This window comes from Amycolatopsis sp. CA-126428 (assembly GCF_002904335.1).
Taxonomy (GTDB): domain Bacteria; phylum Actinomycetota; class Actinomycetes; order Mycobacteriales; family Pseudonocardiaceae; genus Amycolatopsis.
The window spans coordinates 1-115,343 of the sequence record NZ_PPHF01000181.1 but is presented as its reverse complement, the minus strand read 5'-3'; the positions used below and the strand labels follow the sequence as shown (position 1 = coordinate 115,343).

Annotated in this window: 103 protein-coding genes (1 of these 103 running past the window's edge); 48 read left to right on the top strand and 55 right to left on the bottom strand. The window is 71.6% G+C overall.

All coding sequences use genetic code 11. The features are described 5' to 3' along the window. The 15 genes from C2L58_RS46760 to C2L58_RS46695 all read left to right on the top strand — a co-directional run. Positions 1–105, top strand: partial view of a hypothetical protein gene (locus tag C2L58_RS46760; protein ID WP_103344064.1) — the final stretch only. Its footprint begins 171 nt before the window's first position; the window shows 105 of its 276 coding nt (coding positions 172–276); its start codon lies off the left edge, out of view; the stop codon is at positions 103–105. An 11-nt stretch (positions 106–116) separates the two neighbouring features. After that, complete coding sequence (locus tag C2L58_RS49625) at positions 117–293, top strand: hypothetical protein (protein WP_158264261.1); 177 nt, start codon at positions 117–119, stop codon at positions 291–293. Beyond that, the gene (locus C2L58_RS46755; RefSeq protein WP_103344063.1) at positions 290–685 is read left to right on the top strand and encodes a hypothetical protein; all 396 of its coding nucleotides are present in this window, start codon (positions 290–292) and stop codon (positions 683–685) included. Before C2L58_RS49625 ends, C2L58_RS46755 begins: the two co-directional genes overlap by 4 nt. Before the next feature lie 71 nt (positions 686–756). Further along, positions 757–1,347, top strand: coding sequence for a phage tail tube protein (locus C2L58_RS46750; RefSeq protein ID WP_103344062.1), 591 nt, complete (start codon positions 757–759; stop codon positions 1,345–1,347). 101 nt (positions 1,348–1,448) lie between these two features. Then, entirely contained in the window at positions 1,449–1,790 is a 342-nt protein-coding gene (locus tag C2L58_RS46745; RefSeq protein WP_103344061.1) for a hypothetical protein, read from the top strand. Between the two features lie 68 nt (positions 1,791–1,858). Next, complete coding sequence (locus C2L58_RS46740; RefSeq protein WP_103344060.1) at positions 1,859–2,155, top strand: hypothetical protein; 297 nt, start codon at positions 1,859–1,861, stop codon at positions 2,153–2,155. A gap of 48 nt (positions 2,156–2,203) precedes the next feature. Further along, the gene (locus C2L58_RS46735) at positions 2,204–6,916 is read left to right on the top strand and encodes a phage tail tape measure protein (RefSeq protein WP_103344059.1); all 4,713 of its coding nucleotides are present in this window, start codon (positions 2,204–2,206) and stop codon (positions 6,914–6,916) included. A 14-nt stretch (positions 6,917–6,930) separates the two neighbouring features. Further along, on the top strand, positions 6,931–8,352 hold the full coding sequence (locus C2L58_RS46730) for a hypothetical protein (RefSeq protein WP_103344058.1): 1,422 nt from the start codon (positions 6,931–6,933) through the stop codon (positions 8,350–8,352). 12 nt (positions 8,353–8,364) lie between these two features. Beyond that, positions 8,365–9,462 (top strand): DUF5047 domain-containing protein, encoded by a 1,098-nt coding sequence (locus C2L58_RS46725; protein ID WP_103344057.1) that lies wholly within the window; start codon positions 8,365–8,367, stop codon positions 9,460–9,462. An 18-nt stretch (positions 9,463–9,480) separates the two neighbouring features. Then, positions 9,481–9,705 carry a hypothetical protein gene (locus C2L58_RS46720; protein ID WP_103344056.1) on the top strand — a complete coding sequence of 75 codons (225 nt, stop codon included), beginning with the start codon at positions 9,481–9,483 and terminating at the stop codon, positions 9,703–9,705. A 14-nt stretch (positions 9,706–9,719) separates the two neighbouring features. Then, positions 9,720–10,034: a hypothetical protein gene (locus C2L58_RS46715; RefSeq protein ID WP_103344055.1), complete on the top strand. Its 315-nt coding sequence runs from the start codon at positions 9,720–9,722 to the stop codon at positions 10,032–10,034. Between the two features lie 40 nt (positions 10,035–10,074). Beyond that, entirely contained in the window at positions 10,075–10,404 is a 330-nt protein-coding gene (locus tag C2L58_RS46710; protein ID WP_103344054.1) for a hypothetical protein, read from the top strand. Then, the gene (locus tag C2L58_RS46705; protein ID WP_103344053.1) at positions 10,401–11,279 is read left to right on the top strand and encodes a hypothetical protein; all 879 of its coding nucleotides are present in this window, start codon (positions 10,401–10,403) and stop codon (positions 11,277–11,279) included. The genes C2L58_RS46710 and C2L58_RS46705 overlap by 4 nt, the downstream gene beginning before the upstream one ends. A gap of 23 nt (positions 11,280–11,302) precedes the next feature. Then, on the top strand, positions 11,303–12,277 hold the full coding sequence (locus C2L58_RS46700; RefSeq protein WP_103344052.1) for a GH25 family lysozyme: 975 nt from the start codon (positions 11,303–11,305) through the stop codon (positions 12,275–12,277). Beyond that, positions 12,277–12,591, top strand: a complete 315-nt coding sequence (locus C2L58_RS46695) for a hypothetical protein (RefSeq protein ID WP_103344051.1) — start codon at positions 12,277–12,279, stop codon at positions 12,589–12,591. The genes C2L58_RS46700 and C2L58_RS46695 overlap by 1 nt, the downstream gene beginning before the upstream one ends. Positions 12,592–12,687: 96 nt before the next feature. On the opposite strand, the gene C2L58_RS46690 is transcribed toward C2L58_RS46695, so the two are convergent. The 25 genes from C2L58_RS46690 to C2L58_RS46570 all read right to left on the bottom strand — a co-directional run bounded on the left by C2L58_RS46690 (position 12,688) and on the right by C2L58_RS46570 (position 31,167). Next, positions 12,688–12,948, bottom strand: coding sequence for a hypothetical protein (locus C2L58_RS46690; protein WP_103344050.1), 261 nt, complete (start codon positions 12,946–12,948; stop codon positions 12,688–12,690). Between the two features lie 289 nt (positions 12,949–13,237). Next, positions 13,238–14,224, bottom strand: a complete 987-nt coding sequence (locus tag C2L58_RS46685; RefSeq protein ID WP_146073839.1) for an endonuclease/exonuclease/phosphatase family protein — start codon at positions 14,222–14,224, stop codon at positions 13,238–13,240. A 363-nt stretch (positions 14,225–14,587) separates the two neighbouring features. Continuing rightward, on the bottom strand, positions 14,588–15,514 hold the full coding sequence (locus C2L58_RS49090) for an endonuclease/exonuclease/phosphatase family protein (RefSeq protein ID WP_146073838.1): 927 nt from the start codon (positions 15,512–15,514) through the stop codon (positions 14,588–14,590). 260 nt (positions 15,515–15,774) lie between these two features. Continuing rightward, positions 15,775–16,650 (bottom strand): phosphotransferase, encoded by an 876-nt coding sequence (locus C2L58_RS46670; protein WP_233226320.1) that lies wholly within the window; start codon positions 16,648–16,650, stop codon positions 15,775–15,777. Beyond that, positions 16,647–17,495, bottom strand: a complete 849-nt coding sequence (locus C2L58_RS51185) for a glycine-rich domain-containing protein (protein ID WP_233226319.1) — start codon at positions 17,493–17,495, stop codon at positions 16,647–16,649. Before C2L58_RS51185 ends, C2L58_RS46670 begins: the two co-directional genes overlap by 4 nt. Before the next feature lie 355 nt (positions 17,496–17,850). After that, positions 17,851–18,726 (bottom strand): hypothetical protein, encoded by an 876-nt coding sequence (locus C2L58_RS49085; protein ID WP_146073837.1) that lies wholly within the window; start codon positions 18,724–18,726, stop codon positions 17,851–17,853. Between the two features lie 168 nt (positions 18,727–18,894). Continuing rightward, on the bottom strand, positions 18,895–19,254 hold the full coding sequence (locus C2L58_RS46660) for a hypothetical protein (protein ID WP_103344045.1): 360 nt from the start codon (positions 19,252–19,254) through the stop codon (positions 18,895–18,897). 99 nt (positions 19,255–19,353) lie between these two features. Then, positions 19,354–20,550, bottom strand: coding sequence for a helix-turn-helix domain-containing protein (locus tag C2L58_RS46655; RefSeq protein WP_103344044.1), 1,197 nt, complete (start codon positions 20,548–20,550; stop codon positions 19,354–19,356). A gap of 144 nt (positions 20,551–20,694) precedes the next feature. Further along, entirely contained in the window at positions 20,695–21,081 is a 387-nt protein-coding gene (locus tag C2L58_RS46650) for a hypothetical protein (RefSeq protein WP_103344043.1), read from the bottom strand. A gap of 742 nt (positions 21,082–21,823) precedes the next feature. Beyond that, positions 21,824–22,123, bottom strand: coding sequence for a hypothetical protein (locus C2L58_RS46645; RefSeq protein WP_103344042.1), 300 nt, complete (start codon positions 22,121–22,123; stop codon positions 21,824–21,826). Then, a complete protein-coding gene (locus C2L58_RS50150) occupies positions 22,120–22,989 on the bottom strand; it encodes a hypothetical protein (RefSeq protein WP_103344041.1) in 870 nt (289 codons plus the stop codon). The genes C2L58_RS46645 and C2L58_RS50150 overlap by 4 nt, the downstream gene beginning before the upstream one ends. A 5-nt stretch (positions 22,990–22,994) precedes the next feature. Next, entirely contained in the window at positions 22,995–23,411 is a 417-nt protein-coding gene (locus tag C2L58_RS46635; RefSeq protein ID WP_103344040.1) for a hypothetical protein, read from the bottom strand. Continuing rightward, positions 23,408–23,746: a hypothetical protein gene (locus C2L58_RS46630; RefSeq protein WP_103344039.1), complete on the bottom strand. Its 339-nt coding sequence runs from the start codon at positions 23,744–23,746 to the stop codon at positions 23,408–23,410. Before C2L58_RS46630 ends, C2L58_RS46635 begins: the two co-directional genes overlap by 4 nt. Positions 23,747–23,845: 99 nt before the next feature. After that, the gene (locus C2L58_RS46625) at positions 23,846–24,316 is read right to left on the bottom strand and encodes a hypothetical protein (RefSeq protein WP_146073836.1); all 471 of its coding nucleotides are present in this window, start codon (positions 24,314–24,316) and stop codon (positions 23,846–23,848) included. Positions 24,317–24,463: 147 nt separating this feature from the next. Then, positions 24,464–24,931, bottom strand: coding sequence for a hypothetical protein (locus C2L58_RS46620; protein WP_103344037.1), 468 nt, complete (start codon positions 24,929–24,931; stop codon positions 24,464–24,466). Continuing rightward, on the bottom strand, positions 24,928–25,308 hold the full coding sequence (locus C2L58_RS46615) for a hypothetical protein (protein WP_146073835.1): 381 nt from the start codon (positions 25,306–25,308) through the stop codon (positions 24,928–24,930). Before C2L58_RS46615 ends, C2L58_RS46620 begins: the two co-directional genes overlap by 4 nt. After that, complete coding sequence (locus C2L58_RS46610) at positions 25,305–25,727, bottom strand: hypothetical protein (protein ID WP_103344035.1); 423 nt, start codon at positions 25,725–25,727, stop codon at positions 25,305–25,307. Before C2L58_RS46610 ends, C2L58_RS46615 begins: the two co-directional genes overlap by 4 nt. Then, a complete protein-coding gene (locus C2L58_RS49620; RefSeq protein WP_103344034.1) occupies positions 25,727–26,128 on the bottom strand; it encodes a DUF3846 domain-containing protein in 402 nt (133 codons plus the stop codon). The genes C2L58_RS46610 and C2L58_RS49620 overlap by 1 nt, the downstream gene beginning before the upstream one ends. Continuing rightward, a complete protein-coding gene (locus tag C2L58_RS49615; RefSeq protein ID WP_158264260.1) occupies positions 26,125–26,529 on the bottom strand; it encodes a hypothetical protein in 405 nt (134 codons plus the stop codon). Before C2L58_RS49615 ends, C2L58_RS49620 begins: the two co-directional genes overlap by 4 nt. 632 nt (positions 26,530–27,161) lie before the next feature. Then, a complete protein-coding gene (locus tag C2L58_RS46595) occupies positions 27,162–27,416 on the bottom strand; it encodes a hypothetical protein (protein WP_103344032.1) in 255 nt (84 codons plus the stop codon). Continuing rightward, positions 27,383–27,757, bottom strand: coding sequence for a hypothetical protein (locus C2L58_RS46590; RefSeq protein WP_103344031.1), 375 nt, complete (start codon positions 27,755–27,757; stop codon positions 27,383–27,385). The genes C2L58_RS46595 and C2L58_RS46590 overlap by 34 nt, the downstream gene beginning before the upstream one ends. After that, entirely contained in the window at positions 27,754–28,209 is a 456-nt protein-coding gene (locus C2L58_RS46585) for a hypothetical protein (protein WP_103344030.1), read from the bottom strand. Before C2L58_RS46585 ends, C2L58_RS46590 begins: the two co-directional genes overlap by 4 nt. A gap of 27 nt (positions 28,210–28,236) precedes the next feature. Continuing rightward, a complete protein-coding gene (locus C2L58_RS46580; protein ID WP_103344029.1) occupies positions 28,237–28,881 on the bottom strand; it encodes an Lsr2 dimerization domain-containing protein in 645 nt (214 codons plus the stop codon). A 15-nt stretch (positions 28,882–28,896) separates the two neighbouring features. Then, on the bottom strand, positions 28,897–29,364 hold the full coding sequence (locus C2L58_RS46575; RefSeq protein WP_233226318.1) for an Lsr2 family DNA-binding protein: 468 nt from the start codon (positions 29,362–29,364) through the stop codon (positions 28,897–28,899). Between the two features lie 252 nt (positions 29,365–29,616). After that, on the bottom strand, positions 29,617–31,167 hold the full coding sequence (locus tag C2L58_RS46570) for a recombinase family protein (protein WP_103344028.1): 1,551 nt from the start codon (positions 31,165–31,167) through the stop codon (positions 29,617–29,619). Positions 31,168–31,189: 22 nt separating this feature from the next. On the opposite strand from C2L58_RS46570, the gene C2L58_RS46565 reads away from it, so the two are divergent. Together C2L58_RS46565 and C2L58_RS46560 are read left to right on the top strand one after the other, a co-directional pair. Next, on the top strand, positions 31,190–33,199 hold the full coding sequence (locus C2L58_RS46565; RefSeq protein ID WP_103344027.1) for a tetratricopeptide repeat protein: 2,010 nt from the start codon (positions 31,190–31,192) through the stop codon (positions 33,197–33,199). 204 nt (positions 33,200–33,403) lie between these two features. Next, the gene (locus C2L58_RS46560; RefSeq protein WP_103344026.1) at positions 33,404–33,844 is read left to right on the top strand and encodes a hypothetical protein; all 441 of its coding nucleotides are present in this window, start codon (positions 33,404–33,406) and stop codon (positions 33,842–33,844) included. Between the two features lie 58 nt (positions 33,845–33,902). Here C2L58_RS46560 and C2L58_RS46555 read toward each other — a convergent pair whose 3' ends face one another. The 5 genes from C2L58_RS46555 to C2L58_RS46535 are packed head-to-tail and all read right to left on the bottom strand — an operon-like array spanning position 33,903 to position 38,510. Then, positions 33,903–34,808 (bottom strand): acetamidase/formamidase family protein, encoded by a 906-nt coding sequence (locus C2L58_RS46555; RefSeq protein WP_103344025.1) that lies wholly within the window; start codon positions 34,806–34,808, stop codon positions 33,903–33,905. A gap of 23 nt (positions 34,809–34,831) precedes the next feature. After that, complete coding sequence (locus tag C2L58_RS46550) at positions 34,832–35,140, bottom strand: NIPSNAP family protein (RefSeq protein WP_103344024.1); 309 nt, start codon at positions 35,138–35,140, stop codon at positions 34,832–34,834. 12 nt (positions 35,141–35,152) lie between these two features. After that, the gene (locus tag C2L58_RS46545) at positions 35,153–35,638 is read right to left on the bottom strand and encodes a nuclear transport factor 2 family protein (RefSeq protein ID WP_103344023.1); all 486 of its coding nucleotides are present in this window, start codon (positions 35,636–35,638) and stop codon (positions 35,153–35,155) included. Further along, positions 35,635–37,407, bottom strand: a complete 1,773-nt coding sequence (locus C2L58_RS46540) for a CocE/NonD family hydrolase (protein ID WP_103344022.1) — start codon at positions 37,405–37,407, stop codon at positions 35,635–35,637. Before C2L58_RS46540 ends, C2L58_RS46545 begins: the two co-directional genes overlap by 4 nt. Next, the gene (locus C2L58_RS46535) at positions 37,404–38,510 is read right to left on the bottom strand and encodes an FAD-dependent monooxygenase (protein WP_103344021.1); all 1,107 of its coding nucleotides are present in this window, start codon (positions 38,508–38,510) and stop codon (positions 37,404–37,406) included. Before C2L58_RS46535 ends, C2L58_RS46540 begins: the two co-directional genes overlap by 4 nt. 102 nt (positions 38,511–38,612) lie before the next feature. On the opposite strand from C2L58_RS46535, the gene C2L58_RS46530 reads away from it, so the two are divergent. The 4 genes from C2L58_RS46530 to C2L58_RS46515 all read left to right on the top strand — a co-directional run bounded on the left by C2L58_RS46530 (position 38,613) and on the right by C2L58_RS46515 (position 43,952). Then, positions 38,613–39,521 carry a LysR family transcriptional regulator gene (locus C2L58_RS46530; RefSeq protein WP_103344020.1) on the top strand — a complete coding sequence of 303 codons (909 nt, stop codon included), beginning with the start codon at positions 38,613–38,615 and terminating at the stop codon, positions 39,519–39,521. A gap of 206 nt (positions 39,522–39,727) precedes the next feature. Then, the gene (locus C2L58_RS46525; RefSeq protein WP_230468333.1) at positions 39,728–39,922 is read left to right on the top strand and encodes a DUF6229 family protein; all 195 of its coding nucleotides are present in this window, start codon (positions 39,728–39,730) and stop codon (positions 39,920–39,922) included. Between the two features lie 83 nt (positions 39,923–40,005). Continuing rightward, positions 40,006–42,825 carry a type 2 lanthipeptide synthetase LanM family protein gene (locus C2L58_RS46520; RefSeq protein ID WP_103344019.1) on the top strand — a complete coding sequence of 940 codons (2,820 nt, stop codon included), beginning with the start codon at positions 40,006–40,008 and terminating at the stop codon, positions 42,823–42,825. A gap of 410 nt (positions 42,826–43,235) precedes the next feature. Next, on the top strand, positions 43,236–43,952 hold the full coding sequence (locus C2L58_RS46515) for an MIP/aquaporin family protein (RefSeq protein ID WP_103344018.1): 717 nt from the start codon (positions 43,236–43,238) through the stop codon (positions 43,950–43,952). Between the two features lie 197 nt (positions 43,953–44,149). Here the strand turns inward: C2L58_RS46515 and C2L58_RS46510 are convergent, their stop codons facing one another. From C2L58_RS46510 to C2L58_RS46500, 3 genes are all read right to left on the bottom strand, one after another. Next, a complete protein-coding gene (locus C2L58_RS46510) occupies positions 44,150–45,337 on the bottom strand; it encodes a cytochrome P450 (protein WP_103344017.1) in 1,188 nt (395 codons plus the stop codon). Continuing rightward, the gene (locus C2L58_RS46505) at positions 45,334–45,771 is read right to left on the bottom strand and encodes a MarR family winged helix-turn-helix transcriptional regulator (RefSeq protein ID WP_103344016.1); all 438 of its coding nucleotides are present in this window, start codon (positions 45,769–45,771) and stop codon (positions 45,334–45,336) included. The genes C2L58_RS46510 and C2L58_RS46505 overlap by 4 nt, the downstream gene beginning before the upstream one ends. A 107-nt stretch (positions 45,772–45,878) precedes the next feature. After that, complete coding sequence (locus C2L58_RS46500) at positions 45,879–46,436, bottom strand: TetR/AcrR family transcriptional regulator (RefSeq protein WP_103344015.1); 558 nt, start codon at positions 46,434–46,436, stop codon at positions 45,879–45,881. Between the two features lie 107 nt (positions 46,437–46,543). Here C2L58_RS46500 and C2L58_RS46495 point away from each other — a divergent pair, with 107 nt between their 5' ends. From C2L58_RS46495 to C2L58_RS46485, 3 genes are read left to right on the top strand one after another with little or no spacing between them, the layout of a single operon-like run. Further along, complete coding sequence (locus C2L58_RS46495) at positions 46,544–48,106, top strand: GMC oxidoreductase (protein WP_103344014.1); 1,563 nt, start codon at positions 46,544–46,546, stop codon at positions 48,104–48,106. A 28-nt stretch (positions 48,107–48,134) separates the two neighbouring features. Further along, positions 48,135–49,313 (top strand): lipase family protein, encoded by a 1,179-nt coding sequence (locus C2L58_RS46490; RefSeq protein ID WP_199191758.1) that lies wholly within the window; start codon positions 48,135–48,137, stop codon positions 49,311–49,313. Between the two features lie 19 nt (positions 49,314–49,332). Then, on the top strand, positions 49,333–51,174 hold the full coding sequence (locus C2L58_RS46485) for a glycoside hydrolase family 5 protein (RefSeq protein WP_103344013.1): 1,842 nt from the start codon (positions 49,333–49,335) through the stop codon (positions 51,172–51,174). On the opposite strand, the gene C2L58_RS46480 is transcribed toward C2L58_RS46485, so the two are convergent. The 3 genes from C2L58_RS46480 to C2L58_RS46470 form a co-directional block, all read right to left on the bottom strand. Further along, complete coding sequence (locus C2L58_RS46480) at positions 51,171–52,832, bottom strand: M48 family metalloprotease (RefSeq protein WP_103344012.1); 1,662 nt, start codon at positions 52,830–52,832, stop codon at positions 51,171–51,173. The two genes, C2L58_RS46485 and C2L58_RS46480, sit on opposite strands and share 4 nt — an antisense overlap. Beyond that, complete coding sequence (locus C2L58_RS46475) at positions 52,825–53,340, bottom strand: hypothetical protein (protein ID WP_103344011.1); 516 nt, start codon at positions 53,338–53,340, stop codon at positions 52,825–52,827. Before C2L58_RS46475 ends, C2L58_RS46480 begins: the two co-directional genes overlap by 8 nt. Before the next feature lie 153 nt (positions 53,341–53,493). Then, positions 53,494–54,588, bottom strand: coding sequence for a helix-turn-helix domain-containing protein (locus C2L58_RS46470; RefSeq protein ID WP_103344010.1), 1,095 nt, complete (start codon positions 54,586–54,588; stop codon positions 53,494–53,496). 182 nt (positions 54,589–54,770) lie between these two features. On the opposite strand from C2L58_RS46470, the gene C2L58_RS46465 reads away from it, so the two are divergent. The 5 genes from C2L58_RS46465 to C2L58_RS46445 all read left to right on the top strand — a co-directional run bounded on the left by C2L58_RS46465 (position 54,771) and on the right by C2L58_RS46445 (position 59,515). After that, positions 54,771–57,068, top strand: coding sequence for an ATP-binding protein (locus tag C2L58_RS46465; RefSeq protein ID WP_233226317.1), 2,298 nt, complete (start codon positions 54,771–54,773; stop codon positions 57,066–57,068). Positions 57,069–57,176: 108 nt separating this feature from the next. Continuing rightward, on the top strand, positions 57,177–57,890 hold the full coding sequence (locus tag C2L58_RS46460) for a transglycosylase SLT domain-containing protein (RefSeq protein ID WP_103344009.1): 714 nt from the start codon (positions 57,177–57,179) through the stop codon (positions 57,888–57,890). Between the two features lies 1 nt (position 57,891). After that, entirely contained in the window at positions 57,892–58,899 is a 1,008-nt protein-coding gene (locus tag C2L58_RS46455) for a CHAP domain-containing protein (protein ID WP_103344008.1), read from the top strand. Beyond that, the gene (locus C2L58_RS46450) at positions 58,896–59,159 is read left to right on the top strand and encodes a hypothetical protein (protein WP_103344007.1); all 264 of its coding nucleotides are present in this window, start codon (positions 58,896–58,898) and stop codon (positions 59,157–59,159) included. Before C2L58_RS46455 ends, C2L58_RS46450 begins: the two co-directional genes overlap by 4 nt. Then, positions 59,156–59,515 carry a hypothetical protein gene (locus tag C2L58_RS46445; protein ID WP_103344006.1) on the top strand — a complete coding sequence of 120 codons (360 nt, stop codon included), beginning with the start codon at positions 59,156–59,158 and terminating at the stop codon, positions 59,513–59,515. Before C2L58_RS46450 ends, C2L58_RS46445 begins: the two co-directional genes overlap by 4 nt. A 69-nt stretch (positions 59,516–59,584) precedes the next feature. Here C2L58_RS46445 and C2L58_RS46440 read toward each other — a convergent pair whose 3' ends face one another. Then, entirely contained in the window at positions 59,585–60,358 is a 774-nt protein-coding gene (locus C2L58_RS46440) for an ESX secretion-associated protein EspG (RefSeq protein ID WP_103344005.1), read from the bottom strand. A 48-nt stretch (positions 60,359–60,406) separates the two neighbouring features. Here C2L58_RS46440 and C2L58_RS46435 point away from each other — a divergent pair, with 48 nt between their 5' ends. After that, positions 60,407–61,198: a helix-turn-helix transcriptional regulator gene (locus tag C2L58_RS46435; RefSeq protein WP_103344093.1), complete on the top strand. Its 792-nt coding sequence runs from the start codon at positions 60,407–60,409 to the stop codon at positions 61,196–61,198. Here the strand turns inward: C2L58_RS46435 and C2L58_RS46430 are convergent. The 6 genes from C2L58_RS46430 to C2L58_RS46405 form a co-directional block, all read right to left on the bottom strand. Beyond that, positions 61,110–61,703, bottom strand: a complete 594-nt coding sequence (locus C2L58_RS46430) for a hypothetical protein (RefSeq protein WP_103344004.1) — start codon at positions 61,701–61,703, stop codon at positions 61,110–61,112. The genes C2L58_RS46435 and C2L58_RS46430 overlap by 89 nt on opposite strands. Then, positions 61,700–62,392, bottom strand: coding sequence for a hypothetical protein (locus tag C2L58_RS46425; RefSeq protein WP_103344003.1), 693 nt, complete (start codon positions 62,390–62,392; stop codon positions 61,700–61,702). Before C2L58_RS46425 ends, C2L58_RS46430 begins: the two co-directional genes overlap by 4 nt. A gap of 71 nt (positions 62,393–62,463) precedes the next feature. Next, positions 62,464–62,751 (bottom strand): DUF6507 family protein, encoded by a 288-nt coding sequence (locus C2L58_RS46420; RefSeq protein ID WP_103344002.1) that lies wholly within the window; start codon positions 62,749–62,751, stop codon positions 62,464–62,466. Further along, positions 62,748–63,953 (bottom strand): PPE domain-containing protein, encoded by a 1,206-nt coding sequence (locus C2L58_RS46415; RefSeq protein ID WP_103344001.1) that lies wholly within the window; start codon positions 63,951–63,953, stop codon positions 62,748–62,750. Before C2L58_RS46415 ends, C2L58_RS46420 begins: the two co-directional genes overlap by 4 nt. Further along, a complete protein-coding gene (locus C2L58_RS46410) occupies positions 63,946–64,377 on the bottom strand; it encodes a hypothetical protein (protein ID WP_103344000.1) in 432 nt (143 codons plus the stop codon). Before C2L58_RS46410 ends, C2L58_RS46415 begins: the two co-directional genes overlap by 8 nt. Before the next feature lie 178 nt (positions 64,378–64,555). Then, positions 64,556–64,831, bottom strand: a complete 276-nt coding sequence (locus tag C2L58_RS46405; RefSeq protein WP_103343999.1) for a hypothetical protein — start codon at positions 64,829–64,831, stop codon at positions 64,556–64,558. 327 nt (positions 64,832–65,158) lie between these two features. Here C2L58_RS46405 and C2L58_RS46400 point away from each other — a divergent pair, with 327 nt between their 5' ends. From C2L58_RS46400 to C2L58_RS46370, 7 genes are all read left to right on the top strand, one after another. Continuing rightward, positions 65,159–65,818, top strand: a complete 660-nt coding sequence (locus C2L58_RS46400) for a DUF2589 domain-containing protein (protein ID WP_199191756.1) — start codon at positions 65,159–65,161, stop codon at positions 65,816–65,818. After that, positions 65,815–66,270, top strand: a complete 456-nt coding sequence (locus tag C2L58_RS46395; protein ID WP_103343997.1) for a DUF2589 domain-containing protein — start codon at positions 65,815–65,817, stop codon at positions 66,268–66,270. Before C2L58_RS46400 ends, C2L58_RS46395 begins: the two co-directional genes overlap by 4 nt. Positions 66,271–66,283: 13 nt before the next feature. After that, positions 66,284–66,817 carry a DUF2589 domain-containing protein gene (locus C2L58_RS46390; protein ID WP_103343996.1) on the top strand — a complete coding sequence of 178 codons (534 nt, stop codon included), beginning with the start codon at positions 66,284–66,286 and terminating at the stop codon, positions 66,815–66,817. 3 nt (positions 66,818–66,820) lie between these two features. After that, complete coding sequence (locus C2L58_RS46385) at positions 66,821–67,273, top strand: hypothetical protein (protein ID WP_103343995.1); 453 nt, start codon at positions 66,821–66,823, stop codon at positions 67,271–67,273. Positions 67,274–67,278: 5 nt separating this feature from the next. After that, positions 67,279–67,920, top strand: coding sequence for a YopT-type cysteine protease domain-containing protein (locus tag C2L58_RS46380; protein ID WP_103343994.1), 642 nt, complete (start codon positions 67,279–67,281; stop codon positions 67,918–67,920). 186 nt (positions 67,921–68,106) lie between these two features. After that, a complete protein-coding gene (locus tag C2L58_RS46375; RefSeq protein ID WP_255410634.1) occupies positions 68,107–69,375 on the top strand; it encodes an FAD-dependent oxidoreductase in 1,269 nt (422 codons plus the stop codon). Between the two features lie 116 nt (positions 69,376–69,491). Next, the gene (locus tag C2L58_RS46370) at positions 69,492–69,944 is read left to right on the top strand and encodes a hypothetical protein (RefSeq protein ID WP_103343993.1); all 453 of its coding nucleotides are present in this window, start codon (positions 69,492–69,494) and stop codon (positions 69,942–69,944) included. A 52-nt stretch (positions 69,945–69,996) separates the two neighbouring features. Here the strand turns inward: C2L58_RS46370 and C2L58_RS49610 are convergent, their stop codons facing one another. After that, positions 69,997–70,167 (bottom strand): hypothetical protein, encoded by a 171-nt coding sequence (locus C2L58_RS49610; RefSeq protein ID WP_158264259.1) that lies wholly within the window; start codon positions 70,165–70,167, stop codon positions 69,997–69,999. Positions 70,168–70,572: 405 nt separating this feature from the next. Beyond that, on the bottom strand, positions 70,573–71,382 hold the full coding sequence (locus tag C2L58_RS46365; RefSeq protein WP_103343992.1) for a hypothetical protein: 810 nt from the start codon (positions 71,380–71,382) through the stop codon (positions 70,573–70,575). A 338-nt stretch (positions 71,383–71,720) separates the two neighbouring features. Here C2L58_RS46365 and C2L58_RS46360 point away from each other — a divergent pair, with 338 nt between their 5' ends. Then, complete coding sequence (locus C2L58_RS46360) at positions 71,721–72,041, top strand: isocitrate/isopropylmalate family dehydrogenase (RefSeq protein WP_158264258.1); 321 nt, start codon at positions 71,721–71,723, stop codon at positions 72,039–72,041. Here the strand turns inward: C2L58_RS46360 and C2L58_RS46355 are convergent. After that, positions 71,998–72,393: a nuclear transport factor 2 family protein gene (locus C2L58_RS46355; protein WP_103343990.1), complete on the bottom strand. Its 396-nt coding sequence runs from the start codon at positions 72,391–72,393 to the stop codon at positions 71,998–72,000. The genes C2L58_RS46360 and C2L58_RS46355 overlap by 44 nt on opposite strands. A gap of 242 nt (positions 72,394–72,635) precedes the next feature. Here C2L58_RS46355 and C2L58_RS46350 point away from each other — a divergent pair, with 242 nt between their 5' ends. After that, positions 72,636–75,563: an AfsR/SARP family transcriptional regulator gene (locus C2L58_RS46350; RefSeq protein WP_103343989.1), complete on the top strand. Its 2,928-nt coding sequence runs from the start codon at positions 72,636–72,638 to the stop codon at positions 75,561–75,563. A 25-nt stretch (positions 75,564–75,588) separates the two neighbouring features. On the opposite strand, the gene C2L58_RS46345 is transcribed toward C2L58_RS46350, so the two are convergent. Further along, positions 75,589–75,768: a hypothetical protein gene (locus C2L58_RS46345; protein ID WP_103343988.1), complete on the bottom strand. Its 180-nt coding sequence runs from the start codon at positions 75,766–75,768 to the stop codon at positions 75,589–75,591. Positions 75,769–76,030: 262 nt separating this feature from the next. Here C2L58_RS46345 and C2L58_RS46340 point away from each other — a divergent pair, with 262 nt between their 5' ends. Further along, positions 76,031–77,155, top strand: a complete 1,125-nt coding sequence (locus C2L58_RS46340) for an AfsR/SARP family transcriptional regulator (protein ID WP_103343987.1) — start codon at positions 76,031–76,033, stop codon at positions 77,153–77,155. Continuing rightward, on the top strand, positions 77,152–84,594 hold the full coding sequence (locus C2L58_RS46335; protein ID WP_103343986.1) for a non-ribosomal peptide synthetase: 7,443 nt from the start codon (positions 77,152–77,154) through the stop codon (positions 84,592–84,594). Before C2L58_RS46340 ends, C2L58_RS46335 begins: the two co-directional genes overlap by 4 nt. A 56-nt stretch (positions 84,595–84,650) precedes the next feature. Here the strand turns inward: C2L58_RS46335 and C2L58_RS46330 are convergent, their stop codons facing one another. Genes C2L58_RS46330 through C2L58_RS46300 form a run of 7 tightly spaced genes read right to left on the bottom strand, consistent with a single transcriptional unit; the run spans position 84,651 to position 99,116 of the window. After that, the gene (locus C2L58_RS46330) at positions 84,651–85,859 is read right to left on the bottom strand and encodes an ATP-grasp domain-containing protein (RefSeq protein WP_103343985.1); all 1,209 of its coding nucleotides are present in this window, start codon (positions 85,857–85,859) and stop codon (positions 84,651–84,653) included. Beyond that, on the bottom strand, positions 85,856–87,118 hold the full coding sequence (locus tag C2L58_RS46325; protein ID WP_103343984.1) for an MFS transporter: 1,263 nt from the start codon (positions 87,116–87,118) through the stop codon (positions 85,856–85,858). Before C2L58_RS46325 ends, C2L58_RS46330 begins: the two co-directional genes overlap by 4 nt. Then, positions 87,115–89,376 (bottom strand): lantibiotic dehydratase, encoded by a 2,262-nt coding sequence (locus C2L58_RS46320; protein WP_233226316.1) that lies wholly within the window; start codon positions 89,374–89,376, stop codon positions 87,115–87,117. The genes C2L58_RS46325 and C2L58_RS46320 overlap by 4 nt, the downstream gene beginning before the upstream one ends. Further along, on the bottom strand, positions 89,373–96,560 hold the full coding sequence (locus C2L58_RS46315) for an amino acid adenylation domain-containing protein (RefSeq protein WP_103343982.1): 7,188 nt from the start codon (positions 96,558–96,560) through the stop codon (positions 89,373–89,375). Before C2L58_RS46315 ends, C2L58_RS46320 begins: the two co-directional genes overlap by 4 nt. Positions 96,561–96,598: 38 nt before the next feature. Beyond that, a complete protein-coding gene (locus C2L58_RS46310; protein WP_103343981.1) occupies positions 96,599–97,303 on the bottom strand; it encodes an aspartate/glutamate racemase family protein in 705 nt (234 codons plus the stop codon). Positions 97,304–97,305: 2 nt separating this feature from the next. Beyond that, positions 97,306–98,700 (bottom strand): methylaspartate mutase, encoded by a 1,395-nt coding sequence (locus C2L58_RS46305; RefSeq protein WP_103343980.1) that lies wholly within the window; start codon positions 98,698–98,700, stop codon positions 97,306–97,308. A 2-nt stretch (positions 98,701–98,702) separates the two neighbouring features. Next, entirely contained in the window at positions 98,703–99,116 is a 414-nt protein-coding gene (locus C2L58_RS46300) for a cobalamin-dependent protein (protein ID WP_233226315.1), read from the bottom strand. Positions 99,117–99,301: 185 nt separating this feature from the next. Between C2L58_RS46300 and sbnB the strand changes: the two genes are divergently transcribed. The 7 genes from sbnB to C2L58_RS46265 all read left to right on the top strand — a co-directional run bounded on the left by sbnB (position 99,302) and on the right by C2L58_RS46265 (position 110,951). After that, a complete protein-coding gene (gene sbnB / locus C2L58_RS46295; RefSeq protein ID WP_103343978.1) occupies positions 99,302–100,348 on the top strand; it encodes a 2,3-diaminopropionate biosynthesis protein SbnB in 1,047 nt (348 codons plus the stop codon). A 34-nt stretch (positions 100,349–100,382) separates the two neighbouring features. Beyond that, positions 100,383–101,378 (top strand): 2,3-diaminopropionate biosynthesis protein SbnA, encoded by a 996-nt coding sequence (sbnA, locus tag C2L58_RS46290; RefSeq protein WP_103343977.1) that lies wholly within the window; start codon positions 100,383–100,385, stop codon positions 101,376–101,378. Between the two features lie 44 nt (positions 101,379–101,422). After that, positions 101,423–103,201 carry a non-ribosomal peptide synthetase gene (locus C2L58_RS46285; RefSeq protein WP_103343976.1) on the top strand — a complete coding sequence of 593 codons (1,779 nt, stop codon included), beginning with the start codon at positions 101,423–101,425 and terminating at the stop codon, positions 103,199–103,201. Positions 103,202–103,229: 28 nt separating this feature from the next. Next, positions 103,230–103,433, top strand: a complete 204-nt coding sequence (locus C2L58_RS46280; RefSeq protein WP_013226625.1) for an MbtH family protein — start codon at positions 103,230–103,232, stop codon at positions 103,431–103,433. Positions 103,434–103,647: 214 nt separating this feature from the next. After that, positions 103,648–106,845 (top strand): AfsR/SARP family transcriptional regulator, encoded by a 3,198-nt coding sequence (locus C2L58_RS49070; protein WP_233226314.1) that lies wholly within the window; start codon positions 103,648–103,650, stop codon positions 106,843–106,845. 623 nt (positions 106,846–107,468) lie between these two features. Further along, positions 107,469–109,946: an ABC transporter permease subunit gene (locus C2L58_RS51670; protein ID WP_369904385.1), complete on the top strand. Its 2,478-nt coding sequence runs from the start codon at positions 107,469–107,471 to the stop codon at positions 109,944–109,946. Positions 109,947–109,976: 30 nt separating this feature from the next. Beyond that, a complete protein-coding gene (locus C2L58_RS46265; RefSeq protein WP_103343975.1) occupies positions 109,977–110,951 on the top strand; it encodes a glycine betaine ABC transporter substrate-binding protein in 975 nt (324 codons plus the stop codon). A gap of 266 nt (positions 110,952–111,217) precedes the next feature. Here C2L58_RS46265 and C2L58_RS46260 read toward each other — a convergent pair whose 3' ends face one another. Further along, a complete protein-coding gene (locus C2L58_RS46260) occupies positions 111,218–115,327 on the bottom strand; it encodes an RHS repeat-associated core domain-containing protein (RefSeq protein WP_146073831.1) in 4,110 nt (1,369 codons plus the stop codon). Between the last annotated feature and the right edge of the window lie 16 nt (positions 115,328–115,343).

Here is a 115,343-nt window from a genome sequence, read left to right as displayed (position 1 = left end):
GGCCGCGCCTACGCCCGTGTCGTGCACAACGACCCCTACGGCGAGTACGGCACCGAGAACGTTCCCCGGCACCGCGCCCTCGGCCGCGCCGCCGGCAGCAAGTAGAGGAGGCCACTGTGGCCAAGGTGATCGTCGCGTTCAGCCGCGACCACACGAAGATCGGCAAGACCGTCGACGTCGACGACGACGCGGCGGCCGTCATGGTCAACGAGGGTCGCGCCCGCTACGCCGAGGACGAGCCCGGCGAGAAGGCCACGGCCCGCAAGCCCGCCGCCAAGACCGCCGCGACGTGATCGACGCCGAGGCGCTGGTGGTGGCCTGGCTCACCGCGCGCCTCGGCGGAGTCCGCGTGGTGGCCGAGCTGCCCGCCCGGTTCGAGCAGGCCCTCCCGGTCGTGCAGGTCACCTGCCTGCCCGGCCCGAAGCTCGCCCGCCCCTGGTCTGGTACCGCGCCGCTGCTGTGGCGCCCGCGTGTCGACATCGACACCTACGCCGCCACCCGGGCCGCCGCGACCGACCTCGCATCCACTGTGTCCGGCCACCTGTACGCGCTGGCCGGGCAGGGCAACGAGTGGGGCCACGTCACGGACGTCGCCGAACCCGCCGGCCCGTCCTGGCGGCCGGACTACAACCCGTCGGTCCACCGCAGCGGCCTGACCGCCGAACTCACCATCCGGGCCGCATAGGCCCGGCCACGTCCTGATCCGCGCCCCCGATCGCTCACCCGGGGCCCCGCACCGCAAGGGAGATACACCCCGTGGCACAGAACTCTGCCCTGGCGCGCCTGGGCGTGACCGGGGCGCTCTACGTCGGCCCCCTCGGGACGACCGCGCCGAGCGCGACGGCGATGGAGGCGTGGAACGCCGCCATGCGCGATCTCGGCTACATCTCCGACGACGGGATCGTCGAAGGCCGCGACGAAGACAAGGAGGATTTCACGCCTTGGCAGTCCGCGACGCCGATCCGGTCGGAGATCACCAAGTCCACCCAGACCTATCAGGCCACGCTGTGGGAGTCGAAGTTCGACACCATCAGCCTGTACTACCGCGTCGGGCTGGAAGACATGACCCAGACCGGCACCGGCAAGGACGCCGTGGTGTCGTTCGTGGAGAAGGGAAAGCCGGAACGGGACCTGCGGTGCTTCGGCATCGACGTCATCGACGGCATCTACCACCGCCGGATCTTTCTGCCCATGGCGGAGGTGTCCGAACGCGGCGAGGTCACCTACAAGTCCGACACGCTGATCGGGTACGACGTGACGATCACCGCCTACCCGGGCTCGGACGGCTACTCCGCCCTGCGGGTCTACAAGGAAGGCTGGGAACTTCCCGCCGCCAGCGGCTCGTAAGCCGCCCCTGATCGGGGGCCGATGTGGACAAGTGGTGAGCGGTCCACATCGGCCCCCTCCTTCGTGCGCTCACCCACGCTCACCGAACGGAGAACACCGCCTTGTCCACCATCGACATGGACGCCATCCTCGCCCAGCGCGAGGAAGCCACCGGCAGCGCCGACCACTTCACCTTCACCTTCAAGGCCCAGGAGTGGTCCTGCACCGACCCGATCACCGCCGAAGACGACTGGAAGGACGGTCTGCTCGACATGCAGACCGATGTCGAGGTCGCCGAGTACTACCTCGGCGAAGACCAGTACGCCACATTCGTCGCAGCCGGTGGCCGCGCCGGGTACGTCATCCTCGCGATCAACCAGTACATGCAGAAGATGAAGCAGGACAACGAAGACGGCCGCCCTACACGGCGCTCGACCTCCTCGGCGAAGCGCCGGAAGCGATAGAAGCCGCCCTCTGCGCGACCTACGCGCCACGCAACCCCGTCGCCGAGTTCTGGCGCGGGCAGATCAGCTTGCGGCACCTGCGCGTGCTGATCGAGCATCTGCCGCCGACCTCGGCGTTTCACCGCACGGTGCACGGGCACGCCTGGACCGACGTCGAATACCTGCTGGCCATTGTGGCCGACCGGCTGGCGGAGAACACGATGGTCACCGGACGCGGCGCCGGGATGAAGGGCTTGCGCCGCCCGCGCCCGCTCTCGCGGCCCGGCGAGCCGGACAAGGACCGCATCGGTGACCGCGGCGACGTCGACGCCGCTGACGTGATCGCCTACCTCGACCAGTACAAACCCCGTCCCGCCGCCGCATAACCGGCCTGCCCGCGCGGCCTCGTTCCACGGGAGCCGGGGTGAGCGGTCGTGGTGAACTCCGGCGAGGTCGTCTGGATCGACACCCTGCCCTCGGCGCGCGGCTGGGGCGCCGAGCTGGCCAAGCAGGCCGCCGGAGCCGGAACCCGCGCCGGGGCGCAGATCAGCCGCGAGCTGGAGCGCTCGGCCGGGGACGCCGGCCGCCGCGCCGGGACCGCACTGGGTACCGGCATCGAGGCGGCCAAGGAGAACGTCAAGAAGGTCGCGGGCGAGCTGGAGACCGCCCGCAACCGCGAGGCCGACGCAGCGGGCAAAGTCCGCGTCGCCGAAGCCCGCCTCGAGGAAACCCGTACCTCGGGCAACGCCAAAGCCAGCGCGCTCGCCGCCGCCGAAGAACGGCTCGCGACCGCCCAGCGGACCCTGACCACCGCGCAGGAACGCACCGCCTCGACCTCCGACAAGTTCGAGCAGGCCCAGCGCAACGCCGCCGACGCCACCGACACCGTCACGGTCTCGGTGGACAAGGCCGAACGCCGCTCGGCCGGGTTCGGCTCGTCCCTGGCCGACACCGCCCGCCAGGCCGGAAGCTTCGCCTTCGGCCTGACCGCGATCGGCAACGCCGCGTCGATCGCCATGGACACGCTGGAGAACGCGCGCCTGGGCGACAAGCTCGCCGCGCAGCTCGGCGCGCCCGCCGACATGGCCGCCGACCTCGGCCGGGTCGCCGGCACCCTGTACGCGCAGGCGTACGGCGACTCCCTCGACCAGATCAACGAGGCCATTCGCGGAGTCATCCAGTCCGGGCTCGTCATGGAGGACGCCACCAACGACCAGCTCGCGGGTATCACCGCGAAGGTCCTGAACTTGGCCACCGCGTTCGATCAGGACCTCGGCGGCACCACCCAGGCCGTGGGCCAGCTGATGAAGACGGGGCTCGCGCGCGACGCCGACGAAGCCCTCGACGTGCTCACGCGCGGGTTCCAGCAGGGCGCCGACCGGTCGCAAGACCTGCTCGACACGATGACTGAGTATTCGGTGCAGTTCCAGAAGTTCGGTCTCGACGCCTCGATGGCGACCGGGCTGCTGGTGCAGGGAATGCAAGCAGGGGCGCGGAATTCCGATCTGGTCGCCGACGCGATCAAGGAATTCAGCATCCGGGCGGTCGACGGTAGCAAGCTGACCGCGCAGGGATTCCAGGCCATCGGACTCAACGCGGCCGACATGGCCGCCAAGATCGCGCGCGGCGGCCCGCAGGCCACGCAGGCGCTGGACCTGGTGCTCGACAAGCTGCGCGCGATGCCCGACCCGGTCGCCCGGTCACAGGCAGCGGTCGCGCTCTTCGGCACCCAAGCCGAAGACCTCGGGCAGGCGTTGTTCGCGCTGGACCCGAGCAAGGCCGTGGCCGCGCTCGGCGACGTCGCCGGAGCCGCCGACCGGATGGGCGCCACGCTCAACGACTCGGCCGGGCAGCGGCTCGTCGCGTTTCAGCGGACCCTCGAAACCGGCCTGGTCAGCTTCTTCGGCGGGGTTCTCCTGCCCGCGCTCGGCGATGCCGTGCAGTGGGTGCGCGAGAACGCCGACTGGCTCGCCCCGATGGCCGTCACCATCGGCGCGTTCGCCACCGGATACGCGGCTGTGTCGGGGGCGATCAAGCTCTACGAGCTGGCCACGAAGGGCGCGGCGGCGGCGCAGTGGCTGCTTAACGCGGCCATGAACGCCAACCCGGTCGGGCTGATCGTCGGCGCGATCGCGGCCGTGGTCGCGGCGTTCGTGTACTTCTGGAACACCAGCGCGGGCTTCCGTGACTTCTGGATCGGTCTGTGGGGTGCGATCCAGAACGCGGCGCAGTGGGCCTACGTCAACATCCTCAAGCCCGCGTTCGACGGAATCGTTGCGGCACTGAGGTTTGTCGGCCAGATCGCCTCATGGCTGTGGTCGAACATCCTCTCGCCGACCTTCTCGTTCATCGGCCAGGCAGCGGGAATCCTCGCCGCCGTCGTCGCCACTGTCCTCATTGGACCTTTGGTCGTCGGGTTCCGTCTGGTCGCGGCGATCGCGTCGTGGCTGTGGACCAACGCGCTCCAGCCGACGTTCAGCGCCATCGGCTCGTTCTTCTCGTGGCTGTGGACGACGCTGCTCAAGCCGTACTTCGACGCCTGGGTGCTGGTCTTCACGCTCATCGGCAACGGGGCGTCGTGGCTGTGGACGAACGCGATCCAGCCTGCCTTCTCGGCGATCGGATCGTTCCTCGGCTGGGTCTGGTCCACGCTGCTCAAGCCGTACTTCGACGGCTGGGCGCTGGCCCTGCGGATCGTCGGCGACGCGGCGATCTGGCTGTATGACCACGGGATCAAGCCGGTCTTCGACGCCATCGGCAGCGCCGTGTCTGCTGCCTACACCAACGTCGTGAAGCCGGTGCTCGGCTGGTTCGGTGATCGGCTCGCCGACGTGCGCGACGGGTTCGAAAAGCTGCGCGACGTCACGAAGAGCGTGTTCGACACGATCGTCGATTTCCTGAAGAAGCCGATCCAGCTCGTGATCGACATCATCTGGAACAACGGCCTGCGCAAGGTCTACAACACCGCCGCAAGCCTGATCCCCGGCGTCGACGAGCTGCCCGAACTCAAGCTCGCGCGCGGCGGGGTCCTGCCCGGCTACGCCCCGGGCCGCGACAGCGTCCGCGCGCTGCTCTCGCCCGGGGAAGCGGTGCTCGTGCCCGAGCTGGTGCGCGCCATCGGCCCGGCCGCGATCCTGGCGGCCAACTCCGCCGCCCGAGCCGGACGACCGGTCGCCGCCGCCAGCGGCGGCCTGGTGGCGCGGTTCGCGGCGGGCGGCATCGTCGGCGCGGCGCCGGCCTCGACCGTTGCCACCTCGGCGACGGCGGCGGACCCGGCGGCGTCCACTCAGGCCACCGACGCGCTGACCGCGGCGTCGGCGGCCCTTGCCGACACGGTCACCACCGTCCTGCTGCCCGCCCTGGAGCTGCTGGAGCTGCACACCGGCACCCTGCTGCCCGCTGCCGACCTGGCCCTGACCACGAGCCTGCTGGGCGTGCAGGGCACGGCCGTGGCCGTGTGGCTGGCGACCTCGGCCGCCGTGGCGTCCGGGGTCGCGGTCATCGTGGCCCGCCAGGCCCAGCTTCAATCCACGATGGCCGGTTCCTGGTCGGCCCTGGCGGCCGTGGTCCAGGCGTCTGTGACCGCCCAGAACAGCGCGCTGTCCGGTCTGGTGGCCGGGCTGGGCGCGCTGCGCGCAGCAGTGAGCCTGACCGCCGGGTGGGTGCAGGGCCGGTTCGCCGAGATGCCCGGCTATGCCGGGAATCCGGTGCGCTGGATCTTGCAGTGGCCGCTCAACGGCGGGCTCGTCGCAGCCTGGAACAAGCTCAACGCCGACTTCGGGCTGAACCATCCGATCGGGCCGGTCCCGATCGGGTTCGCCACCGGCGGCCCGGTCTCCGGGCCGGGCACCGCCACCTCGGACTCGATCCTCGCGAGGCTCTCGCGCGGGGAGTTCGTGGTGCGCGCGGCCATCGCCAAGCGGATCGTGCCGTTCCTGGACGCTCTCAACGGCGGCCAGGCCGAGGCGTTGCGCGCGGCCGGGTATGCCCGGGGCGGCCTGGTCGCCGACACGGGCAGCCAGGCTAATGCCGCGATCACGCGCGGCCTGTCGTTCGCCCGCGCCCAGGCCGGGAAGCCCTACGTCTGGGGTGCCTCCGGCCCGGCGGGGTACGACTGCTCGGGTCTGCTCTCGGCGGTGTCGAACGTACTGCGCGGCGACAGCCCGTACCGGCGGCTCGGGGTCGCGGCGAGCCAGCCGTGGTCCGGGTTCGCCCCGGGGCTCGGCTCGGCGTTCGCCACCGGCTACAACTCCCACCACACGGCCGGGACGTTGGCCGGGGTCAACCTGGAGGCCCAGACCTTCAACGTGCCGGTGAAGGTCGGGCCGGGCGCGTCCGGCGCGGACTCCTCGCAGTTCACCGGGCACGCGTTCCTGCCGGTCGTGGGCGGGTCCTTTGTGTCCGGCGGTGCCGGCGGCCTGGACCCGGCCGCCCTGGTCAGCCCGTACTTCGCCGAGGCGCTGCGCCAGGCCAAGGACGCGGTCCGGCTCTTCCCGGGCAACGTCGCGGCCGTCGACGGCGCCGGGGTCGCGCGCACCGCGATCGAGGGTGCCCGCGACGTCGGCGTGCAGCAGCTGGCCCAGCTCTTCGCCAGCACCGCCACCGCCAGCGGATCGCCCGAAGTCGTGGCGGCCGTGCGCGCGGTCGCCGGACGCTACGGCTGGGGTTCCGGTCCGCAGTGGGACGCGCTGTCGTGGCTGATCAGCCACGAGTCCGGCTGGAACCCGGCCGCGGCGAATCCGACCAGCTCGGCGCGCGGGCTGTTCCAGCAGATGGAGAGCATCTACGGGCCGGTCTCGGCTTTCCCGGCGGGGCAGGCGGAATGGGGCCTGTCCTACATCGCCAGCCGCTATCACGACCCGCTCGGCGCGAAGAGCTTCTGGCAGGCCCACCACTGGTACGACGAAGGCGGATGGCTCCAGCCGGGGTTTACGCCGGTCTACAACGGCACCGGGAAGCCGGAGCTCGTCGTCCCGCACGAGACCGCCCGCGACGTTTTCGGTTCCCTGCGCGGGAACGACGAGCCCGTTCGGCTCGTGGGGGAGCTGTCCATCAGCGACGACGGGCTGCGGGCCTTTGTGGACGGCCAGATCGAACGCAGCGAGCACGACACCGGTACCGCCATCGCGCGCGGTGTCCGCATCTAGAAGGCGGTGGTGGCATGGCGTGGGCCAGCGAACCCTACGGCCGCACCCCGTACGCGGCCGGGGTCGGTCCGGAGGCCGCGACCCTGCCGGGACAGCAGGAGCTGCCCCCGCCGATCCCCGGCGGCACCACGAAGTGGACGTACGCGGGAAACCCGTCGCTGGCGTATGCGTCACGGCCATGGGCGGGGAGCATTTTCCCGCTGCCGTACCCCGGCGGCGGGATTTCGCTCCTGCCCGTGGCCGAGGCCGGCGTCATGCGGGTCACTGCCTGGTGGCCAAGCGCCACCGTCGTGCAGCTGATCCGCCAGCACCCGGACGGGACACTGTGGCCGGTGCGCGGCGGCAACCCGCTGTGGGTGCCGAGCCCGACCCGGTACAACTACGCCACCAACCCCGGCCTCGAGACCGGGCTGAACGGCTACGTCCCGGGCGAGGGCAACCCGGCTCTCGCCCGCGTCGCCAGCGCGGCGGCCCCGCGCGGCGGGGCGTACCTGACGGCCACCATCGCGGCGGCCGGGCCGGTCGGGCTGACCGTGCCCACGACGGTCCCCGGGGCCGCGCTGGTCACGGTCGGGCTCGACCTGCGGTTCTCCGCCCGGCCCACGTCGGTGACGGTCCAGATCACCTGGACCGACGCCGGAGGCGTCCCGCTGGCCCCGGCCGTCGTGGCGCTGACCGCTGACCAGGTCAACATGTCGGTGTCGCAGTTCTCCCGGCAGGTCGTGACCCTCGTGCCCCCGCCGGGTGCGGTGACCCCGACGATGAAGGTGATCGCGGTTGGGATGCCGGCGGCCGGGGTGATGGCCCTCGACGGGGTCACTGTCGAGACCCAGCCGACGTCCGGCAGCTACTTCGACGGCAGCGACTACGGCGGCACGTGGGTCGGCGCACCCGGGCTCTCGGAATCCACGCTGGCGCCGCTGCTGGTCATCGACGACGGCGAATGCCCCCTCGACGTGCCCGTGCGGTACCAGGTGGTCAACCCGGCCCCGATGGGCGGGGCGATGACCAGCCAGTCCGCGACCCTGCTGAGCCTGGGCCGAACCTGGCTGACCCACCCCGCCCGCGCAACCCGCCCGGTCACCGTCCAGGTGGGCGCGGTCCCGACCCGCACCCGGGAAGCCAACCGCGGCATCTTCTATCCCGTCGGCGCCTCCTACCCGATCATCGTGTCCTCCGCGCAGCGCCGGGCCGCGACCGGCGACCTGTCCATCGGCGCGCTGTCCTTCGCCGAACGGGACGCGCTGCTGGCGATGTTCGCCGACCTGCAGCCGGTCTACCTGCGCACCCCGGCCGCATTCGGCTACGGCACCGGCCTGTGGCTTGCCCTGGGCGACCTCACCGAAGACCCGGGCAACCGGCGCGCCTACCAGCAGACCCGCATCCTCACCGCCCCGTTCCACGAGGTGCAGCCACCCAGCGAACTCACCGCATGATCGGGGGCGCCGATGTGGCCACTGTCCACCGGGGCTCGGATCGCGCTCGCGCAGTCGCACTCGATGCAGGCACGAGCCACTGTGTACAGCCCCACCTATGGCGTGCTGGAACTGCCGATCTCCGGCGGTTCCGTCGACGTCGACGCCACCAGCAAGACCCGCCGCAGCGCCACCCTTCAGGCGGACCCGCGCTGGTGGCCACGATCGCCGGCCGACCTGCTCGCCCCCTACGGCTCGACCTGCCAGATCGACTACGGCATCGTGCTGACCTCGGGCAACACCGAGTGGGTGCCGCTGATGTACGGCAGCCTCGACGAGGCGACGCGCACCCGGCCGGTCTCCAGCTCCGGCGACCTGACGGTCAAGGTGGTCGACCCGGCCGCCCGGGTCGCCGAAGACCGGCTCGACATCCCCGCCCAGACCATCGCCAACGCCACCGCCGTCGGCGAAATCGCGCGCCTGGTCCGGGAAACCCTCGGCACACAGGTCGAGGTCGTCGATCAGACCTCCTCCGGGCTCGTCGCGTCGGTCATCGTCATCGAACGCGAGCGCTGGGACGCGGTCGAGAAACTGGCTGACTTCCTCGGCGCGGAAGCGTTCTTCGACCCGGTCGGCCACCTGGTCATCCGACCGCAACCGGCGCTGAACCAGGCATCGGTGTGGACGGTCCGCACCGGCAACGGCGGGAACCTGCTGACCGCGAAGGACACGCTGTCGCGCGAGCTGGTCTACAACCGGATCGTCGCCAGCGGACAGCGCACCGACGGCGTCCCGGCCGTGTACGCCACAGCCACCGACACCACCAGCCCCGCCTACTACGGCGGCCCGTTCGGCAAGAAGCCCCGTTTCTACACCAGCGAGCTGCTGACCACCGTCGCGCAGTGCCAGACCACCGCCGACGCGCTTCTCGCCCGGGTACGCGGAACCTCCGCACAGATCGAGATCGAGACGCTGGTCAACCCAGCCCTCGACACCGGCGACATCATCACCGCCCAGGACTCTCGGGCCGGGGAGACCCGCCACGTCATCGACAAGCTGTCCATCCCGCTCACGCCCGAGGGAACGCAGTCCATCACGACCCGCTCGGACGACCTGCCGGCCGAAACCTGACCCAGCAGGGAGGACTCGATGCGCATCGCCGACGCCGTCGCGAGGGTCGTGGACCAGGCGCTTGCCGCCCGACGCAAGACCGGCACCGTCACCGGCGTCTCCGGCTCCCAGGTGATCGTCACCGTCCAAGGTGGCTCCCTGACCCTGCCGCGCCTGGCCAGCTACACCCCAACCACCGGGGACATCGTCCACATCGACGCCACCGTGCCCGGGGCATGGCTGGTGCTCGGAAAATCCGCCTGACAGAAAGAGAAGCGATGGCACCGACTCTCGCCGAAAGCGCCGAACTCGCCAGCTTCCCGCCGTTCATCCGGCGCGTGCAGGCCGCGGTGTCCACCGCGGCCAAGGACGTCGGCAGCGAACCCCAGGACCCGAACAATCCCGCGCGGACGCAGCTGCGGCGCGGCCTGGCGACCAACGTGTTCGCCGACCCGAGCAACTACGGAACCCGCTTCGCCTGGGCCGTGGCCACCAACCCCGTCATCACGATGGCCTCCGACGACGGCGACATCCAGTACACCGTGAACTCCGTCTGGGACACCATCGCCGGAGCCCCGCCGCTCCCGTCGTAGCCGCGCAGGCCGCGCCCGCCGACACGGGAGGGGGCGGCTCGTGGTGCAGCTGGCCGCCGACGCGGCACCACCGGTCGGCCCGTCCTGGCTGGCCGTCGCGCTCGCGGTGTTCGCCGCCCTGGTCACCGCCGTCACCGCGGTCATGCCGGCGGCGGTGGAGAAGATCAAGCAACGCGCCAGCTCCACAACGGCGAGCACCGCCGTGCCATCGCCGGGACGCCAGACGGACAAGGCGCTGGACATGATCGAAGAGTCCATGCGCGACCTGCGCCGCCAACGCGACGAGGCCGAACGCGAAACCACCCGCCTGCATGAGCTGCTGGCCGCCCGCGAGACCGAGCTGAGACGGCGGGGGTGGCGCGGGGAATGAACATCAGCGAGCCCGACCCGGCACCGGGCATGGATGAGCTCCGGCGCGGCGTGCACGAAGCGGTCGAAGAAGCTCCCCGCCAAGCCCGCCAGGCCGCGCGGGACGAAGTCCGGCGGGCGTGGAAGTGGGCTGTATTCGCCAGCGTCGCGGTGTCCCTGCTGGTCGGCCTCGCTACCGGGGTCGGGGTGCTCAACCTCTACGGGCGCGCCGCCTCCACCGACGCAGCCGTGGCCGCGCTGCGGCAGCAGGCCGAACAGTCCAAGGCCCAGGGCGAGCAGGCCAACGCCGAACTCGTCCAGCGTGGACAGGCCCCCATCCCGATCCCGCAGCCGGGCACCGGATCCGACACCGACGTCCTCGTGGCCGCCGCCACCGCCCGCGTCCTGGCCAACCTGCCCGCCGGGAGAACACCGACCGCCGCCGAGCTGGGCGCGGCCGTCGCGCAGTACCTCGCCGCCAACCCGGTCATCCCGCCGGCCCCCACGCAGCAGCAGCTCGCCGCCGCGCTCGCCGCGTACCTGGCCGTCAACCCCGTGCCCGCCGGACCGCCCGGTTCCTCTGGCGCCCCAGGAACCCCCGGGCAAGACGGCCAGACCGGCCAGACCGGCCCACCCGGACCCGGCGGTCCACCAGGGCCACCGCCCACACAGGACCAGATCGAAGCCGCGTTCGCCGCCTACCTCGCCGAGCACCCCGACGCGCTGTGCCCACGCGGCGGCCAGCTCACGCAACTGCGCCTCCAGCTCGCCGACGGCGGCACCGCCGACACCTGGCTGTGCGCCGTCGCCACCACCCCGCCGCCGACCACCCCACCCACCACCGAGCCGCCGCCGACGTCGAACGAACCCGACGTCCCGCCCACGCCGACCGGATAGCACCAGGAACCCGAGGTGATCCGATGGCCCTGATCATCGATCTCTACAAGAAGTACAACCCCGTCACCAACTGGACGGCGCTGCGCGGCGCCGTCGATGCCGCCTACATCAAGTACAGCGACGGCCTCGGCCCCGCCCAGGTCCCCGCGGACGACTACGTCGCCGGATGCCGCGCCAGCGGCATCCCGTACGGCGGGTACCACTTCGCCCAGCCCGGCGCCCCCGCCGCGCAGGCCCGCGCGTTCCTCGGCCAGTACCGGCGCCTGGGCGGGCAGCTCGCGCCCGCGCTCGACCTGGAGACCGCCGGCATCCCGTACGCCGCGCGGCCCGCGTTCGCGCGGACCTTCCTGGAGACCGTCCACCAGGCGTACCCGCTCGTCGTCCTGTACGCCTCGGCGTCCTGGCTGGCCAGCCTCCGCCCGGACACCTGGCCCTACGCCTGGGACCGCACCTGGTGCGCCGCCTACGGCCCCAACGACGGCGCCCGGCACACGATCACCAGCTACAGCGGACTCGTCGACCTGCACCAGTACACCAGCCGAGGCCGTGTCCCCGGGGTGTCCGGGTCCGTCGACCTCGACCACACCGACAACCTCTCCGCTCTGCTCCTGACCGGTGCAGACAGCGGAGACGAGCCCGAGGAGGACGCCATGCCCGCCATTCCGCACGACTACCAGGGGACCGGCCGCGACTCCGGCGGCAAGCTCCTCGAACGCTGCCACGTGTTCACCGTGCCGGTCGGCTCGGTCAGCACGGTCGTCGAACGCGCCTGGCTTTCCTTCAAGTGCGCCATCGGCCCGGCCGAGTCGGTCCGGCTGATGGCAATCTCCAGCGGAGCGAAGCCCGGGTATCCGATCGACAAGACCTGGACGAGTGTCGCCGCCGACGCGGCCCGCCCGTACATCGAGGCACCCGGCGGCGTCGACCAGTTCACGGCGTTCGTGAAGAGCGAGTTCCCGTACAGCCTGTGCGTGGAGACGAAGGCGAAGAAGAGCTGATGACGACCAGCACCGGACGCCCGCGTCCCATCCTCGAGGCGATCCGCACCGGCGCGTGGCGCACGCTGGCAGGCACGCTCATCACCGCCGCCGTGTCCTTCGGCGTGCTCAACGCCCAGCAGGCTACTGTGGCTGGCAACCTGGTCGCCGCGCTCGCCACACTGCTGACCGCCGTCACAGCCGTCCTGTCACAGCTACACGTGCTGGCCAACGCCGAGCCACTCGTGACCCCCGTCAGCGACCCGCGCAACGACAACGGAGACCGGTTGGCACCCAGCGACGGCGTGCACCCAATCGACGATTCGCCCAGCTAAATCTAGCCTCGGCGCGTGACCGTGTCGCGAAAACCTATTCCCCGGCTCCGCCTTTGGCGGGGCCGGGGCTTTTCGTCGTCGAAGGGCCGAGCGCCGCTACAGCGCACCTTTTACTGCGTCTTTGGCCGAACCCAGCGCGTTGAGCAGCCCAAGTAGACCTTTCAGCGTCTCGTGCATCTGACCGACGACGTTGTAGAAGGCCGTCACCTCTTGCGAGCCCATGCCGGTGGTCGCGACCCCGACCATGGCTGTCATCTCGTCGAACAGGATCTCGAACTCCGTAAGCCGGTCGTCGCCTTCGAGGCAGACCTTATTGACGTACGTGTCGAGCGTCGACCCGATCTCTTCCGGTGTCACGACGCCCTGGTAACGACCTGCCTCGCCACCTCGTACCCGGCCCACCACAGGGTAAATATCCGGGCTGATCCTCGTCGTCGCCGTTCACAGTTATTTAAGGCTAAGATTTCGACCGCTAGTTCGATATTGTTCTTTCTGTGATAATAGAAGGCTGGACCGCGGACTACGAAACGGTCTGCTGGGTCGCCTCTCAAGATTTCGTCACCGTAAGACGGCACGGCTGGCAGGCGGAGCTTCGTGAGATACCTTCCAAGGTCACCATTCTTCTCGGCTTCATAGAGTCTTACGTTCAGCATTCCCGAAGCCTGCTCTCGTCGAAGTCGACGACGACCGGACAGTGGTCCGTACACTGGCCCACTTCGGATGGGTCAACGACTCGATAATTGGTGACCGCGTCGGCTGGGACGTCGTGCGTGACGTAGACGCGATCGATCCGGCGAGGCTCGTTGGTGTCGGTCTCGTGATGTCCGGTAGTTGCCTGCCACTTCGCTTCGAGGAGCCGGGCGCAGTCACGGAACCGCCCGTGGTGCTCAAGACGAATGGCCGCGTCACGATCAACATTGCCATCACGGTCGTAGTGGTAAGAATGGGATTGGTCCCACTCCTTTCCCGCGTACGGGTCCGGATCGTAGGTCGCGTCGGCGCCGATTCCCTGCCAGTCGCCGCCGACGATACCCGGGATGCCGTCATTGCGGTTGAACGCTCGCATGACGAGCCCGGCATCCTTCCAGCCGCCGGACATGCCGGGATCACAATGGCTCAGGTGCGCCGACCCGACGCGCACTTTCCTGCCGTCCACGGTAAAAACTGCGGCTACCAAGCCGTGTGAGTTGCCGTAGATATGGCTGTCGTACCGCATCAAGCTGTTCGGGACCACGTCGATCCCCGGGCGCCACAGGAGACCCGTGTGATGTCGGGTGGGGCTGATCGCCACGGCAGGAACGAAGCTCGTGTCACACAACATTCCAAGAGCGGTGGCGAGACTGAGCAACGCACGCGATGCCTCGTTACGTCTCGTCGCGGGGCCTTCGATGTTCTTGTCTCGGCCTGATGAGACTAGCTCTTGCACTGCAAGGAAGTCCGGCTTTTGCCTGCGCAGCAACGTCGTGAGCTGGCCGTACCGGGCAGCTTCCCGAGGATCCTTGCCGTCGAAATTGAGAAGATTGGCGGTGACGAAGGTGAAGATGGTGACGTCTCCCTGCTGTGTTTCCTTGTTCTTTCGGCCCGTCACACGACGCCGGCGATAGGTTGGCTCGCTGCTTGCCAGGCGACCCACACCACCACGCCTACGAAAGCGAGCAGGCCAAGCAGAATCCAGAAGTGGCCGAATCCGCGGGGTCCCTGCGCGCTCACCGCTTCGACGACTTTCGCCGTGGCGCTCCGATGCGCCTCATCCAATCCATCGCGGTGTTGCTGGTGATGCCCACCTTTGCGCCTGCCCTTATGAGGTTCAGTCCGCGCGCATACCACTCGATGACCTCCCATGCAGCCCGAGGGCTCGGGTGGTACGGCGGCAAGAAGAGGCCGGAGCACTCCAGCGGAGGAACGTTCATCGTCCAGTCCGCGTCCTCCGGAAGTCCGTGAGCCCGTTGGCAGGCGGTGATCACGCTGCCGACCGTCTGCATTCTCCGGGTGTACGTCATCGCGAACCGGCGGTGGCGGGTGCGACCTCCAACCAGCAGGAGACCATCCGGTGGTCTGACAGCTCCTTCTCGCCCGGCTTCGGCACGTGCACCTTGTAGGAGTTCGGCACGAGCCGGACCGGCGCACGGTCACTGACCATGATGCGGTCGATCCGTAGGCCGGAGCCGCCGTCCACCCACCGGTTAACGGTTACGGTGAAGTCCTTCGCCTTCTCGCCGACGTCCCACCAGCCGTGTTCCAACAAGCTGTCAATCGGGTCCGTGTAGACACGCCACACGCCCTCTGGGCCGCGAATACCCTTCTGGCTGCGCTTCTGCGCCTGCCCCTGCTCGTCACAGCGCTCACCCCAGTTAGCCGGGATGCTCTCCCTCGGATGCGAGCTGGTGGCGTTGAAGTCGCCGCCGATGATCGCCGCGTGCTGCGCCATCTGTCCGTCCTGAGAGGACTGCTGGTCGAACAGTGTCGAACCGCAGGAACCGTTCCAGTGGACCGATTTCAGCTGAATGTCGTGACCATTGATGCGCGCCGTTAGTGAGTTCGCCAGGCTGCGTCGCTGAGTCTCGTCGTACCAGCGAAGTGGTCGAACGTAGCGGGGATCGATGAACAGGCCCGGAACGTTCACAGAACCGTGCACCTTCGAAATGAATGCGTCGTATCGCGCTTTCGGGAAGGTATTTCCCGCATTGTCTTCGCTGTAGCCCCACAGGGACGCGAGTGTCTCTTGTGCGTCGAACAGCGGCTCATTTTGAAATGCTGGCTCTGTGTAATAGGTGCATTCGGAAAGGAACAGGATGTGCGGCGGCGTGCTCAAACCGGATAGCATTGTATGGAGTTTTGCGTGATCGTGTCGACGGGTGACACGATCGTAGCCGCCGCGCTTGAGATTGAGTGCGACGACATGCAGTTTGACGGGCTGAAACATCGACTTTCTTTCTATTTGTGATCTCGCGAATTCAGCGGCAGGCCATGGCGGAATGTGGCCGAGCGGCGCGGGGACCGGCGCGTCGTGGCACTGTTCCAATGCCTGCCAAAGCGATACGGAGAAGGTGACCTCGACCCGGGAAAAGCCGCCGTTGACCGGGTACCTGCCCAGCCGTGAGGCGTCTGCTGACCCGTTCCGGACTTGTCTGTGCGACCGCGGCAGGCCCTAGCCCCTGCGGCCGGGGCCTGCCTCGAGGCTGGCTACTTGGCCAGCCGGTACCGCGCGTATGTCTTCGCGGCCCGGCTGAGCCCGCTCGCACCAGGGAACGGGGACGTCGTGCCCCGATAGCTCCACAGGCCGGCCACGTAGCACGCGAACGAGGTCACGGCCTCGTCGCTGCCAGCGGACCAGCTCGGAATGCTCGCCGCCCACCGCTCGGCCTCGGCCGGTTGGTGCCCGGCGGCGATCAGGCGAATGACCAGGAAGGCGTCATCAACCCATGCTGCGCCAGCCGCTGGCCGTCCCCAGTCGATCACCCGAACCGATGCCGTCGGATCGCTGATGAGGAACTGGTGCTCGTGGAGGTCCGTGTGAAGGAGCGAAGTCCCACCAACCAGATCAGCGGTCAGCGCACTCCACTTCGTGAGCGCTTCGAGGTCCCAGTCGGCCACCTGGTCCGGCGCCACCTCTTCCAGCTTGACCCACCAGTCCGACGAGGCCCAACGCTCGCTCAGTGGTGCCGCCGGCCCGGCCGGGTGCCGACTGATCTCGGCGACCGTGCTCGCGACGATCTCCAGATCAGACGAGCCCGGCGTGAAGTCCGCGGCCCGCCCCTCGACGTACTCGAACCCGACCACGAACCACTCGGGCTCGATGTCGGCGCTGAACCTAGTCGACGGCGCGATGCCGCGTACCAGGTCGCCAGCGGCGGCCTCGTTGCGAAGCCACCTCATCCGCGGGCTGATGCCCACGACGCCCTTGAGGAACACCTCACCCGCGTCGCCTCGCACGACGAGTGCCAGGTTGCAGTTCTGGCCCTCGGCGACGTCACGGATCACGGTCACGTCGCCGATGTGCGCCTGAACCTCGTCCCGGACAGCTTCGGGCAAGGCATCCCAACCGAACCGCTCGATCACGCGGTAACCGTATCTGTACGAACCGGGTGATGGTGACACCCGGTGTTCCCGCCGGAGTGGGTACACCCCTGCTTACACTGGGAGCACTTCGCTGAGGCGTCCCACAGCTCCGGGTCGACTGCGAAACCGGCGTCTCGGATCGCCCGCACCGAGCGGTCCACATTCTCCTGTGGTTCCAGGTCGTTCGGCGTGACGCCGATCGGCGTGGGGTCGTGGTGGAGGTAGTGACCGGCGACTCGCTGGCAGAACGCCGCGTACTCCTTTGTGTAGAGGATGAACGCGTGCCAGCCGATGTCGACGGTGCTGCTCGGCGAGAGAGGTTCGGTCGACACGGCGCAGGCGGCCAGGAACGCCAGTGCCTGGTCCACGATCCGCGTGGCCCACTCGGTCGTCGTGGCTTGCTCACGAACGATTCGCCGGACGAGCTGCTCGAAGAGCTGCTCCGATACCAGCCCTTGGCCCCTCAGCTCAGTTGCAGAGGTCTCGCTCATTACTTTCCCTCGTTTCCTCGATGATGACGATCCCGAAATTTCTTCGAAAGTGGCGAACACTTCTGCGGACTGTCCGCTCCCGGCAGGTAGCAGCACGGCATTGGACACCTCGCCCGATGTCAGCTGTTTGCCGAGGCTCGTCATGAGTGCGGCCCGAGCGGATAGTGCGACCTTGATCAACTTGGTCAACATCTCCGGATCATCGAATGTCAAGCATAGGAGTGATTTGTCGGAGAGGCCGAAGGCGGCACCGATTTGCAGGGCTACTTTTCCATCCGCAGGTAGAAGGTCGTGCGCGATCTCGGTGCCCTCAGGAATAGAGATGTACGACTCGAACTGAAGTCCTTCACTCATAGCGGAAGTCCGAGCAGTAAGCGCGTAGCGTAGTAGACCGCGACAAACGCGGCCGCGACCATGACGCCACAACCGACAATGAGCAGGATGAGTCCGCAGCTCCCGATGGTTCCGGGTGGCCGTTGCGAACCGGTACCGGGGTTGGCGGCATGTCGTCCACTAGGCATGACGTCCTCTCCGCGCGTGTCAATGTGCTACTTCCTGTCCGGGTCTTGGTGTGGCCAATGGATCTCCTGCGGCAGAAAAACCGTCGGGTTCTGGCTGAAGATCCATTCGTGGAGTCGGCGTCCGGCGGCGTCGGACTGAGTCGGGATGAGATGCGTCTGTTCAGCCGGACTTTCGGATGTCCAGTCGATCACCGTCTTCGGTCGAGCCGGTGTGCGACATACTGGCGCGCCGCTGTCCGCAGCGGCGCCGGTCGGTTGGCCAGGATCCAGCGGCCCAGCAGGGAAACGGCGAACGCGTCGATGCTGTCTGGACTCGCTTGCTTCCAGGCCGGCACCTGCGCTACCCAGCTATCCGCAGCTTCTGGACTGTGTCCGTTGACCACGAGCTGCACCGCGAACACGGCGGGATCGACCCATGAAGGTGCCTTCGCGACGTCGTGCCAGCCGGTCAATCGCGGACCGGACGCGCTAAGCAGGATCGACTGTGCTGAGACATTCCCGTGCACTGCCGCCATTCCGCCGCTCATCACTTCTAAGAGCAGCAGTTCGTACTCGCTGAAGGTTGTCGCTCGGCGTCGTTCCCACGGGTCGAGTACGCGCGCCGAGGAGGTCATCAGAGTTCGCCACGCGGACTCCTTGGAAAGTCTAGGCGACAAGCTCTCAAACTGTGACGTACGTCGATAAGTGTTTTCGTCGCCTGGATGCAGGTACGACGCGCCAGTCTCCGATAGGTCGACGAGCATGTCCAATACAGGCAGCAAGTCCGCCGATCCGGGACCGAGCTTAGGATGGTCGCCGACGATCGACTCGTAACCGGCGACTGTCCACGTGAGACTTCCTAAGGTCCAGATGCATCGCGGAGCCATGGAGGGCAACAGCTGGCGTACTCGAAGCTCCCGTTGTATGGCTTCGGTCCCGAATTGGTTTCCCTGTTCTACCGCCAGCACGTATGCGGATCCGATCGCGGTATGCACGGTTCCGGAATAGTCGTGCGGCCCGTCTCCGGTGCTGTCCACTGTCGTGCTGACTTTGGCGCCCAGCCGATCCTCGATCTTCGAACGCACCTCGGAAGGCAGTTCTTCCCATTGTAGAAGGCTCACGCCTGATCACCGGCCGTTACGTGGGCGGGAGCGGGCCTGCTCGTGTCGTTCATCGGGTACACCTCGAAGCGTGGAACCGACCCGGATCACGAGGCGGGGGGCACCCGTGATCCAGGTCGGAAATCGTTGTTATTACAGGAGAGTGGCCCATTCGATCGTGACGATGCGCGCCACGTCGACCACCGTTCCAGGTCCTGCGATGCGCAGGGGCTCGGGCTCATCGCCGCGTGCCCAGGGATAGCCGCGACGTTCATACCGGAGGCCGAGTGATACGCCCTCCTTGGACGTGTCGAGCCAGAGGTGATCGACGTAGAACCCGGTGAATCGCCGAAAGAACAGGTCGTCGGTGCCTTGGCCGGGTCCTTTGTAGACGAAGAGGCCCTTCTCGATCACATCGATAACCGCCAGAGCATCGCGCACGTCTGCTGGACCGACGTCGGGATCGTCGTATAACCCGAGGCCGTCCAGTAGGGCGCTGCGCTCCGTGTTCATCGCCTAACCTCCTGTATGGGAGTTAGACGTTAGGAGCCGAAAACGACCGTTCCTGTACTAGAAGTACAAACCAGGGCTGTTTCACCCGATCGGCGTAGGTCAGGCTGGGGCCACACCGAGACGGTAGGCAAGTCCTCGCAGCTCACGGCCCCCTGCATCGCGTCGAGCCTTCGCCAGCATCGTCACGACAGCGTCTCGAACAAATGCGTTAGCCTGGAATTGCTCGGGCGTGAGTTCTTCCGCCTTGAGGAGCGCCTCCAGACCTTCGTTCACAGTCCGCTTGTCCTCGACCAGTCCGCGCCCGAGTTCCATCCAGTACGCGCCTTGACGAGACATGGGGATCGCCTGCCAGTCGACTCCTCGCGCGACTTCGGCAATCCCAGCTCCGGCGCCCAGCTCGACGCCGAGGGAGACCCTCCAGACACCCACGTTGGACTTGCCGAAGTTCATCGTCCCGGCGCCCCACGTGCTGTTCGACAGCCCGAGGCTGTCGGCCATTCCGCCGGCCTCGGTCAAGTGCGCTGTCGCTGTGTCTTCGTCCCCTTGCGCAGCTGCCGCAAGTGCAGCCGTGAGGTGGGACATGCCTCGGGACTCCAGTCGGCTTCCGGGGGCTTCCGCGGCCTCGATGGCCAACTTGTACTGGCGGGGGCGCGACAACGACGAGATGTAGTGCGCGCGTGTCCATGCGGCCACGCCTAACCACTCGGGATCTTCGAGCAATCTGGCGGCCTGGGAAACGCGCTCCGAAGCCAGGTATCCCAGGTGTTCGGCGTTCAGTGCCGACGTCACGCGACCAGTCGCGTGATAGGTGCCGATGAGCCCCTTCAAGGCCGCTGACCGCTGCTGGGGCTTCCCGACGTAATGGAGAAGGTCCCGAATGAGGATGGGGACAAGTTCGGCCATTGCCTCGTATTGCGACTGCGGTCGTAGCTCGTCGATCAGCTTGGCCAGGTCGGCTCGGACTTGCTTCCACGGCCGTGCTGGTGCGTCATCTGGCTGCTCGCCAGGCCAGTACTCGGTCAGCGCCGTTTCGATGTCCTCAAGGCGCGCATGCGCCGCGCTGCTGATTGTACTACCTGGTCCAACTGGCCTGTTGGTGAACTCGTTGGGATGGACCTTCAGGGCTCGCGCGATGCCTTCGATGGTCTGACGACGAGCGACAGACTTCTCGTTGCGTTCGATCTGGCCGAGATAGCCGAACGAGATGCCGGCAAGCTGGGCTGTCGCCTCCAGGCTCTTATGGCGCCAGATTCGGAGCTCGCGGACGCGTTGGCCGATGTACTCGCCGTCTTCCATCGCAACCACCCAATCCGTCGCCGAGTTGCCTGCGCGGCCCAGCGAGGCGCCGCCCCGGTAGCCTCCGGGCGTTTCAAGGCTACCGGGTGGTGTCCACCAGCAGGTGACAGGTGGTCAAAGCCCTGGTCACGGGCTTAGGTACGGCTACTTCGGCCTAGTGCCAGGTAGACCGGAACGCCTGCACGCGAAGGCAGCGAGGCCACGCACGTACTCCTCAGTCTCTTCGCCGAGGGAAGCGGACTCCTGTCCGGTTGGACCGCCGCCCGAGAACACGACAGTGCCGGTGTAGCGCTCGGGCGCACGGCCCCAGTGCGCTGTGACGACCACGGCGGCTACCAGGTTCACCAGCGCGGAGGGTGCAGCTTGACGGCAGTGGTACATCGCGAGATCGACATCCACCGGGACCCGTTCGACGACGTTGACGTCGCCCACGTTCTCCTGGATTGCTTTCGCGAACTCCCCGCCAGTGGCGGTGAGCCCGTACGTGATCGTGCCATCTGGATCGACGACCAGGTAACGGACGCTGCTCATCGGCTGGCCTTTCAGGACGCATCAATCGTCTCAGCTGTCGACCTTATCGCTGCCTCGTGCAGCAAGATGCCCCCGGCACGGTGCGCCGGGGGCATCGTCAAGGAGGGCTCATCAGCGCTCGATCAGGCCGTGCAGGCGTTGTCCCCAGTTAGCCCGCTCCAGTGCGCGAGGGTCCGGTCTTGCGCATCCCTCACGGCCACCGATTGGAAATCGACCGGCGTCTTCGTCGCTGCGCTGCGCAACGCTTCGCAGGCTGATACCGCGGCCTGATCGCCCTTAGCCAGCGTGGACCGTCCGATGACCCCGCGCCCGTCCAGATCGACACTCGTGATCTTCGTGAACCACGGCTGATCGCCATGGTCGGTCCGGAACGTCGTCCGAAGTGCATCCGTGGGACTGGGAGCCGCCGTCGCAGGAGCGGAGCTGGGCTTCCCGGTACTCGGCTCCGACGGCGATGAACTCGGCGGGGCCGGGCTCGTCGGCGGGACTGGTGTCGAGGAGGGAGGCGCCGACGGCGGCGGGCTGGCCGCTGCGTTGTCGTCGGTCTTGCGGGTGTTCGCGCCGACGATCCCCAACGCCACGATGATCAGAACCACTACGGCTCCGACGATCCACGGCCAGCGTCGACGGCGACGCTTCCCCCTGCTTTCCTCCGGCATTTCGGTAGCCAACATTCCTCCTGTCCGGTTCGGCCCATGCGAGCCGGTTGCCCGATCAGCGTGCCTTCCTGGCCTGGTCATGGTCAACGCGGCCCGCGGCGCCACGCCTGGAGATCACGCGTGTGGTCCATCAGCAGGTGCGTGGAGATGAGATCGGCGAGATAGACCCGCCGGCAGAACGTGCAGGACGCGGCTGTCCTGACCCCGTCGGGCGTTCGTGCGGTGGCTCGGCCGCGCCTGCGGGCGTCCAGCTCGGCTCGGACGCGAACACCCAGGTTGTCCAGGGCGGCGGCCAGGTCCCGCAGCTCGTCGTCCGGCAGCTCGGTCACGCCGTCCTCGAGCGCGCCGACCTCCGCGGCCGGGCTGGTCGCCGGGGCCGTCACTGCTCACCGCCGGTGCGCGTGTGCAGCGGGACGTCGGGCCACAGGCCGACGCCGAGGTCGGCGCGGTCGCCGCAGGTCCGGCAGACCCGGACGACTACCGGCAGCTCGGCCTTGGCCGGTAGGGCCGTCACCCGGCTGAGCGCGGCCGCAAGAACCTGTTCGACGTCCGCCGGGGCGACCCCGAGCCGGAACAGGCCGGCGGACGCGAACTCAACGTCGCCGACGAAAGCGAGCCCGGTCAGCGTGACCATCCGGCAGCTCACGCACGGTCCGGACGGGCCGGTGACCTGGCCTGGGGTTCGTGGGAGCCGGTAGAAGCGTTCGCTGATGTCTGCCCGGCGACGGCGGTCGCGGTTCAGCCAGAACCCGTGACGTCCGAGCCAGTGCCTGAGCGGGGTGACCTTCGTCCTCGGACGCTCGGATTCGGGTGGGGATACGTTAGCGGAGAGGACCAGGCCGTGGACGTCTGCCAGCTCGGTGATCAGCTTCATGACCAGCTCCGCGATTCCCCGTCGCCGGTCCTCGCGGTGGACCCAGATCATCCCCAGTACGAGGTGCCCGCCGCTGTGGCGGGTGAGCTGGAGTTTGCGGAGCCCAGGCGTGGACCGGTGCACTTCCTTGACGAACTCGTCGATGTCGACGCCGACAACGTCGAAGGGGTCGTCCGCCAGCAGCATCAGCGACCGGCCGTTGTCCCAGCATGTCCGCAGCTGGCCGCCGTTGCCGCCGATAACCGTGCCCGTCGCGCCGATGGGAAGCGGGTCCGGGTCGTCAGGCAGTAACCCGGTCACGCGCACGCGGGTGCCCCATGGCAGCGGGCCGCCGAGCGTGGTTCTGCGCAGGAACGCGCGGGATTCGTCGTCCACTGCGGTTACCGTCCTTCCGGTTGTGTGCTGTCGTGGAGCAGCCCGAACGGCAACGTCCACGACTCTTCGTTGACCTTCACCTTGAGTCCGCCGTCGAGGGCGAAGCGGACGCGGCGAATGTCGTCGCCGTCGAGGTGGGTGAGCAGCAGGTGCAGCTCGTCGCCGTCGACAACGGCCATGCGGTTCATCGGGTCGAGTTCGAGGTCCAGGCCCTTCCGGACCAGCCTGCGGACCGCGGCGGCGCGGTTGATGTCGTGGCCGAGGGCGTAGGTTTCGACCTCGGCTTTGAGGTCGTCACCGAGTTCCTGGCGGATCTGGCCGCCGATCGGCGGGCGGCCTTTGCCGCGTTTCTCCTGCTCCTCCTCGCCTGGGTCGCCCGGGTCTTCGTGGAGGCCGGGGAAGATGTGGACGCGGGCGCTCATGCGTCCAGCCCTCTGGCCGCCAGGCGGCGCACGGAGTCCGCCAGCATGTCGACGTCGATTTCGGATTCCTGGTGGACGATGTTCCAGCCGAAGTCCCTGGCATTCAGGTAGCCGACCTCGACTTCGTAGTAGTCGCGGACATTGAGCTTGACGATGATTTTGCGGATCTTCGCCCGGCCGGTTGGGCCGAACATGAACATGAGGCCGTCGTCCATGGTGATGAGGTTGCGCGCCTGAATCTCGTCCAGCAGGGCCGCGCCGATCTGCTCGCGGATGGTGTCCGGGTCCGCGTCGGCGTAGCGTTCTTCGCCGATCGATCGTCGTTCTTCGTTCACGATATCGGTTCCTTCCAGTGCCTGTCCGGGCCTGTTTGTCCTGTGTGGACACCGCGCGCCCACCGGTGGACCGGTGAGCGGCGGAACCCCCGCAGGAGGTCAGGACAGCTGGCGCAGGTGGCCGCGTTTGTCGTAGTCGAAGATGTGCTCGACCTTGAACTGCGCGGCGAAGAACACGAGGTAGCCGTGGATGTTCAGTAGCTTGAAGTCGTTGGTGAGCCCGAGGATCCACATCTCTGGGCCGGGTTCGCTCCAGAACTGCGGTGCCTGCGCGTCGTGTCGGAACACGCTGGCTGGTTGTGGCCGGCGGTGCTGCTTCCGGCTGATGTGCGGGCAGACGGTCAAGGCGTAGCGGGCGCAGGCTTCGTGCATGGGCGGGAAGCCGAACGTCCGGAGGTGGACGCTTCGGCTGTCGCCGATGAACGCGATCCAGTGGTCGAGTTCTTGTCCGCACGCGCCGCAGAGTCCACTTTGTGCCGCCTCGATGAGCCGGTCGTTGTTGACGGCGGTGAAGTCTGCGCGTGTGGTGCCGTTGGGCTCCTCGTGCTCGTTCGCCCAGGGGATCGGCATCGGGCCGTCCCTGTGCAACGGCCGCTGCGCGAGAGCGTCGGGCATGTCGGTGTTCATCGTTGGTGCCTTTCACTTCCTGTCCGGGTCGTCCACAGTCCAACGTGGACACCGCACGCCCGGCCCCGCCTCCGGGGCCGGGCGGCGGAATCAACGTGGAGACTGTTCACGCAGCTTGAACCGCACCATCCGCAGCGGAAAACCCTTCCTGTCTCGGAAGAAGTCCCACCCGTTGCGATTGGGGTGGACGTCGGGGTTGATCGCTCTGACGATCTCCGTAGCCGCCCCGCTGGGGCTGAGAAAGCGTCGACCGGTGTGCGGGCCGGTGGTGATCTCGACGCATTCGCTCGGCCAGAAGAAGTTCGCCTCGATGACCTTGCCCCGGTACTTGCCTACCACGGGAACGATGACCTCCAGTGGCCGGGCCGATGCGTCGGCAAGCGTCGTGGGCGCGACGGGCTCTGCCGGTACTGTCTCGTCTTCGGCGCCTGGGACAGGGGCTCCGGCGCGGAACCAGTCCAGAAGACGTTTCAGCGCCCGGTCGTTCGATACCTCCCACGCGTTTGCCAAGATCCGAACCTCGGTGTAAACGTCTTCGGATACCGTGAGTTCCTTCATGAGATGTCGCCCTCTGCGGGACCTCGGACGAGCAGCGGCGCCAGATCGGCTCGCCAGCGCCGGATCGCCTCGTCAAGCAGATCGGTGGCGATGTCACGTCGTCGCTGATCGGGACAGACGAAGATGTTGATTCCGCCGGCCTTCTCGTGCGGGGGAAGATCCTGGGGATAGTGGTTGAGGATGCCCGTCAGGACGCCGCTGTCGTCGCGCATCAGCAGGCAGTCCACATAGGTGCCGGGACCGAAGCTGTCAGACACGTCGCCTCGGAAATAGCTGATCCCCGGCGGCCCGACCTCCGGATACTGCGCGGTCTGCGCTGGCCACGAGAACACGACCATGCCTCGAAGCAGCCGCTCCAGTCCTCCCGGGCCGGTCACTGGATATCACCGCCCAGGGCGACGAAGTCCATGTGCCAGGACGGGCGGCAGGACTGATTCTCGTCCGCGTGGCTGCATTCCATTCCGTCAAGGCCGAGACTCCAGGTCCCGGCGTTCTCGTCGCGGCGGAAGGCTGGCTGTCCCTCCAGTTCGGCGACGTGCAGTTCGCACATGAAGCCGTACGTCCCGCCGTGGACGGGGGCGACGTTGTCGGCGAACGAGCGGACCAGGTCGGCGAACGCCTGCCGGGGCACGGTGCGGAACTCGAACCGGAGCCGCTCGGCGTCGGAGACGTCCTCGAAGGTGCCCCGAACTGTGCAGCGCCCGTCCCCGCGGTCGGTTACCGCACCAGACAGCGTCATACCGTCGATCTCGAACGCGTACAGCTCGGTGTGCACGACGTTGGATTGCTCGCCCATCAGAAGTTCTCCTCGCGGAAGTTGCGGACGGTGAGGTCGCCCTGCTTGACCCGGAACATCAAGTGGCGCACGAAGATCTCAGCCTCATCCGACAGGCCGGTCTCGCGCCCGCTTGTCGTCGGGCAGCCAAGGAACACGGCGGTTCCGTAGTACGGCTGGTGAACAGTTCCGTTGAAGGCGAAGACGAAGGCCGTGACGTAGTCGTTGACCATCGGCAGGCGGGCGTCCATGTCGACCCACATCGACGCGCGGCGGCCGTCTGGTCCGAGACGTACGACCTCGGCGGTGTCGCAGTTGATCGTGGCGTGCAGGGCGTCCAGGAAGTCTTCGGTGGGCGCTGGGAACCACTTCTCCTCGATCTCGCCGTCAGGGGTGACGACGAGGGTGCGCAAGTCGGTCACGGCTGGACCTCCTCGACCTGCCACGCCCAGCCGAACCCCAGTTCGTAGAGGCCGTCGTCGTCCGGCTGGATCACCTCGGACGGCTCGAACTGCTTGGCGGAGGTGAACACCAGCACGTAGCCGTCGTCGGTCCACGTGCAGATCGGGTTCCGGCCGTCGCGTTCGGCGATCAGGTTGGTCCAGGCCACGACCTGCTCGGCGACCTCGCGCGTGAAGCGGGGAACGACGTACTTCCCGGCACCCTCGTCGAAAACAGCTTCGAAACGTGGATCGAGATTCGATCCTGCGATTCCTATGTAGACTTTTCTGGGCGCGCTAATGACAGTTTTCTGATCGGAAGTCATTTGTTTGTCCGGGTCCTGTTCTGGCTTGTATGGGTTACTGAGACCCTCGCCGATCACGTCAGGAGCGATGTGTGCACAATCACGGTTGGCCCGGCCCAGGCAAGATGGCCGGGTGAAGTCGTGACTCGCGAGCACACCGCCGGGGCGGGAACATAGAGGGCTGTCCGGGTCCTCGTACCCCACAAGTTGGGGTACCTGGCAATCCTAGGTGGCCGGTGCGACGCCGGACAATAACGGTGACCCGAAAATCCCAAGGCCCAGGTGACCAGGCAATACGGCTGTGGACAAGGGACAGCCCCCGGCGCGAACGCCGGGGGCTGTCTGTTGGTAACCCATACATATGACCCGGACAGGTACATTGAACGGAACCAACGCCCGCCACTCTAGCGTGTTCGTCGGCCGCTGCGTAGTCGGGCTCCGGGTGGGTGACCTCTCAACAACCTGTCAGCGTTCGATCGCGCGTCCGGATTCGCTTCGCGAATTGCAGCTAGGATCGCGTGCATAATTGGTGTTGACGGTGGGTCCGGCGGATCGCTTGCTGCTCGATCCGCCGGACCCTCGCAGGAACCACGAGAATCGACCGGGATTTTCCTTTCGCCTGTCCGGGTCAGGGCACGCAATCCCGGCCGATGCCCCACCGGCTCTCGCGGTTCCCTTCGCTCCGCCCGTCGGGGCGGACGGAGCTGCCTTCAGCGGCGCTCGCAGCGCCGCAATATTTCGTCCACTGCGGCATCGAAGATCAGCGCCGGTACCAGGGAAAGGCAGGCGTAGCCCGGCGCACCCCACCACCACGAGTCGGTCGAGGCCGCGGCGGTCACCGCGCCGACACCGATCAGCAGCAGCGCCGTCGCGCAGAACAGCCGCATGTGCCAGGGCTGGCGGCCGTGGTCTTCGGCCGGGCCGTGGGCGCTCATCGTGGCCTGGTCGGCCGGCAGGAGCAGCACCTGCCTTCACGGGCCTGCTGAGGGTTGTAGATCACCGTGCCGCACGCGGGGCAGGGCCAGCCGTCCAGTTTGGCGCCGAGGTGGAGCGTGGCTCCGGCAGGCAGGTGGTCGACTTCGACGCTGTCAAGCCCGGCGGCGGGCACCCGCTCGCCGGTCGCAGGTTTTGCCGACCAGATCACGTCGCCGTCGTCGGCCATACCCTCGAACTCGCAGGTGCACGGGATCGACCGACCGTCGTTGAGCAGAAGCCGGACTCCGCGCGGTTTACGCAGTCTGACCAGCAGCAGCACGTACGTCCGTGCCCACATCGCCCACGGCCAGTCCAGCAGTGTCGGGGTCATGCCGCCACAGCCTTGCGACCTGCCCGGCGCTGTCCGGCCCGTGTGGACGATGCGCTCGAGCGGGCTCGTGGCGCGCGCGTCGACGGCCCGGCAATGGCGGCTTGGCGCTCCAGGACCTCGCGGTCTGCCATCTCCGCGACGTAGCTGCGGGGGATGCGTACGCCTTTGGCGACGTACCCGGCGGGGTATTGGGCGCGGGGATGCAGCTTGACGTAGCTGACGACCCGACCGCGCCGCAGGACGATGTGGTACCGCTTGCGAATCACGTAGCCGCATCGGGAGCACACGAACCGGCGCTCGTGTGTCGCGTCGGGATCGTTGTACGCCTCCAGGAGAGCTACGTCGTCTTCATGCGGCATGTCGTGGCGCTTTCGGCATGCGGCGAACGCTGGGTTGTCGCGCAGGTAGTCGTCCGGGTCGGTGATCTCGTCGGTTTCGTCGGTGGCTGGCATGACGTCCAATCAGGCTTGTGCAGGTGCTTACTTCCGGCGGCGGGGCCTGGCGGCCCGGCCGCCACCGGGGTCGGGGACCGGTTGCTGCTGGATGCGGTCCCACGACGGATCGTCCGTCGCCAACCACACCTCCTCGACCCACCGCTCGTACGCCTCGTGGGGAACGACGCCGCGGGTTCCCAGCTCGGGCCAGCCGTGGTCGCGTGCCCACTCGCGGACCAGGCGGCGGGCAAGCCCGAAGGCTTGCCCTGTCCGCCGGCTGTGGGGCCGGGGCGGGTCGATCCACCACCTCTGCCCCTTGGCCGGGACCGGGATGATCGCTTCAAGCGGCCCTTGCCCCCGGCCATCCGACCGGTCCGGGGCATGCTCCTCGACGTCCTCTTCCACGATCCGTTTCGCTGCCCGGGACCACTCGGCCACCATCGCGTCGAAGCGGGCCGCCTCCTCAGGCGGTAGCCAGCGGGTGTAGGTCTTGCGGCCGAGCGCGAAGGTCCGCTTTCGCAGGCCCGAGGTCCACTCGCGAAACTGCGCGTCGAACTGCTCGGCGTTGGCATCGCACAGGTCGATCACGAATCGCCTGCTGCCCACATCGAAGAACCTGCTGGTCGTGGCCTCCTGGGAACCGTCCAGGTCGTCCACGATGGTGATAATGGTCTGAATTCTCTGGGCCATGGCTCGGCCGCCTCCCTACGCCCCGGTCCCGCGCCGCCTGCGCAGCGGCCTGATCTCGACGACGTTTTCCTCGTCTCCGTTTTCCGCTGCGGCGCGGCTCACCGCGTCGGCGACGGTGCCGGAATCGGCGCGGTCCTCGTCGTACTGGCGGCGGATCTCGCCGGGAATTCGTCCGCGAGCGCTTACCGGCAAACCGCGTAGGCGTGCCCATTCCCGAATCGTCGCGGCGTCGTACTCCTCGTCGGCGGGCACGCTCGGCTGCCTGCCCTTGCCGTTCGTGCAGGCACGACGGTGGATGCGTAGTACCTGATGGACGTGGCGTTCGCTACCCGCGGCATCAAGGTCCACCCGGTACAGCGTTGCGCGCCTACCCTCCGTCGAACTTCTCTCGCTACCGCAGCCTTCGTCATCCATGACCACGATCAGCGCAACATGGCCCATCTGAAACAACACATCCTGTCCGGGTCGATCGCCGGTATGCACCCCCTCTAGTGCATCCGGCCCCCTTTCGGGGGTACGTCCGGATTCAACCGCTACTCATTTCGCCCTGCAACCGACATACGCGAGTGACCCCAAATGGAGTATAAAATGGACGTTCGAAATCGGAGAGTGACGACGCATGGGGGCCAGGTGATCCCTGGCCCCCATGCCCGCGATCGAGCCGCTTATACCTCGAACGGGCTAGTTACTATTACCGTCATCGCAAAGTTGATCTCTACCCGTTCGGCGGTATGGCTACGCAGCGGCCAACTCCATCTCTCCCACATCACGGAACCTGACGGAGACGGCCTTCGGATCGAACCCAGCACCGCGCCGGGTCGGGTTGACGGTGACCTCCATGAGGGTGTCGAGGATGAACCGCCGGCTGCTCAGCGGCTGGGCTTCCCAGACCGTGGCAACGTCCTCGACCCCGAGCAGGGACGTGAGGGGTGATTCGACGACGCAGGCCGCCAGCGCGCGGTCGATCTCCGTGAGGCGCGCCTGACCAGCCCGGGTGGCGCTGTGCAGCTGGCTTCGGTCGATCAGGCCGAACGTGCGGTCCTGCGCGAGACCGTCGAGGTTGACCCGAATGCTGTCGGCCTCGACGAGCAGGGCTTCGGTGTCCAGTTCGTCGTCCTGGGGTCCCTGGTAGATGAAGCTCTGCACGAACCTGGGGTCGGTGCCGACGCGGTTGAGCAAGGTGGCCTGGACGTAGGCATCGAGGGCGGCCGCGTTGCGGGACAGGTGCGCCTCCACTTTGCAGATGTACCGCGGTGCGCGGCTGCCGCTGTTGACCTGACATGCCGTCCCGTCGCAGTGGATGCCGCACAGGTACAGCCCGGCCCCTAGCCACTTCGGTGTAGCGCCGACTCCCGGTTCGAGGGTGTTGCGCGCCGGATCGGTCAGGACGCGCAGGACAGCGTCGTGCGTGGTCTTCGCCAGGATTGGCCTACCGGGAAGCGTGCCGACGGCCTCGCCCTTGTAGATCGAGATGCCTGCGTTGCGCGGCCGGAGAAGGATGCTGCGGAGGAGTTCGGCCGACCATGCGGCACCGCTGACCGTCGGCACGTCTCCGTTCTTCAGCTCGGCGGCCAGTGCGCGCAGGCTCCAGAGCTTCCGCGTCTTCTGGTTGAACTGGACGACGCGCTTCGCGCAGTGGCGGATGACCTGTACCTCGGCCGGAATCTGGGTCACCCCGTCCGGCTCGAAACCGAAGGCACGCCGTCCGCCGTGCCACTGGCCTTCCTTGGCTTGCCGCTCCCGCGCCTGCGAAACACGGCGTGACGTCGCCCGGCTGGCCGCGTTCGCGAACGACACCATGTTCCGCGCGAGGGTGATCTCGGCGTCTGTTCCGCCGTCGGTGAATGTCAGCGAGCCCGACAGCGACCGGGCGTTGACCCGCTTTTCCTCGGCGATGTCGATGAAGTCTTCGAGGTCCCGGGGGTCGCGCATGGTCCGGTCCAGGTCCTCGGTCAGCAGGCCGTTCGCGCGTCCGGCGTTGAGGTCGTCCAGTGCCTCCCGGAAGCCCGGGCGGATGACCCGCAGGACGGTGGTGTTATCCGAAAGAGTGATTTTGCGGCGCTTGAATGCCGACGCGTTCCGAGCCTTGCCGTTCTTCCGGTTGACGTCGTTCTCGATGATGACTTTGAAGACGCCCCAGCCAAGACGCTCCGCGAGCTTGCGAAGCTTCTGCTCTCGGCTGTTGAACGTCTTGCCGTTTCCGTGCTCGTCGAGGTCGTCGGCCTTCAGGTCCGACAACCGCAGGTAGATGATGCATTGCGTGGTTGAAATGACTGTCCGGGTCATGCCTCGGACAATCACAAATCCTTTGTGTCATAAACAAGTTTTCGGCAAGACCGCGTTCGCCGTCCACGCCGGTCACCTGCTGGCCGACCGGTTCCCGGACGGTGCGCTCTTCGTCGACCTGCAGGGTCACAGTGCGGGGAAGACCCCGCTGACCGTCGAAGAGACCCTGAACGTCCTCCTGGGACAGCTCGGGGTCACCCCGGCGGGGGACACCCGGGCACAGTGGCGGGCGAAGACCGCGGCGCTGCGCCTTCTGGTCGTCTTCGACAACGCTGTCGACGAGACGCAGGTGGCGCCACTGCTGCCGACCGGGCCCAGCCTGGTGATCGTGACGAGCCGCGCGAGACTGCTGGAGCTGGCCGGTGCGCGGCCACTGTCCCTGACCGTCTTGGCGGAGGCCGAGGCCGAGGCGTTCTTCACCCACTTGGTGGGCGCCGACCGTGCGGGCGCCGAGCCCGAGGCCGTGGCGCAGATCGTCCGGCTGTGCGCCGGCTTGCCGCTCGCGCTCCGGCTGTCCGGGGCACGGCTGGCGCACCGCACGACCTGGCCGGTCGCGCACCTGTCCGCACAGCTGGCCCGGGCGCGCCGCCGGCTGCCGAAGCTGTTCGCCGACCGCGAGGTGGCACTGGCGTTCCGCATGTCGTACGAGCAGCTGTCTCCGGTCGAACAGCAGCTGTTCTCCGCACTGGGCCGGCATCCCGGCGCCGACGCGGACACCGCCGTGCTGGCGGCGATGACCGGCTTACCGGACGGACGTGCCGAGGAAGCCCTGCAGCGGCTGGTCGACGTCCACCTGGCCGAGGAACCGGCGCCCGGCCGGTACCGGCAGCACGACTTGCTGCGGCAGTACGCCCGTGGCATGCCGGACGACCCGGGCCTGACCGAGAAGATGCTCGACCACTACCTGACGGCCATCACGGAGGCAGCGGCCTGCATCGAGGAGAACAGCCCCGGGGCGGGGGCCGCGCGGGCCTGGCTGCTGGCCGAGCGCGCCAACGTCCTGGCGGCGACCCGCTGCGCCGCGGCCGAAGGGCAAGGCGGCTACGCGTGGCAGCTGGCGATCTCCCTCTGGCACGTCCTGGGCCGCGACCTCGCCGGTGACTCGATCGAGCTGCTCGAGCACGGCCTGGCGGCCGCGCGCGAGACGGCCGAGGGCGGTGAGGACCTGCTGTGCACGCTGCTGGCGCTGGCCCACTGGTCCGCCGGCCACACCGCCCGCGCCCACGACCTGCTGACCACGTCGGCGATGCAGCGCGGGAAGACCGAATCACACGCGCACACCCTCGCCTTGCTCGCGTTGATGCACCTGCACCGCGGCGCGCACGCCCCAGCCGCGCAGCACGCGCAGGCGGCCTTCGACGAGCTCGCCGAGCTGGCCGAGTTGTCCCCGCTCGGCATCGACGCCAAGATCATCACGCACTGGACCCGAGGCGTCGTGCAGTGGCTGGAAGGCTCGCCCGAGACGGCGCTGGCCCACCTGCGGTCGGCCTACGCGCTCTGCGGCGACCTGGGTCAGCTCAGCCCCAACGACCACGTGCTCACGGCGTTGGCGCGATGCCTCATCGAGCTGAGCGCCGCCGACGAGGCCCTCGACCACCTCCGCCGGGCCTGCGAGCTTCGCCGGCGGATCGGGGACCGGGACGGGGAAGCGGAAGCATTGACCCTCATCGGAGCAGCGCACCGCGCGATGGGGGACGCCGGCACCGCCCTGAAGTCCCAGCAGACGGCCATGACCCTGCTCGCCGACGGCTCTCGGCTGCGGGTTTACGCTGGCCTGGAGCTCGGCCGCACCCTTGCCGCTCTGGGGGACAGGACCGAAGCGGTCCGGCAGCACGAGCTCGCCCTCGCCACCGCGGTGCGAGGGGGTCACCTCCGCGAACAGGCTCAGGCGCATGACGAACTTGCCCGGACCTACACGGGGAGTAGGCCTGGAGAGGCCCGAAAACACCGGCAAGCCGCCGCGGACCTGGCCGTCCGGCTCGGCCTGACGTGCCCGAAGTCGCTCCCTCATCTTCGTCCTGCCGGCTGGTGAACCCGTTCCAGTCGTGGCTCGGACCGCGCATCTCCTTAATTGTATAACGCCCTATACGGCGGGGTTCTGTGGCCAGCAGTTTGCTCACCGCAGAACGGAAAAAAACTCCCAGACGCCGGTCGGGTCGGCTAAACCGGTTCCGCCTTCCGCGCGTGTGCGGTCATGGCTCCGTTTTCGGGCCGTGACAGCAACAGGGAGTGAACCATGGTGAAGGACGGAACGATGGCGAAGAGCGGCACAAGGAAGGTCGCCGCGGCCGTGGCCGCAGCCGCGTCGGTTGCGGGGATGGTCTTCGCGGCGGCGCCCGCCACCGCGGCCGCTTACCCCACCAGCACCTTCACGATCAAGTACGGCGCAAGCTACTACAGTGGCACGGTCATCTGGCAAAACCGGTCGGTCGCGGTCACCGGAACGTTCAACGCCGTCGGGTGCCGCCGCGTGTACGCGCTGGCGAACTCGGACGTCACTCAACTGGACTACCGAAGCTCCAGCACCCACTGCAACTCGACGGCGGCTGCGCCCTTTGCCCTCACCACGGACGTCGCCGGCGGGGCCAACAACGTGGGACTCTGGATGACCACCGAAAACCCCAACGACATCCTCACGAGCGTCTACTGCTACCGCGGCGATAGCGTCTGCGGATAGGTTTCGGCTGAGGCGTTCCCCAGGCGGCCGACGGGTCGGAGTCGCCCGGGGATCGCCGTCAGTGGATCGCGCCGTGCGGGAGGACCGCGTGTACGCCCCACGTCTCGTTGGCGACCTGGGTGATCCGCAGGTCGACGACCGGCGAGGCGAGCGCCAGGGCGGTCGGCCGGTCGAGGCCGTGCAGCTGCTGCAGCCAGGTCACCATGGCGGCCAGGGCGTCGGCCATGGCGTCGTTGAGGTCGGTGCCGAAGCCGAAGGTGATGCGGCCTTCCGGGGTTTCGGCGTGGATGCCCGGGACCGCCGCGTCCGCTGCCAGGGTGAGGGTCACCGCGGTGGTCATCGGGCACTCGATCGCCGTTCCGCCGACTTCGCCGTGGCCCTGCGCCGCGTGGCCGTCGCCGAGGTGGAGCAGCGCGTCCGGGACGGTCAGCGGCAGGTACAGCGTCGACCCGGGGACGAGGTCCCGGCAGTCGAGGTTGCCGCCGCCGGCCGGGCGTGGCGGGATGGTCGGGTGCGGTCCCGGTTCGGCGGGCGGGACACCGATGACGCCGAGGAAGGGCGTGACGGCGACGGTGTGGCCGAGGTTGCTGGTGGCGGTTTCGGGTCCGATGTCCCACGTCAGCCAGGCGCCGGGGCCGCCGGCGACCCCGAGCCGGCGGTTGAGCGCGTTGTCCTTCGTGCCCGCGGCGGTCCAGCCCCAGTCGCCGGGCGTGATCGACGTGAAGTGCACGCCCAGGACCATGCCGGGTTCGGCGCCGCGCACCGCGATCGGTCCGGTCAGGCAGTGGCCGCGCCGGTCCGGGAACATCGTGGGGCCCTGCACCCGCCGGTCCAGGTAGCCGGCGGCGTCGAGTGAGCCGACCACGATGGAGTCACCGGGGTCGACGGTGAGCACGGGCGGGGTGGCCCGGTCGAAGACGTCCACTGTGGTCTCGCGGGTGGCGGGAAGCCGGTGCTCGGCCACGGGTTTCCTTTCCGACGTCGGGCTCAGCGCAGCGCCGACCCGGCGGTCGGCACCAGCCGGGTCGTGGTTGCCGGGTCGCTCGTCAGTGCCGAAACGGTGGCGGCCAGCGGGGCGCACCGGGGGTCCTGGTGGACGGCGTCCAGGATACGGTCGCGGTCGGCGTCGTCTTCGAAGCGCCTGATCCAGACGACGGTGTCGGCGGGCCCCGTGAACGAGCCCACCACCTGCATCCCGTGTTCTTGGTGCAGCGGGATGACGGTCTCGTCCAGGTAGCGGGCCAGTTCGGCGCCGCGGCCCGGGCGGGCGTGCTCGGTGCGGATCTCGTAGAACATCGGTGGTGCTCCTCAGGTTCGGGGTGCGAGGCGGGCGGCGGCGAGGGCGTAGACGTCCGGCGAGCCTTCCCACGGCGCGGTGCGCACGACGGTCCAGTGCTCGATGAGCCACCGCCCGTCGAGCTTGCGCAGCTTGAGGTCCCAGCGGCCGCGCATCGTGCAGTGGTCGACGACGCCGGGGTCGGCGGGGACGTGGTGGTAGGCGACCATGTGCGCGCGGCAGGTGGCTTCGTCGCCGTCCTGCCGCATGAGGAGGTCGGTCGCGGCGTGGTGGGTGCAGTCGAACCCGGCCAGGGTCGTGCGGGCCAGCTCGACGAGGTCGGCGGCGGTCACGGTGGTCGGCGGCCTGCCGTGGTAGTGGGTCGAGAGGTCCAGCGTCACCTGCTCGGCGAACAGCCGCCGGAAGGCGACCCAGTCCTGGTCGTCCTGGGCGTGGGCAAGGCCGGCGACGACGTCGGCGATGGCCAACCGGTCGGACAGCTCCGGCAGCGCGATCATGCTCGGTCCTCCTCGGAGGTGGGGCGTTCGATCACCGGCAGGATCAGCCGGCTGGGGTGGGCGGGTCCGTGGCGGACGTGGTTGACGGCGACGACCACGGCGTCCGCGTCGTCGGCGGCGATCGTCGCGCCGGTGTTGGTGTTGCGGTCGTAGCGGGGGAAGTTGCTGCTGGAGACTTCGAGCCGGATGCGGTGGCCGGGCCGGAAGACGTTCGCGGTGACGCCCAGGTCGAGGGTGAGTTCGGCGTCCGTGCCCGGCGCCAGGAGGGCGGGTTCGGTGAGCGACTCGCGGTAGCGGACGCGCTGGATGCCTTCGCAGAGCAGGATGGCCCGGCCGTCGGGGTGGACGTCGACGAGCTTGCCGGTGAAGTCGGTGTCCTGTGTGGACGAACGGATGTGCAGCACCAGGGTGAGGTGGCCGGTGACCTCGACGGGCCGCTGGAGAACCGGGGTGGTGAAGCACAGGACGTCCGCGCGCGTTTCGATCGCGGCCTGGTCGGCTGGCCCGGGGTAGGTGCCCGGCGCGGCGGCGAGCACGGTGCCGCCCAGGCTGGGCACGGGGTCGTGCGGGTCGTAGTGGAAGGTGTCGGTCGCGTCCTCGGCCGGGGTGTCGCGGGTCAGGACGCCGTCGCCGCCAGCGGTGCCGGCCCGGCCACCGCCGTCGAGGAAGAAGGCGGTGTACCGGGTGTCCGGGAGCGGCCAGTCCGGCTCGTCGCGCCACTCGTCGGCCCCCATCACGAAGAGCCGGACCCGGTGGGTGTCGTCGGGGAGGCCGGGCCGGCCGCGGACCCAGCGGTCGAAGAACCGCAGGTGCTCCTCGGTGATGCCGGCGGTCTTGATGCTGCCGGCGAGCCCGAACGACCGGTCGGGGTAGGTGCCGAGGTCGGTCCCGTCGGGGTGGGACCAGGGGCCGATGATCAGCCGCTGGCCGTCGCGGGCGGCGGCGTTGCCTCCGCGGTGGCGCAGCGTCGTGTACGACCGCACGGTTTCGCCGATGAACACGTCGTACCACCCGCCGATGTGGAGGGCCGGCACGGTGATCCGCTCGACGTGGTCGATGGCGGCGATCTCCCGCCAGAACGCGTCGCGTTCCGGGTGGTCGAGCACTTGGCCGAGCCAGGGCAGGGAGCGGGTCACCGCGGCGCGGCCGGCGATCGGCAGCGGTTCGTGCAGTGATGGCGGTTCGGCCAGGCCGGCCAGCAGCGCGCCGGCGTCGGCGGGGTCGCCACGTCCGTCGTCGAGTCCGCGTCGCAGGTTGCGCAGGGCGGAGAGGGTGCCCCAGGTGAGGACGGCGTCCTGGGACAACGCGCCGCCGGGGGAGCGCCACGGTGCCGCGTACGGGTCGGCCGAGGTCATCACCGGCGCGATCGCCCGTAGCGCCGGGACGTCGTGCACCGCGGCCTGCCACTGGCTGAACCCCAGGTAGGACCCGCCCCACATGCCGACCGCGCCGTCGCACCACGGCTGCGCGGCCAGCCAGCCGAGGGTGTCGACGGTGTCCGGGCCTTCGTGGGTGTGCGGCACGAACGTGCCGGGGGAGCGGGAGGTGCCCCGGACGTCCTGCGCCACCACGGCGTAACCGGCTTCGACGAGGGCGAACACGTCGGGGAGCTTCGGATTGCCGTACAGCCCGGCGTTGTCCTTGCCGTAGGGCGTGCGGACCAGCAACGCCGGGAACGGGCCGGGTCCGTCCGGGAGCCACACGTTGGTGGCGAGCGCGACGCCGTCCCGCATCGGCACCGGCACGTCCACTTCCACCGTGAAGCTCACGCGGTCACCGGATTCCCGGCCGGGGTGATCATCCAGTGGCTGAACGCGGCGTAGTGCCGCGCGAACCCCTGCGGTGTGGCGGCGTGCTCCACCGCCGCCGACAGCTCCGCGACCCGGGCGTACCGCGGGATCCGGTCCGCTTCGTAGGCGGCCAGCGCCTCGATCACGTCGCCGGTGGGGGAAAGCAGGCGGCCGAGCAGCGCGGCGTCCTCGATGCCCAGCGTCGCGCCCGCCGTGACGTGCGGCGACATCGCGTGGGCCGCGTCCCCGACCAGCACGACGCGCCCGGACGCCCAGTGCGGCAACGGTGGCACGAGCATGATCCGGTTGTGCAGGATCCGGTCCTCGGGCGTGGCGCGGATGAGCTCGGCGAGGACGCCGCCGTGCTCGCTCTCGTCGAGGTGCGTGGCCCGGGCGAGGGCCTGCTCCTTGAGGGTGCCGGCCGGTTCCGGCGCGTCGAACTGGTTCACCAGCCAGTACACGCCGCCGTCGTGGGTGCGCAGGTACCCGCCGCGGCAGCGGTGGCCGCCCAGGATCAGCCGGTTCTCGGTCAGCGCGAGGCCCGGATCCGGGAGCACCGCGCGCCAGGCGTGGTGCCCGGGGTGTTCCTGCGCCGGCGTCCCCGGCACCAGCTGGGCCCGGACCGCCGAGTACGCGCCGTCCGCCCCGACGAGGACGTCGGCGGCCTCCTCGCTGCCGTCGGTCAACCGGACCGTGACGTGGTCCGCGTGCTCGTCGTACGCGGCGAGCCCGGTGGCGAGGCGGATGTTGTCCCGGCCGACGGCGTCGGCGAGCAGATCGGTGAGCTTCGCCCGGTGCACCAGCAGGAACCGGTGATCCTCGACCCCGAATTCCGGGGTCTCCAGCAGCCGCCCGGCCGGGTCGTGGAAGTACATCTCGCTGGGCTTGCCGATCGCGCGCACCTGCTCGCCGACCCCGAGGGCGTCGAACACGGCCAGCGCGTTGGCCCACAACCCCAGTCCCGCCCCGGCCGCGCGGATCTCCGGCGCGCGCTCGTGGACCACCACGTCGATTCCGCTGCGGCGCAACGCGATTCCGGTCGTCAGCCCCACCACCCCGCCACCGATCACCACAGCTCGCATCACGGTCCTCCTTCGTCGTTCGCCACCGACGCTAAGGACGGCACCCGGTTAACTCCAGTGCAACCTGGGTACGGACTGATTCCACCTGTGATAATCGGCGGGGTGGACTACGACCTGAACCTCATCGAGGCGCTGGATGCCCTGCTCACCGAGAGCAGCGTGACGAAGGCGGCGGCGCGCCTGCACACCTCGGCGCCGGCGATGAGCCGCACCCTCGCCCGGCTGCGGCGCACGTTCGACGATCCGCTGTTCGTGCGGGCCGGCCGCGATCTCGTGCCGACTCCCCGGGCGCTGGAGCTGCGCAGTGAGGTGCACGCGGTCGCGACGCGGGCCCGCGCGCTGTTCACCCCCTCGGCCGCGGCCGACCCGCGGGCCGCGGTGCGCATGTTCGACCTGCAGGTCACCGACGTGCTGTCCACGACGTTCATCCCGGCCCTCATCGACGACCTGCGGAGCCAGGCGCCGGGGATCTCGCTGCGGCTGCGGCCGGAAAACCTCGAGGACACCCCGGCGCTGCGCGAAGGGCTCGTGGACCTGGAGATCGGGACGCTTCGCCCGGGTGACCCCGAGATCCATGCGGAAACCCTCGTCACCGAAACGCTGGTCGGCGCGATCCGGCCGGAGCACCCGCTGGCGAAGGCGAAGACCGTCACCCCCGAGAAGTTCGCCGCGGCCGACCACATCGTCGTCTCGCGCCGGGGCCGGGCCCACGGCCCGATCGACGAGCGGCTGGCCGAGCTGGGCCTGAGCCGCCGGGTGATCGCCGTGCTGCCGAGCTTCGCCGGTGCGCTGCACCTGGCCCGGGGCACCGACGTCGTCTGCGTCACGCCCGCCCGGCTGGGCCGTTCGATGCTGGAGACGCTGGGGCTGCGGACGTTCCCGATTCCCGTGGTGCTGCCGGAGGTGGTACTCGGCATGGCCTGGCACCCCCGCAACCACCACGACCGGACGCACGCGCTGCTGCGGGAGCGCACCCGCCGGATCATGGCCCGCGCCGCGGGCCTGCCGTGATCTTTTCGATGAACGACGAAGCAGCGGTACCGATGAATGGTACCGCCATTTCAGCGAGCCGATTTTTCGGAAATCGGACATAGAAAGATCTTGACGAATTTCCGTGAGCCGTTTGAATTGCGTCCGAACGGCCGTCGAAGCAGTGCCGCGTAAATGCATACACTGCGCTCGAAGTGTTCAGATGCTTCGTCGAACTGGAGGATGCCATGCAAACTGTGGATTCCACGGCCGTGCTGGAAGGCTGGCTGTCGGGTTCGGAATCGGTACACGGCCTGGCGAACCCGGCCGGCCCGCTCTACGTCGGCGGGAACGCCGCCGAGGCCGCGCTGGTCGACCCGACCGACATGCTGTACGCGTTCTGTTCCAGCCCGACCGGCTCCCACGGCAGCTGGTGCTGCTGACGAGATCGATTATCGGTACGCGCCCGCCATTCCCCTCGCGGGAGTGCGCGGGCGCACTCGGATCGGATCAGGCGGAGGCCGGCATGCTCGATGCACTGGACAACGAAACCCTCCCGTTCGGCGCCCCGGTGGAACGGCTCACCCGGCCGTGGCGGACCACCCTGGCGGGCGAGCTCGACGCGATTCCCGGCCTGGCCCCGGACGAGCGTGCCTTGATCCTGGCCGCCGGGAGCGACGCGTTGGTCCAGTCCTTGCACGCGAAGCTGTCCCGCGTGTTCCTCATCGAGCTGCACGCGCGGCGGCTGGTCGCCGGCGCGGCCGGAGACGGCGAAATCTGGGCGGACTACGTCGAAGAAGCGACGCGCGAGGACTACCTGACGAGCATCGAAGGGCGCTACCCGGTCCTGCCGCGGCGAGTCGAGCGGGTGGCGCAGGCGTCCGTGACCGCCGTCGCCGGCTTCGCCGCCCGGCTGGCCGCCGACCGCCCGGCCTTCGACGAGCCGCTGCGCGGACCGCTGAAGGCGGTCGCGTTCGGGCGGGGTGACACGCACCGGGGCGGCCGGACCGTCAGCCGGGTCGACGTCGGGGCCGGAACCATCATGTACAAGCCGCGGAACTCGGCGATCGACGTGGCGCTCGCGGCGCTGATCGAGGACGTCTACGCACAGTTCCCCGGCGCGCCGGGGCCCGCCGAGCGGATCCGGGTGCCGCGGGTGCTGCTGCGCGCCGGCTACGGGTGGGCCGACCACGTCGAGCCGCGCTACTGCGCCGACGAGCGGGAGCTGGGCGTCTTCTACCGCAACATCGGGCACTGGCTGGCCGTCCTGCGGCTGTGCGGCGGCACCGACATGCACGCGGAGAACATGATCGCGGCGGGTCCGGTGCCGGTCGTCGTGGACGCCGAGACGTTGTTCGACGCCCCCGCGGAGTTCCCGGCCAGCGGGCAGGGCGACGCCGTGGACGTCGCGACCGCGTCGATCCGCCGGACGGTCCTGCGCACCGGCCTGCTCCCGGTGCGCGGCACGGGATACGCGCTGGGCGGGGTGGACATCTCCGGGATCGGCGCGCTGCCCGGGCAGCAGCCCCGCATCCCGGCGCCGGTGATCGCCGACGCGGGCACGGCCGCCGCGCGCCTGCGGGTCGACCTCGTCGACGTGCCGGCCGCGGGCAACCACCCCAGCCCGAAGCCGGTGCTGCACGCCCACTGGGACAGCGTGCTCGAGGGGTTCCGGGAAATGACCGCGCACCTGCACCGCCTCGACACGTCTCCCGCCGGCGACGTGCACCACCTGCTCCGGCACTTCGACGGCGCCGAAGCCCGCCGGATCCTGCGCCCGACGCAGGCCTACGTCGACATCGGCCGGATGCTGTGGCACCCGGCGTCCCTGCACGACGAAGCGGCCGCGATCGAACGCGGGCGGGACATCCTGCTCCGCAACGCGCAGGTCCTGCACGGCGCGCCCCAGGACCGGCCGACCATCGACGCGGAGATCGCCGACCTGCTGGCCGGGGACGTCCCGTTGTTCGGCTTCACCGTCGGCGACGCGGCGATCGCGGCGTCGGTGGCCGACTGGCGCGGGGCGGACCTGCCGCTCGAGGAGTCGATCATCCAGGACGCCCTCGTCGGCGCCTACCTCAACGAACGCACCCTGCCCTCGCGCCGCCAGTACCCGGCGCACGAGCCGCACGGCCGGAACCGGGACCGCCGGCGGCGGGCGCTGGCCGCGCGGCTGGTCCGGCAGCTGTGCGAGGGCGGGGTGCGCGGCGCGGACGGCACGGTCACCTGGATCAGCCCGGTCTTCACCCCGGCGGGCTGGTCGATCCGCGTCCTGCCCGCCGACCTGTACACCGGCCAGGGCGGGGTGGTGCTCACGCTGGCCGGATACCTGGCCGAGGTGCGCGCCGGCCGCGCCGACGAGGTCGCCGGGGTGCAGGAGTGCTTCGACGGGGCGCTGCGGGTGCTGATGAGCGTCGAGGAGCTGACCGAGACACCGTCGGCCGGGGCGTTCAGCGGTGCGGCGTCGCAGGTGTGGACGTGGCTCGCGCTGCATCGCGTGCTGGGCTGGGACTGGCTGCCGGAGCGGGCGGCCGAGCGGGCCGGGCTGTTCACCGACGGCCGCATGATCGCCGAGGACCGCGAGGTGGACCTGCTCAACGGCGTCGCGGGAGCGGCGGTGCCGCTGCTCGGCCTCGCCGCAACCGGCCGCCCGGAGTGGCTCCCGGTGGCCGCGGCGGTCGGCAACCGCCTGGTGGAACTGGCCGTGCACGAGGACTACGGGGCACGCTGGCCCACCCGGCTCAACCCCGAGGGCATCGGCGGCTTCGCCCACGGCGCAACCGGCATCGGCTGGACCCTGATGCGCCTCGCGCTCAGCGACGCCGGCACGCCGGCGGAGCGGGCCGGCTGGCGGGAGTTGGCGGAGCGGGCGTTCGCTTACCAGGAATGGCTGTACCGCCCGGAGGAGGGCAACTGGTTCGACGCCCGCATCGGCAGCGAAGAGGACTTCTTCACCAGCTGGTGCCACGGAAGCGCCGGCATCGGACTGGCGGCGCTCGACCTGCACCGCCGCACCGGCGAGGAGCGGTGGCTGGAGATGGCGGGACGCGCCGCCCGCGCGAGCGCCGCCGAAGGCTTCGGCTGGAGCCACACGCTGTGCCACGGAGACATGGGCATGTGGGAGATGCTCGACGCGATCCGCCAGGCCGAGCCGTCCTGGGACGGCCCGGACCGCAACGAGATCGACGCGGAGCTCCTGACCGGCCTGGAGCAGCGCGGGCCGGTCGGTGGCCTGGCCCGCGAAGCGTTTTCACCGAGCCTGATGTCCGGGTTGGCCGGGGTGGTGCACGGGCTGCTCCGCATGCATCCCGAGCAGCGCCTGCCGTCCCCGCTCCTGCTGGACTGAAGACTGGCTCTGGCCTGAGGGGAGCCGGAAGAGGCTCGCGGTGACGGAATGCCCCGGTGTGGGGCACCATTCGCGTGCTGCCATCGGTCGACGGCCGGCACTTTTTCCAGCAGGGCGCGATCATGGCACCCGGCGACCTGGCCGTCGGCCGCATTCATTGCGAGTGGTGGCAACCGACCCGAACGGCAGAGAGGAGAACGACATCACGGTCCGGATCGACGCCACGGGCACCGGCGCCTGCCTTTGACTCCGGTGCTCCGGAGCCGTGAACGGCCCACAGTTTTTCGCCGCCGGTTCTTGACATTCACTTACGTTGGCCGGTCGGCGGTGTCTCCCGAGGTGTGGAGTCCCTAACGTCTGCCTGTGCCGCCGTCCCGTTTTCCCTTGTACCACAAGGAAAGGACGAGGACATGGACATGTCACTGGTTCGACGCCTGCTGGCGGAGCTCGCCGGCACAGGCATCCTGTGCCGGTTCGGCATCGGCGCCGCCGTGTCCGTTGCGGCGGCCCGGGCCGGCGGGCCCGGTCTGCTGATCGTCGCGCTGGCGCACGGGCTCGCACTGGCCATCGCGATCTACGCCTTCGGTTCGGTGTCGGGTGGGCACTTCAACCCCACGGTCACCGTCGCGCTGGCCGCGCGTGGCCGGTTCTCCTGGCGGGAAGTCCCCGCCTACGTGGTCGCGCAGCTCGCCGGCGGCGTGCTCGGTGCCGCGCTGGTCTATGCCACCTACGGCGACACCGCCACCGCCGCCGGGCTGGGCGCCACCACCTTCGGCACCGGCGTCGGCTACGTCCAGGCGCTGGTGGCCGAGGCGATCGGCGCCTTCATCCTGGTCACCGCGGTGTTCACGCTGGCTGTCGCGCCGAACGCGCCCAAGGGCGTGGCCGGGATCGGCATCGGGCTCGCGCTGGCCACCCAGATCATGGTGTTCGGTCCGCTCACCGGTGCCTCGGTGAACCTGGCCCGCACCTTCGGCCCGGACGCGGTGCTGGCCCTCGCCGGCGAGGATGCCGCGTGGGCGCAGCTTTTCGCCTACCTCGCCGGCCCGCTCGCCGGCGGTCTGGCCGCCGCGTTCCTGTGCGACTACCTCGTCACCCGCCGGCCGGCGGTCGGGGCCGGGGTGTGACGTGAGCGGCGAAGACCCGTGCCGCGCCTGTGCTCTGCGAACCGCCGCCGCGCTCGGCTGGACTCTCGAAGACGCTCCGCCCACCGTGGTGCCGCGGCACCGTTGCCCGTTGAATCGGCACGATCCGGCCCGAGCCGAACGGGACGGACCGGTCGCGGACGGCTTGCTTCGCCGGTCCTTTTAGGACGCACGACGGGTCAGTCCCAGGTCACGGGCAGTCGGTCGATGCCGTAGATCGGGTGGGCGTGCCGGAACGGCAATTCGCCGGTGGGGACGGCGGGCCGCAGCCGGGGCAGGCGCCGCAGCAGCGTTGTCAGCGCGATGTGAAGTTCGAGGCGGGCGAGGTGGTGGCCGAGGCAGAGGTGTTCGCCGTGCCCGAAGGCGAGGTGGTGGTTGGGACCGCGGGCGAGGTCCACCTCGTCGGGATCGGCGAACTCGCCGGGGTCGCGGTTGGCGATGTCGGCGGCGGCGATGACGCCCTCGCCGGCGCGGATGGTGACGTCGCCGAGCCGGACGTCGGCGGTCGCGACGCGGCGGCGGCCGAAGTGGGTGATCGTCAGCAGCCGCAGCAGTTCGTCGACCGCGGCCGACGGCGGGCCCTCCGCGGTGCGGAACGCCTCGGCGTGCTCGGGGTTGTCGAGCAGGAAGGCGGTGGACAGGGCGATCTGGTTGGCGGTGGTTTCGTGGCCGGCGATCAAGAGCAGGATGGCCGTGGCCACCGCGTCCGCCCGCGAGAGCGCACCGGTGGCGACCTGCTCCGCGTTGAGGCGCCCGAGCAGATCGTCGCCGCTTCGCCGGTGCAGCAGGGTGCCGAGGTAGCGGGCGAGTTCCGCGGTGGCGGCGCGATTGGCGTCGCCGCCGGCGGAGTCGTCCAGCATCGCGCGGGCGCGATCTTCGAAGAAGGCGTGGTCTTCGTAGGGCACGCCGAGCAGTTCGCTGATGACGATGGACGGCAGCGGCAGCGCGTACCGGGCGACCAGATCGGCCGGTTGCGGCCCGGCGGTCAGCTCGTCCAGCAGTTCGGTGGCGGTGCGTTGGATGGCCGGCCGCAGCGCCTCGACGCGGCGCACGGTGAACTCGCTGATGAGCATCCGGCGCAGGCGGGTGTGCTCGGGGGCGTCCATGGAGATGAAGGAGCCACGTCCGCTGCGCCGGCCGCGGCCGGCCGGGCCGCGCGCGGGGTAGCCGGGCCGGGTGGGATCGACGCTGAACCGGCGGTCGGCGAGCACCGCCCGGACGTCGGCGTACCGGGTGAGCAGCCACGGCGTGCTGCCGTCCCAGATCCGGACCCGGCTGATCGGGGCGTCGCGCTGCAGTTCGCCGAGCCGGGACGGTGGCGAGTACGGGCAGGCGCGGGGCGGCGGGAAGGCATCGACGTCGGTCATGCTTCGTCCTTCGTGGCGGGGTGGTCGGAGAGCCGCGCCAGCAGGGGTGCGGCCAGGCGGAGCAGGCCGCGCTCGGTCTCGGTGAACGTCTCGAGCGCGGCCGCCAGCCATGCATCGCGTTCGCGCATGTCGGCTTCCAGCGCGGCCGTGCCGTGCGCGGCGAGGTGCAGGAGGACGCTGCGTCCGTCGAGCTCGTTGGGCGACCGGCTGATCAGCCCGTCGGCCTCGAGTTCGGTGAACACCTTGGTCAGCGCTTGCGGCCGCTGCGCGTCGGCCGCGGCGATCTCGCCCGGACTGCTGGCGCCGTGCTGGGACAAGTAACCCAGCACGCCGACCTTGGCGGGACTCAACGCCCCCGCCGAGCGGCTGCCGCGCAACCGCCGCGCGAGCCGCAGAACGCTCCGGCGCACCGCCTTGACCGTCTCGTCGTCCACAAACCAGTACTATATTGAGTATCAATTTCTGAGGCAAGCAGCCTCTGAGCAGGTAGATAGTAATTAGTTGTGAACGAACGGGCAGAGTTTGAGTGGTGCCGCTCTTGTCAAGATCCGGTCAAGCCGTCGAGGAACACCCGCACCAGGCGCTCTGCCGGTTCCGACGGCTCCCGCGTGACCAGTTCCGACGCCAGTGCCGCCTCGTGCATCTCGAACAGCAGGGCCAGGTCCGCGGGTTCGATGTCCGCGCGCACGGTGCCTTCGCGCTGGGCCTGCTCCAGAGCCGGGCGCAGCAGCGAAACCAGGGCGTGGGCGTGGTGGCGGCGGCTGCGCTCCGGCAGTTCGCGGAACAGCCGGACGAGCGGGCGGCGCCGAGCCTGCATGGCCAGCACCGATCCCAGCAGTTCGCGGAACGGCTCCCGGCCGCGGACCCGGTTCTTGAGCGCGGCGAGGTGATGCGCGGCGACGGCCAGGGCGAGCGCCGTGCGGTCGGGGAAGTGGCGGTAGACGGTCGCGCGGCCGAGGCCGGTGCGGCGGGCCACCGCGTCCAGTGCGACGTCGGCGTCTTCGCTGAACGCTTCGTCGGCCGCGCGCAGGATCGCCTCGCGGTTGCGCCGGGCGTCGACGCGCCGGGGTACGGCCGCGGACGGTCGCGCTGCGCGCATGAGGCCCGACCCTACTCGTGAGTAGTGAGACGGGCAATCTGTTCCATCTCTCGCTTCGGGTTCCTACAGTCACCGAAAGTCACGATCACGGCCGGAGGAACCCGCTCATGCGCACCCTGAACCGCCGTACCGTCCTGCAGGGCGCCATCGCCTTCGGTGGTGTCGCCGCGCTCGGAGCGGGCCGCGTTCCGGTCAGCCGGGAAGAGCACCGGGTCGTCGTCATCGGGTCCGGGTTCGGCGGCGGGGTCACCGCGCTGCGGCTCGCCCAGGCCGGGGTGCCGGTGCTGGTGCTCGAACGGGGCCGGCGGTGGCCGACCGGGCCGGACGCCGAGACGTTCCCGCGCCCGACGTCGGCGCCCGACAAGCGGATCTTCTGGCTGGGCTCGGCGCAGGCGTTGCCGGGCCTGCCGTCGCTGCCGCCGTTCGAGCGCTACACCGGCCTGCTCGAGCAGGTCACCGGCCGGGGGATGAGCATGATGTGCGCGGCCGGTGTCGGCGGCGGCTCGCTGGTCTACCAGGGCATGACGCTGCAGCCGACGGCCGAGCTGTTCCACGCCTGCTTTCCCGAGCAGCTCGACTACGCCCGGCTGGACGCCGAGTACTACCCGCGCGTCGCCGCGATGCTCGGCATCGCCACCGCGCCGGACGCCCTCGTCGTGAGCGCGCCGTACAAGGCGTCCCGGATCTTCGCCCGCAACGCACGCAACGCCGGCTACCCCGCCGAGAAGATCCCGATGCCGATCGATTGGGACTACGCCCTGCGCGAGCTCGACGGCGAGATGAAACCGTCCTACACCAACGGCGACTGCGCGCTCGGGGTGAACAACGGCGGCAAGCACTCGGTCGACGTCACCTACCTCGCCGCCGCCGAGGCCACCGGCCGCTGCACCGTCGCCGTCCTGCACAACGTCACCGACGTCGCGCTGGCGCCCGACGGCCGGTGGGAAATCCGCGTGGACCGCATCGACACCGCCGGGAACGTGCTGGAGAAGAAGGTCTTGACGGCGAAGGCGCTCGTCATGGCCGCCGGGACGGCGAACACGACGCGGCTGCTGATGCGGGCGGGCGCGAAGGGCGACATCCCCGACCTGCCCGACGGGCTCGGCGCCGGCTGGGGCAGCAACGGCGACCGCATCTACACCTGGACGAACCTCGCCGACGACTTCGGCGCCCCGCAGGGCGGCCCGGTCGTCTACGGCAGCAAGGAGTGGGCCGACCCCGCGACGGCCAACACCGTCATCCAGGCGTCGCTGCCGCCGCTGCCGGACCTGCGGACCACGATGCTCGTCGGGTACGGCGTCAGCGAAGGCCGCGGCCGGTTCGTCTACGACGCGGCGAAGGACGACGCCGTGCTGCACTGGCCCTCCGGTGCCGACGCGAAGCTGAGCGCCCGCATCCACGAACGGATCACCCGCATCGCCGGCCCGCTCGGCGTGCTGCTCGACACCACCGCCATCGCGCCGAGCACCTGGCACCCGCTCGGCGGCGCCGCCATGGGCTCGGTCTGCGACCTGGACGGCCGCGTGCTCGGCCACCGCGGCCTCTACGTGCTCGACGGCGCCCTGATGCCGGGCACGACCGCGGCCTGCAACCCGTCCATGACCATCGCCGCGCTCGCCGAGCGCGCGCTGGACCACCTGATCGCCCGAGACGTCGACCGCGTCTTCTGATCCCGAGCGGACTCAACGAGGAGTTCCCGTGCGCCGAAGTCCGTTCCGGACGGTCCTGCTGGCCGTCGTCGTCACCCTGCTCTCCGCGGTGTCCGCGAGCGCCGCGACCGCCGATCCGCCGCGAGGCCCGGACGGTGACGCCTTCTACACGCCGCCGAGCCCGCTGCCGGCGGGCGCCGGCGGCGACGTCGTCTGGTGGCGGCCGTTGCCGGACTCCGGCAGTGCCAAGGGGTACCTCGTGCTGTACCGGTCGAGGTCCGCGACGGACACGCCGATCGCGGTGTCGGGCCGGGTCCTGGTGCCGACGGCGCCGTGGACCGGCCCGGACCCGCGCCCGATCGTCTCGGTCGCCAGCGGCACCCGCGGCATCGGCGACCGCTGCGCGCCGTCGAAGTTCCAGCCGGACTACGAGAAGCCGCTGTTCGTCGACGCCATGCTGAGCCGCGGCTGGGCCGTCGCGATCACCGACTACGAGGGCCTCGGCACGCCGGGCCGGCACACCTACGTCGTCGGACGCTCGGAGGGCCACACGGTGATCGACGCCGTCCGCGCGGCCACCCGGCTCCCCGCCACCGGCCTGGCCGAAGGCGGGCTGGTCGCGTTCTCCGGGTACTCCCAAGGCGGCGGGGGCGCGGCCTGGGCGGGCGAACTGGCCCCGTCTTACGCGCCGGAGCTGCCCGTCGCCGGCATCACGGCCGGCGGCACGCCCGCGGACCTGAACGTGGTGGCCGAGAACCTCGACGGCGGCATCGGGTTCGGCTTCCTGCTGCTCTCGGCGCTCGGCCTGGACGCGGCCTACCCCGAGCTGGACCTGCCCGCCTACCTCAACGACCGCGGCCGCACGCTGTACGCGACGCAGCAGGACGTGTGCGTCGACGCGGTGTCCGGCTACGCCTTCGGCCACATCGCCGACTACACGACGTCGAACCCGCTCACCACGGCGAAGTGGCAGAAGCGGCTGGCCGAGAACGAACTGGGCGCCCGGCCGCCGCAGGCGCCGATCTTCCTCTTCCACGGCAGCCTCGACGAAATCATCCCGTTGTCGCAGGCGCAGACCCTGCGGCGGGAGTACTGCGCGGCCGGGGTCGACGTCACGTGGGGCACCTACGTCGGCGAGCACGTGACGACGCTGGCGTTCTCCGCGGGCGATGTCGTGCACTACCTGGCCGACCGGTTCGCGGGCAAGCCGGTGCGCTCCGACTGCTGAGCGTGGTTGACTTCCGTGCGTGAGGATCCCGGGTGCGCTGCTCACCGTCCTGCTCGCCGTCGCCGGCGTCGTCGTTCCGGTGGCCCGGGACGAGGCGGACCCGCCGCCCTGGACCGGGCCGCTCAGCACCCGCGGCCGGTACATCGTCGACGCGCACGGCGACCGCTTCAAGCTGAAGGCGGCCAACTGGCACGGCGCGAGCGGCACGTGGACCGGCTCCGGCGACGTCAACGACCCGGCGAACCACCACGCCGGCGAGATCGCCTACCAGACCCCGCTCGGGCTGGACCGCGCGTCCATCGACACCGTCATCGACGGGCTCGCGCGGCTCGGCCTCAACAGCGTCCGGCTGCAGTTCTCCAACGCGATGCTCCACGACACCCGGCCCGTCCCGGACCTGGCCGCCAACCCGGACCTGCACGGCTTCACGCCGCTGCAGGTCTACGACCGCGTCGTCGAACGGCTGACCGCGCGCGGGTTCGCCGTCGTCCTCAACAACCACACCACCACCTCGCGCTGGTGCTGCGGGCTCGACGGCAACGAGCGCTGGAACACCGCGCAGACCGAGCAGCAGTGGCAGGACGACTGGCTGTTCATGGCGCGCCGCTACGCCGCGAACAAGCGCGTCGTCGGCGCCGACCTGTACAACGAGGTGCGCCGCAACACCTTCGACGACCCCAACTGGGGCTGGGGCAACGGCACCGACTGGCAGCGCGCGAGCCAGCAGGTCGCCGACCGCATCCTCACCGAAGCGAACCGCGACCTGCTGATCTTCGTCGAGGGCATCAACTGGACCGGGCTGCCGATCGACGGCTTTCCACACGGCCGGCCGACGCTGGAACCCGCCCGGACGCTGTCGCACACGCTCGTGGACTCGGGCAAGCTCGTCTATTCGGCGCACTTCTACGGCTACACCGGGCCCAACCACTCCGGCGCGACCGGCGTCGGCGAAACGCACGACCCGCGCTACCGCGACCTCGCCCCCCAGGACCTGCGGGACGTGCTGTACCGGCAGGCGTTCTTCGTCTCGGCCGACACCGGCAAGCACTACACCGCGCCGTTGTGGATCAGCGAATTCGGCGAAGGCCGCAACACGACCGACCCGGCGTCGCGCGCGTTTTTCGAAAACTTCGTGAACTACCTCGCCGAGACCGACACGGACTTCGCCTACTGGCCCGCGGTCGGCTTCCAGGCCAACGGCTCCGGCGACGGCTGGGCCCTGCTCGAGTACGACCCGGCGGGCCGCCGCATCGACGTCCTCGACGGCACGGACTGGCGCGGCCCGGCCTGGCAGCGACTGATCTCGGCGCCGTCCCGGACCGGGCCGATCCCGGCCTCGGAACACTGGTCGATGCTGAACCTCGACTACGGCGACTTCCCGGAGTCGCGCCAGGTCCGTGCGCTGCCGGACTGGAATTCCGGCGCCCGCAAGGGTGTCTGCCCGGACGGCCAGCGCCTCGCCGGCCTGGCCCACACCGGCAACCGCGGCCTGTGCACCGGGACGCTCGCCGCCCCGGGCGGTTACGTGGTCGTGCGCGACGAGACCTACGTCGACACCGACTGGGCGTCCGGCTACACCAAGACCCAGTGCCCGCCCGGCCACGCGGTCGTCGGGTACAGCGTCCAGGGCGCGGCCTTCTCGGCGGTGTTGTGCGGCCGGTCGGCGACACCGCTGGGCCGCACGGGCCGCACGGTGTGGTTCGACCGCGGCGACAACCGGCCCTCCGGCGACCCCGGCGGCGACTTCGCGACCGGCAACTACAAGGGCCAGTGCGCGCCGGGGGAGTACGTCGCCGGCGTCGCCCACACCGGCCGGATCGGTTCGAGCCGGACGCCGGACGCGCTGCTCTGCCGGTCCTAGCCCGGGAATCTCCGCTTGGTGGTGCTGCCGAGCCTGGCGAGCACCGGAGCCAGTCTTCCGGTCACCGGGAAGATCGCGGCGGCGGCCACGATGACCACCAACGCCGGTTCGGCGCCGCGAAGGTCGAGCAGGTGCGGCAGGGAGTCCGAAGACGTCAGGGACTCGATGATCTGCAGGTCGATCCGGGAGGCCAGCAACGGAGCCAGCACCAGGGTCAGCAGCGCCGCCTCGACCGCCACGAGGACGGGGATGGCCGCCCTGGGCGAGGCCCAGGACCACTGCCGGGCCGTCACGTCCACGATCATCGTCCACAGCCAGCACACGGCGACCAGTACTCCGCACCACGCCATGCTCCACGAGAACGGCACGTCCACCGGGAACAGGCCGAGGCTGGACCCGGTGAAAGTCAGGTGCACACCGCCGATCACCCCGGCGGCGAACACCACGCTCACCAGGCTGTTGCCGCTCGGGCGCCCGTCCCGGGCCCGGCCGGCCACCGTCGCGGCCAGCGCCGCACCGACGATCGCGGTCAGTGGCCACAAGGCCCGCAACGACGACGAAACGCCGACGTCGAAGAACGTCTCGCGACGCAAGACGTACAGGACGCTCGGCCACGCGAGTCCGGTGAGGGCACCGAGCAGGAACACGTCGAACAGGCCGCTCGTCCACAGCGGCCGCGACTCGGCCAGGGCCCGCTGCCGGTGGGCGGGGCTGGGGTGGAAACCGAACAGCACCCGGACGCGGTGGCGCACGGTGTCATCGCGCGACAGGAGCCGGTCCAGGCCGGACGTGCCCGCCGCCCACCGCGCCGCGGTCGCGTCGGCGAGGTACTCGCGTCCGTGCAGGACACCGTTGCGGGCCACCAAAGCGAGGACCGAGAACGGGATGAGCTGCACCGCGGTCAGCCCCCAGTGGGTGATCGTGGCGAACTGCTCGTCGGCGAAAAACAGGAAGGCGAACGGGATCAGGGTGACCGCGACGAACGCTCGCCAGGTCGCCACGGCGAGCGCGGTGATACCGAGATCGTTGTTGCGGACGTGCGCGAGCTCGTGCAGCAGGACGCCGCGGAACGTCTCGGGGTCGTCCTTGGCCAGTGGCACCAGTCCGCCGTTGAGGACCACGTACTTGCGCCAGGGATAGCCGAAAGCCGCTCCGCCCACCCGGGAATCACCGGCGGCGCACCGGAACCGGACGTCATGGCCGACCCCGGCGGCCCGGACGACTTCGCCGAACAGGTCTCCGCCGTCGGGGAACGCCTCGGGCCGCAACTCGGTGAGCCCACGCCGGAAGATCCTCAGCGCCGGCTCCACCACCAGCTGCAGCCCGATCAAGGCCGCGAGCAGCAGGAGCGCGAACCACTGCGGCGCGAGCGGGAACGGGTTCTCCCGCGTGACGCACTCCGGATGTTCGGCCATCAAGGTCGCCAGCCGTTGCGGGACGAACGGCAACCGGAAAGCCGCGAAATAGCGGGTCTGGCACGCATCGCTCATTTCGTCCAGTGGAACCAGCTGGGCGTCGCGGTAGGACTGGAACAGGCGCATCGTGAGCACCGCGACGCAGAGGACCAGCACCAGCGACCTCGAGGTCAACGTCGTCGGCACCCGGAACAACGTCCGCCGCCCGGTCGATTCCGGGTCGATCGTGGCCGCGTCAGTCATCGCCGGAAGCCGGCAGGACGAGTTTCGCGACGATCGTGTCCGCCAGCTTGCCCGCCCGCGCCGGTGGCACGTTGAACTCGCGGGCTTGCCGGTACGCGTGCTCCCGTATTCGCCCGAGCTGCTCCTCGGTCCACGGGATGCCCCGCGGTTCCTCGGGGTCGACGACCACCACCGCGCTGTCCGGCTCGTCGGTGGGCGGTGCGAGCCGCCGGAATCCCCGCTTGATCCAGGCGCGGATCGTGGACGCACCCTCTTCCTCCACGCCCTTCCTGAACTCGGCCGCGACGAACACCAGCACGGATTGCACCGTGCTCAGGACCGCGAACGTGGCCACCGATGTCCACGCCTCGATGCCCATGGCCAGCGGATCCCGGCCGCGCCCCTTCCGGCGGCGGAAATACGCGCGGCACCGCTCCGGGAACAGCCCCAGTTCATCGGGTGCGACCTCGGCCACCACCTCGCGCGCCAGATCGACGACCACACGCCGGTCCGCACCTGGCTTGCCCATGACGCAACCGCCCTCCGCCGGTACACGACAATGCCGTTATAGCGGAGTGGCGCCCATTCGTCACACCACGCCAATGCGCGTGAATCGGCTCGTGAACCGAAAGGGAATCACCGGAAACGCGCCGCGGCGGGAATTCGATCCATCAGCCGATCATCAAGCCGTCCGGGCGGCCGGTGCCGTCTCGTCCGCCAGAGCTCGCTCGGCGCGCAGCGCGACGCGCAGGTTGAGCCGTTCTTGCGGGTCGTCCAAGCGCGCGCCGAACAGGGTGCGCAGCCGGCGGAGGCGGTTGCGGGCCGTTTGCGGGTGGACGCCGAGCCGGGTCGCGACTTCCGGCGCGCCGCCGCGGGCGTCGAGCGCTGCCTCGAGGGTTTCGGCGAGCTTGCCGCGCCGGTTCCCGGGCAGCCCGGCCAGGGGTGCCAGGCTGTGCGCGGCGAGTGCGCGGGTGAGCGGCTCGTCCGCGAACAGGCACTGCGTGGTCAGGTGGTCGGGCCAGCGGAGGACGCCGTCGCGAGGGAGCACGCCGCGGTCCCGCAGTGCCCAGGCCCGCCGGGCCCAGCGCAGCGAGGTGGCCGCCTCGGCCGGGGGAACGGCCGGTCCGGTCGCGGCCGGGCCGTCGCCGAGCAGCCGCGCCGGGTCGGGGTGGGCCGGGAGGAGCAGGTACGGCGGTTCGGCGGCGAGGTCGGCGAGCAGGCCGGGGTCGCACGGGGCGATGCGCACGCCGGGCGCCACGACGACGGCCAGCACGCGCTCGGGCGGTGTCCACTTCGCGCGCGCGGCCAGGTCGGTCCAGGGCCGGCCGGCCATCAGTTCGCGCAGCAGGTCCCGTCGCAGGTCGGTGGGGGACGGCGGTTGCGCGGCCCGGAAAGCCTCGGTCGACAGGCGGCTCAAGACGTCGACGCACCGGAGCAGGGCCTCCACCCCAGTGGCGACGGCACCCGGGTGCGCCCGGCGGCCCAGCTCGGCGACGAGCGGAAGGCCGCCGCGGCCGCCCGCCCGGTAGGCACGCGTGAGCCGGTCGAGGTCGCCGCCCGCCGCGTGCTCCGCGACGCCGGCGCGGCGGAAGGCGTCCGCACCCGCGGCGATCCCGGCGGGGACCGGCCGGGAGCCGCGCACCAGCGCGGCCACGAACTCCGTCGCGCTCGCGTCGAACAGTGCGGCGTGCCGGGGGACGGCGTGCCGGACGCCGGCGACGACCGCGCGGGCGATCGCCGCCGCGACGCCGTCGGGCAAGAGCTGGGGGACGGTCATCGTCGACCTCCGGAGCGGGGCGGGCATCGCTGGCGCGCCGAAGTCTGGACGGCGGCAGCCGCTGCCCGCGTCGATGAATACACGTATTTCCGGCTGATCGGCGCAACGGCGGTTGGGCCACATGGACACGAACACCGCGACCGATCAAGATGGGCAGCGGAGGCACGGTGGACGACGGCGGCGTGAGCACGCGACGCGACCTGACGAGTTACGTGGGCCGCGCCGAGGACGAAGCCCGGGTGCGGCGCTTGCTGGGCGCGAGCCGCCTGGTCACGTTGACCGGACCCGGTGGCGTGGGCAAGACCCGGCTCGCCTGCCGGGTCGCCGGCTCGGTGACCCGGGCCTTCCCCGACGGCGTCGCGATGGCCGGGTTCGCCGGGTTGCGCGACCGCACCCTGGTGAACCGCACGCTCGCCGACTGCTTGGGCCTGCACGACACGGCCGCCCGGACCGCCCGGGACACCGTGCTGGCCCACCTGCGCGACCGGCGGATGCTCCTGGTGCTGGACAACTGCGAGCACCTCGTCACCGACTGCGCCGAGCTGGTGGGTGTCCTGCTGCGGCAGTGCCCGGGCCTGGTGGTCCTGGCGACCGGCCGGTGTTCGCTCGGGGTCGCGGGCGAGCGGATCGTGCCGGTGACGCCGCTGGCCGTCCCGCCGGAGAACGCCCGGACCGTCGCGGACGCGGTCGCCTACGACGCGGTACGGCTGTTCGCCGACCGGGCGGCCGAGGTGCTGCCGTCGTTCCGGCTCACCGAGGACGACGTGGCGTCCGTGGTGGCGTTGTGCCGGCAGCTGGACGGCCTGCCGCTGGCCGTCGAGCTCGCCGCGGCGCGCGTCCGCGTGCTCTCGCCCGGGCAGATCGTCGCCCGGATGGGGGACAGCCTGGCGCTGCTGACCACCGGCGCGAGGTCGCTGCCGGAGCGCCACCGCAGCTTGCGGGCCACCATCGAGTGGAGCCATTCCCTGTGCACGGACGTCGAGCGGGCGGTCTGGGAGTGCTGCTCGGTGTTCGCGGGTGCGTTCGACCTGTCCGCCGCCGAGGACGTCTGCGCGGTTCCCGGGCTCGACGGCTTCGCGGTGCTGGACGCCGTGGACGGGTTGATCGACAAGTCCGTGCTGCTGCGCGTCGGCGAAACGAACGGCATCCGGTTCCGGATGCTCGAGGCCCTGCGCGAGTTCGGTCAGGAACACCTGGCCGCCACCGGGATCGCCGAGGTCGTGGCCCGGCGGCACCGCGACCACCACGCGCGGCTGCTCGGGCAAGCCGGCGCCGAGTGGTTCGGCCCCCGGCGCGACGACTGGTTCGCCCGCCTGTCCGACCGGCACGCGGACCTCCGGGCGGCGCTGTCGTGGTCGCTGCGCACCCCCGAGGAGGCCACGGTGGCGCTCCGGATGGCGAGCGGCGTGATCGAGTACTGGATGGCCCGGGGTGCCGCGTGGGAGATCCGCGAGTGGTTCGACCGTGCGCTCGCCGTCGCGCCCGGCGACGCCCCGGGGCGAGCGACGGCGCAGGCCCGCGCGGCCTTGTGCGCCGCCCTGCACGCGGATCTGGACGGGGCCCGGCACCGGCTGAAGCTCGCCGAAGCCATCAGCGACGACGACGCGGTGCCCTACATCTGCCACGCGCGGGCCTTCGTGGCACTGCTCGCGGTCGAGCCGCGTGCGCTGGAGAACGCCGCCGAGGCCGTGCGGATCTTCGGCGCCCGGGGCGAGCCGCGGCACCAGCTGCACCCGATGTTCATCCAGGCGGTGGCGACGGCGTTCCGCGGTGACCTCGCCGGCGCGCGGCGGCTGCTGGACCGGATGCTGCGGCTGTGCGAATCGGGGCAGGACGAGTCCTCCCGGTCCATGGCCCTGTTCGGACTGGGCACGGCCGAGATCCTCTTCGGCGGTGACCTCGGTGTCGGTGAACGCGCGATGCGCGACGCCCTGGAGATCGACCTGCGCGGGCCGGACGTGCTGTCGGCGGCGTACCGGGTGGACGGGCTGGCGTGGGCCTCGGCCAAGCGCGCGGACTGGCCGGGCGCGGCGAGGTTGTTCGGCACGGCGGCGACGTTGTGGGACCGGTGTGGAGCGGAGCCGGACATCGCGGTGTCGCTGGCCCACCGGGAGCTGCTCGCGGCCACTCGCGACGCACTCGGCGAAGCACGATTCGAGGAGGCGTTCGCCGAGGGGCACCGGCGGAATCCCCACGACATCCTGACGCCGCAGGCGGCCGCGGCTCCGGAGTGCGAGGAGGCGGCCGGGAACGCGGTCCTGCCACCGCTGACCCGGCGCGAGTCGGAGATCGCCAGGCTGGTCGCGACCGGGTTGAGCAACCGCGAGATCGCCGTCCGCCTGGTCATCGCCCAGCGGACCGCGGAAACCCACCTCCAGCACATCCTGAACAAACTGGACCTCGCGAACCGGACCCAGGTCGCGGTCTGGGTGAACGAGCGGCTCGGCACCCGGACGGGACCCGGATCCGGACCGGGGTGACCAGCTCGGCCATGGCGTCCATCGGCGCATGAGCCGCGCGTGCACCCGGGTTGTCCCTGCGTGCACCACACCTACCGGAACAGCGCCCCGGCCGGACAAGGTCGGACCATGACGAAGCTGAGCGCCGAGCAGATCGCCCGGCACGCCTACGCGGCCGGGTTCCGCGGCCAGGGCCTGACCACCGCGGTCGCCGTCGCGCTGGCCGAGTCCGGCGGGCGGACCACCGCGCACAACGCCACCCCGCCGGACGACTCCTACGGCCTCTGGCAGATCAACATGCTGGGCGCGCTCGGCCCGGAACGGCGCCGCCAGTACCACCTGAAGTCCGACGACCGGTTGTTCGACCCGGACACCAACGCCCGGGTCGCGAACCGCATCTCGGGCGACGGCCACGACTTCACCCCCTGGTCGACGTACACGAACGGCGCGTACCAGCACCACCTGACGGCCGCGCGCAAGGCCGCCCAAGACGTCACCAAGCACCACGGCGAGCCCCAGGCACGAGGAGGTGGCAGCCCGCTGCGGGTGGACGACGCGGTGCTGCACGCCTACGTGCACCGGACCCGGCACGTCGCCGACGCGCTGGGCACCGCCACCGGGCAGCTGCGCGACGTCCGCGAGATCGCCCGCGACAGCTTCGGGAAGATCGGCGAGGAGTCGGGGTTCGCCGACGCGCTGACCGGGTTCGGGCTGGCGCTGCAGCGGCAGGTCAAGGGGGTCGGCGCGCACGCCGACGGGCTCGCGTCGGCCGCGGGGAAAGCCGCGAAGTCCTATCGCGACCACGAGACGGCCACCGCCGCCGCGCTGAACGGGAAGGGCTGAAATGGACACCGACGCGCTTGCGCACTCCTTGGCGAAGGACCTCATCGCGCACCGCAACAAGCTCGCCGGGAAGGCCGAAGACGCCGTCCGCGCCGAGTACGCCCTGCACCAGGTGGCCGGGGCGCTGGACGCCCAGCACGACGCCTACCACAAGGAAAGCACCACGGTCCTGGACCACTGGCACGGCCGCGGCGCCGACGGCTTCCGCCACCACAGCGCGAAGCTGACGAAAGAGCTGCGGATCACCGGTGGCGCCGGCGCGGCGGCGGAGAAGGTCGTCGCGCACGTCGCGTCCACAGTGGACAGCGGGCACACGGCCGTGCAGCGGCTGGTCGACGAGTACACCGCCCAGGCCAAGCAGGTTCTCGACGCCGGTGTCGCGGCCGGGACGCAGGCGGCGCTGATGCGGGCCGTCGGCCACGCCGCCGACCTGGTGCCGCGGTACACGCGGCAGTCGGCGTCGACCCTGCGGCACGTCGACGCCGAACTCAAGGCGGCGGCGAAGAAACTGCACGAGCTGCGGAAGGACCTGACCCACGACGAGGTCGCGGACAAGGCGGTGCAGACGACGCACCCCAGCAAGGTCCCGGGGCGGGGCCGGGACATCGTCCACGCGGCGCGGAAAGAACTCGGCACGCGCGAAAACCCGCCGGGCAGCAACCGGAACCCGTACGGGCCGACCGCCGCGTGGTGCTCGTCGTTCGCGACGGCGATGTGGCGCAAGGCCGGGGTGAAGATTCCGGTGCTGCCCTTCAGCGGCGACGTCTACCACTGGGGCGAACGCAACGGGCACGCCTACGGCAAGCACGCGCTGCACGAAGCGAAGCCGGGAGACGTGCTGATCTTCGGCACCGGCCCGCAGAACACCTCGACGAGCACGCACATCGGCATCGTCGAGAAGGTCGAAGGGAACCAGGTCACGATGATCGAGGGCAACTCCGGGGACGCCGTCCGCCGGAACACGCACACGCTCTCGGCGTCGACGTTCTACGGAGGGGTCCACCCGTGATCACCGGAAAAGCCGCCGACCGGACGGTCGCCGTCGAGGTCGCGCCCGGTGGGGCGCTGCAGGAGCTGACCCTGGAAGCCGCGGCGCTGCGGCTGGAGCCCGACGAGCTGGCGCGCCGGATCCTGCTGCTGACGGCGGCCGCGTCGGCGCGGGCCACGGCTTCCCTGTGGCACACCCGGGACGGCGTGGCCGCCCTCGGCCTGCCGGAGCCGGGGGAAGCCGCGGAAGAGACCACACCGGACAGCTGGCGGGCCCAGTGACCAGGACGGCGGTGGAGCTGGCCGACGACGCTTTCGCGGCCCCGGAGCCGGGATACGGGGCCCGGCTCGCGGCGATCCGCGCCGCCGCGGCGGGCGACGGGATCGCGGTGGTGGTCGATCTGCACGGGGCGCTGGTGGATTTGCGGTTCGACCGGTGGGCGCCGGCCCGGTCGCCGGGAGAGCTGGCCGGGGTCATCCGGCGGCTGTCCGCGGAGGCGGGTGCGGCTGCCCTGCGACAAGGCCGCGAGCTGCTCGGGGACTTGCTGCCGGACGAACCCAGGACGGCCGCGCGCCCTCGCCGCCGGCCGCCGGAGCCCGACGAGGACACCCTGGTCCCGGCGACCTGGGCAACGTGACAGCGGGTCGTGAGTGGTAAGGCGGGTTAGAACCCGCCTTACCACTCACGACGGGCCGCGGGAGACTGCTCAGCGGACGTCGTCGACCATGCGCGCCAGGCGGTCGGCCAGCCAGGCGCCGTCGGCCGGGGTCACCGTCACCCAGGGCTCACCGCCCACGTCCTCCGGGGTCACCGCGTACCGGCCGGCCGCCGTGTCGAACCAGGCCAGTACCGGGCTCCGGCCCGCCGGGCCGGTCGCCGCCAGCTGGCCGGCCGCGTACCGCTGCGCCGTCACCAGCGTCGCCAGCGGCCGGACCGCGCGGCCGGTGATCCCGGCCGTGCTCAGCGCCCGCTCGAACGCGTCGTACCCGCTGCGCGCGTAGGCGTCCATCGCCGCCGAGTACGCCGCACGCGGCAGCCGCAGCTGGTCACCCGGGCCCGCCTCGAGGTCGCCCACCATCCGGGCCACCGCGGGGACCAGGCCGTCCGGGCGCACCGGCTCCAGCACCAGGTCGCGGTCGTCCAGCACGGCGAGCACGCCGGCGCCGGCCCGCGCCGCCGCGAGCAGCCGCCACGGCGCTTCACCCAGCACCAGCGCGTCGACGCTCACCGTCGGCGAACCCAGCAGCACGACCAGGTCGGCCAGTTCCGGGTCGACGTCGTCCCCGTCGGTGAACCCCGCCTCGGCGAGGCCGGCGAACACCCGGACGCCCAGGTCGTCGCGTTCGGCGTGCGTCGCGCCGTGCGACGGCACGTCGAACGGGTACGGCGGTGGCCCGCCCGGCCCCAGGTCCTCCCAGAGGAGATCGAATTCCAGATGCGACAGGATCACTCCCGCCGCCGTCGCGGTGCGCCGCGCCATGGTCCCCCTTCCCGAGCCGAGCGGCCGTCGTCGGGCACCATGGTGCCGATGGCCGAGCCGCAGTCGTTGGACGTCCCCGCGAACGGGTACCTCGTCGTCCGCGCGTCCGGGGCGGCGGCCGCGCGCGCCGCCATCCTCGGCGGCCGCAAGGACCCCGAGGACGTCCAGCTGCTGCTGCGCTGTCCCGTCCCGCGCGTGGGACGGGACAGCGAATCCGGCGCGAAGCTGACGTTCGCCGACGCGACGCTGCACCTGCAGCCCTCCGGCGTCGTGATGCTGACCGTCGCCGCGGCGAAGCTGTCGATCTCCTTCGCCGAGCTGCGGCCGCTGATGTTCCGCCCGGTCGAGGTCGACGCGCCGCTGCGTGCGCTGTTCGCCGGCGCCGTCGCGCACGTCGTGGCGGCCGGTCCGCGGCTCGACCCGCACGGGCTCGCGCACCACCTGCTGGGCCTGGCCGAACTGGTGCTGCGGAGCGCGCTGCGCGTCGAACTCGACCGCGTCGACGCACTCGCGGCCCGGCGGCGCGAAGCCCTGGAGTACATGCGGGCGCACCTCGGCGAGCAGTCGCTCGGCGCGGACAAGATCGCCGAGGCGCTGTACATCTCGCGCCGGCGGCTGTACCAGCTGTTCGACGACGGCCAAGGCGTCTCGGAACGGCTCAAGGGCCTGCGGGTCGAACGCGCGAAGGCGTTGCTGGCCGACCCGGCGAAGGCGGGCCGCGGGATCGCGGAGATCGCGCGGGACTGCGGTTTCACCAGCGCCCCGCACTTCTCGCGGACGTTCCGCCGGGCGACCGGCCGGACCCCACGCGAGTTCCGGGAGCGGGCCCTGCGGGGGTGAGGTCGACGCCGGCGACGAGCGTCCCGGCCAGGCCGGCGACCTCCAGCCAGCCGCGGCCGCCGGGGGAGTGCAGGGTGAACACGGCCGCACGCGGCCGGTCCGGGTCGAGCACGACGGCCTGCAGCTGCGCGCCGGAAAGGCCGATCCGCTCGACGATCACCACCGGGTAGCCGCGGCCGGTGCGCGCATCGCTGACGTCGCGGATACCGGGGGTGTGGTCGGCGAGGAAGTACCCGAGGTCGGCGGCCTCGCCGGGGTTGTCGACCGGGACGACCCCGGCGATGAGCAGGGCGGGATCGGCGTCCCGGTGTTCGACGAGAGCCAGCAGCCCCGCCCGCTGCTCGTGGGCGACCTCCGCGCACTGGACGGCGGCGGCCTCGAGGCCGAGGTCGCGGGCGGCGTCGGGACCGCGCAGCCGGGCCATCAGGGCGTGCAGCTCGGCCGTGGTGCGCTCGACCGAGTCCAGGTTCACCGGGGTGATCCCCGGAACGGCGGGCAGTTTCACCGGCCACCCAGTGCGGTGGCGAACGCGCTGACGGCACCCGGCGGCGGCGTGACCGGCACGACGGGCGTCTTCGCGACGGTCACCCCCAGCTCGCGCCCGACGGCCGAGAAGGTCTCCAGCTGGGTCGCCACCCCGGCGAAGCCGGGCGCTTCCGGCAAGGGGGACCCGTCGCCGAGGGCGCTCAGCCGCTCGGCGACGCGGGTCGCTTCGGTGCGGTGGGCGCGTTCCAGGTCGCGGGCTTCGGTGAGGACGCGGTCGAGGTCGTCCTGGCGGGCCGCGAGCCGGGTGCGGGCTTCGGTGAGGTTCGGCTGGGTGGCGGGCGAGAACTGGGCTTCGGTTTCGGCTTGCTCGACGTCGTCGTACGCGGCGGTGACGGCTTGGCGCGCCACAGTGGCGCGCCGGTCGAGGTCGTCGGCCCGGCGGTGGTTCGCGACGAGCGTGCCGGCCCAGTCTTCGAGGACTCCGGCGGCGGCGCGGAGAGCGTCCCGGGTGGCGGACAGGCCGGCGGCGGCTCGTCCGGCGCGGTCCGCGAGTGCTTGCGCGGACTGGCCGGCCCACTCGGGGATCGGGCCCGGGGAGCGGATTTCCCCGAGCCCGGCCGCGGCGGCGGTACAGCGGCGGGCGGCTTCGGCCACCGCGTCGGGGCTGCCGGGGACCGGGTCGAAGCCGAGGCCGCGGAACTCAGCCATGGCCACGGCCCGATCGGCCGGAAACAAGGCAGCCCGGCGCGCGGGCCGACCGGCGGGCGGCGTGTTCCCGGTCAACCATCGGCTCGGCCCAGCTCCTCGGCCGCGGCAGCATCCGCGGCCCGGTAGGCCTTCGCGGCCGTCCGGACACCCGTGGCCGCGCCGGCGAAGTCCGTTCCCACCGCTCGTATCCTGCCCGACCACTCGCCGGTCAGCGCGGCGAGCGCCGCCGAGACCGGTGCCGGGCCGAGGTCGTCCGGCGCCGCCAGCGAGTCCGCTGCCGAGCGGTACTCGTCCGCCGTGTCCTCCAGGCGCAGCGCCAACGCGTCGAGGGCCGACGGGTCGGCGTGGAAGCCGGTCATTCGCCGAACACCGGCGGATAGGCCGGCGGGAGGTCGTCGAGCAGGTCGTAGCCCTTCGCGTACTTGTCGCGGTGCTCGGTGTCCTCCTCGCGCCGCGGGCCCTGGCCCGGCGGGTACATGCCGTACCCGCCCGCCGGGCCGCGGCCGCTCGTCCCGCCCGGCCCGAAGCCCGCCGTCCCGGCTCCGAACCGGCCCGCTCCCGCCCGGCCGCCTTCGCTGAGCGTCCCGGAGCCCGGCGTTCCGGCCACGGGAACGCCCGCGAAGCCGGGACCGTAGCCGGAACCGGCCGCGCCCGGCGAACCCGGCCCGGCGGCCCCGATGACCCCGTCGAGGGCGCCCGGGACCCCGGCGCCGGTGAACGTGGGCGGCAGCGCGGACGCCGTCGACGTCGAGTCGTCCGGTCCGGCACCCGGCTCGTCGTGGAATCCCTCGTTCGGCGGCGAGGGTGGAGTGGGCGGGACCGGAGGGGCAGGCGGATCGCGGGGGACCGGCGGCGCGGGCGGGGTCCGGACCACCGGTGGCCGCGGTGCGGAACCGGAGCCGGCGGTCACCGGCGGGGCCGTGTCGAACTCCGGGGGCAGCCGGTGGCGGACGTCGTGGCTCGCGCTCTCGTACTGTTCCATCACGCGGACGGCCGCGGCCTTGGCGTCGTCGGCTTCCTTCTTCGTCGGCAGCTTGTCGTCGAGCAGGTCGTCCAGCATGTAGGTGCCCTCGGGACCGTCGAGCCGCTTCACCGCGTACCCCTGCCGGAACCACCGCTCGGCCCAGTAGTGCACCGGCTCGGGCATCCGGTGCCGGGCTTCGGTGACCACCGACGTGTACGTGTCGAGGCCGGCGCCGACGCGCTGGGCGTGGTCCCCCACCGTCGCCGCCCAGCCGGTCAGCCGGCCCACCGATTCGGTGGCCTGGTCCGCCGACGGCCCCTGCCACGACTCCCGCAGCTTTCCGACCAGCGCCGACACCTCGTCGGTCGCGGAGCTGACGCCGGCGGCCACCTCCTTCCACCAGGCGGCGTGCTGGTCGAGCTTCGCGGGGACGGCCGACTGCACCATGTCCCACAGTTCGCGGTGCTCGTAGCTGTTCCAGTTGATCCGGCCGAACGTCGCTTCGCGGTTGTTGACCGCCTTTTCCCGGCGGACACGCCGGGCCTTCACCCGCTGCCGGGCGGTCGGGGCGTGGTGCGTCGAATAGAACTCAGGCATCCGCTTCCCCCGTCGGCAGCGCGGCCGCGGCCTCTTCGTCGTTGCCCTGGTGCATCGTCACGACGGTGCCGAGCGTCTGCCGCAGCACCGCGAGCTCGGCCAGGTACGACTGCAGCGCGGCCTGGACGCCGCCGGCCTCGGCGCCGCCGCGCACCGCGAACGAGCGGCGCATCCAGTGGGCGACCGGACCCTTGCCGTCGGCCAGGCCGGTGTCGAGGGCGCGGGCCGTTTCGAGGTGCCGGCTCAGCTCGTCGTAGCGCTCGTCGATGGCCCGTTTGACGTCTTCGACCCCGTCGTAGTGGAGTTCGATGCCGCCGGTGCTCGCCACGGTCACCGGCCCCGCGATGACCAGCTCGTTCGGCTCGCGTTGCTGCTCCGCGCGCAGCTGCCGCCGCGCGTCGGCCTCGTTGCGCACAGTCGCCATGAAAAAAGGTCCTCCCTCGCCACCCAGGCGTCCATCCTGGCCAATGCCGGCCGCGTTGAGAAGAGCGACCCACCCGGGTGCACAGGTGGACACGAAGACTGCACGGGCGGATAGGGCGGCCGTGGCGACGCATGGTCGCCGCCCCTCACTCGATCGAGGGGGACGCGGCTCGAACGGCTCAGTGGCGGCCGCGGCGGGAGGCGCTGCGGGCCAGGGCGTCGACACGCTCGCGGACCCGGTCGTCGGCGCGGTAGACCGCCAGCAACGCCCGGATCCGGGTGTTGGCGTCCGCCCCGTCGTCCACGCGGCCCTGGCGCAGCACCCGGGCGTCGTCGGGGTGCAGATAAACGCTCACCCGGTGCGCCGTGACGGTTTCGGAGGTGAGGATCCGCGGGTCCTCCTGGTGTTCGGCATCCGGGTCGCCGGCGTCGTCCGCCCGTTCTCTGCTGGCCATTTCGTCCTCGTTTTGTCGGCACGGTTGATCACTCCTTTCGAGTCTGATCACGTGGGGCGGGAATGACCAGACGGCCATTGGAGTGACAACCCGGCGCGTCGCCCACTTGTCCCAGTCTCCACGATCGGGGCAGGCCAGGATGCGTCCACAAGCTACTCGACCGGTGAAGCAAAACCGCGGGAAAGTGTTTTGACGCATTCACGTGAAATCGTCAAACACAATGGTGTAATTGCGCCGATTTGACGAATGGCGACGCGAAACACTTCATCTCTGCGGTTTCGCGCCTACAGTTCACCTCGTCGTTTCCCTCTGAGATCGGAGAAGACCGTGGCTCTCGAAAAGATGTCCGACCAGTTCCAGGGACTGCCGATGGAATCGCTCATCGGCGGTCCGCTGACCGCGGCCTGCAACGCGCAGGTGATGCTCGCCAACTCCACCGCCACCTACATCAACACCGTCGGCTTCGACCGGCCGGCGGACGGCCCGGTCACCGACGCGGCCGGCTTCGCCCGGCTGCGGACGGTGAAGTTCGCCTTCCAGCGCCCGCGCGAGGTGCCGCCCACCGGGGACGCCGGCGGCGACGGGCAGACGGTGACCGAGGACGTCAGCCTGTCGGTGCCGTTGCTGTCCATGGTCCCGGTGCCGAACCTGCAGGTGGACACCGTCGACGTCGCGTTCGACATGGAGGTCAAGTCCGCCGAGCAGTCGAAGGACAGCAAGGACGTCGAAGCCTCGCTCGACGCCAAGGGGGAAGGCCGGATCGGGCCGTTCAGCCTCTCGGTGTCGGTGCACGGCAAGGTCGCGACCCACCAGGAGAACACCCGCAGCTCGGACAATTCCGCCAAGTACCACGTGGCGGTGAAGGCGACCAACCACGCGATGCCCGAAGGCCTCGCCCGCGTCTTCGACATCATGGCGACCTCGATCGCGCCGGTGACGACGGTCATGCCGGACAAGCCCGCCGACAAGGCGGTCGCGGCGAAATGAGCTCCGAGACCGTCGCGACCATCCTGCGGGCGCTGCACCACGCGGTGCTCGACGCCCAGCGGCTGGCCGAAGAGGAGCACGTGCGGCAACTGCGCCGGCACACGCTCGACGAGTCCGGCGACACCCGCGCGCCGCAGCTGCTGCCCGTCACGATCCCGGGCACCCTGCCCGAGGCCGAAGACCAGGAGATCCAGGTCCCGGTGCTCGCGCTCGCGCCGCCGCACCCGCTGCGGATCCACGACCTGACCGTCAGCTTCCGCGCCCGGCTGCTCGGTCTCGGCGCGCTCCCGGACGCGCCGGCCGACCCGGCCGCCACGGCTCCGCTGCTGGCGTCACTGGGTCCCGGAACCGAGGGCGACGTCGCCCAGTTCAAGGTCACCTTCGAGACCGGCGAGCGGCCCGAGGCGTTCGCCCGGCTGCTCGACCGGATGACCACGAACAACGTGCCGTGAAAGGAGAACAGCCATGACCGCACCGGATCCGCCGGCCGGCACCCTGTCGCTGGACCAGATGATCGCCGCGCCCGTCGTGTCGGCGGCCCGAGCGGCCGAAGCGCTCGCGGACGCTTCGGCGGACTTCGTACGCCGGGTCGGCGTGGACGAGCACGGCGCGGTCCGCACCGTCGACTTCGCGTTCAGCCGTCCCGTCGAACCGCCGGGCCCGCCGGACGAGCAGGCGGTGGTGGGCGAAGACGTCCACGTCTCACTGCCGCTGCTGGCCCTGGTTTCGGTGCCCAGCCTGCGGATCGACACCTTCGAGACGCACTTCAGCCTCGAGATCCGCTCCCTGGCGCCGACCGCCGGCGACACCGGGGAACCGCCGCAGGTGCTCGTGAAACCCGCCGCCCAGCGGGAAAACACGCGGGACACGGACAAGACGGCGAAGTACACGGTCGACCTGCGCGCGTCGGCGGCGCCGCCTTCGGAGGCGCTGGCGCGGGTGCTCGACCTGATGGCCCAGTCGGTCACCGCGGTCCCCCGGCCGCCGGCGAAGGCGTGACCGGTGGACACCGTCGCCGAGGGGCTGCAGACGCTGTTCCGCGAGCTGAACGGCGAATTCGGTGCGGTCGGCGCGGTCGGCATGCGGGCGCTGGAAGCCGCGTACTGGATCACCGCGCCGGACGGCGCCCGAGCCGTGCGGGTCACGGTCGACGGCGCCCACGCCCGGGTGTCCGCCTCGCCGGTGCCGGCGCCCGCGTGCCTCACCGTCCGGCGTCGCCGGGGCCGGCTGGTGGTGCGCTGGGCGCCGGTGCCGGACGCGACGGCCTACGTCGTCCGGCTGGTGCGCGGCGGGGTCACCGTGCGCACGCTCACCGTCCGCGACACCACGGCGGTGGTGCCGTTCTGCCCGCTGCGCCGCGGCCGCCGGTGCGCGGTCGTGGTCGCGGCCCGCAACCGGGTCCGCGGGCCCGGGACGGCTGTTCCCGTGAAAACCCGTTCACACAAAGGAAGGTGAAAACCATGGACTACGAGAAGATCAGCTCGAAGGTGCGCGGCTCCGGAGTGCAGGAGTTCGACCAGTCGGCCGAAGCCGCCCGCGAGCGCGTGACCATCGGCAACGGCGTCTGCCGGGCCCTGGTGGTGCAGTGGCTGGTGGCGAAGGCCCGCGGCAGGGACTACTGGACGAACCGCGGGACCGTGGCCGAGCCGCTGCTGGAGGCCGCGACGCGCCTGACGAAAGCAGTCGACCTGCAGGCGGAGTACGAACGCGTGGCGCAGTCGCGGTTCGTCGTCGACCCCGCCACGGAAAACGCGCTGTCGGCCGCCGGCCTCGGGTTCGCCATCCGCGACACCACGGCGTCGGCCCAGTGGGGGTTCGCGACGGACAAGCCGAACGACGAACCCGAGAAGATCGTCGGCTCGGCGTTCGGCCGTCATTCGCAGGCCTTCATCCTCTCGATCAAGGGCAAGTCGGGCGGCCACTCACTGGGCCTGTACCGGTCCGCGCGCGAGGACGTCCGGCTGTTCGACCCGAACATCGGCGAGTTCTCGGCGAAGTCGAGGGCCGAGCTGCGCACGCTCCTGCTGGCGATCGGCGCGGCCTACCGGGAGCACCGGATCGACCTCCACGACAGCTACATCCTGTGGAGCTTCGCCGACTGACGCCGCCGGGACCGGGGCCGCACCGCGGGCACGCTCGCGGTGCGGCCCCGGCCGATGGGGACGTTCGTGCGACAAAACTGCCCTGAATACTCTCGTCCGCGCCGGCGCCCGAGACCGCCGTCCCGTCAGGTGTAAACGGTGGTGGGGGCGACCGCGAGTGGGCAGTCGACGGGGGAACGGGGCACTGTGGAGCGGACGACGTGTTGCGTCGTGGGGGGTGGCCCGGCGGGCATGGTGCTGGGCTTGCTGCTCGCGAGGGCCGGGGTCGAGGTCACGGTGCTGGAGAAGCACGAGGACTTCCTGCACGACTTCCGCGGCGACACCGTGCATCCGGCGACCCTGCAGCTGCTCGACGAGCTGGGGCTGGGGGAGCGGTTCGCGCGGTTGCCCCAGACCCGGATCACCGAAGTGGTCCTGCCCGACGGAGACGGCGGCGTGCGGCGGATCGGTGATTTCGGCGCGTTGCGCAGGTGGGGAGTGCGGCATCCGTACGTGACGATCGTTCCCCAGTGGGACCTGCTGAACCTGCTCGCCGACGCCGCGCGGGCGGAGCCGGCGTTCCGGCTCGAAATGGGCGCCGCGGTGACCTCCCTGGTCCACGAGCGCGGCCGGGTCGCCGGGGTCCGCTACCGCACGAGCGGGCCCGGCGGCGAGCCGGTCGAAGGCGAGATCCGGGCGGACCTGACGGTGGCGTGCAACGGCCGGAATTCGGTACTGCCGGCGGCGGCCGGGCTGGGGGTGACCGAGTTCGGCGTCCCGTTCGACACCTGGTGGTTCCGGCTCTCGCGCCGCGAAGGCGAGCAGGTCGAACAGCTGACCCGGCGGCCGGGCCGGGGCCGGTTCGCGATCGTCATCCCCCGCGAGGGCTACTTCCAGATCGGGTACGTCGCCCGCAAGGGCACCGACAGCCGGCTGCGCGCCCGCGGCATCGACGCGTTCCGGCGCGACGTGGCCGAACTCCTCCCGGAGTACGCCGACCGAGTCGGCGAGCTGATCTCGATGGACGACGTCAAGCTCCTCGACGTCCGGCTCAACCGGCTGCGCCGATGGCACGCCGAAGGCTTGCTGTGCATCGGCGACGCCGCGCACGCCATGTCCCCGGTCGGGGGCGTGGGCATCAACCTCGCCGTCCAGGACGCCGTCGCGACCGCGACCTTGCTGGCCGGGCCGCTGCAGCGGAGAGCGGTGCGCGGCACCGACCTCGCCCGCATCCGGCGGCGCCGGTGGCCGTCACTGCTGCTGGTGCAGGCCCTGCAGCGGATCATGCACACCGACCTCGCCGGCCCGATCGTCTCCGGGCGGCAAGCAGGCCCGCCGGGCCGGCTCATGGCCGCGGCGCAGTGGGTGCCGATCCTCCGGACGTTCGCGGTGTACCTCGTCGGAGTGGGGCTGCGACCGGAGCGAGCCCCGGCGTCCGCCCGACGCGGCGTCACGCCGGAAGTGCTGCCGGGCTGATCGCGGCGGATCACCGATGGCTCGATCGGGTGACGTTCCGGCCGGCCGATCAACCGGCGTCCGCCCTCGGACGTGGTCGCCGTACAGCCGCACGGCCTGTTCCGAGGGAGACACACGTGAAGAAGTTCGCCATGCTGCTCGCCGTCTTGCTGACGGCGACCGGCCTCGTCACGCTGCCCGCCACCGCTTCGGCGGCGACCAACTGCAGCGGCACCCTGATCGACCGCAAAGTCGTGAATTACGGCGGCGCGGACATCGCCGAGCTGGCGGTGTACTTCAACGCGTCGACGGGCGTGAACTGCGCCCGGCTGAACCACCTCGGCGTCACGTACGGCCAGCCGTACCGCACGGCGGTGTTCATCGTCGCCTGCACCGAAACGAGCCCCGCGGCGGTGTGCCACTACTACGGCAGCCCGGACGCGCAGGACAGCACCTACTCGTACTACGCGGGCCCGGTCGACGTGACGGCGAGCGGCCGCTGCATCCACGCGGCCGGGGACATCTACTACCCGACCGCATCGAACAAGCGGCACGTCGAAACCTCACCGGCGGCGAGCCACTGCGGCTGAGTGGTACCCGTGAAGGACTCCTCGCAGGCGAGGAGTCCTTCACGGGTTCCGGCTACCGCCGCTGCAACGCTTCCAGGTCGTCGAGCCAGCTGGTGCACCCACCGCTTCCCGACACAACAGCGCAGATCTCGGCTGCGGGCGTCCGGCGCGGCTGCTGCCGCAGGATGACCAGGGCGAGCCAGTGGGCGGCCTCGACCTTCAAGCCGGACGGCTCGAGTCCCACGCGGCGGCCGGGCAGCGCTCGCTGTTGCTGCGGGCCAGAATGTTCGGCGTCTTCGCGAGCTTGCCGCCATGGCGAAGCCGGGTTCGACCTCGCCGGGATACAGCGGGCGCTCATACCGGACAAACACGTGCTGGTTGAACCGCACGATCCCCGAGTGACGGTACGCGTTCGCTCATGCGCTCGGCGAGATCGTCCGCGCCGGGTGCCCAGGTGCCGGAGTCCGCGTCGACAACGTCGATGCGCGGGTGGGTGCCTTCCTTGCTGGGCTTCAAATATCGCTGCGGGGCGCGCCGGTCCTGACAGGACGCGACTCCCGACGACCTGTCCGTCCTGACCTGGCAGCTGACCCCGGCCACCGCGAGCCGGCCGGCGACCCGGATCAGGTCTGAACGGCTTCCCGCTCGATCAGTTCGCCACGCCGAGGGTGATCGTCCGGATCCCAGGGTCGTAGCGTGCGCTCGTGAACGACATCGGTTCGCTCAATACCTGGTCGCGTACCATGCCGTCGAGGCCGATCCGCAGCACCAGGCTGTTGGCCAGCTTGGTCATGAGGTCGGCGCCGGGTTCGTCGCGTACCCCTGACCGTTGTGCGATCTCGGTTTCCAGCGCGCCACGGCTGGCGAACGAGGCGTTCGGGTCGTCACTCAGGTCGGTGAGGACGCTGTCCCAGCGGCCCGCGAAGATGTCGGCGAACGCGCGGCGGATATCGGCGACGTGCTGCTGCTCGTGCGTCAACGTGGCTTGCCTGAAGCCGGCGGCATCGACCATCGACACCGTCACCTGCCCACTGGTGGGCAGCCTGCCGACGAGCGGCCCCAGCACGGGTGCGCTGACGGTGAACGACGCAAGCGCCTGTCGAAGCCACGCGGCGTCGAAGATTCCCGTCCACGGGCCCGGCCGGGGATAGGTGACCAGGGCACTGCCCAGATTCCTGCCTGGGTCCGTCACGCGCCACCGGCCGCTGCTCGCCGGTTCCAGGATCGGCGGGTTGAGCGCATTGCGGATCTGGGTCGTCGCGTTGGTGGGAAGAGCGTTGCGGTAAAACGACCGCTGGCCGTTGAACACCGGATAGGTCATGCCGACGTAGCGGCTGCGCATCCCGGTTTCGGCGATGTTCAGCGTGGGTGAGGGCGGCATCTCGTGAAACTCGGCGATCCGCTGGACGCGGGCCTGGACGAACCTGCGGGTGGCCACGTTGCCCGCGGCGGCTTGCATGCTCAGAAGAGCGGCGACCGCAGGCGGATTCGGTCGGGCCGGCACTACCTTCTTTGCTCGCACAGGAGTCGCTACGGCTTCCGCGGGGTCCGGTGTGCGCCGCACTTCCACCTCCTCGAGCCAGGGGTATCCACGCCGAATCTGCCTGGCAGCCGGTAACGGTGCCAGGTACGCAAGCGTGACCTTCGGGGCAGTATCGCCCGCCTCATCGTGCAGCCGACCGATGTCCTGCCACGGCGTTCGCTGATGCACGAGGTCACGGCCGGCCTGGCCGGCGATCTCGGCACGGCGGCATCGGTCAACCGCAACCCGGAGACGGGTTTCGCCCGCTATGTCCGGTGCACGGCAGCGTACCGGACATAGCGGGCAAGGGACTGGTCAACCCCATCGACGCCATCATGAGCGTGGCACTGCTCCTCGACGACCGAGGACTGCCGGCCGCCGCGTGGGCGGTCCGGGAGGCCGTCGCCAGAACGGTCGCGGCCGCCGGTGCATCGCGGAACTCGGCACGGAGGAGGCCGTGGCCGCGATCCGCACCGAACTGCGCTGAGCCGGCGGGGAAGCGGCGCTCCTCGGCCTCGGACGAACCGGGAACCGGGCCGGCGCCCGGGAGGCTCAGCCGGCGAGTTCCGCCAGGTAGTGGAACCGCCGCTGGCTGAGCACCAGTGCGTCGTCGGAGAGGGTGAACACGTCGGCGAAGTCGAACTCCGTCCGGCCGGTGTCCGGGTCGCGCGCGAGGCGGCGGCCGGTCACCACGACGCTGTCGGCCGCGGCGATGATCTTGTACAGCTCGTGCCGCGCCGCGGGGGCCGCGCGGGCGGCTTCCGCCGCTGCTTCGCGCCCGTACGCCGGTACCGCGCCGACCCCGCGGACCTGCACGTTCTCGTCCAGCAACGACGCGTAGCCGTCGAACTCGCCGGCGTCGAGGTACCGGTAGAGCAGCCGCACGTGATCGACGCCGCACGGCGTGGTCGCCGCGCTGGCGGTCAGGCTGGGGAGGTCACCGACCATGATCGCTCCTTGGGGACGGTGCTGTCGGCATCGACTCTGGCGGATTCGCGCATTCCGGCGCAATCACGGCGTTATCACCGGGTGCGTGGCCACCTCCCGCTGCGGCAGTCGGGCGATATGCCGGTGCAGAGATGGTCGTGTGTGACACCACCCCCTACATTCGAACATCGGGGGTCGCCAGACCGGTCTGTCCGGGGCAGAGCCGACGAGGGCGCTGGGGTACGAACACGACGAGGATGGCAGTGACGACAACCGAGACGGCCGACGCGACGCTGCGCATCCTCGGTCCGATCGAAGTGGAAGGGTCCGCCGGGGCGGTCCACGTCCCACCCGGCCGCCAGCAGGCGGTGCTCGCGTTCCTGCTGATGGAGGCCAACCAGGTCGTCAGCATCGACAGCCTGGTGGACGCGCTGTGGGAAGAGAACCCGCCGGACACGGCGCGGACGCAGGTGCAGATCTGCGTGTCCCGGCTGCGCCGCAACCTGACCGACGGCGGGGTCGGCGTCACCATCGAGACGCGGCCGCCGGGGTACCGGCTGCGGGTCGAGCCCCGGCGGATCGACGCCCAGGTCTTCACCGGGCTGGTCGCCCGGGCCCGCACGCTGATCAAGGAGGGCCGGGCGGCGCAGGCGGCGGCGACGTTGCGCGCGGCCGTCGCGCTCTGGCGCGGCCCGTGCCTGAGCGGGCTCTCCAGCCCGACGCTGCGGACGCGGGCGCTGCGCCTGGACGAGGACCACCTCACCGCGACCGAGGACTACCTCGAACTGGAACTCGGGCTCGGCAAGCACCGCCAGGTGGTCGGCGAGACGGCCCGGCTGGTGCGCGAGCACCCCCTGCGGGAGCGGTTGCGGGCGCTGCTGATGGTCGCGCTCTACCGCTCCGGCCGCCAAGCCGAGGCGCTCGAGGCCTACCGCGTCGGCCGTGACCTGCTGATCGACGAGCTCGGCCTGGAACCCGGGCCGGACCTGCGGGGCCTGGAGGCGGCGATCCTGGCGGGTGCGCCCGAGCTGCGCTACCACCCCCCGGAACCCGGCGAGGACACCCCGGAGCCCGCGACGCCGCGGGTGCGGGTGCCCCGCCAGCTGCCCGCCGCCACCGCGGACTTCGTCGGGCACGAAGACGTCCTCGCCGAGGCGACCGGCATCCTGACCCGCGGCCCGGACAGCACGGCGCTGGGGGTGCTGGTGGTCGTCGGGCGGCCGGGCGTCGGCAAGAGCACGGTGGCGGCGCTGCTCGGGCACCGGCTGGCCGAGCAGCACTTCCCGGACGGGCAGCTCTACTGCGACCTGCGCGGCACCCGCGCCGAACCGAGCGGCGCGGCCGAGGTGATCGGCCGGTTCCTGGTGGCGCTCGGCATCCCGGGCCCGTTGCTGCCCGAGGACCTCGCGGGGCGCGCGGACATGTACCGCACCCTGCTCGCCGACCGGCGGGTGCTGGTCGTGCTCGACGACGCGGTCAGCGAACAGCAGGTGCTGCCGCTGCTGCCGGGCAACCCGCGCTGCGCGGTGCTGGTCACCAGCCGTTCGCGGCTCACCGGCGTGCCGGGCGCCCGCCGCGTCGAGCTGGAGGTGCTGCGCCCCGAAGAGTCGCTGGAGCTGATCGGCCGGGTGATCGGCCACGACCGCACCGACCGGGAGCGGGAAGCGGCCAGTGCCTTGGTGCGCACCGTCGGCGGGCTCCCGCTGGCGCTGCGGATTATCGCCGCCCGGCTCGCCGCGCGTCCCCATTGGACACTCGCGTCGATGGTGCAGCGGCTGGCCAGCGAGCGCCACCGCCTCGACGAGCTCGCGCACGGCGAGATGACCATCCGCGCGAGCCTGTCGCTGACCCACGACGGGCTGGACCCGCGCTCGCGCCGGCTCTTCGGGCTGCTGAGCCTGCCGGAGGCGCCGTCGCTGTCCGGGTGGGTGGCGGGCGCCGCGCTCGACGACGACCGCCGCCACCCCTCGGACCTGCTCGAACCGTTGGTGGACGTGCAGATGCTCGACGTCGCCGGGATGGGCCCCGGCGGCGAATTCGCCTACCGGTACCAGGACATGGTGCGGTTGTTCGCGCGGGAGAAGCTCGCCGAGGTCGAGGCGAACGGGCGCGCGGCCGCGCTGGACCGGGTGCTCGGCGGCTGGCTGGCGCTGGCCGAGGACGCGCACCGGCGGATCTACGGCGGCGACTACACGGTCGTGCACGGGCGGGCGCCCCGGTGGCGGCCGGACCCCGACCACGTCGAGCAGCTGCTCGCCGATCCGCTCGGCTGGCTGGCCGACGAGCAGGAGAACCTGTGCGCCGCGGTCCTGCAGGCCGCCGCGGCCGGGCTGGACGAACTGGCCTGGGACCTCGCCGTCACCTCGGCCACGTTGTTCGAGGCCCGCGGGCTGCTGGACGACTGGGAACGCACGCACACCGCCGCGTTGACCGCCACCCGCGCGGCCGGCAACACCCGGGGTACCGCGGTGCTGCTCAGTTCACTCGGCACGCAGCACCTCACCACCGGCCGGGCGGCCCGCGCGCACGAGCTGCTGACCGAGGCACTGGCGCTGTTCGTCGAGCTCGACGAGCCCGTCGGCCTGGGGCTGTGCCGCCGCGACCTGGCGTTGCTGGCCCGGCGCACCGGGGACGAAGACCTGGCGATGGAGCTGTACGCGCGGTCGCTGCGGGACTTCGACCGCGCCGCCGACGTGGTCGGCCGGGCGACCGTGCTCACCCAGCGGGCGCACGTGCTGGCGCGGCGGAACCGGATCGAGGCCGCGCAGGCGGATCTGGCCGAGGCGCTCGGCAGCTACCGCGAACTGCGGTACGCGGGCGGCATCACGCACGCCATGCGCCGGGTGGGTCAGGTGCAGTCGCGCGCGGGGGAGCACGATGCCGCGGTCCGGACGCTGTCGGAGGTGCTGGACATGGTCCGGGACAGCCGCGACGTGATCGGCGAAGGCCACCTGCTGCACAACCTCGGCGAGGTGTGCGTCGCCGCGGGCCGGCTCGATGCCGCCCGCGGGTACTTCGAACAAGCGCTCGCGGTACGCGAGACGATCATGGACCACCAGGGCATGGCCGCCGTGCGCGCGGACCTCGCGGTGGTGCTGGGGCAACTCGGCCGGACCGGCGGCACCGGGCCGGCGGTCACCGCATTCGCCGAGCGCACCGCGGTGGAGCCGGATTCCGCCACCGGCCGCTGAGGGGCGCCCGGGCGACGTCCGGAGCTCAGTCCCACGGGTTGCCGTCGGTCGGCAGGTCCTGGGCGATCCGGACGACCTGGGTCTGCTGACCGGCGCCGGCCGCGGCGTGGTCGGCACCCGGCTGCATCGAACCGGCCGCGATGGCGAACGCCGCGGCGGCGAGAGCGGCGGTGGTGGCGATGCGGGCGGTGAGCGTGCGGGCCATGACAGAACCTCCGTGATCGGGGATTTCCGGGGTTTTCCCGGCGACGAGATGAACGTTATGGACGCCTCGAATCCCGGCGCTATCCCGCCCTTATCCCCACCATTGCCCGGCTCCGAGCTGCGGAAATCCCGCCGGCACGACCGAGCCGGCCGGTCTTTTCCCCTGGCTTAACCCGGCGATAACGCCGGGATAGCGGAATGCCGCGAGATGGACTCACCGGTCTGGTGGCCCTGCCGTTTTCCGGGCCTTGGAAGGGGAGAGAATGAAGTTTCACATCCTGGGGGATCTGAAGGTCGAGGGCGCCGGCGGGCCGTTGTCCCTGACCTCGCACCGCCAGCGGGCGGCGGTCGTGATGCTGGTGCTGGCGGCCAACCGCGAAGTGGCGGTCGAGCGGCTGGCCCAGGCCATCTGGGACGAATCACCGCCACCGACCGCACGCGACCAGATCCAGATCTGCGTGTCGATGCTGCGCAAGCGGTTCGGTCAGGAGGGCGTGGCCGCTTCCATCGTCACCGGGCCGGTGGGCTACGCGCTCGAGGTCGATCCCGCCGAGGTCGACCTGCTGGTCTTCGAGGACCTGGTCGCCGCCGCCCGCCGGGCGCTCGACGCGGGGCACCCGGAGCAGGCGGAACGCGACTTCCACGCCGCGGTCGGCATGTGGCCGGCGACGGGCAACCCGCCCGGCGGGAGCCAGGTGCTCGACGCCGTGGCCGTGCGGATGGCCGAGCAGCGGCTGACGGCGATCGAAGAGTGGGCCGCGGTCCGCCTCGACGTCGGCGAGCCGGACGGCCTGGTCCCGGTCCTGCTGGACCTGGTCGCGCTGCACCCGCTGCGGGAGCGGTTGCGCGGGCTGCTGATGCGGGCGCTGCACCGCACCGGCCGCCGGGCCGAAGCGCTGGACACCTACCGCGCGGGCCGCGAGGTGCTCGTCGACGAGCTCGGCATCGAACCCGGTGAAGAACTGCGCCAGCTGCAGCAGCACATCATCGCCGACGAGCCGAAGCCGCGACGGCCGGTGCACCGGGTCCGGCTGTCCGCGTCGCGGTCCGGGCCGGCGCGGGACCCGGTCGCCGGCCGGCCGGTCCGGTTGTCCGGCGAGGACAAGGCCCTGCTCGTGCTGGGGTTGCTGTCGGGTGATCTCACGGTGGCGGAGGCGGCCCGCAAGTACCACCAGCCCGAACCCGACATCGAGCTGTGGCAACGGCAATTCCTCGACGGCGGCCGGGCCGGCCTGACCGGCACCGCCCCACCCGGCCCCCCGCGGGACCCGGACCTGTCCGCCCGGGTGGCGGAACTGACCACCGCGCTCGGTGAGGCCCACATCGAGCTGCGGACGTGGAAACGCAGGGCTCTGACCGAAAACAACCCCCTGAAGGTGGCGACGTGAGCACGGATCCGGCTCTCCTGGAAGTTTCCCTCCGGTCCACGCTGACCGGCCTGATCGACGAGCAGACGGCCCGCACCCCGGAGGCCGTCGCCGTGGTGACCGCGGACGGCCCGCTGACCTACGCCGAGCTGGCCGGACGCGTCCGGACGCTGGCCACGCACCTGCGGACGCTCGGCGTCGGGCCGGAGACCGTGGTGGGCATCTGCGCGGTGCGCGGCGCGGCCATGATCGTCGGCGTGCTGGCGATCCTGCGCGCCGGCGGGGCCTACCTCCCGCTGGACCCCGAATACCCGGCCGACCGGCTCTCCTACATGCTCGGCGACGCCCAAGCCGAGCTGCTGCTCGTGCACGAGCCGACCGCGGCCGTGGCCCGCGCTCTCGGCTGCCGCACGACCGTCGACATCGACGCCCCGCTCCCGGCCGCCGCCGACGGCGAGGCACCGGCCGCGAAACCGGACAACCTCGCCTACGTCATCTACACCTCGGGCTCGACCGGGCGGCCGAAGGGCGCCTGCCTCGCCCACGCCGGGGTGGTCAACCGGCTGCTGTGGATGCAACGGGAGTACCCGATCGGGCCCGGTGACGCGGTGCTGCAGAAGACGCCGTTCAGCTTCGACGTGTCGGTCTGGGAGCTCTTCTGGGCCCTGATGACCGGCGCCCGGCTCGTGATGGCCCGGCCCGGCGGGCACCGCGACGCCGCGTACCTCGCCGCCACCATCCGCGAGCACGGGATCACCGTCGTGCACTTCGTGCCGTCGATGCTCGCGCAGTTCCTGCAGGAGCCCGCCGTCCGCGGCATCACCAGCCTGCGCCACGTCGTGTGCAGCGGGGAGGCGCTGCCCTCGGACGTCGCGCAGCGAGCGATGGACCTGCTGCCCGGCACCCTCGAGAACCTGTACGGCCCCACCGAAGCGTCGGTCGACGTGTCCTACCACCGGTGCGACCCGGTGGCCGACACCACCACCGTGCCGATCGGCCGCCCGGTCGCCAACACCGGGCTGCACGTGCTCACCGACGACTTCTCGGCGGCCGCCGACGGCGAAGCGGGCGAGCTCTACCTCGGCGGCATCCAGCTCGCCCGCGGCTACCACCGGCGCCCGGGCCTGACCGCGCAGCGCTTCGTGCCCGACCCGTTCGGCTCCGGCGGGCGGCTCTACCGCACCGGCGACATCGCGATGCGGCGCCCGGACGGCGAAATCGAGTACCTCGGCCGCACCGACCACCAGGTGAAGATCAACGGATTCCGGATCGAGCTCGACGAGATCGGCGTCGCGCTGCGCACCCACCCCGCCGTGCACGACGCCGTCGTGGTCGCGCACACGACCGCGGCCGGGCACCAGCAGCTGCTCGGCTACCTCGTGCTCGACGGCGACCGCGAGTGCCCCCGCCCGGCCCAGCTGCGCGAGTTCCTGGGCCGGACGCTGCCCGCGCACATGATCCCCGCGCGCTACCTGACGATCGACGAGATCCCGTTGAGCCTCAACGGGAAGATCGACCGCAAGCAGCTGCCCGTGCCCGAGGACCGGGTGGCCGGGCCGGACACCGCGGCGGGCACGGCCGCCGAACGCACCCTGGTCGAGATCTGGCGCGGCGTGCTGGCCGGCGCCGGCCCCGGCGACGACTTCCTCGACCTCGGCGGTGACTCCATCGTCGCCCTCACCCTGGTCGCCCGGGCGCGCGCCGCCGGCCTGCGGATCACCGCCGAGCACATCCTGCGCCACCGCACGATCCGCGCGATCGCCGGACTGGCCGAAGCGGTCACCGCGCCGGACGACCCCGGTGCGGCCGTGGCCGCGCACGGCCGGGACGCCGCCGCCGTGGCCACCATCGCGGCCCTCGACGACGTGGCCGACGTCTACCCGCTCACCCCGCTGCAGGCGGGGATGTTGTTCCACAGCCAGTACAACGACGACGCCACCGACTACTTCCAGCAGTCCGTGCTGCGGGTGAGCGGCCCGTTCGACCCCGGCGTGTTCGCCGCCGCCTGGCGGGACGTGGCCGCCCGCCACCCGGCGTTGCGCTCGCGGGTCGCGTGGGCCGGTCTCGACCGGCCGGTGCAGGTCGTCGAGCACGCCGTGCGCACGTCCGTCACGGTGGTCGAGGCGGCCGACCTCGACCGCGTGGTCGCCGAGGACCGGCAGGTGGGCTTCGACCCGGCCGCGGCGCCACCGCTGCGGCTGACCGCGGTGCGCCTCGGCGAGCGGGACTGGGCGGTCGTGCTCAGCCACCACCACCTCGTCCTCGACGGCTGGAGCATGGCACTGGTCGTGCGGGAACTGGTGCAGCGCTACCGCGAGCACGCACTGGCCGAGCCCGCGGAAGTCACCGCGGGGCCGGCGTTCCGCCGCTACGTCGACTGGATCGAGCGGCAGGACCGGGAGCGGGCCGCGACGTTCTGGCGCGACCGGCTGCGCGGGTGTGCGGGTCCGTCACCACTGCCCGGGAACGTCGGACACGACGACGTGCCCGACGGCGTCGGCGAGGTCGCGGTCAGCCTCGCCGGGGCCCGGGCGGTCGCCCTGCGTGACCGGGCCCGCGCCGAGGGCCTGACCCTGAACTCGGTGGTGCACGGCCTGTGGGGACTGCTGCTGGCGCGGTACGGCGAGCGGCAGGACGTCGTGTTCGGCTCGACGTTCTCCGGCCGCCCGCCGGAGCTGGCCGAGGTCGACACCACCGTGGGCCTGTTCATCGCCACGCTGCCGGTGCGGCTGCCGGTGCCGCCCGGCGCGGAACTGGCGGAGTGGCTGCGCGAGGTGCAGTGGAACCTGCTTCAGCTGCAGGACCACCAGCACTGCTCGCTGCCCGACATCCGGGCCTGGAGCGGCGTGCCCGCCGGCCAGGCACTGTTCGACACCATCGTGATCGGGCAGAACCAGCCCGCGCCGCAGGCGCACGACCCGGCGACCGGGCTGTCGATCAGCTCGCACGACACCGTCACCAACACCGGCTACCCGCTCGTGCTGCTGGTCGAGGAGCACGGCGAGCGGGTCGAGCTGCTGCTGCGCTACCAGCGGTCCCGCTTCGACGAGGCCGCGGTGCGGCGCATCGCCGGGCACGTCGACGCGGCCCTGGCCGCGTTCGCCGCCGATCCGGGCCGCCGGGTGGGCGACGTCGAGCTGATCACCGCCGAGGAGTCCGCTTCCTGGCCGGTCTTCGGGGCGCAGGTGCCCGACCCCGTCGCCGCGGCCACGATCCACGGGCTCGTCGAAGCCACCGCGCACCGGGTGCCCGGCGCCGTCGCGGTCCGCGGGCACGACCACGAGCTGACCTTCGCCGAGCTGAACACCCGCGCCAACCGCCTGGCTCACCACCTGCGCGGGCGCGGGGCCGGCCCCGAGACGCTGATCGGCGTCTGCGCGCACCGCACGCCGGAGCTGATGGTGTCGTTGCTGGCCGTGCTCAAGGCCGGCGGTGCCTACCTGCCGCTCGCCCCGGACAACCCCGCCGAGCGGCTCGCCACCATCATCGCCGACGCCGGCCTGCGCTACCTGATCGTCGACGACGACCTGCGCGAGCTGGTCGCCGGGTCCGGCGCCGAGCTGATCGCCCCCGGCAGCGGCACCGACGACCGCGATCCGGTGCCACTGTCCACTCCGGACAACCTGGCGTACGTGATCTACACGTCCGGGTCGACGGGCAAACCCAAGGGCGTCGCGGTCACCCACCGCGGGGTGGTCAACCACCTGCGGTGGTGCCTCGCACAGCTGCCCGAAGACGCGCGCGGTGGCGCGCCGGTCTTCTCCTCCTACGGCTTCGACCTGATCGTGCCGTCGCTGTACGCGCCGCTGCTCGCCGGGCAGCCGGTGCGGCTGCTGCCCGACGGGCTCGATGCCGGCGAACTCGCGGACCAGCTCGCCGAGGGCGCGCCGTACAGCTTCATCAAGCTCACGCCCGGGCTGCTGGAGCTGCTCGCCGAGCACCTGTCCCCGGAGCGCGCGGCCCGCCTCGCGCGGGTGCTGCTCGTCGGCGGCGAGGCGTTCCCCGACCGGGTGCGGGCACGCTGGCGCCGCCTCGCGCCGGACACCGCGATCCTCAACCACTACGGCCCCACCGAGGTGTCGGTCGGCTGCTCGTCGTTCCGCACCGGAGCCGAGCCGGCCGGGACGACGCTGGTGCCCATCGGCCGCCCGCACCGGAACCAGAGCACGTACCTGCTCGACGAGCGGCTGCGGCCGGTGCCGCTCGGGGTACCCGGTGAGATCTGCGTCGGCGGCATCGGCAATGCCCGCGGTTACCTCGACCGGCCGGGCCTGACCGCCGGGAAGTTCGTGCCCGACCCCTTCTGGCCGGTGCCGGGCGGCCGGATGTACCGCACCGGCGACCGCGCGGTCCGCCTGCCGGGCGGGGACCTCCTCTTCCTCGGCCGGCGCGACGGGCAGGTCAAGATCCGCGGCTACCGGGTGGAACTCGGCGAGATCGAGCGCGCCTTGTCCGGGCACCCGGACCTGCGCGGGGCGGTGGTGACCGCGCCGGCCGACGACAGCGGCCGGCAGCGCCTGGTCGCCTACGTCGTGGCCGCCGACTCCCGCCACGCCCCGGCACCCGGCGAGCTGCGGTCCTGGCTCGGTGACCGGCTCCCGCCTTACCTGGTGCCGGCCACCTACCTGGTGCTCGACGAGCTGCCGCTGACCGCCAACGGCAAGGTCGACCGCACGGCGCTGCCGGTGCCGGAAGCGATCGACCGCGCGGTGCAACGGGAGTACGCGGCCCCGCGCGGCGACACCGAGCGGGTGCTCGCCGAGTGCTGGGCGCACGTGCTGCGGGTGGAGCGCGTCGGCGTGCACGACAACTTCTTCGAGCTCGGCGGCGACTCCATCATGACGCTGCAGGTCGTCGCGGGGGCCCGGCAGGCGGGCCTGCGGATCAGCCCGAAGCTGATCTTCCGGTACCCGACGGTCGCGCAGCTGGCCCCGCAGGCCGCCCCGATCACCACCGCAACCCCGTCGCGGCCCACCGCGAAGACCGGCGAGTGGTTCCCGCTCGCGCCGATCCAGCGGGCGTTCGCCGAGCGGGACCTGCCGGACCACCACCACTACAACCAGTCGGTCGTGCTCACCCTCGACAACGCCGACCCCGGCCGGCTGGCGGTCGCGCTGCGGGCCCTGGTGGCGCACAGCCCGGCGTTGCGCACCCGGTTCGACCTCGGGGCGCTCCGGCAGCGGGTGGTGGACCGCGAGGACGCGGACCTGCTGTGGTGCCGGGACTTCGCGAGCCCCGACGCCGCCGCGATCACCGCCGCGGCCGATGCGGTCCAGTCCTCGTTGGACATCGTGTCCGGGCCGGTGGTGCGGGCCGGGCTGTTCCGCACCGGCGACGGGCCGGACCGGCTGCTGCTCGCGGTGCACCACCTCGTCGTGGACACGTTGTCGTGGCGCTCGCTGATCGAAGACCTGGCCGCGGCCTACGAAGGCGCGCCGTTCGCCGCGCCGACGTCGTCGTACCAGGACTGGATCGGCGTACTGGACACCCTCGACGTGGCGGCAGCCGGACCCGCGGCGGTCCCGTCGTTGCCGGCGGACCACGACCACGGGCCCGACACCGTCGCCACGGCGGCTTCGGTGCACGTGCGACTGTCCGAAGAGGACACCGAGCGGCTGCTGCGGGAAGTGCCGCGGGTGCACCGAGTCCGGGCCGAGGACCTGGTCGTCACCGCCGCGGCGAAGACGCTGGCGGAGTGGACCGGCGGCCCGGCGGTGCTCGACGTCGAACGCCACGGCCGCGACGGCGCCGCCGACGACCTCGACCTCTCCCGCACCGTCGGCTGGTTCACCCAGGTGCTGCCCGTCCGGTTCGACGAGCCCGAACTGCACCACGTCAAGGAGGTCCTGCGCGGCCTGCCCGCCGTGGGCAGCGCCGGCCCGGTCTCGCCGGTCGTGGTCAACTACCACGGCCGGGTGGATCGCTCGATCCCCGATGCCGGCCCGTTCACCGTGGCGGCGACGCCGCTGGGTGCCGAGAAGAGCGCGGCCTACCCGCGGCCCCGGCCGATCGAGATCGAGGCCGGCGTCCGCGACGGCGTCCTGCACGTCGAGTGGATCTACCCGGCGACCCGGCTGCGCGCGGACACCGTGCGGACCCTCGCCGAGGCGTTCCTCGCCCACCTGCGGGAGCTGACCGCGTACTGCGTCGCCAACCCGGGCGGGCACACGCCGTCGGACTTCCCGCTGACCCGGCTCACCCAGCGCGAGGTGGACCACGTGGCGGCGAGCGGTCCGGGCGGCTCGGCGCTCGAGGACGTCCACCCGCTCACCGCGATGCAGGAAGGACTGCTGTTCCACAGCCTGCTCGACCCCGACGACGACATGTACCTCGGCCGGCGGACCTACCGCCTCGACGGGCGGATCGACCTCCACGCGTTCGCCCAAGCCTGGCACGAGGTCGGGCGCCGGCACCCGATCCTGCGCAGCACGATCGTCTGGGACGGGCTGGAGGAGCCCGTCCAGGCCGTGTGGGCCGACGCCGGCATCCGGGTGACCGACGTGGTGCGCACCGGCGGGTTCGACCTGGCGGCGGCGCCGCCGATCGAGGTCGCGCTGCGGCCCGGAGGCGAGAGCGTGCACGTGGTGCTGAGCTACCACCACATCATCGTCGACGGGTGGAGCGTGTCCACTGTGGTCTCCGAGGTGATGGAGGTCTACCAGGCGCTGCTCGAGGGCAGCACCGCCCGCCCGGCCCCGGCGCCGCCGTTCGGGCAGTTCGTGGCCTGGCTGGCGCGCTCGGACGCCGAGCAGGCGCGCACCTACTGGCGCCGGACCTTGGGCGACCTCACCGGGGCGACGCCGCTGCCGGTCAAGCCACCGCAGGTGCCGGGCACCAGCTCGGCCACCGTCGACGTGGACCTGTCCCCGTCGCTGCACGAGGCGGTGCGCGGATTCCTCGCCCGCGCCGGCCTGACGCTGGCGACCCTGGCGCAGGGCGCGTGGGCGAGCGTGCTGGCCGAGCGCACCGGCCGGGACGATGTCGTGTTCGGTGCCACCGTGGCGATCCGGCCCGGCGAACTGGCCGACGTCGGCCGGATGGTCGGGCCGCTGATCACCACGCTCCCGGTCCGGGTCCGGGTCCGGGTCCGGCCGGCCCCGGCGCCGGACACCCGCGCCTGGCTGACCGGCCTGCAGGGTCGCCACGCCGAACTGCGGGAACACGTGGCGAGCTCGCTCACCGACATCCACCGGCTGACCGCGGTGCCCGCCGGCGAGCAGCTGTTCGACACCATCCTCGTGGTGGAGAACTTCCCGCGGCCGGTCATCGCGGGCCCGCAGGCGTCGCTGACCGCCGTGCGGGAGTTCGAGCGCACCGGCTACCCGATCGTCCTCGGCGTGATCGACGCCGACCCGATCCGGGTGCAGGTGCTCTACGAGCAGGCCGACTGTGATCCGGCATTCGCCCGCGACCTCGCCGAGGACACGATCCGCGCGTTCGCGCGGTTGTGCCGGTCCTGATCGCCTGCGACGACGGTGCCGCCCGCCCGGGACTCCCGGCGGGCGGCACCGTCGTTTCACACCGCTTCCCAGCCCCGTTCCGCGACGAGCTCGCGCAGAGCGGCGTACCGCTGCTCGAACTCCGCGTCGTCGGCCGCGGACAGGAAGAACTTGTGCACGAAGTCGGTGGAGTTGTCCACCCGGCCCGCGCGCCTGCTGCCGAAGCACAGGTGCACGCCCAGCTCCGGCGGCAGCGACCCGGCGTCGAAGGGCACCGCGACCGCGTCCGGCCGCGAGTAGAACCCGACCAGCCCCCAGACCCGGCCCAGGCCGTCCGACGGCGCCGGTGTCAGCGGCTCGGCACCCGACTGCGCGCGCAGCGCCGCCGAGATCAGGTCGACGCCGTGCGCCTGCCGGACGATGTAGGCGATGCCCCCGCCACCCGGCCGGGCCGCGATCTCGCAGAAGACGATCCGGTCGTCGGCGGTGTGGAACACCTCCAGGTGCGTGACGCCTTCGCCGAGGCCCAGGTGCCGCACGACCTCGGCGTGGTACTCGCCGATGCGCCTGCTGAGCTCGCAGTCCTGCAGGGTGACGCTGCCCTGGACGCCGGAGGAGCGGAAGTCGCCGGGCTGGGTGAGGTAGCGCGAAACCGACCCGAACACCGCCTCGCCGTTCTCGACGACGCCGTCGCAGTGGTACATCACGCCGGCGACGAACTCCTCGACTTCGACCCCGCTGGGGTCCTTCGCGAGCAGCTCCCGGCGGGCCTCGTTCACCTCGTCCACCGTGGACACGATCCGCACGGTGGTGGAGCCCATGCCCATCCGGGACTTCACCACGTACCGCTCCGCCGGCCACGGCAGCTCGGTGAGGTCCTGGTCCGCCTCGACGAACCGGGGCACGCCCGGGCAGCCGGCGTCGCGCAGCGCGCGTTTCATCACGACCTTGTCCCGGAACCGCAGCGCCGAGCCCACGTCCTGACCCGGCAGGCCGAACTCCTCGCGCAGCTCGGCGGCCACCACCATCAGCTGCTCGCTGATGGTCACGATCCGGTCCGGCCGGGTGGTGGCGGCCAGTTCGTAGACCGCCTTGCGCACGTGCTCCTCGTCGTAGATGTCGGTGCAGGCGGCCACGTGCGGGAAGTCGGCCGGGTCGTGGCCGTCGAGCGCGCCGTTGTACTCCGTGGACACGAGCTGCCGCTCGGCCGGCGCCACCGGCACCCGGCACGCACCCTGGAAGAACAGTTCGCCGTAGGGGTGGCTGTTGATGACGAGCACGCTCATGACACGGCCTCCGGAACAGGGTCGGGGGTGGGTTCGGTGGTGACGTCGCGATCGGTGCGGACGCGACGGATGGGGGACAGGAGCATCCAGAGGGCGCCGGCGGCACCGCCGGCGACCGCGACCCAGATCGTGGGCCGCAGCCCGATCTGCTCGCCGAGCACGCCGCCGAGCACCGCGCCCAGCGGCTTCATCGACCAGTTGACCATCCGGATCGTGGCGCCGACCCGGCCCTGGATGCGCACCGGCGTGGTGGTCTGGCGCAGGCTCACCAGGTTCACGTCCAGCACCGAGAGGCCGAGGGTGGTGAGGAACTGCGCGGCCACGAGCATCAGCACCACGGCGAGCACGTCGCCGCCCGCCGAGGCGACCAGAACCGGGGCCAAGCCGAACAACGCCGTGCCCACGATGACCGCGCGGCCGGTGCCGAGCCGCTTGGCCACGGTGCCGGCGAACACGCCGCCGACCACCGCGCCGAGCCCGCCCAGCAGCAGGATGGTGCCGTAGAGGGCCGCGCCGATGTGCAGGACTTCCACGACGTAGAGCGCGAAGACCGCCAGCAGCACGAAGTTGAACAAGTTGACCAGGCTCATCGCGAAGGCCGGCATGGCGAGCACCGGCGTGCGCAGCAGGTACCGCGTGCCCTCGACGACGTCGGCGAGGATCCGCCGCTTCGGCCCGGGCTCGCAGGGCGGGTCGTCCTTGATGCGGGACAGCAGCAACGCCGAGACCACGAACGACACGGCGTCGATCGCGATCGCGATCGGCGCGGTGAACGCCTGCACGGTGACGCCGCCGAGGCCGGGACCCGCGACCTGGGCGCCGGAGCGCGCCACCGTCACCGCCGAGTTCGCGCCGACGATCCGGTCCTTCGGGATCACCTGCGGGATGTAGGAGGTGTAGGCCACGTCGAACCACACGCTCGCGCACCCGGCCAGGCCGGCCACCAGGTAGAGCTGCGTCATGCCCAGCACGCCGAACAGTGCGGCCACCGGCACCGATCCGAGCAGCAGGGCGCGGCACCAGTCGGCGATGATCAGGATCCGCCGGCGCCGCAACCGGTCCACCCACGCGCCGACCCACAGGGCGAGCACCGGGTAGGGCAGCACGGCGAGCGCGGCGAGCAGGCCCATCTCGGCCGGGGTCGCGTTCAGCATCAGCACCGCCGAGAGCGGCAGCGCGACGATCGTGACCTGCGAGCCGACGGCCGAGAAGGTCTGCGCGGTGGAAAGGGTCAGCAGGTTGCGGTTCATCCGGCTCATTCGTCCGCCTTCCGGTAGAAGCCGATGCGGAACTCGTTCGTGTGGGCGCCCAGACCGTGGTCCAGCCACATGGCGCCGGCTCCGGGCAGCATTTCGGTGACCCGGAACGGCTGCGTGCTGGACTGCACGCCCTTGACGAAGATCTCCACCAGCAGCGGGTTGCGGAAGTCGACGAAGATCGGCTTGGGCTCCTCTTCGAAGCTCACGAACACCTGGTCGGGCAGGCCGTGGTCGTGCTTGATCCGCCAGGCCAGGCGCTGGTTGTCGAACTGGAAGATCTTGCGCTTGGCCGGCTCCGGCTCGATCCACCACGTTTCCCGGGCGAGCACGAAGCGCCCGACCCGCAACCGCGGCAGGTGATCGGCCGCGGGGCCGCCGAGGAAGTCGGTCATCCGGTAGGCGCGCACCCCGGTGAAGCACCCGAACAGCGACCCGGTTTCGTCGGCGAGCCACTGCTGCGGCGCCACCACCAGTTCCACCTCGCCGTGCCGGTCGCCGTGCAGCGCGAGGCGATCGCCCCGGTCCCGGATCGTCAGCTCGTCCGGGGTGAGCCGGAGCCGCTCGGGCTGGGCCGACCGCGCGGAGAACTCGATCTGCGGGCTGCCGAAGGGCACCCGCACGGACATCTTGCCGCGGTGGGCCTTGAGCGGTTCGCAGATGACCGTGTCGCTCAACGCCTCGCGGTGCGCCGCGCAGTCCTCGGCGAGCGAGCCGGGGTCGGGGTGCAGCAGGGCGAACGTGCTCGCGAGGACCTCGTGCAGGGCGTGCACCTCGCCCAGCACCCAGGTAAACTCGCCCGCCCGCACGGCATCGTCGCCGGCCGCCGAGAGGTGCAGGTCCGCGCTGCACAGTGCCCAGGCGTCGAACGGCGCGTCGCCGAGGTGCTCGTGCACCCACGACAGGGGCAGGACCACTTCGGACCGGTGCCGGTTGGCGTGCAGGACGGCCGAAAGCGGCGCCGGGTACTCGGCGCGCTGCTTGTCGTCGAGCACCTGCAACCGGGTCGAGAGGTCCGTGTCGGCGGCCGCGGCCAGGGCCTGGTCGACGGTGACCACCGACCCGGTCCCGAACGTCTCGGTGAACCACCGGTGGCACTCCGCGCGCCGGGCCCGCAACCGGGCGAGCGGCAGCTGGAAGAGCAGCTCCAGCAGCTGCGGGAACTCCTCCCGCAGGCTGGCGGCGGCGGGACCGGCCAAGGTCGCGGCACCCCAGTCCTGCCGGCAGTCCTCGTACCAGAGCGTGCGGTCGGAGGCGATCTGGCCGCCGTCACGCGCGGTGGCGCCGGCCCCGGTCCCGGCGTAGCCCTCGTTCAGCGCTTCCACCGCGGCGATGCGCGCCGGCAGGCCGCGGGCGTCCTGCACCCGCTGCCGGAGCGCGTCCAGCCGGTCCAGCTCGGTGAGCCACCGCTCGCGTGGCGCGGCGGGCAGCGCGGCGACGCGCTCCCGCAGGAACGCGAACGGTTCGGGCGCCCCGGACGGGATCGTGATGTCCACTTCGAGCGCGGCGCAGTCCACCAGTTCGGTCAGCTGCGCGGCCAGCCGCTCCGGGTCGGTGCCCGACGCGGCGGCGACGTCGGCGATGGTCCGTTTCCCGTCGCACAGCGCGAAGAGCTCGCGCAGCGCCGGTCCGGTCAGTTCGGCCACCGGCTCGACCACCGGCGGGTGCCCGGCGAAGTCGACCTGCCGCGCGCCGCCGTCGGTGAGGAACGTCTGCGTGGCCGGTCTCGGCTTCAGCGCGGGCCACACCTGGGGGTCCGCGGACACCAGCCGGGCCAGTTGCTGCACCGACCAGTTGCTCCAGAACACCCGGTTGCGCAGCTCGCCCGGCCCGGCGAAGGCGAACGGCTCGTCCGGGGTGCCGGTGCGGACCCAGGCGAGCGGCCCGAAGAAGCTCGAGGTCTCGTTCTTCGTGCACAGCCGCTGCAGGTACATGGTCAGCAGCTGCACCCGCCGCTTCACCCGGTGGTTGAGCGTCGCGGGCACCTCTTCGTGCACCCAGTCCCGCAACCGCTGGTAGGCCTCCGGACTGGACAGGTAGACGGCCTCGAGGGCGCGTTCGTCGCGGCCGGCCCGGACCAGCTCGCCGACCGACGCGCGCAGCACGTCGTCGAACCGGTCCGGCAGCGCGGCCCAGTCACCGCCCGCGGCCGCCGCGCGCAGTTCCTCGGCGAACTCGTCGTCGCGCTGCGGGGCGAGGAGGTCGAACGGGAAGCCCGCTCGACGCAACATGGCCCACGAGGACATGCTCCATGCGCTCATACCCGGTTCCCTTCTCGAGATTCGGCGGCCGCGTTCAGCGCGGCCTTGAGGTGACGGGCGGTCTCCGCGGCCCGCGGCGGGTAGACCACGTCGTGGTGGTTGCCGGCGAGTTCGACGACGTGCAGCCGCCCGTCGGTGCGTTCCTGCCAGCCCTGCGGGTCGACTTTCGGGTTGGGCAGTGCCGGGTGCTTGTCCCGGGCCCGGAACAGGTGCACGTCGGCGCGCACCCGGGCGGTGTTGGCGTACTTTTCCGCCGCGTAGCCGTTGGCGGTGAACACCCGCATCATGCGGCGCACCGTGGCCGAGTCGGCGCGCGGCGCGAGCCGGCCCTTGGCGTGCGCGTCGCGCAACAGCACGTCGAGGAAGTCCTGCTCGTCGAGGTCGGCGACGCCGTCCGCGCCGAGTTCGGCGCCGATGCGGAACCGTTCCGCGTCGGACTTGTCGCGGTACCACTGCTCGACGCCGTCGCGGCCGAACACGCGGGCGTCGATCGGGCCGAGGAACTCGATCTCCTCGCCCTCGGCCTCCAGCCGCAGCGCCATGGCGTAAGCGACGTTGCCGCCGTAGGACCAGCCGGCCAGGGCGTAGGGCCCGTGGGGCTGCACCCGTCGCAGCTCGGCGAGGTACCGCTCGACCATGTCCTCCAGCCGGTCCAGCGGCGGCTCGTCGGTGTTCAGCCCGACCGCCTCGATGCCGTAGACGTCGCGGTCTTCGGCGAGGTCTCGAGCCATCGCCGCGTAGCAGCAGACGTCGCCGCCCTGCGGGTGGATCAGGAACAACGGGGTGCCCGTCCCGCCCCGGCGGGCCAGCGGGACCACCAGCCCGGCCGGGACGTCGTCGAGCGCCGTGCAGAGCCCTTCGACCGTGGGCCTGGTGAACACCGTGTTCAGCGGCAGCACCACGTCGAACTCCTGCTTGATGGCGTCGACCAGCTGCACCGCTTTGAGCGAGTGCCCGCCGACGGCGAAGAAGTCGTCGTGCACGCCGATCGGCCCGCGTTCGAGCAACCGCTCCCAGACGCCGGCCATGCGCAGCTCCACCGCGTCGCGGGGCGCCACGATCTCCCCGCCGAGCGCGGCGAGATCGTCGACCGGGGTGGCGAGCAGCGCCCGCCGGTCGACCTTGCCGGTCGGGGTGAGCGGCAGCTCCGCCAGGGTGGCGAAGCGGGACGGCACGAGGTGGCTCGGCAGCTGCGCGGTCATCCTGGCGGCGATGGCCGCGACGTCGGTGACGTCGGTGTCGAGCACCAGGAATGCGACCAGCTCCCGCCGCAGCGCCTCCCCTCTGGGCACCACCGCCGCGGCCCGGACCCCGGGCAGCGCGGTGATCGCGGCTTCGATCTCGCCCGGCTCGATCCGGATGCCCCGCAGCTTGAGCTGCTGGTCCACCCGGCCGTGGAAGCGCAGCCGGCCGTCCGGGGCCCAGCGCACGAGGTCGCCGGTCCGGTACATCCGCCCGCCGGCCGGCCCCCACGGATCGGGGACGAACCGCGCGGCGGTCGCCCCGGCGGCGCCGGCGTACCCGCGGGCGAGCCCGGGGGTGGCCAGGTACAGCTCGCCGACCGCGCCGGGCGGCACGGGCCTGCCGTCGCGGCCGAGCACGTACCCGCGGGCGCCGGGGATCGGCCGGCCGATCGGGGCCGCGCTGTCGATCCCGTCGCGGCCCTCGAGGGCGTGGTGGGTCGAGGTCATCGTGCACTCGGTCGGCCCGTAGTGGTTGACCAGCCGCATCCGCGGTCCGATGCGGGCGGCGTCGCGCACGTGCTGGGCCCCGAGCACCTCGCCGCCGACCATCGCCAGCCGCAGGCTCGTCCCGTCGTAGCCCGGTTCACCCGCGCCGATCGCCAGCGCGGACACCATGGACGGCACGAGGCTCATCAGCGCGGTCACCCGGTGTTCGGTGACGATCCGGGTGATCGCGTACGGGTCCTTGGCCTGCTCGTCGGTGAGCATGACCAGCTGCGCGCCCTGGCCGAGCGTGCCGAAGATCTCGCGCACGGACGCGTCGAACCGGGTGCCGGCGATCTGCGGCACGACGTCCCGCCCGGACAGGGCGGTGACCGCCCGCAGGTACCGGAGGTAGTTCGCCGGCCCGCGGTGCGTGGTCGCGATGCCCTTCGGCGTGCCGGTGGAACCGGAGGTGTAGAAGATCGCGGCGAGCCGGTCAAGGTCGGCCGGGACGCCCGGGTCGGTGTCGGGGTGCGCCGCGAAGTCGACGGCGCCGATGTCCACCACGGAGCTTTCCGGCCTCGTGTGCCGCGCGAGTGGCCCGGCCAGGTCGGCGCCGGCCAGGACGAGCCGGGAACCGCAGTGGCGCAACACTTCCGCGTTGTGCGCGGCCGGGTGCGCCGGGTCGACGGCGACGTAACCGCCGCCCGCCTTCAGCACGCCCAGCAGCGAGACGACCAGCGCGGGGCCGCGGTGCTGGGCGATGCCGACCGGCTCGTCGGCCCGCACGCCCCGGCCGATCAGCCAATGGGCCAGCCGGTTGGCGCGGGCGTCGAGCTCCGCGTAGCTGAGCCGCTCGTCGCCGGACCGCACGGCGATCGCGTCCGGGGTGGCGGCGGCCTGCGCCGCGACCTGCTCGTGCACCGGCGCCACCGCGGCGTCCGGCGTCGCGGCGGGGAGCTCGTCCGGTGTGGTCAAGGTGAGCCGCGAGAGCGGCACCTCCGGCGCGGCGACGGCCTGCTCGACCAGCGTCCGGAAGGCGGCCGCGAACCGCTCGACCGTGCGGTGCTCGAACAGGTCCGTGGCGTAGACGAACGAGCCGTGGATCTGCGTTCCCCGGTCCAGCAGCGACGCGACCAGGTCGAACTTCGCGGTCGTCGCGGCCGGCTGCAGCTGCTCGGCGGTCGTGCCCGCGAACTCCAGGTGCCCGACCGAGTCGTCGTCCATGGTGAACAAGACCTGGAAGAACGGGTTGCGTGAGGCGTCGCGCTCCGGGCGCAGCTGCGCGACCAGGTCCCCGAACGGCACGCCCTGGTGGTCGAGCGCGGCCAGCAGGCCGTCCCGGGCGCGCCCGGTCAGCTCGGCGAACGTCGGGTCGCCGGTGACGTCGGCCCGCAGGGCCAGGAAGTTGATGAAGCAGCCGATGAGCCGTTCGACGGCGGGATCGGCCCGGCCGGCGACGGGCGTGCCGACGATGGTCTCCCCGGCGTGGGTGTATTCGGCGAGCAGGTACTGGAAGGCGCCCAGCAGCGTCTGGAACGCCGTGGTGCCGTGCTCTCGGCCGTATTCGCGGATCGCGGCGGTCAGCTCCGCCGGGAACGACCAGCGGACCTCGGCGCCGCGGCCCGAACGGACCGGCGGCCGCGGGTGGTCGGTGGCGAGCTCGCCGCTGGGCGCGTCCGCGAGCTGCGTCCGCCAGAATGCCAAGTCGTCCGCCGTGGCGCCGGCGTCACGGTGGTGCTGCCAGTAAGCGACGTCGCCGTAGCCCAGCGGCAGCTCCGGCAGCTGCGGCCTCCGGCCGGCCAGGTGCGCGGCGTAGGCGGTGGACAGTTCCTCGCGCAGCACGGTCCACGACCAGCCGTCCATCGCCGCGTGGTGCACGACGACCACGAGCAGCTGCTCGTCCGGGCGCAACCGCACCACGCGCATCCGCAGCAGCGGCGGCTCGGTCAGGTCGATCGGGGTGGCGATCTCCTGGGCCACGGCGGCGTCGGCCTTGACCGGCAGGTCGGTTTCGGCGACCGCGGTCAGATCCGTCACCTCGACCCGGGGCGAGCCGGCCCGTGGCACCTGCACCGGCTCGCCGTCGTGGGTCTCGAACCGGGCGCGCAGCACCTCGTGCCGGTCGGCCACCGTGGTCAGCGCCGCCTGCAACGCGCTCAGATCGAGCTCGCCGGTCAGGCGCAGCACGGTGTGCACGTTCAGCTCGCCCGCGCGTTCCCCGAGCCGGTCGAGGAACCACATCTGCCGCTGCGTCGGGGAAAGCGGGGCCACGGTGCCGGCCGGACGGCGGGTGAGCCCGGACGATCCGGCGCCCGGGCCTGTCCCGGCTTCGGCCAGGACGGCGCACAGCCCGGCCACGGTCGGGCCGGTGAACAGCCGCTGGACCGGCAACGTGACCCCGTATTGCGCGCGCAGCCGTGTCACGACGCGGATCGCGTGCAAGGAATGGCCGCCGACGGCGAAGAAGTCATCGTGCACGCCGATCGAGGGCAGCCCCAGCACGTCGGCGACGACACCGGCCACCGCGTGCTCCAGGGGAGTGCGCGGCGCGACCGAGCCCGCGCCGGCCGTGGGAGCGCTCGGCTCGGGCAGCGCGGCGCGGTCCACCTTGCCGTTCGCGTTGAGGGGCAACGTCTCCAGCTCGACCAGGGCCGAGGGCACCATGTACTCGGGCAGGTGGCGACGCAGGTGTTCGCGGACCGCGTCGAGGTCGCCGGTGCCGTGCCAGACGACGTACCCGGCGAGCCTGCGGTCGCCGTCGCCGCCGAACACCGTCGCCGCCGCGCGGGCAACGCCGGAGTGCGTGGCGAGAATGGTTTCCACCTCGGACAGTTCGATCCGGTGCCCCCGCACCTTCACCTGGGAGTCCGCGCGTCCCAGGTACTCGAGCGTGCCGTCGGCGCGCCACCGCGCCAGGTCCGAGGTCCGGTAGAGCCGCCCGGCCGAGCCGGCGGGGTCGGGGACGAACCGCTGCGCGGTCAGGCCGGGCCGGCCGTGGTAGCCGCGGGTGACGCCGTCGCCGCCGAGGAAGATCTCGCCGACGACGCCGGGCGGCACCGGCCGCATCCGCGCGTCGAGCACGTGCACGGTGGTGTTGTCCAGCGGCGTGCCGATCGGCAGCGGCCGGTCGGGTGCGGCGTCGCCGATCGCCGTGCGCACCGACCAGACCGTGGTTTCGGTCGGGCCGTAGTAGTTCCACAGCTGCGCGACCTTGGCCGCCAGCTCGGCGGCGAGCACCGGCGGCACCGCCTCGGCGCCCGCGACGGCCCGCAGGTGCGGAGCCGTGAACCCGGTGTCCAGCAGCATCCGCCACGTCGTCGGCGTCGCCTGCATCACCGAGACCCCGGCTTCGGCGATCAGCGCGGCCAAGGCCTCGGGGTCCATGGCGGTGTCGCGTGGGACCACGGCGATCGTCGCACCCGCCAGCAGCGGCGTGATCAGCTCCGGGATCGACATGTCGAAGGCGTAGGAGGCCAGCGCCGCGACCGTGTCGCCCGGCCCCATGCGCAGGTCGCGGATCATCGACGCGGACAGGTTCAGCACGCCCCGGTGCGGCACCATCACGCCCTTCGGGCGGCCGGTCGACCCGGACGTGTAGATCACGTACGCCAGGTCGTCGGGGTCCGGAGCGGCCGGCGGACCGGGCACGCTCGCGGACGGATCAATCACACGCGGTTCGTCCACGCACAGGGCCGTGACGCCCGCCGGCAAGTCGAGCCGGTCCAGCAGATCGGTGGTGGTCAGCACGAGTTCGGCGCGCGCGTCGCCGAGGATGTGCCGGATGCGGGCCGCCGGGTACTGCGGGTCCACGGGCACGTACGCGGCGCCTGCTTTGAGGACGCCGAGCATCGCGGCGATCATCGAGCAGCTCCGGCCGACGTAGAGCGCCACCCGTGCGTCCGGGCCGGCTCCGCGTTGGCGCAGGACCGCGGCGATCGCGTCGGAGGCGACGTCCAGCTCGCCGTAGGACAGCAGTTCGGTGCCGCAGCGGACGGCGGTGGTGGCCGGTTGCCGGCGGGCGACGACGGCGAACAGCTCGGGAATGGTCGCGGAGCTCGCGTAGGGGACCGCGGTTTCGTTGCCGGCGGCCAGCGCGGCCGCGTCGTCGCCGGTGAGCACGGCCAGCTCGCTGACCCGCGTGGCGGGTGCGGTGACGGCGTCGAGCAGCAACGCCAGGTAGCTGCCGGCGAACCGGTGGGCGGTGGCCCCGGTGAACAGCGCCGAGTCGTATTCGAGGGTGCCCGAGAGCGTCTCGCCGTCGGTGACGGTCAGCGCGAGGTCGACCTTGGCCGTGGCGCTCGCGAGCGGGAGCTCGGTGGCGGTGAGCCCGGGTGCGGTCAGCGTCGTGCCGGACTCGCCCTGCACGGTGAACAGCACGTCGAACACCGGGTTGCGCGAGGCGTCGCGCACGGGCTGCAGGTCCTGCACGAGCCGGGTGAACGGCACCCCCTGGTGGTCGTAGGCCGCGAAGGTGTCCTCGCGGACGCGGTCGAGCAGGGTCGCGAACGGCGGGTCGTCGGCCAGCGCCGGGCGCAGCACGGAAGTGTTGACGAACAACCCGATCAGCGGCTCGAACCGCACCTCCGGCCGCAACGCGATCGGCGTGCCCACCGCCACGTCGTCCTGCCCGGTCCACCGCGCGAGCACGGCGGTGAAGGCGGTCATCAGCACGGAGTAGGGCGTCACGCGGTGCGTGGTGCAGAACTCGCGCACCGCTCGCGCGGTCGCCGCCGGAAACGCGAACGGCATGCGCGTGCCTTCGCCCGAGCGCACCGCGGGCCGCGGGTGGTCGGCCGGCAGCTGCAACGGCGTCGGTGCCGCCAGCCGGGTGCGCCAGTACGCGAGGTCGGCGTCCGCGCCGGGGCCCTCGAGCAGTTCTCGTTGCCAGGCCGCGTAGCCGGCGTACTGACCCGGCAGCGGCTCGAACTCCGGTGCGCGGTGGGCGAGAGCCGCTCGATAGGCCGTGCCGAGCTCCCGCCAGAACACGCCGAGCGACGTCGCGTCGACGGCGATGTGGTGCAGCACCGCGACGAGGTACCAGTCGTCGCCGGCGCATCGCACGAGCGACATCCGGACCGGGACGTCGTGCGCGAGGTCGAACGGTTTCGCCGCTTCCTGCCGGGCGTAGGTCAGCGCCTGGCCGGCGGGCTCGGGTGCCCCGGTCAGGTCGACCACCGGAACCTGCGCGTCGGCGGCCAGCACCACCGGCACCGGGGTGCCGCCGGCGTCGCGGTAGACGGTCCGCAGCACGTGGTGGCGCTCGAGCACGGCCCGCAGCGCGGTGGTGACCGCGGCCGGGTCGAGGGCGCCCCTGACGTGCAGGGCACGCGGGATGTTGTAGAGCGGGGTGCCCGCGGCCAGCTGGTCGGCCGTCCACACCCACCACTGCTGCTCGGAGAGGACGGCGGGGCCGGCGGTCGGCGGCGGGGACTCGTCGGTGGCGCGGTCGTGGGCCGCGCGCAGCCGCCGGTTCAGCGCCTCGCGCACCGCGGGGGACATCGTGGGTGTGGACATGGCTGCCTTCCCAGGTGGAGGGGGGTGCGGGTGGCCGGTCAGGCGACGGCGAGGCGGACCGGGCGGAACAGCTGTGCGGCGGCGGCGGCGAGCACCGCCGTCGGGTCGATCACCGGCACCACGGGACGCGGGTCGGCGGCGAAGACGATCGGCAGCTCGGTGCAGCCGGCGATGACCGCGCCCGCCCCGGCCGCGCGGAGTTCGGTGGTGACGGCGCGCAGCCGGCCGGCGGTCCGCTCGGACACGTCACCCGCCTTGACCGCCCGGATCACGGCCATCACTTCTTCCTGGTCCGGTGGCGCCGGGACGAGCAACGGCCGCCCGGCCTCGGCGAACGGTGCGGCGTAAAGGTCGCTCTGCGCCGCCGCGGTGCCGGCGAGCAGGCCGACGGGCACGCCCGGCGGCAGCAGCCCGGTCACCTCGGCCACCGTCGCTTCGACCATGCTGAGGAAGCGCGCCCCGGTGACCGCGGTGACCTCCGGCAGGAACAGGTGCGCGGTGTTGCAGATGGCCACCAGCACCGAGGCACCCATGGCCAGCAGCGCGCTCGCGCCGGTGATCAGCGCCGGGGTCGGGTCGGGCCCGCCGTGGCACAGCGCGTCGGTGCGGTCGGGCACCCGCGGGTCGTTCCAGACGACCACCGGCACGTGGTCCTGGTCCCGCTCGGCCTCGGTCGCCCGGACGAGCTTGTCCAGGAAATCGACGGTGGCGGCGGGACCCATGCCGCCGAGCACTCCCAGCATGATCAGCTCCTCCCGGTCGGGGTCGCGGCGCAGCGTTCGCAGGAACGGCCGGCCGCGAAGTGGTTGATGTCCGCGGACAACGTGGTGAGCAGGTCGCCGGCCGGCCGCGGGCGGCGCGCGCAGCCGTCGTTGTGCCGGCGCACGGCGGGGGAGAAGGGCAGCCCGCCGAAGTCGCGGTAGCGGATCGCGCCGCGGGCATCGCGGCCGGGCACGACCACGGACTTCGCGTGCACGCTCGCGCTGAACGGCACGTCGAGCGTGCCGCGGGCGAACGCGGAAACGATGCGGGGCAACGGATCCGCCGCGTCGAGCACCGGGTCGAGCAGTTCCGTGACCTCGCGCCGGAGCCAGCCGCACTCCTCGGCGAGCAGGCCCTCGTCGAGCTCGACGAAGTCCAGCAGCGGCGACAGACCCAGTTGCGCGCACCGGATCCCGTCGGCGTTGACCTCCGCGCTCGGGATGCCGCTGGCCTCGTGGACGGTCTTGTTGATCACCTTCGCCGCACCGCCGAGCCGGGCGGTCAGCGCGCCCAGCAGGATCAGCGACCGGGCGCAGCCCGGGCACCGCGGGAAGACTCCCATGAACTCGTGCAGCACCGGGTGGACCTCGACGTGCGCGGGCAGGTACCGCCGGGCCAGCGCCGGGATGGCCCGCAGCGCCGCGGTGTCCTGGTAGACCTCGCCGCTCTGCGGGTAGGCGATCGACAGGCAGCGGACCCCGGCGTCGGCGGCGAGCCGCGCCTCGGCGAACGCGCACGCCAGGCTGATCGACGGGGGCATCAGCACGCCGGTCAAGGTGCCGAAGAGCTCCCGGTCGACGACCACCCCCGCGGCGGCGAGTTCACCGCAGGCGGTGTCGACCTCGCGCCACGACTCGAGCGAGTCCCGCAGCGGGACGTCCTTGCAGTACGGCAGGTTGTAGCCGATGCCGCCGCCTTCGAACGAGGTGATCCCGGACGCCAGGGTGCACGCGAACAGGTCGCGGGCCTCGGGGGAGCCGTGCCGGACCTCCAGGGGCACCCCGACCGCGGCGGTGAGCTCCCGGCCGCGTTCCCACCCGTGGGCCAGCAGCGGGTAGCCGTTGAGGTCGGCGGGGCGTTCCCGCAGCACCCGGGCGGCGGTGCCGAAGTGGCCCAGCCGCGTGTGCGAGTCGATGGTCACCGACAACAGGCCGGGGCCGGCCTGGTCCAGGGTGCGCAGCGACGCCAGCATCCGGGCGTGGTCGCCGACGCCGCACCGCGGCTGCACGAACGGCCGCCGGGCCGCCCGCAGCACGTCGACCGCGTGGCGGCGCTCCGGCGCGCTCAGCCACGACACGACCTCCGGCCACGGTGGCAACGCGGCCGCGGTCGCCGGGCTCACGGTCATCGGGAATGCGGCGGTGGTGGGTGCGGACACGGCTACACCGCCACCTTCGGCCGCAGCGAGTCCAGCACGGGGATCAGCTCGGCCGCGTCGGTCAGGACGCGGTCGACGCCGAGCTCCAGCAGCCGGCGCCGGGCGTCGGCGGACCGGTCGACGCCGACGGCGAGGTTGCCGCCGACGATCACCGGGCACCGCAGTTCGCCTTCGGCGCGCAGCGCGGGCAAGTCCCGCAAGTCGGCGTGCACGTGCCCGTTCAGGCTGCCGATCAGCACCGCTTCCGCGGTGGGGTGCCGGCGCAGCGCCGCGGCGAAGTCCGCCAGCGGTGTGCACGTGCCGAGGTTGACCACCTCGAAGCCGGCTTGGCCGAGGTGCATGGCGATCAGCCGGTTGGCCACGGCGTGGGCGTCGCTCTCCGCGACCCCGAGGATCACGAGTCTTTGCGGGGCCATGCAGGTCCTTCCGTCGTGCCGGTTCGCGTGGATTGGCTCGGCACAGCGGACTCCTCGCCGGTATCGCCGCGCCTTCACCGGACCGGTGGCGCCCCGCCGTGCGGTGATGGCGCGGTGAAGGCGGCTCGAAGGCGGCCGCCGGTGTCATCGCTGGCATCGACCGAGCCGAGAAGACGGAGCTGCAGATGACCATCGCTGTGACGGACCTGGACGCGGCCCAGACGGCGCCGTCGTTCACCGTGGTGCCCGGCGCCGTGGTGCACCAGGTGCTCGACGGGGCGCGACGCGAGGTGATCGACGTCGTCGAGGAGGCCTACCGCACCCACGGCGCGGGGGCGACGGTCAACCCGCCGTCCTATTTCCTGCGGTTCCCGGAGCGGCCGGCCTCGCGCATCATCGCGCTGCCCGCCTCGGCGGGCGGCGCGATCGGGGTGGACGGGATCAAGTGGATCTCCAGCTTCCCCGGAAACATCGCCAGCGGGCTGCCGCGCGCCTCCGCGGTGATGATCCTCAACGACCAGCGCACCGGGTACCCGACCGCGTGCCTGGAGGCCTCGATCATCAGCGCCGCCCGCACGGCGGCGTCCGCGGCGCTCGCCGCGCGCACCCTCACCGCGGGCCGGTCCGCCCCGCGCCGGCTCGGCATCGTCGGGGCCGGGCTGATCAGCCGCTACGTCTACGAGTACCTGCGGGCGGACGGCTGGGAGTTCGAGCGGATCGGCATCCACGACCTGTCGGCCGAGCACGCCGGCGGGCTGCGCGACCGCATCGAGCGCGACGGCGTGCCCGCCGAGGTGCACCCGGATGCCGAGAGCCTCGTGCGCGGCAGCGACCTGATCGTCTTCGCCACCGTGGCCGCCACCCCGCACATCGACGCGCCGGAGTGGTTCGACCACCACCCGGTGGTGCTGCACGTCTCGCTGCGCGACCTGGCGCCGTCGGTGATCCGGGCGGCGGCCAACTTCGTCGACGACGCCGACCACTGCCTGCGGGCCGCCACTTCGGTCCACCTCACCGAGCAGGAGACGGGCAACCGGAACTTCCTGGCGGGCACGTTGTACGACGTGCTCACCGGCGCCGTCGTCCCGCCGGCGGCCGGCACCATCGTGTTCTCCCCCTTCGGGCTCGGCGTGCTCGACCTCGCGGTGGCCAAGCTCGTCCAGGGCCGCGCGCGGGACGCCGGAGCGATCACCGTCGACGGGTTCTTCCACGAACTGCGCAGGCACGGCTGAGCGGCCGCGCGCCGGACGGGAGGTTCGACCAGTCATGCCGGTCATCACCGGACCACACCAGTACGTGGAGGACGATCTCTTCATCGACCTCGGCCCCACGTTCCACCCGGGCCTGCACCTCAAGTGCGAGGGCTTCAACTTCGGCGGCTCGGTCAAGCTGAAGGTCGCGGCCGAGATGGTCGACCGGGCGCAGCGCAGCGGGGTGCTGCGGCCGGACTCGATCCTGGTCGAGTCCTCGTCGGGCAACCTCGGCGTCGCGTTGAGCGCGGTCGCGGCCAACCGCGGCCTCGGGTTCGTCTGCGTCACCGACAGCCGGTGCAACCCCACCACCGTCGCGCTGATGCGCGCGCTCGGCGCCACCGTCCACGTCGTCACCACCCCGCACCCCACCGGCGGCCTGGTCGCCGCCCGGGTGGCGCTGATCCGCGAGCTGCTCGCGGCGGACGAGCGTTGTGTGTGGACCAACCAGTACGCCAACCCGGCGAACTGGACGGCGCACTACCGGCGCACCGCCCCGGCCATCCTGCACCGGTTCCCGGAGCTCGAGCTGCTGTTCGTCGGCGCGGGCACGACCGGCACCCTGATGGGCTGCGCGCGCTACCTGCGTGACACCGGCAGCAGCGCGCTGATCATCGCGGTCGACACCCACGGCTCGGTCAGCTTCGGCGGACCGCCCGGGCGGCGGCTGATCCCCGGCCTGGGCATGGGGTTCCGGCCGCCGTTGCTCGATCGGTCCTATGTGGACGACGTGGTGCTGGTGGACGAAGCCGAAACCGCGCGGACCTGCCGGGCGCTGGCCCGGCAGGGGTTCCTGCTCGGCGGTTCCACCGGCACCGTGGTCGCCGGGGCGCTGGCGTGGCTGGCCGGCTCGCCGCGGCAGGGCACGGCCGTCGCCATCTCGCCCGACCTCGGCGAACGCTACTTGCAAACCGTCTACGACGACGAATGGCTGCGGGCCGGCTACGGCCCGGATGTGCTCGAACCGGGGGCAGGCACCCGCCGCCCCGAGCCGATGACCGCGGTCGGGTGAGCGGTGGCCGCGCCGACCGATCGCTTGGGATCGAAGGAGAAATCATGACCACATTGGACCGGCTGATCGCCGCGCAGGCGGCCCGCACGCCGGACGCGCAGGCCGTCGTCGACGCGCGGCGGGCCCTGACCTACCGCGAACTGGACGAGCTGGCCAACGCCACCGCGGCCCGCCTCAAGGCGCTCGGCGTCGGCCCCGAGGTGCGCGTCGGCGTCGTGATGGACCGGGCGGTGGAGATGGTCGTCGGCGTCCTCGCCGTGCTGCGGGCCGGCGGCGCCTACGTGCCGGTCGAGCCCGACTCCCCGGACCAGCGCGTGGCCGACACCCTCGACATCGCGGGGGCCCGGATCACCCTGACCCAGCCGTCCTGTGTGGACCGGATGGTGTCGCTGGGGCAGCAGCCCGTGCTCGTCGCGACCACCGGTTCCCCGGTGCCCGTGTCCGCGGCGACCGGCGGGGACAACCTCGCGGCCGTCTACTGCACGTCCGGTTCGACCGGCCGGCCGAAGGGCGTCGGGTGCCCGCACACCGGCTGGATCAACCGGATGCGCTGGATGCAGGACCGCCACGACCTGCGGCCGGGCGAAACCGTCCTGCACAAGACCACGCTCACCTTCGACGACGCTGCCGTGGAACTGTTCTGGCCGCTGATGCACGGTGGCCGGGTGGCCGTGCTGGAGCCGGGCGCGCACCGCGATCCGCGGGCCATCATCGACGCCGCCGTCAAGTACCGGGTGGTGCACCTGCAGTTCGTGCCGAGCGTGCTGGACCTGTTCCTGGACGCGCTCACCGACGACGACATGGCGGGCCTGGCGTCGCTGCGGTCGGCGTTGAGCAGTGGCGAAGCCCTGCGCCCGATCACCGCCCGGCGCTTCTCGGCCCGCTTCGGCGGCACCGTCGAGCTGGACAACACGTGGGGGGTGACCGAGGCGTCGATCGACTCGACCTACCACCGGGTGACGATCGAGGACGGCCTGTCCGCCGACGAGAGCGTGCCGATCGGCACCGACATGACCGCGTGCGAGGTGCGTGTCCGCGACGCGCGGCTCGATGAGGTCCCGGCCGGGGAGACCGGCGAGCTGTGCATCGGCGGCGAAGGACTGGCCCGCGGCTACCTCGGCGACCCGCGCCGCACCGCGCTGGCCTTCGTGCCGGCTCCCGGCGGCCGGCGCGTCTACCGCACCGGTGACCGGGCGGTCCGCCGCGCCGACGGGACGATCACGTTCCTCGGCCGCGTCGACAACCAGGTGAAGATCCGCGGCGTCCGCGTCGAGCTGGGTGAGGTCGAGGCCGCGCTGGTGGCCCACCCGGCCGTGCTGGGGGCGGCGGTGGTGGCGGTCCCCGCGATCGCGGGCGGCAAGCAGCTGGCCGCGTACGTGGTGGCCGAACCGAAGACGACCGGCGCCGACCTGCGGGCCCACCTCGGCGAGCACCTCACGTCGTACGCGATTCCCAGCACGATCACCTTCGTGGCCGCGTTGCCGTTGCTGGCCAGCGGGAAGGTCGACCGCAACGCGCTGACGGCGGTGGCCCCCACCACACCGGAGGAGGAGCCGGCGGCGTTCCTGGCGCCCCGGACGACCACCGAGGAGACGGTCGCGGCGATCTGGTGCGCGGTGCTCGGCCTGGACCGCGTCAGCATCGACCGCGACTTCCTGGACGCCGGCGGCCATTCGCTGCTGGCGGTGCGGGTGCTCAGCCGGCTGCGGCAGGCCTACGAGCTGAACCTGCCGATCAAGCTGATCTTCGAATACCCGACCGTGCAGGACACGGCCGCACGCATCGAACAGCTCCTCCTGGCCGACCTGGCCGAAGTCCACTGAGTTTTCCGAAACCGAAAGGGCACCCACGATGTTCGAGAACACCGGCACGTTCCAGGTCGTCGTCAACGACGAGGAGCAGTACTCGATCTGGCCCGCGGACCGCGACCTGCCCACCGGCTGGCACGCGGAGGGCACGACCGGACCGCAGGAGGACTGCCTCGCCCACATCGACGCGGTGTGGACCGACATGCGGCCGCGCAGCTTGCGCGAGCGCATGGCCGCGGCTCACTGACCCGGATATCCCCGGGGGGCGGGTTTTCCGCTCGGCGGAGGATCCGCCCCCCGTACCTCGACTCCGTTCCGGCCTCGACGTGGACCAGGACCGGCGGCGGTGAGCCGGGGCATCCGTGCCGCGGTGGCGACTGGGCCGTCGAGCTCAATACCCCGTTACCCTGGTCGGCAGCGGACGGCCGACCCACCTCGTGCTGCCCGTGCGAGGGGAAGACGTGGGCACATCCGATCTGAGGTTCGGAATCCTCGGTCCGCTCGAGGTGACACGCGGTGGCACGCCGGTCCCGGTCAACGGGCCGAAGCTGCGCATCGTGCTCGCCGCGCTGCTGCTGCGCGCGAACGCCACGATCACCTTGGACCGGCTCGCCGAGTACCTGTGGGGCGGCGTGCAACCCCCCACCGCGCGCAAGAGCGCGCAGCTCTACGCGCAAAGGCTGCGGCGCGCGCTCGGCGAGGCCCTGATCGAGACGCGCCCGGACGGCTACCTGCTGCGGCTGGAGCCCGGGCAGTCGGACCTGGAGCGCTTCCGCTCGCTCGTCGGACGGGCTCGCGAGGCCGACCTGGAGACCGAGCGGACGCTGCTGGCCGAGGCGCTGGCGTGCCGGCGGGGTGCGCCGCTGGCCGACATCCCGTCCGAGTCGCTGCACCGCGACGAGGCCGTCCCGCTCGCCGAGGAGCTGCTGCGCACCCGTGAACGCTACCTGGAGGTCAGCCTCGAGCTGGGCCGGCACCGCGAAATCGTCGGTGAACTCGCCACCCTGACCCGGCAACACTCCTGGCAGGAGTCGTTCTGGGCGCTGTACATCCTGGCGCTGCACCGGTGCGGGCGGCAGGCGGACGCGCTGGAAACCTACCGTGACGTGCACCGGATGCTCGCCGAGGAGCTCGGTGTCGAGCCGGGCCCGCGGCTGCGCGCGGCGCACCGCGCGATCCTGACCGCAGCGGAAGAGCCGGCCGCCGCCGAACCGCTTCCCGCCGCCTGCCAGCTCCCCGCGGACCTGCCCAGCTTCTCCGGGCGGACGTCGGACCTGGCGAAGCTCGACGCGCTGCTCGGCGACCCGCCCGGAAACCGGACGCTGGCGATCGCGGGGCCCGGGGGGATCGGCAAGACCGCGCTGGCCGTGCACTGGGCGCACCGGATGGCCGCTCGCTTCCCGGACGGCCAGCTGTTCGTCGACCTGCGCGGGTACGCGTCGACCTCGCCGTTGTCCAAGACCCAGGCGCTGACGCTGTGCCTGCGCGCACTCGGCGTGTCCGCCTCGCGGGTGCCGGTGACGCTGGACGAGCAGGTCGTGCTCTACCGGACGCTGCTGGCCGGACGGCGGGTGCTGGTGGTGCTGGACAACGCCGCCGCCGCCGATCAGGTCCGGCCGCTGCTGCCGCCCAACCCCGGCTGCGCGGCGCTGGTGACCAGCCGCGGCGACCTGCGCGGGCTGACCGTGCTCAACGACGCCCGGGTGCTCGCCCTGGACGTGCTGACCACCTCGGACGCCCGGACGCTGCTCACCGACCTGCTCGACCCCGGCCTGGTCGACGCCGAACCGCGGGCCGTCGACCGGCTCGCCGGCCTGTGCGGGCACCTGCCGCTGGCGCTGCGGATCGCCGCGGCGAACCTGGTGGGTGGCAGGTACTCCTCGATCGGGGACTACGTGGCCGCGCTGCGGGCCGACCCGCTGGCGGAGCTGGCCATCGAGGGCGACCCGGACGTCGCCGTGCGCGCGACGTTCCAGCTGTCCTACCAGGCGCTCGACGAACCGGCGCGGCGCGTGTTCCGGCTGCTGGGCCGGATCCCGGGACCCGATTTCGGCCTCGCCGCGGCGGAGGCGCCGGCCGGCCCGGACACCCGGCGCTGCCTCGACCGGCTGGTGGCGGCGAGCCTGCTCACCCGGCGCAGCGCCACCCGGTTCCAGTTCCACGACCTGCTGCGCGAATACGCCGCCGACCGCGCGCGGGCCGACGAGGTGGCCGGCGAGCTGGCCGCGGCCGACGCGCGGCTGTACGAGTACTACCTGGACACCGCGGTGGCCGCCACGCAGCGGCTGTACCCGCTGTTCCGCCGGATCCTGGCCACGTCGGCACCCGAGGCGTCGTTCGAGGACGACGAGCCGGCGATGCGCTGGCTCGACGAGGAGCGCCCGAACCTCGTCGCCGCGGTCGAACGCGCGGCTCGGTCGCCCCAGCTTCGCCGCTACAGCACGTTGCTGGCTGACACACTGCGTGGCTACTACGCCGGGCGCGGGCTCGCGGCGGACGGGCTCGCGGTGGCCAACGCCGCCCTGGGCGCCGCCCGCGAAGCGGGCGATCGCCTCGCCGAGGTCTCGGTGCTCGTGCTGCGCGGGACGATCGCCTACTACCTGAGCGACTACGACGCCGCGATCGCCCGGTACGAGGAAGCTCTCGAATGCGGCGGGACGGGCATGGACCCCGCGGCCGAGTCGGAGGCGCGGCACGGACTCGGCCGGGTGTACTCGCAGCTGGGCAGGCCGCACGACGGGATGCGCCACCACGAGCGCGCGCTGGCCATCGCCCGGCAGATCGGCGACCTGGGGACCGAGGCGCGCGAGACCAACTACGTCGGTGTTTCGCTGCTGTCGCTGGGCCGGGTCGAGACGGCGATCCGGTGGCACACCGAGGCCGTCGAGCTCAGCGAGCGGAGCGGCAACCGGTACGTCCGGCTGCTCGCGCTCAACGGGCTCGGGCTGGCCCACTGGACCGCGGGCCGGATGCGGGAATCCGCGGAATGCCACGAGGAAGGACTGCTGCTGTGCGAGCAGTGGGGACTGCGGAACATGTTCACGAACAACCTGGTGTGCCTGGCCGAGACCTACTGCGACCTCGGACGCTACGGCGATGCGGAAAAGCGCGCCCGTCAGGCCTTGGAAAAGGGTCGTGAGCTTGGCGAACGCCGGCAGGAAGCGGGCGCGCTGGAGATTCTCGCGACCGTCGCCCGGCGGCGGGGACGGGTCGCGGACAGCATCGAGGGGTACTCGGTGGCGCTGGAGCTGGCCCGGAAAATCCACTTCCGCTACGGCGAGACGTCCGTTCTCATCGGGCTCGCCGCCGCGCACCGCGCGATCGGTCACCCGTCGGACGCGGTGACGCATACGGAGCTGGCCCTGGCCAAGATGAACGAGACGGGCATGCGGGTGCTGGAATGCGCGGCGCTGACCGAGCTGGCGGCGGCGTGCCTGGACCTGGGCGACCGCCCGGCGGCTTCGCGGTACATCGGCCGGGCGCTGAAGGGTGCGCGGGAGAACGGACAGCGGTTGCACGAGGCACGGGCCCTGCGGGTGGCCGCCGCGGTCCAGGAGTCTCGCGGGGACACGGCGGCCGCCTCGGAGTCGCGCGCGGCGGCTCTGGAGATCTTCACGGTGCTGGGCGTTCCGGAGGCCGCGTTGCCCGCCCGGAATTGAGGGCCGGGACTTCCGGCCCGGAAGGACGCCTTCAGTGCATCCGCTGCGCTGAAGGCGTCCTTCTGCCCCCCTCGGGTGGGTGCCGTGGCTCCTCCCCCCACCGCGGCACCCGAGACTTCGGTGCCGCCCGTCGTCCGGGCCAGGCGATCACCCTGGCGCAATTCTGCGGGGCGGTGGCTTCAGCCCGGCATCAGACCGACCTCACGTTCTCCGGACCGCGGATGCTCCACGGCGCGGATCGCCGGATTCAGCGTGACCGGCCAGGAGCACCAGGGCTTTCCGGCCTGGGTCTCCGCGGCGGCATGAGGCTCAGCGCGGGATGAGCTGGTGGCGTCGCCAGCAGGGTGAGCGCCGTGGCGGTGACCAGCCATGGCAGCACGCGCGGACCGGCGGCCTGCGGGTGGCGGAGCCGGTCGATCCGATGCGCCGTGGCCGATGCCGCGTCGAGGGTGCACGGCGGCGGCGCCGTGCGAGGTTCGCTCGACGCGATCCTGGCTCTGCTCGGTGGGGTGGGGTCGCCGACGCGCCTCCCGCAGCGGCGGCCACGCCGTGAGGCCGGCAGTGGACAGGAACCCTGCGGACGTGCTGGGCTGGAGGCCCAGCCGGACCCGGGGGGTCGGTCTTTGCCGCCTCCCGCGACGTCGAGGAGCGCGCCACTGAGCCTGTCGGAGTACCTCCGCGAGAACTGGGTCGACGTCGTCAATGACGCGATCCTCCACATGGATCTCACCCTCGCGGCAGTGGCGCTGGCTGTGCTGGTCGGTATGACGATCGGCCTGCTCACCTACCGGCGGCGGTGGCTCGGGTCGGTGGCGACCACGACGACCGCGGCGTTCCTGACCGTCCCGTCGATCGCGCTGCTGGGCATCCTGATCGGCCCGTTCGGGCTCGGACTGACGAACGTCCTGTTCGCGCTGGTGCTCTACGCACTCCTGCCGATCACGCGCAACACGATCGTCGGCTTGCGCGGCGTCGACCCGGCCGTGGTGGACGCGGCGCGCGGCATGGGCCTCGGCCGCGTGCGGCTGCTGTGGCGCGTGCGGCTGCCGCTGGCCTGGCCGGTGATCCTCTCCGGCATCCGTGTCTCGACGCAGATCACGATCGGCATCGCGGCCATCGGCGCGTACGTCAAGGGCCCGGGGCTGGGCAACGAGATCTTCGACGGGCTCGGCCGGTTCGGCTCGGTCAACTCGCTGAACCAGGTACTGACCGGAACGCTGGGAATCGTGGTGCTGGCGCTGCTGTTCGACCTGGCCTTTGCGGTCGTGGGCAAGCTGACCGCCCGGCGACGTCCGCGCGCCCGCCGGGCGGCGGCTCCGGAGACGTCAGGGGAAGCGGTCGGAGCAGGCGGCGAGACGATCGAGCTGCGGGACCTCGGCAAGCACTACCCGGGACAGGCGGTGCCCGCGGTCGGACGCCTGACGATGCGGATCCCCGCGGGTGAGATCGTCGTGCTGACCGGCCCGTCGGGGTGCGGGAAGACGACGACCATGCGGATGATCAACCGGCTTGTCGAGCCCACCTCGGGCGTCGTCACGATCGGCGGAACCGACGTGTCCGCACTGGACCTCGACGAACACCGGCGGCACACCGGGTACGTCATCCAGCAGGTCGGGCTCTTCCCGCACCTGCGGGTGGACGCCAACATCGGGGTGGTGCCGCGGATGCTCGGCTGGACCCGCCGCCGCATCGCCGGCCGCGTGCGCGAGCTGCTCGACGTCGTCGGCCTGACCCGCGAACACGGCAGCCGGTACCCGCGGGAACTTTCCGGCGGCCAGCAGCAGCGCGTCGGCGTGGCGCGGGCGATGGCCGCGGACCCGCCGGTCATGCTGATGGACGAGCCGTTCGGTTCCACCGACCCGATCACGCGTGCCCGGCTGCAGGATGAGTTCCTGCGCCTGCAACGGAAAGTGCGCAAGACGATCGTGTTCGTCACGCACGACTTCGACGAGGCGCTCAAGGTCGGCGACCGGATCGCCGTGCTGCGCCCACGCTCCGAGATCGCGCAGTACGACACGCCCCAGGCGATCCTCGCCGCGCCGGCCGACGACTACGTCGCGGCCTTCGTCGGCTCGAAGAGAAACCTGAAGCGGCTCGGGCTGATCCGGTTGGGAGACCTGGAACTCCGGCCGGTGGCCGAGGTCGACGGACTGCCGCCGGTCTCGCGCGAGGCCACCCTGCGGGACGCACTGGACGCCATGGTGCGCACCGGCAGCACCGCGGTCGTGGTGACCGAGGACGACACCGGACACCCGCTGGGGGTGTGCGACGTGCCCGGCCTCGTCGCGGCGCTGCAACCCGCCGGTGAGGTACCGCCGCCCGCGGTCCCCGACGCCCAGGCGTCACCTGGCCGGGACACCGGGCCGCCCACGCGGCACCGCCGGCGCCGGCTCGGGCTGCTGGTGCGCCCGGTGCTGCTCACCCTCGCCCTGCTGGCGCTCCACCTCCTCGTGCGTGCGCACCCGCTGGACTCGATCGAACAGCGCTACCTCAACGCCGACGAGATCTTCGCCGAGCTGGGCGCGCACGTGCGGCTCACGCTCATCTCGACGGTGTGCACCATCGCCCTCGCCCTCCCGCTGGGCATCCTGCTCACCCGTCCCGGCGCCCGGTGGCTCCGGCCGATCGGCCTGGGCCTGGGCAATCTCGGCCAGGCGATCCCGTCGATCGGGCTCGTCGTGCTGCTCGCGCTCTGGATCGGCACGGGAACCACGACGGCGGTGACGGCGCTGGTCGTCTACGCGACCTTGCCGGTGCTGCGCAACACGATCGTCGGCCTCGACGGCGTCGACCCGACGATCGTCGACGCCGCGCGGGGCATGGGCATGACGAAGACGGCGATCCTGTGGCGGATCGAGCTGCCGCTGGCCGTCCCGGTGATCCTCGCCGGGGTCCGGACGGCGCTCGTGCTCACCGTCGCGAGCGCGACGCTGGCGACCTTCATCGACGGCGGCGGCCTCGGCGGCGGGCTCGTCGCCGGAATCGGCCTGTACCGCCCGATCCTCAGTCTTACCTTCGGCATCGTTGTCGCCGCTCTGGCGCTCTTCGCCGACTGGCTGGGCCTGGTCGCCGAGGAGGTCCTGCACCCACGCGGTATGTAGCTCCCCCCACGATTCAAGGAGGATCGATCCATGAGGATCTCCCAGCGCACGACGGCCGCTGTCGTCGCGCTTGTCGCGGCCGCGGCGCTCGCGGCCGGTTGCACGATCGGCAAGGACCAGACCGCCGCTCAGGTGGGGGCGGGATCCATCAAGAAGATCGACGCGCTGGCCGGCGCGCAGATCCGCGTCAGCTCCAAGGAGTTCGACGAGCAGCTGCTGCTCGGCCAGATCGCCCTCGTCGCGCTGCAGGCGGCCGGAGCGAGCCCGCAGGACAAGACCAACATCACCGGCTCGAGCAACGTCCGGCAGGCGCTCACGAGCGGCGCGGTCGACCTGTACTGGGAGTACACCGGCACCGCCTGGATCGGCTACCTCAAGCAGACCAGGCCGATCGCCGATGCGCAGGCGCAGTACGACGCGGTCAAACAAGCCGACGCCGCCAACGGGGTGACCTGGTGGGCCCGCTCACCGGCCAACGACACCTACGCCCTCGCCGGTAATCCGGCGGCGCTCGCCCGGACCGGGGTCAAGACGATCTCGGACTACGCGGCCCTGGCGAAGCGGGACCCGGCCGCGGCCTCGACGTGCATCGGCCCGGAGTTCAAGAGCCGCGACGACGGGTTCCCCGGCCTGGAGAAGACCTACGGGTTCACCTTGCCCGAACCGCAGGTGCACGTGCTCAACGACGCCGTCGTCTACCCCAGCATCGGCAAGGGGGACACCTGCGGCTTCGGCTCGGTCGCCTCCACCGACGGGCGCGTGGCGGGGCAGCACCTGACCGTGCTGGAGGACGACAAGCACTTCTTCCCGACGTACAACCCCGCCATCACGATCGCCGCCGGTCTCGCGCAGAAGTATCCGCAGCTGGAGCAGGTCTTCACGCCGATTGCCGCGAAGCTCGACACGGCCACGCTCACGAACCTGAACAAGAAGGTCAGCGTCGACGGCCAGAAGCCCGAGCTCGTGGCCCGCGACTGGCTCAAGTCGGCCGGGTTCATCAGCTGAGCCGTCCGTGGAGCACCACACCGCCCTTCGGGCGGTAGCGGCGAGCCACCGTGGAATCTCGGGGGCATATCAGGGGCATACCGCGATCGGTCGCAACCGGTCCTCATCGGTCCTGACCAGCCGAACGCCCGAGATGGCCGAAGGGGTGCGTGCGGCCCGGATCGGGCTCCTTGGCACCCCTCGGCACACCTCTTGAACAGTGACGCGTCAGCGGTTCGCCCACCAGGTCTGGCCGGCTTCGGGCAGTGCAGGGGCAGCCGGGTAGCTCAGCGGATCGGGTTGGGCGTGATGTCCTGTGCGAACAGGTTTCCGTTCGAACTCCCGACGTGCACGTGGTACCCCCGGCCGCCGACGTTCACCGTGATGTGGGGCCTCGGGTCCGCGCCGCCCGCGGCTCCGCCCAGGCCGCCCTGGTGGATGCCCGCCGTCTGCTGCCAGCCCCGGCCTTCCCGCATCTGCTTCAGCAGCTCCTTCGCCCGGCGGGCCCCTTCGCCGCGGCCGGCGGCGAGGTTTTCCAGGACCCCGACGAACTTCTTGTCGCTGATCTCCGTCACCGGGACGTTCGCGTTGCCGTGGAAGACCGGCTGACCCGGGCGGTTGTTGGCCAGCACCGGGTTGTTCGCCTTGCCGCCCTTGCACTTCTTGCCCTTCAGCCCGACCGGGTCGAGCCAGCCGGTCGGGTTGCGGACGTAGGCGTGGGGGTTGGTGCCGCCGCCGAGACCGATCGGGTCCGGGCTGATATACCGGCCGGTTTCCGGTTCGTAGTACCGGTTCACGTTGTAGTGCAGGCCCGTTTCGGCGTCGAAGTACTGACCGGGGAACCGCAGCGGTGTCGGCGCCGGGGTCGTGGTTTCCACGCCCCACAGCGTCTGGGTGGCGTGCCAGGCGATCCGGCCGGTCTCGTCCACCAGCTCCGAGGGGCTGCCGACCAGGTCGGCGACGACGGCGTGGAACTGCTCGTCGACGCCGCCGTCCGCGCGGGACCGGCGGTCCAGCACGCTCACCGGCACCGGCCGGTCGAGTTCCCAGTCCCACGTGGTGACCCGCGCCGGCGCACCCGCCGTCGTGACGATCTCCTCGGCCGGGACGATCCCGTCCCAGACGAAGGTGGTCTCGGCGGCCGTCGTGCCGTCGGGGCCGAGGAGCCGCTTCGCCACGCGACGACCCAGAGCGTCGTAGGCGTAGTGCCACTCGCTCCCGTCCGGGGTCCGCACGTGCTCGAGGCGGTCGTCGGCGTTCCACGCGAACGTCCATTCGCCGTCCGGCTGCCGCCGCCCGGTCAGGCGGCCCAGCTCGTCGTAGCGGTAGTGGACCTCGCCGGCGCGCCGGACCTGCGTTCCGCTGTACTCGCGGGAGCCCGCGGCGGCGTGGGGCGCGGTCCAGTCGGCGACGGTGACGTTGCCCATCGCGTCGTAGGCGTAGCGCTCGCTGCCGGCCGGCCGGCGCAGCCCGGTGACGCGGCCCAGCCGGTCCAGGGCGAATTCGCGACGGCCGGAAAGCAGGTCGTCGACGCCGGTGAGCACGTCGTCCGCCCGGTGGTGGTAGGCGCGGCGCTGCCGCGGCTGCCCGTCCGCGCCCGCGACGACCTGTTCGACCAGCCGGTCGTTGACGTCCCAGGTCTGGGCCAGCGACGCCGCGCCGAAGACGCGCCCGACCTCGCGCCCGGCCGCGTCGTGCGCGAACCGGATCGAGCGGCCGGCGGCGGTCAGTTCGGCCGGTGCGCTCGCCGCGTCGTAGGTCCAGGTGCTGGTGACGCCGGTGGCGGTGTGGCGCGCGATCCGCAGTCCGCTGCGGTCGTACCGGGAGCGGACCTCGCGGCCGTTGCAGCTCTCCGCCACCACGCGCCCGAGGCGGTCGTAGGTCAGCGTGAGGTCGGCGTCGGCGTTCTGCGCCCGCACCAGCCGGTCCGCGGCGTCGTAGTGGTACGTCGTGACGCTGTCGCCACGGCGTTTCCCGGTCATCCGGCCCAGCGCGTCCCACGTGTACGTCGTCGGTGCCCCGGTACCGGGGCTGCTCTCCAGGAGCTGCCCGGCGGCGTCGCGGCGGTAGGTGACGACCCGGCCGTCGAAGTCCGTTTCCCGCACGACGCGCCCGGCCGCGTCGTGGTCGATCCGCCACTGCGCGCCGGCGGCGTTGGTGACCGAGACGAGCCGCAGTTCGGTGTCGTACTCGAACCGGGTGCGGCTGCCGTCCGGGGCGATTTCGCAGACGGGCAGGTCGAACGGCCCGAAGTCGGTACGGGTGACGGCGCCGGTGGCGTCCGTCCGCTCGATCGCGTTCACTTCGCCGTCGTAGGTGAAGCGCTCCACCGAGCCGTCCGGGGAGATGCGCTTCCACAGCTCACCTTCGACCGTCCACGCGAACTGCGTCGTGTGGCCCGCCGGGTCGGTGACCGACTCGATGCGGCCCAGCCGGTCGTAGGTGTAGGACGTGCGGCCCCCGGCGGGGTCGAGCACCGTCCGGGGCTTGCCCAGCGCGTCGCACTCGATCCCGGTGGTACGGCCCTCTTCGTCGGTGAACGAGCTGAGCGCCCCGCGCGGGTCGTGGCCGTAGCGGCGGACCCCGCCCATCGGGTCGGTGGCCGCGACGAGCCGGCCGGCGTCGTCGTAGTCGTAGGACCGGACCGCGCCGTCGGGCTCGACGACCGCCCGCGGGCGGCCCCGCGAGTCGAAGCGGACGCTGCGCACGCTGCCGTCCGGGCGGGTCTCCGACGTCCGCCTGCCGTACTCGTCGTAGCCGTAGCGGGTGACGCGGCCGAGCGGGTCGGTGGTGGCGAGCAGGCGGTCGTGGCGGTCCCACTCGTAGGTCGTGACGCCGCCGAGCGGGTCGGTCTCCCGGACGAGCTGGAACTCCTCGTTCAGCTCGTAGGTGGTGGTGTGCCCGAGCGAGTCGGTGGCGCGGTTGACGCGGTTTTCCCGGTCGTAGGCGAAGGTGTAGCTCAGCACCCCGCGCGGCCCGGTGCCGCGGACGCACCGGTCGCGCTCGTCGTAGGTGAACTCGTAACCCCACCCGTTGCGGTCCTGCCAGGCGGTGATGCGGCCGGCATCGTCGTAGCCGAACCGGTACGGCCGGCCCGACGAGTTGACCACCCCGGTCAGGTGCCCGCGCTCGTCGTAGGTGAAGCGGGCGAGGGTGACGCGGTCGCCGTCGTCCGCGCCGACGGAGGCGAACTCCGTGATCCGGCCGTCGGCGGTGGTGACCGCGATGCGGTGCCAGGCCGAGTGCCGGATCTCGCGCAGGACGCCGCCGGTGCCGCGGTCGAAGGTGATCCGGTGGCCGTCGTCGTCGGAGATCGCGGTCAGCCAGCCGGTGTCGCCGCCGGCGGGGAAGTGCAGGGAGCGGCCGAGGTCCGGCTGGTCGAGGACGTACTCGTCGCCGAGCCGGCGGAGCGGCCACCACGGGCCGTCCACCGGCGTGACGGCCGTGGCGCCCGGGACCGGGTAGACGAGCAGGGTGCCGTCTTCGGCGGCGAAGTCGACGCGGCCGTCGCCGGTTTCCAGGCGCTGGTCGGCGGTCGACGCCCAGGACCGTCCGAAGTGGACACCACTGCGGTAGCCGGAGAAGTGGCTGCGCTCCAGCACGAGCGACAGGACGCCCTGGATCTCGACGTCGGTCTGGGCGAGCATCATCCGGCCGGTCGTCATGTCGATCGGGTCGCCGCTGCCCGGGCGGCAGTCGGTCGGGGTCGAGTTCTCCTTGGGGGCGCCGTTGTGGTCGGCCAGTCCGCCGTCGCGCGGCTTGCCCCCGCCGTCCCGGGGCTTGCCGCCGTCCGGGCCCTTGCCGCCGCCGGAGGGCGTGGTGTTCCCGTTCGAGGACGGCGTGTCGTCGGGGCCCTTGGACGCCGGCGGCGGGTCGCTCTTCGGCGGCGGGTCGCCCTTGGCGCCGGACGTGCTGGTGCCGTCGCCCTTCGCGCCCGAGGGCGTGGTGCCGTCGCCCTTCGGCGGCGGCGCGTCCGGGCCGCCCTTGCCGTTGGGGCCGCCGATGTCCTTCGGGCCACCCTTGATGTCGGCGTGCTTGGGCGGCGGCGCGGTCTTGCCCGGCTTGATCTTCCGCAGGGCCTTCGCCGCGTCGTCGAAGAGCGCTCCTGCCCGCTTGAGCAGCGGGATCAGCGCCTTCAGCGCCGTCACCAGCCGCTTCACCAGATCGGCGATCTTCGACGCGGTCTTGGCCACCGCGCCGATCACCTGCGGCACGACCCAGGTCATCCCGATGCCGAGGGTGAACAGCACCTGCAGCGCCCAGCTGATCAGGTGCCCGACCAGCTCCGCGATGATGTCCCGCACCAGGGCGCGCACCGCGGCGACGACCTCACCCGCGGTCTTCACCCCGCTGGACGCGCCTTCGCAGCCCTTCTGCGCGGTTTCCAGGAGCGTCACGGTGTCCTGGGCGCGC

What these genes read in the sequence shown, in the direction of transcription:
- C2L58_RS46730 (WP_103344058.1), top strand. Translation starts at nt 6,931, where the DNA reads ATGGCGTGGGCCAGCGAACCCTACGGCCGCACCCCGTACGCGGCCGGG.
- C2L58_RS46725 (WP_103344057.1), top strand. Translation starts at nt 8,365, where the DNA reads ATGTGGCCACTGTCCACCGGGGCTCGGATCGCGCTCGCGCAGTCGCAC.
- C2L58_RS46720 (WP_103344056.1), top strand. Translation starts at nt 9,481, where the DNA reads ATGCGCATCGCCGACGCCGTCGCGAGGGTCGTGGACCAGGCGCTTGCC.
- C2L58_RS46715 (WP_103344055.1), top strand. Translation starts at nt 9,720, where the DNA reads ATGGCACCGACTCTCGCCGAAAGCGCCGAACTCGCCAGCTTCCCGCCG.
- C2L58_RS46705 (WP_103344053.1), top strand. Translation starts at nt 10,401, where the DNA reads ATGAACATCAGCGAGCCCGACCCGGCACCGGGCATGGATGAGCTCCGG.
- C2L58_RS46700 (WP_103344052.1), top strand. Translation starts at nt 11,303, where the DNA reads ATGGCCCTGATCATCGATCTCTACAAGAAGTACAACCCCGTCACCAAC.
- C2L58_RS46695 (WP_103344051.1), top strand. Translation starts at nt 12,277, where the DNA reads ATGACGACCAGCACCGGACGCCCGCGTCCCATCCTCGAGGCGATCCGC.
- C2L58_RS49090 (WP_146073838.1), bottom strand. Translation starts at nt 15,514, where the DNA reads ATGTTTCAGCCCGTCAAACTGCATGTCGTCGCACTCAATCTCAAGCGC.
- C2L58_RS51185 (WP_233226319.1), bottom strand. Translation starts at nt 17,495, where the DNA reads ATGAGTGAAGGACTTCAGTTCGAGTCGTACATCTCTATTCCTGAGGGC.
- C2L58_RS46660 (WP_103344045.1), bottom strand. Translation starts at nt 19,254, where the DNA reads ATGAACACGGAGCGCAGCGCCCTACTGGACGGCCTCGGGTTATACGAC.
- C2L58_RS46655 (WP_103344044.1), bottom strand. Translation starts at nt 20,550, where the DNA reads ATGGAAGACGGCGAGTACATCGGCCAACGCGTCCGCGAGCTCCGAATC.
- C2L58_RS46650 (WP_103344043.1), bottom strand. Translation starts at nt 21,081, where the DNA reads ATGAGCAGCGTCCGTTACCTGGTCGTCGATCCAGATGGCACGATCACG.
- C2L58_RS46635 (WP_103344040.1), bottom strand. Translation starts at nt 23,411, where the DNA reads ATGAGCGCCCGCGTCCACATCTTCCCCGGCCTCCACGAAGACCCGGGC.
- C2L58_RS46625 (WP_146073836.1), bottom strand. Translation starts at nt 24,316, where the DNA reads ATGCCGATCCCCTGGGCGAACGAGCACGAGGAGCCCAACGGCACCACA.
- C2L58_RS46620 (WP_103344037.1), bottom strand. Translation starts at nt 24,931, where the DNA reads ATGAAGGAACTCACGGTATCCGAAGACGTTTACACCGAGGTTCGGATC.
- C2L58_RS46610 (WP_103344035.1), bottom strand. Translation starts at nt 25,727, where the DNA reads ATGGGCGAGCAATCCAACGTCGTGCACACCGAGCTGTACGCGTTCGAG.
- C2L58_RS46590 (WP_103344031.1), bottom strand. Translation starts at nt 27,757, where the DNA reads ATGACCCCGACACTGCTGGACTGGCCGTGGGCGATGTGGGCACGGACG.
- C2L58_RS46585 (WP_103344030.1), bottom strand. Translation starts at nt 28,209, where the DNA reads ATGCCAGCCACCGACGAAACCGACGAGATCACCGACCCGGACGACTAC.
- C2L58_RS46580 (WP_103344029.1), bottom strand. Translation starts at nt 28,881, where the DNA reads ATGGCCCAGAGAATTCAGACCATTATCACCATCGTGGACGACCTGGAC.
- C2L58_RS46570 (WP_103344028.1), bottom strand. Translation starts at nt 31,167, where the DNA reads ATGACCCGGACAGTCATTTCAACCACGCAATGCATCATCTACCTGCGG.
- C2L58_RS46560 (WP_103344026.1), top strand. Translation starts at nt 33,404, where the DNA reads ATGGTGAAGGACGGAACGATGGCGAAGAGCGGCACAAGGAAGGTCGCC.
- C2L58_RS46550 (WP_103344024.1), bottom strand. Translation starts at nt 35,140, where the DNA reads ATGTTCTACGAGATCCGCACCGAGCACGCCCGCCCGGGCCGCGGCGCC.
- C2L58_RS46545 (WP_103344023.1), bottom strand. Translation starts at nt 35,638, where the DNA reads ATGATCGCGCTGCCGGAGCTGTCCGACCGGTTGGCCATCGCCGACGTC.
- C2L58_RS46535 (WP_103344021.1), bottom strand. Translation starts at nt 38,510, where the DNA reads ATGCGAGCTGTGGTGATCGGTGGCGGGGTGGTGGGGCTGACGACCGGA.
- C2L58_RS46525 (WP_230468333.1), top strand. Translation starts at nt 39,728, where the DNA reads ATGCAAACTGTGGATTCCACGGCCGTGCTGGAAGGCTGGCTGTCGGGT.
- C2L58_RS46520 (WP_103344019.1), top strand. Translation starts at nt 40,006, where the DNA reads ATGCTCGATGCACTGGACAACGAAACCCTCCCGTTCGGCGCCCCGGTG.
- C2L58_RS46515 (WP_103344018.1), top strand. Translation starts at nt 43,236, where the DNA reads ATGGACATGTCACTGGTTCGACGCCTGCTGGCGGAGCTCGCCGGCACA.
- C2L58_RS46510 (WP_103344017.1), bottom strand. Translation starts at nt 45,337, where the DNA reads ATGACCGACGTCGATGCCTTCCCGCCGCCCCGCGCCTGCCCGTACTCG.
- C2L58_RS46500 (WP_103344015.1), bottom strand. Translation starts at nt 46,436, where the DNA reads ATGCGCGCAGCGCGACCGTCCGCGGCCGTACCCCGGCGCGTCGACGCC.
- C2L58_RS46495 (WP_103344014.1), top strand. Translation starts at nt 46,544, where the DNA reads ATGCGCACCCTGAACCGCCGTACCGTCCTGCAGGGCGCCATCGCCTTC.
- C2L58_RS46480 (WP_103344012.1), bottom strand. Translation starts at nt 52,832, where the DNA reads ATGACTGACGCGGCCACGATCGACCCGGAATCGACCGGGCGGCGGACG.
- C2L58_RS46475 (WP_103344011.1), bottom strand. Translation starts at nt 53,340, where the DNA reads ATGGGCAAGCCAGGTGCGGACCGGCGTGTGGTCGTCGATCTGGCGCGC.
- C2L58_RS46470 (WP_103344010.1), bottom strand. Translation starts at nt 54,588, where the DNA reads ATGACCGTCCCCCAGCTCTTGCCCGACGGCGTCGCGGCGGCGATCGCC.
- C2L58_RS46460 (WP_103344009.1), top strand. Translation starts at nt 57,177, where the DNA reads ATGACGAAGCTGAGCGCCGAGCAGATCGCCCGGCACGCCTACGCGGCC.
- C2L58_RS46455 (WP_103344008.1), top strand. Translation starts at nt 57,892, where the DNA reads ATGGACACCGACGCGCTTGCGCACTCCTTGGCGAAGGACCTCATCGCG.
- C2L58_RS46440 (WP_103344005.1), bottom strand. Translation starts at nt 60,358, where the DNA reads ATGGCGCGGCGCACCGCGACGGCGGCGGGAGTGATCCTGTCGCATCTG.
- C2L58_RS46435 (WP_103344093.1), top strand. Translation starts at nt 60,407, where the DNA reads ATGGCCGAGCCGCAGTCGTTGGACGTCCCCGCGAACGGGTACCTCGTC.
- C2L58_RS46425 (WP_103344003.1), bottom strand. Translation starts at nt 62,392, where the DNA reads ATGGCTGAGTTCCGCGGCCTCGGCTTCGACCCGGTCCCCGGCAGCCCC.
- C2L58_RS46420 (WP_103344002.1), bottom strand. Translation starts at nt 62,751, where the DNA reads ATGACCGGCTTCCACGCCGACCCGTCGGCCCTCGACGCGTTGGCGCTG.
- C2L58_RS46415 (WP_103344001.1), bottom strand. Translation starts at nt 63,953, where the DNA reads ATGCCTGAGTTCTATTCGACGCACCACGCCCCGACCGCCCGGCAGCGG.
- C2L58_RS46410 (WP_103344000.1), bottom strand. Translation starts at nt 64,377, where the DNA reads ATGGCGACTGTGCGCAACGAGGCCGACGCGCGGCGGCAGCTGCGCGCG.
- C2L58_RS46405 (WP_103343999.1), bottom strand. Translation starts at nt 64,831, where the DNA reads ATGGCCAGCAGAGAACGGGCGGACGACGCCGGCGACCCGGATGCCGAA.
- C2L58_RS46395 (WP_103343997.1), top strand. Translation starts at nt 65,815, where the DNA reads ATGAGCTCCGAGACCGTCGCGACCATCCTGCGGGCGCTGCACCACGCG.
- C2L58_RS46390 (WP_103343996.1), top strand. Translation starts at nt 66,284, where the DNA reads ATGACCGCACCGGATCCGCCGGCCGGCACCCTGTCGCTGGACCAGATG.
- C2L58_RS46380 (WP_103343994.1), top strand. Translation starts at nt 67,279, where the DNA reads ATGGACTACGAGAAGATCAGCTCGAAGGTGCGCGGCTCCGGAGTGCAG.
- C2L58_RS46365 (WP_103343992.1), bottom strand. Translation starts at nt 71,382, where the DNA reads ATGCAAGCCGCCGCGGGCAACGTGGCCACCCGCAGGTTCGTCCAGGCC.
- C2L58_RS46355 (WP_103343990.1), bottom strand. Translation starts at nt 72,393, where the DNA reads ATGGTCGGTGACCTCCCCAGCCTGACCGCCAGCGCGGCGACCACGCCG.
- C2L58_RS46345 (WP_103343988.1), bottom strand. Translation starts at nt 75,768, where the DNA reads ATGGCCCGCACGCTCACCGCCCGCATCGCCACCACCGCCGCTCTCGCC.
- C2L58_RS46340 (WP_103343987.1), top strand. Translation starts at nt 76,031, where the DNA reads ATGAAGTTTCACATCCTGGGGGATCTGAAGGTCGAGGGCGCCGGCGGG.
- C2L58_RS46330 (WP_103343985.1), bottom strand. Translation starts at nt 85,859, where the DNA reads ATGAGCGTGCTCGTCATCAACAGCCACCCCTACGGCGAACTGTTCTTC.
- C2L58_RS46325 (WP_103343984.1), bottom strand. Translation starts at nt 87,118, where the DNA reads ATGAGCCGGATGAACCGCAACCTGCTGACCCTTTCCACCGCGCAGACC.
- C2L58_RS46320 (WP_233226316.1), bottom strand. Translation starts at nt 89,376, where the DNA reads ATGAGCGCATGGAGCATGTCCTCGTGGGCCATGTTGCGTCGAGCGGGC.
- C2L58_RS46315 (WP_103343982.1), bottom strand. Translation starts at nt 96,560, where the DNA reads ATGTCCACACCCACGATGTCCCCCGCGGTGCGCGAGGCGCTGAACCGG.
- C2L58_RS46310 (WP_103343981.1), bottom strand. Translation starts at nt 97,303, where the DNA reads ATGCTGGGAGTGCTCGGCGGCATGGGTCCCGCCGCCACCGTCGATTTC.
- C2L58_RS46300 (WP_233226315.1), bottom strand. Translation starts at nt 99,116, where the DNA reads ATGGCCCCGCAAAGACTCGTGATCCTCGGGGTCGCGGAGAGCGACGCC.
- sbnB (WP_103343978.1), top strand. Translation starts at nt 99,302, where the DNA reads ATGACCATCGCTGTGACGGACCTGGACGCGGCCCAGACGGCGCCGTCG.
- sbnA (WP_103343977.1), top strand. Translation starts at nt 100,383, where the DNA reads ATGCCGGTCATCACCGGACCACACCAGTACGTGGAGGACGATCTCTTC.
- C2L58_RS46285 (WP_103343976.1), top strand. Translation starts at nt 101,423, where the DNA reads ATGACCACATTGGACCGGCTGATCGCCGCGCAGGCGGCCCGCACGCCG.
- C2L58_RS46280 (WP_013226625.1), top strand. Translation starts at nt 103,230, where the DNA reads ATGTTCGAGAACACCGGCACGTTCCAGGTCGTCGTCAACGACGAGGAG.
- C2L58_RS46265 (WP_103343975.1), top strand. Translation starts at nt 109,977, where the DNA reads ATGAGGATCTCCCAGCGCACGACGGCCGCTGTCGTCGCGCTTGTCGCG.